The organism is Methanoregula sp., from assembly GCF_049510175.1.
GTDB lineage: Archaea > Halobacteriota > Methanomicrobia > Methanomicrobiales > Methanospirillaceae > Methanoregula.
Window position 1 is genome coordinate 1 of sequence record NZ_JBEKZF010000007.1, and the last position, 107827, is coordinate 107827.

At 56.0% G+C, this 107827-nt stretch carries 111 protein-coding genes, 7 tRNA genes and 1 pseudogene; 57 read left to right on the forward strand and 62 right to left on the reverse strand.

The window, feature by feature from the left end; all coding sequences use genetic code 11:
* Positions 1-246: 246 nt before the first annotated feature.
* The gene (gene cysK / locus ABSG49_RS09600) at positions 247-1179 is read right to left on the reverse strand and encodes a cysteine synthase A (protein WP_424025912.1); all 933 of its coding nucleotides are present in this window, start codon (positions 1177-1179) and stop codon (positions 247-249) included.
* A gap of 138 nt (positions 1180-1317) precedes the next feature.
* Here cysK and ABSG49_RS09605 point away from each other — a divergent pair, with 138 nt between their 5' ends.
* The 3 genes from ABSG49_RS09605 to cysS all read left to right on the forward strand — a co-directional run bounded on the left by ABSG49_RS09605 (position 1318) and on the right by cysS (position 3227).
* The gene (locus tag ABSG49_RS09605; protein WP_424025913.1) at positions 1318-1668 is read left to right on the forward strand and encodes a hypothetical protein; all 351 of its coding nucleotides are present in this window, start codon (positions 1318-1320) and stop codon (positions 1666-1668) included.
* Positions 1669-1868: 200 nt separating this feature from the next.
* A tRNA-Cys gene (locus ABSG49_RS09610) sits at positions 1869-1941 on the forward strand.
* A gap of 23 nt (positions 1942-1964) precedes the next feature.
* Complete coding sequence (gene cysS, locus ABSG49_RS09615) at positions 1965-3227, forward strand: cysteine--tRNA ligase (protein WP_424025914.1); 1263 nt, start codon at positions 1965-1967, stop codon at positions 3225-3227.
* A gap of 539 nt (positions 3228-3766) precedes the next feature.
* Here cysS and ABSG49_RS09620 read toward each other — a convergent pair.
* The 10 genes from ABSG49_RS09620 to ABSG49_RS09665 all read right to left on the reverse strand — a co-directional run bounded on the left by ABSG49_RS09620 (position 3767) and on the right by ABSG49_RS09665 (position 11718).
* A complete protein-coding gene (locus tag ABSG49_RS09620) occupies positions 3767-4201 on the reverse strand; it encodes a DUF488 domain-containing protein (protein WP_424025915.1) in 435 nt (144 codons plus the stop codon).
* Positions 4202-4360: 159 nt separating this feature from the next.
* A complete protein-coding gene (locus ABSG49_RS09625; protein ID WP_424025916.1) occupies positions 4361-4606 on the reverse strand; it encodes a DUF5655 domain-containing protein in 246 nt (81 codons plus the stop codon).
* Positions 4607-4768: 162 nt separating this feature from the next.
* Positions 4769-4957: a restriction endonuclease gene (locus ABSG49_RS09630; RefSeq protein WP_424025917.1), complete on the reverse strand. Its 189-nt coding sequence runs from the start codon at positions 4955-4957 to the stop codon at positions 4769-4771.
* Between the two features lie 301 nt (positions 4958-5258).
* Positions 5259-6374 carry a tRNA uracil 4-sulfurtransferase ThiI gene (gene thiI / locus ABSG49_RS09635; protein ID WP_424025918.1) on the reverse strand — a complete coding sequence of 372 codons (1116 nt, stop codon included), beginning with the start codon at positions 6372-6374 and terminating at the stop codon, positions 5259-5261.
* A gap of 20 nt (positions 6375-6394) precedes the next feature.
* Positions 6395-6682, reverse strand: a complete 288-nt coding sequence (locus ABSG49_RS09640) for a DUF1894 domain-containing protein (protein ID WP_424025919.1) — start codon at positions 6680-6682, stop codon at positions 6395-6397.
* The gene (locus ABSG49_RS09645) at positions 6670-7149 is read right to left on the reverse strand and encodes a DUF1890 domain-containing protein (RefSeq protein ID WP_424025920.1); all 480 of its coding nucleotides are present in this window, start codon (positions 7147-7149) and stop codon (positions 6670-6672) included. Before ABSG49_RS09645 ends, ABSG49_RS09640 begins: the two co-directional genes overlap by 13 nt.
* Positions 7146-8621 (reverse strand): homoserine O-acetyltransferase MetX, encoded by a 1476-nt coding sequence (gene metX, locus ABSG49_RS09650; RefSeq protein ID WP_424025921.1) that lies wholly within the window; start codon positions 8619-8621, stop codon positions 7146-7148. Before metX ends, ABSG49_RS09645 begins: the two co-directional genes overlap by 4 nt.
* 85 nt (positions 8622-8706) lie before the next feature.
* Positions 8707-10005, reverse strand: a complete 1299-nt coding sequence (locus tag ABSG49_RS09655) for an O-acetylhomoserine aminocarboxypropyltransferase/cysteine synthase family protein (protein WP_424025922.1) — start codon at positions 10003-10005, stop codon at positions 8707-8709.
* A 53-nt stretch (positions 10006-10058) separates the two neighbouring features.
* The gene (gene pscS / locus ABSG49_RS09660) at positions 10059-11423 is read right to left on the reverse strand and encodes an O-phospho-L-seryl-tRNA:Cys-tRNA synthase (protein WP_424025923.1); all 1365 of its coding nucleotides are present in this window, start codon (positions 11421-11423) and stop codon (positions 10059-10061) included.
* A 223-nt stretch (positions 11424-11646) separates the two neighbouring features.
* Positions 11647-11718: transfer RNA gene (locus ABSG49_RS09665), tRNA-Cys, on the reverse strand.
* 352 nt (positions 11719-12070) lie between these two features.
* On the opposite strand from ABSG49_RS09665, the gene ABSG49_RS09670 reads away from it, so the two are divergent.
* The gene (locus tag ABSG49_RS09670; protein ID WP_424025924.1) at positions 12071-12262 is read left to right on the forward strand and encodes a winged helix-turn-helix transcriptional regulator; all 192 of its coding nucleotides are present in this window, start codon (positions 12071-12073) and stop codon (positions 12260-12262) included.
* 227 nt (positions 12263-12489) lie between these two features.
* On the opposite strand, the gene ABSG49_RS09675 is transcribed toward ABSG49_RS09670, so the two are convergent.
* Both ABSG49_RS09675 and ABSG49_RS09680 read right to left on the reverse strand, forming a co-directional pair.
* Positions 12490-13212 carry a 4Fe-4S double cluster binding domain-containing protein gene (locus ABSG49_RS09675; protein ID WP_424025925.1) on the reverse strand — a complete coding sequence of 241 codons (723 nt, stop codon included), beginning with the start codon at positions 13210-13212 and terminating at the stop codon, positions 12490-12492.
* A gap of 119 nt (positions 13213-13331) precedes the next feature.
* Entirely contained in the window at positions 13332-14054 is a 723-nt protein-coding gene (locus tag ABSG49_RS09680; RefSeq protein WP_424025926.1) for a DUF4013 domain-containing protein, read from the reverse strand.
* A gap of 169 nt (positions 14055-14223) precedes the next feature.
* On the opposite strand from ABSG49_RS09680, the gene ABSG49_RS09685 reads away from it, so the two are divergent.
* The 4 genes from ABSG49_RS09685 to ABSG49_RS09700 all read left to right on the forward strand — a co-directional run bounded on the left by ABSG49_RS09685 (position 14224) and on the right by ABSG49_RS09700 (position 16581).
* On the forward strand, positions 14224-14478 hold the full coding sequence (locus ABSG49_RS09685) for a hypothetical protein (protein ID WP_424025927.1): 255 nt from the start codon (positions 14224-14226) through the stop codon (positions 14476-14478).
* A 97-nt stretch (positions 14479-14575) separates the two neighbouring features.
* Positions 14576-15121 (forward strand): YeeE/YedE thiosulfate transporter family protein, encoded by a 546-nt coding sequence (locus ABSG49_RS09690; RefSeq protein ID WP_424025928.1) that lies wholly within the window; start codon positions 14576-14578, stop codon positions 15119-15121.
* Between the two features lie 7 nt (positions 15122-15128).
* Positions 15129-15689: a DUF6691 family protein gene (locus tag ABSG49_RS09695; protein WP_424025929.1), complete on the forward strand. Its 561-nt coding sequence runs from the start codon at positions 15129-15131 to the stop codon at positions 15687-15689.
* Between the two features lie 166 nt (positions 15690-15855).
* Complete coding sequence (locus ABSG49_RS09700) at positions 15856-16581, forward strand: DUF169 domain-containing protein (RefSeq protein WP_424025930.1); 726 nt, start codon at positions 15856-15858, stop codon at positions 16579-16581.
* Between the two features lie 66 nt (positions 16582-16647).
* On the opposite strand, the gene ABSG49_RS09705 is transcribed toward ABSG49_RS09700, so the two are convergent.
* Together ABSG49_RS09705 and ABSG49_RS09710 are read right to left on the reverse strand one after the other, a co-directional pair.
* On the reverse strand, positions 16648-16971 hold the full coding sequence (locus tag ABSG49_RS09705; RefSeq protein WP_424025931.1) for a hypothetical protein: 324 nt from the start codon (positions 16969-16971) through the stop codon (positions 16648-16650).
* A 111-nt stretch (positions 16972-17082) separates the two neighbouring features.
* The gene (locus ABSG49_RS09710) at positions 17083-17487 is read right to left on the reverse strand and encodes a pyridoxamine 5'-phosphate oxidase family protein (protein ID WP_424025932.1); all 405 of its coding nucleotides are present in this window, start codon (positions 17485-17487) and stop codon (positions 17083-17085) included.
* Positions 17488-17644: 157 nt separating this feature from the next.
* On the opposite strand from ABSG49_RS09710, the gene ABSG49_RS09715 reads away from it, so the two are divergent.
* From ABSG49_RS09715 to ABSG49_RS09730, 4 genes are all read left to right on the forward strand, one after another.
* Positions 17645-20281 (forward strand): aminotransferase class V-fold PLP-dependent enzyme, encoded by a 2637-nt coding sequence (locus tag ABSG49_RS09715; protein WP_424026021.1) that lies wholly within the window; start codon positions 17645-17647, stop codon positions 20279-20281.
* A 131-nt stretch (positions 20282-20412) separates the two neighbouring features.
* Positions 20413-21213: a hydroxyethylthiazole kinase gene (gene thiM, locus ABSG49_RS09720; RefSeq protein WP_424025933.1), complete on the forward strand. Its 801-nt coding sequence runs from the start codon at positions 20413-20415 to the stop codon at positions 21211-21213.
* A gap of 14 nt (positions 21214-21227) precedes the next feature.
* Complete coding sequence (thiE, locus tag ABSG49_RS09725) at positions 21228-21872, forward strand: thiamine phosphate synthase (RefSeq protein ID WP_424025934.1); 645 nt, start codon at positions 21228-21230, stop codon at positions 21870-21872.
* Complete coding sequence (locus ABSG49_RS09730) at positions 21869-22255, forward strand: DNA polymerase ligase N-terminal domain-containing protein (protein ID WP_424025935.1); 387 nt, start codon at positions 21869-21871, stop codon at positions 22253-22255. The genes thiE and ABSG49_RS09730 overlap by 4 nt, the downstream gene beginning before the upstream one ends.
* A gap of 383 nt (positions 22256-22638) precedes the next feature.
* Here ABSG49_RS09730 and ABSG49_RS09735 read toward each other — a convergent pair whose 3' ends face one another.
* The 7 genes from ABSG49_RS09735 to ABSG49_RS09765 form a co-directional block, all read right to left on the reverse strand.
* Positions 22639-24066, reverse strand: coding sequence for a fibronectin type III domain-containing protein (locus ABSG49_RS09735; RefSeq protein ID WP_424025936.1), 1428 nt, complete (start codon positions 24064-24066; stop codon positions 22639-22641).
* Positions 24067-25422: a COG1361 family protein gene (locus tag ABSG49_RS09740; protein ID WP_424025937.1), complete on the reverse strand. Its 1356-nt coding sequence runs from the start codon at positions 25420-25422 to the stop codon at positions 24067-24069. It abuts the gene before it with no gap.
* A 115-nt stretch (positions 25423-25537) separates the two neighbouring features.
* Positions 25538-26122 (reverse strand): hypothetical protein, encoded by a 585-nt coding sequence (locus ABSG49_RS09745; protein ID WP_424025938.1) that lies wholly within the window; start codon positions 26120-26122, stop codon positions 25538-25540.
* A 653-nt stretch (positions 26123-26775) separates the two neighbouring features.
* A complete protein-coding gene (locus ABSG49_RS09750; RefSeq protein WP_424025939.1) occupies positions 26776-27333 on the reverse strand; it encodes a type IV pilin domain-containing protein in 558 nt (185 codons plus the stop codon).
* 572 nt (positions 27334-27905) lie between these two features.
* Positions 27906-33035, reverse strand: coding sequence for a DUF2341 domain-containing protein (locus ABSG49_RS09755; protein ID WP_424025940.1), 5130 nt, complete (start codon positions 33033-33035; stop codon positions 27906-27908).
* 994 nt (positions 33036-34029) lie between these two features.
* Positions 34030-34101, reverse strand: a tRNA-Thr gene (locus tag ABSG49_RS09760).
* 54 nt (positions 34102-34155) lie between these two features.
* Positions 34156-34449, reverse strand: coding sequence for a DUF3467 domain-containing protein (locus ABSG49_RS09765; RefSeq protein WP_424025941.1), 294 nt, complete (start codon positions 34447-34449; stop codon positions 34156-34158).
* Positions 34450-34679: 230 nt separating this feature from the next.
* On the opposite strand from ABSG49_RS09765, the gene ABSG49_RS09770 reads away from it, so the two are divergent.
* A complete protein-coding gene (locus ABSG49_RS09770) occupies positions 34680-35309 on the forward strand; it encodes a CRISPR-associated protein Cas4 (protein ID WP_424025942.1) in 630 nt (209 codons plus the stop codon).
* 68 nt (positions 35310-35377) lie between these two features.
* On the opposite strand, the gene ABSG49_RS09775 is transcribed toward ABSG49_RS09770, so the two are convergent.
* From ABSG49_RS09775 to ABSG49_RS09790, 4 genes are all read right to left on the reverse strand, one after another.
* Positions 35378-36301: a nucleotidyltransferase domain-containing protein gene (locus ABSG49_RS09775; protein ID WP_424025943.1), complete on the reverse strand. Its 924-nt coding sequence runs from the start codon at positions 36299-36301 to the stop codon at positions 35378-35380.
* Positions 36302-36310: 9 nt separating this feature from the next.
* On the reverse strand, positions 36311-36883 hold the full coding sequence (locus ABSG49_RS09780; RefSeq protein ID WP_424025944.1) for an L-threonylcarbamoyladenylate synthase: 573 nt from the start codon (positions 36881-36883) through the stop codon (positions 36311-36313).
* A gap of 1 nt (position 36884) precedes the next feature.
* Positions 36885-37568 carry a DUF5612 domain-containing protein gene (locus ABSG49_RS09785; protein ID WP_424025945.1) on the reverse strand — a complete coding sequence of 228 codons (684 nt, stop codon included), beginning with the start codon at positions 37566-37568 and terminating at the stop codon, positions 36885-36887.
* A gap of 8 nt (positions 37569-37576) precedes the next feature.
* Positions 37577-37647, reverse strand: a tRNA-Gly gene (locus ABSG49_RS09790).
* 188 nt (positions 37648-37835) lie between these two features.
* On the opposite strand from ABSG49_RS09790, the gene ABSG49_RS09795 reads away from it, so the two are divergent.
* Positions 37836-38789 carry a hypothetical protein gene (locus tag ABSG49_RS09795; protein WP_424025946.1) on the forward strand — a complete coding sequence of 318 codons (954 nt, stop codon included), beginning with the start codon at positions 37836-37838 and terminating at the stop codon, positions 38787-38789.
* Positions 38790-39210: 421 nt separating this feature from the next.
* Here the strand turns inward: ABSG49_RS09795 and ABSG49_RS09800 are convergent, their stop codons facing one another.
* Complete coding sequence (locus ABSG49_RS09800) at positions 39211-39441, reverse strand: hypothetical protein (protein ID WP_424025947.1); 231 nt, start codon at positions 39439-39441, stop codon at positions 39211-39213.
* A gap of 240 nt (positions 39442-39681) precedes the next feature.
* On the opposite strand from ABSG49_RS09800, the gene ABSG49_RS09805 reads away from it, so the two are divergent.
* The 3 genes from ABSG49_RS09805 (at position 39682) to ABSG49_RS09815 (ending at position 42851) form a co-directional block, all read left to right on the forward strand.
* Positions 39682-40467, forward strand: coding sequence for an FHA domain-containing protein (locus ABSG49_RS09805; RefSeq protein WP_424025948.1), 786 nt, complete (start codon positions 39682-39684; stop codon positions 40465-40467).
* Between the two features lie 89 nt (positions 40468-40556).
* Positions 40557-42635 (forward strand): protein kinase domain-containing protein, encoded by a 2079-nt coding sequence (locus ABSG49_RS09810; RefSeq protein ID WP_424025949.1) that lies wholly within the window; start codon positions 40557-40559, stop codon positions 42633-42635.
* Positions 42636-42659: 24 nt separating this feature from the next.
* Entirely contained in the window at positions 42660-42851 is a 192-nt protein-coding gene (locus ABSG49_RS09815) for a hypothetical protein (RefSeq protein ID WP_424025950.1), read from the forward strand.
* A 12-nt stretch (positions 42852-42863) separates the two neighbouring features.
* On the opposite strand, the gene ABSG49_RS09820 is transcribed toward ABSG49_RS09815, so the two are convergent.
* From ABSG49_RS09820 to ABSG49_RS09830, 3 genes are all read right to left on the reverse strand, one after another.
* Positions 42864-44051 carry a deoxyguanosinetriphosphate triphosphohydrolase family protein gene (locus tag ABSG49_RS09820; RefSeq protein ID WP_424025951.1) on the reverse strand — a complete coding sequence of 396 codons (1188 nt, stop codon included), beginning with the start codon at positions 44049-44051 and terminating at the stop codon, positions 42864-42866.
* Between the two features lie 108 nt (positions 44052-44159).
* The gene (locus ABSG49_RS09825; RefSeq protein ID WP_424025952.1) at positions 44160-44621 is read right to left on the reverse strand and encodes a YbhB/YbcL family Raf kinase inhibitor-like protein; all 462 of its coding nucleotides are present in this window, start codon (positions 44619-44621) and stop codon (positions 44160-44162) included.
* A gap of 204 nt (positions 44622-44825) precedes the next feature.
* The gene (locus ABSG49_RS09830) at positions 44826-45335 is read right to left on the reverse strand and encodes a YbhB/YbcL family Raf kinase inhibitor-like protein (RefSeq protein WP_424025953.1); all 510 of its coding nucleotides are present in this window, start codon (positions 45333-45335) and stop codon (positions 44826-44828) included.
* A gap of 249 nt (positions 45336-45584) precedes the next feature.
* On the opposite strand from ABSG49_RS09830, the gene tsaA reads away from it, so the two are divergent.
* From tsaA to ABSG49_RS09850, 4 genes are all read left to right on the forward strand, one after another.
* Complete coding sequence (gene tsaA / locus ABSG49_RS09835; RefSeq protein WP_424025954.1) at positions 45585-45854, forward strand: tRNA (N6-threonylcarbamoyladenosine(37)-N6)-methyltransferase TrmO; 270 nt, start codon at positions 45585-45587, stop codon at positions 45852-45854.
* Between the two features lie 93 nt (positions 45855-45947).
* Complete coding sequence (locus tag ABSG49_RS09840; RefSeq protein WP_424025955.1) at positions 45948-46853, forward strand: Mrp/NBP35 family ATP-binding protein; 906 nt, start codon at positions 45948-45950, stop codon at positions 46851-46853.
* A gap of 3 nt (positions 46854-46856) precedes the next feature.
* Positions 46857-47165 (forward strand): hypothetical protein, encoded by a 309-nt coding sequence (locus ABSG49_RS09845; protein ID WP_424025956.1) that lies wholly within the window; start codon positions 46857-46859, stop codon positions 47163-47165.
* A gap of 156 nt (positions 47166-47321) precedes the next feature.
* The gene (locus tag ABSG49_RS09850) at positions 47322-47777 is read left to right on the forward strand and encodes a hypothetical protein (protein WP_424025957.1); all 456 of its coding nucleotides are present in this window, start codon (positions 47322-47324) and stop codon (positions 47775-47777) included.
* Between the two features lie 12 nt (positions 47778-47789).
* Here the strand turns inward: ABSG49_RS09850 and ABSG49_RS09855 are convergent, their stop codons facing one another.
* From ABSG49_RS09855 to ABSG49_RS09870, 4 genes are all read right to left on the reverse strand, one after another.
* On the reverse strand, positions 47790-49172 hold the full coding sequence (locus tag ABSG49_RS09855) for a YcdB/YcdC domain-containing protein (protein WP_424025958.1): 1383 nt from the start codon (positions 49170-49172) through the stop codon (positions 47790-47792).
* Positions 49173-49287: 115 nt separating this feature from the next.
* Positions 49288-49698, reverse strand: coding sequence for a hypothetical protein (locus ABSG49_RS09860; RefSeq protein ID WP_424025959.1), 411 nt, complete (start codon positions 49696-49698; stop codon positions 49288-49290).
* A 132-nt stretch (positions 49699-49830) separates the two neighbouring features.
* Entirely contained in the window at positions 49831-50106 is a 276-nt protein-coding gene (locus tag ABSG49_RS09865; protein WP_424025960.1) for an acylphosphatase, read from the reverse strand.
* 79 nt (positions 50107-50185) lie between these two features.
* Positions 50186-50896, reverse strand: coding sequence for a sugar phosphate isomerase/epimerase family protein (locus ABSG49_RS09870; protein ID WP_424025961.1), 711 nt, complete (start codon positions 50894-50896; stop codon positions 50186-50188).
* 233 nt (positions 50897-51129) lie between these two features.
* Between ABSG49_RS09870 and ABSG49_RS09875 the strand changes: the two genes are divergently transcribed.
* Positions 51130-51669: a hypothetical protein gene (locus tag ABSG49_RS09875; RefSeq protein WP_424025962.1), complete on the forward strand. Its 540-nt coding sequence runs from the start codon at positions 51130-51132 to the stop codon at positions 51667-51669.
* Positions 51670-51851: 182 nt separating this feature from the next.
* Here the strand turns inward: ABSG49_RS09875 and proS are convergent, their stop codons facing one another.
* Genes proS through ABSG49_RS09890 form a run of 3 tightly spaced genes read right to left on the reverse strand, consistent with a single transcriptional unit; the run spans position 51852 to position 54727 of the window.
* On the reverse strand, positions 51852-53288 hold the full coding sequence (gene proS, locus ABSG49_RS09880) for a proline--tRNA ligase (RefSeq protein ID WP_424025963.1): 1437 nt from the start codon (positions 53286-53288) through the stop codon (positions 51852-51854).
* Between the two features lie 13 nt (positions 53289-53301).
* Complete coding sequence (locus ABSG49_RS09885) at positions 53302-53868, reverse strand: stage II sporulation protein M (RefSeq protein ID WP_424025964.1); 567 nt, start codon at positions 53866-53868, stop codon at positions 53302-53304.
* Positions 53861-54727 carry a DUF63 family protein gene (locus ABSG49_RS09890; protein ID WP_424025965.1) on the reverse strand — a complete coding sequence of 289 codons (867 nt, stop codon included), beginning with the start codon at positions 54725-54727 and terminating at the stop codon, positions 53861-53863. The genes ABSG49_RS09885 and ABSG49_RS09890 overlap by 8 nt, the downstream gene beginning before the upstream one ends.
* Before the next feature lie 11 nt (positions 54728-54738).
* Between ABSG49_RS09890 and ABSG49_RS09895 the strand changes: the two genes are divergently transcribed.
* The gene (locus tag ABSG49_RS09895; protein ID WP_424025966.1) at positions 54739-55818 is read left to right on the forward strand and encodes an NAD(P)-dependent glycerol-1-phosphate dehydrogenase; all 1080 of its coding nucleotides are present in this window, start codon (positions 54739-54741) and stop codon (positions 55816-55818) included.
* A gap of 11 nt (positions 55819-55829) precedes the next feature.
* A complete protein-coding gene (locus tag ABSG49_RS09900; protein WP_424025967.1) occupies positions 55830-56276 on the forward strand; it encodes a UPF0179 family protein in 447 nt (148 codons plus the stop codon).
* 189 nt (positions 56277-56465) lie between these two features.
* On the opposite strand, the gene ABSG49_RS09905 is transcribed toward ABSG49_RS09900, so the two are convergent.
* Positions 56466-57332, reverse strand: a complete 867-nt coding sequence (locus ABSG49_RS09905) for an ADP-ribosylglycohydrolase family protein (protein WP_424025968.1) — start codon at positions 57330-57332, stop codon at positions 56466-56468.
* Positions 57333-57408: 76 nt separating this feature from the next.
* Between ABSG49_RS09905 and ABSG49_RS09910 the strand changes: the two genes are divergently transcribed.
* The 10 genes from ABSG49_RS09910 to ABSG49_RS09955 all read left to right on the forward strand — a co-directional run bounded on the left by ABSG49_RS09910 (position 57409) and on the right by ABSG49_RS09955 (position 63934).
* Complete coding sequence (locus ABSG49_RS09910; RefSeq protein WP_424025969.1) at positions 57409-57675, forward strand: UPF0058 family protein; 267 nt, start codon at positions 57409-57411, stop codon at positions 57673-57675.
* 6 nt (positions 57676-57681) lie between these two features.
* Complete coding sequence (locus ABSG49_RS09915; protein WP_424025970.1) at positions 57682-59259, forward strand: tRNA uridine(34) 5-carboxymethylaminomethyl modification radical SAM/GNAT enzyme Elp3; 1578 nt, start codon at positions 57682-57684, stop codon at positions 59257-59259.
* Complete coding sequence (gene priS / locus ABSG49_RS09920) at positions 59256-60386, forward strand: DNA primase catalytic subunit PriS (protein WP_424025971.1); 1131 nt, start codon at positions 59256-59258, stop codon at positions 60384-60386. Before ABSG49_RS09915 ends, priS begins: the two co-directional genes overlap by 4 nt.
* An 11-nt stretch (positions 60387-60397) precedes the next feature.
* Positions 60398-61075, forward strand: coding sequence for a hypothetical protein (locus tag ABSG49_RS09925; protein ID WP_424025972.1), 678 nt, complete (start codon positions 60398-60400; stop codon positions 61073-61075).
* Positions 61076-61118: 43 nt separating this feature from the next.
* Positions 61119-61397, forward strand: a complete 279-nt coding sequence (locus ABSG49_RS09930) for a 50S ribosomal protein L44e (RefSeq protein WP_424025973.1) — start codon at positions 61119-61121, stop codon at positions 61395-61397.
* 5 nt (positions 61398-61402) lie between these two features.
* On the forward strand, positions 61403-61591 hold the full coding sequence (locus tag ABSG49_RS09935) for a 30S ribosomal protein S27e (protein ID WP_424025974.1): 189 nt from the start codon (positions 61403-61405) through the stop codon (positions 61589-61591).
* Positions 61592-61599: 8 nt separating this feature from the next.
* A complete protein-coding gene (locus tag ABSG49_RS09940; protein WP_424025975.1) occupies positions 61600-62391 on the forward strand; it encodes a translation initiation factor IF-2 subunit alpha in 792 nt (263 codons plus the stop codon).
* Positions 62388-62543, forward strand: a complete 156-nt coding sequence (locus tag ABSG49_RS09945) for an RNA-protein complex protein Nop10 (protein WP_424025976.1) — start codon at positions 62388-62390, stop codon at positions 62541-62543. Before ABSG49_RS09940 ends, ABSG49_RS09945 begins: the two co-directional genes overlap by 4 nt.
* Positions 62536-63291, forward strand: coding sequence for a proteasome assembly chaperone family protein (locus tag ABSG49_RS09950; protein ID WP_424025977.1), 756 nt, complete (start codon positions 62536-62538; stop codon positions 63289-63291). The genes ABSG49_RS09945 and ABSG49_RS09950 overlap by 8 nt, the downstream gene beginning before the upstream one ends.
* 343 nt (positions 63292-63634) lie before the next feature.
* Positions 63635-63934, forward strand: a complete 300-nt coding sequence (locus ABSG49_RS09955; protein WP_424025978.1) for a hypothetical protein — start codon at positions 63635-63637, stop codon at positions 63932-63934.
* 179 nt (positions 63935-64113) lie between these two features.
* Here ABSG49_RS09955 and ABSG49_RS09960 read toward each other — a convergent pair whose 3' ends face one another.
* A complete protein-coding gene (locus tag ABSG49_RS09960; RefSeq protein WP_424025979.1) occupies positions 64114-64587 on the reverse strand; it encodes a redoxin domain-containing protein in 474 nt (157 codons plus the stop codon).
* A 463-nt stretch (positions 64588-65050) separates the two neighbouring features.
* Here ABSG49_RS09960 and hxlB point away from each other — a divergent pair, with 463 nt between their 5' ends.
* Together hxlB and ABSG49_RS09970 are read left to right on the forward strand one after the other, a co-directional pair.
* Positions 65051-65668 carry a 6-phospho-3-hexuloisomerase gene (gene hxlB, locus ABSG49_RS09965; RefSeq protein ID WP_424025980.1) on the forward strand — a complete coding sequence of 206 codons (618 nt, stop codon included), beginning with the start codon at positions 65051-65053 and terminating at the stop codon, positions 65666-65668.
* Positions 65669-65728: 60 nt separating this feature from the next.
* Positions 65729-66850, forward strand: coding sequence for an endonuclease Q family protein (locus tag ABSG49_RS09970; protein WP_424025981.1), 1122 nt, complete (start codon positions 65729-65731; stop codon positions 66848-66850).
* 42 nt (positions 66851-66892) lie between these two features.
* Here ABSG49_RS09970 and feoB read toward each other — a convergent pair whose 3' ends face one another.
* On the reverse strand, positions 66893-68881 hold the full coding sequence (gene feoB, locus ABSG49_RS09975; protein WP_424025982.1) for a ferrous iron transport protein B: 1989 nt from the start codon (positions 68879-68881) through the stop codon (positions 66893-66895).
* Positions 68878-69597 carry a metal-dependent transcriptional regulator gene (locus ABSG49_RS09980; protein WP_424025983.1) on the reverse strand — a complete coding sequence of 240 codons (720 nt, stop codon included), beginning with the start codon at positions 69595-69597 and terminating at the stop codon, positions 68878-68880. Before ABSG49_RS09980 ends, feoB begins: the two co-directional genes overlap by 4 nt.
* Positions 69598-69912: 315 nt before the next feature.
* On the opposite strand from ABSG49_RS09980, the gene ABSG49_RS09985 reads away from it, so the two are divergent.
* On the forward strand, positions 69913-70089 hold the full coding sequence (locus tag ABSG49_RS09985) for a 4Fe-4S binding protein (RefSeq protein WP_424025984.1): 177 nt from the start codon (positions 69913-69915) through the stop codon (positions 70087-70089).
* Positions 70079-71275 carry an NAD(P)/FAD-dependent oxidoreductase gene (locus ABSG49_RS09990; RefSeq protein ID WP_424025985.1) on the forward strand — a complete coding sequence of 399 codons (1197 nt, stop codon included), beginning with the start codon at positions 70079-70081 and terminating at the stop codon, positions 71273-71275. The genes ABSG49_RS09985 and ABSG49_RS09990 overlap by 11 nt, the downstream gene beginning before the upstream one ends.
* Here the strand turns inward: ABSG49_RS09990 and ABSG49_RS09995 are convergent.
* Positions 71264-71932, reverse strand: a complete 669-nt coding sequence (locus ABSG49_RS09995) for a potassium channel family protein (protein ID WP_424025986.1) — start codon at positions 71930-71932, stop codon at positions 71264-71266. The two genes, ABSG49_RS09990 and ABSG49_RS09995, sit on opposite strands and share 12 nt — an antisense overlap.
* 54 nt (positions 71933-71986) lie before the next feature.
* Between ABSG49_RS09995 and rnhB the strand changes: the two genes are divergently transcribed.
* Positions 71987-72625 (forward strand): ribonuclease HII, encoded by a 639-nt coding sequence (rnhB, locus tag ABSG49_RS10000; protein WP_424025987.1) that lies wholly within the window; start codon positions 71987-71989, stop codon positions 72623-72625.
* 17 nt (positions 72626-72642) lie between these two features.
* On the opposite strand, the gene ABSG49_RS10005 is transcribed toward rnhB, so the two are convergent.
* Positions 72643-72876, reverse strand: coding sequence for a hypothetical protein (locus ABSG49_RS10005; protein WP_424025988.1), 234 nt, complete (start codon positions 72874-72876; stop codon positions 72643-72645).
* 117 nt (positions 72877-72993) lie between these two features.
* On the opposite strand from ABSG49_RS10005, the gene ABSG49_RS10010 reads away from it, so the two are divergent.
* Positions 72994-74295, forward strand: a complete 1302-nt coding sequence (locus tag ABSG49_RS10010; protein ID WP_424025989.1) for a site-2 protease family protein — start codon at positions 72994-72996, stop codon at positions 74293-74295.
* Between the two features lie 26 nt (positions 74296-74321).
* On the opposite strand, the gene ABSG49_RS10015 is transcribed toward ABSG49_RS10010, so the two are convergent.
* The 6 genes from ABSG49_RS10015 to ABSG49_RS10040 form a co-directional block, all read right to left on the reverse strand.
* Positions 74322-75350 (reverse strand): 6-phosphofructokinase, encoded by a 1029-nt coding sequence (locus ABSG49_RS10015; protein WP_424025990.1) that lies wholly within the window; start codon positions 75348-75350, stop codon positions 74322-74324.
* 154 nt (positions 75351-75504) lie between these two features.
* On the reverse strand, positions 75505-76605 hold the full coding sequence (locus tag ABSG49_RS10020; protein WP_424025991.1) for an SPFH domain-containing protein: 1101 nt from the start codon (positions 76603-76605) through the stop codon (positions 75505-75507).
* A 1-nt stretch (position 76606) separates the two neighbouring features.
* Positions 76607-77068, reverse strand: coding sequence for an NfeD family protein (locus ABSG49_RS10025; protein ID WP_424025992.1), 462 nt, complete (start codon positions 77066-77068; stop codon positions 76607-76609).
* A 205-nt stretch (positions 77069-77273) separates the two neighbouring features.
* Positions 77274-78137 carry a damage-control phosphatase ARMT1 family protein gene (locus ABSG49_RS10030; RefSeq protein WP_424025993.1) on the reverse strand — a complete coding sequence of 288 codons (864 nt, stop codon included), beginning with the start codon at positions 78135-78137 and terminating at the stop codon, positions 77274-77276.
* A 32-nt stretch (positions 78138-78169) separates the two neighbouring features.
* Positions 78170-78243, reverse strand: a tRNA-Pro gene (locus ABSG49_RS10035).
* Between the two features lie 22 nt (positions 78244-78265).
* Positions 78266-78388: a hypothetical protein gene (locus ABSG49_RS10040; protein WP_424025994.1), complete on the reverse strand. Its 123-nt coding sequence runs from the start codon at positions 78386-78388 to the stop codon at positions 78266-78268.
* Positions 78389-78642: 254 nt separating this feature from the next.
* On the opposite strand from ABSG49_RS10040, the gene ABSG49_RS10045 reads away from it, so the two are divergent.
* From ABSG49_RS10045 to ABSG49_RS10095, 11 genes and pseudogenes are all read left to right on the forward strand, one after another.
* Positions 78643-79002 (forward strand): roadblock/LC7 domain-containing protein, encoded by a 360-nt coding sequence (locus ABSG49_RS10045; RefSeq protein WP_424025995.1) that lies wholly within the window; start codon positions 78643-78645, stop codon positions 79000-79002.
* Entirely contained in the window at positions 79002-79637 is a 636-nt protein-coding gene (locus ABSG49_RS10050) for a response regulator (protein WP_424025996.1), read from the forward strand. Before ABSG49_RS10045 ends, ABSG49_RS10050 begins: the two co-directional genes overlap by 1 nt.
* Before the next feature lie 72 nt (positions 79638-79709).
* Positions 79710-80098, forward strand: a pseudogene (locus ABSG49_RS10055) (hypothetical protein).
* 117 nt (positions 80099-80215) lie between these two features.
* Positions 80216-80289: transfer RNA gene (locus tag ABSG49_RS10060), tRNA-Lys, on the forward strand.
* A gap of 76 nt (positions 80290-80365) precedes the next feature.
* Positions 80366-80617, forward strand: coding sequence for a DNA-directed RNA polymerase subunit H (locus tag ABSG49_RS10065; protein ID WP_424025997.1), 252 nt, complete (start codon positions 80366-80368; stop codon positions 80615-80617).
* Between the two features lie 17 nt (positions 80618-80634).
* Complete coding sequence (locus ABSG49_RS10070) at positions 80635-82191, forward strand: DNA-directed RNA polymerase subunit B'' (protein ID WP_424026022.1); 1557 nt, start codon at positions 80635-80637, stop codon at positions 82189-82191.
* A complete protein-coding gene (rpoB, locus tag ABSG49_RS10075; protein ID WP_424025998.1) occupies positions 82191-84005 on the forward strand; it encodes a DNA-directed RNA polymerase subunit B in 1815 nt (604 codons plus the stop codon). Before ABSG49_RS10070 ends, rpoB begins: the two co-directional genes overlap by 1 nt.
* A 1-nt stretch (position 84006) precedes the next feature.
* On the forward strand, positions 84007-86646 hold the full coding sequence (locus ABSG49_RS10080) for a DNA-directed RNA polymerase subunit A' (RefSeq protein ID WP_424025999.1): 2640 nt from the start codon (positions 84007-84009) through the stop codon (positions 86644-86646).
* Between the two features lies 1 nt (position 86647).
* Positions 86648-87823, forward strand: coding sequence for a DNA-directed RNA polymerase subunit A'' (rpoA2, locus tag ABSG49_RS10085; protein ID WP_424026000.1), 1176 nt, complete (start codon positions 86648-86650; stop codon positions 87821-87823).
* Positions 87824-87851: 28 nt separating this feature from the next.
* Complete coding sequence (locus tag ABSG49_RS10090) at positions 87852-88142, forward strand: 50S ribosomal protein L30e (RefSeq protein WP_424026001.1); 291 nt, start codon at positions 87852-87854, stop codon at positions 88140-88142.
* A gap of 14 nt (positions 88143-88156) precedes the next feature.
* Positions 88157-88633 (forward strand): NusA-like transcription termination signal-binding factor, encoded by a 477-nt coding sequence (locus ABSG49_RS10095; protein ID WP_424026002.1) that lies wholly within the window; start codon positions 88157-88159, stop codon positions 88631-88633.
* A gap of 308 nt (positions 88634-88941) precedes the next feature.
* Here the strand turns inward: ABSG49_RS10095 and ABSG49_RS10100 are convergent.
* The 3 genes from ABSG49_RS10100 to ABSG49_RS10110 all read right to left on the reverse strand — a co-directional run bounded on the left by ABSG49_RS10100 (position 88942) and on the right by ABSG49_RS10110 (position 90371).
* Positions 88942-89016 (reverse strand) — tRNA-Arg (locus ABSG49_RS10100).
* Entirely contained in the window at positions 88991-89266 is a 276-nt protein-coding gene (locus ABSG49_RS10105) for a hypothetical protein (RefSeq protein ID WP_424026003.1), read from the reverse strand. Before ABSG49_RS10105 ends, ABSG49_RS10100 begins: the two co-directional genes overlap by 26 nt.
* 211 nt (positions 89267-89477) lie before the next feature.
* Positions 89478-90371 carry an ADP-ribosyltransferase family protein gene (locus tag ABSG49_RS10110; protein WP_424026004.1) on the reverse strand — a complete coding sequence of 298 codons (894 nt, stop codon included), beginning with the start codon at positions 90369-90371 and terminating at the stop codon, positions 89478-89480.
* A 165-nt stretch (positions 90372-90536) separates the two neighbouring features.
* Here ABSG49_RS10110 and ABSG49_RS10115 point away from each other — a divergent pair, with 165 nt between their 5' ends.
* The gene (locus tag ABSG49_RS10115; RefSeq protein ID WP_424026005.1) at positions 90537-91868 is read left to right on the forward strand and encodes a PEGA domain-containing protein; all 1332 of its coding nucleotides are present in this window, start codon (positions 90537-90539) and stop codon (positions 91866-91868) included.
* 37 nt (positions 91869-91905) lie between these two features.
* Here the strand turns inward: ABSG49_RS10115 and ABSG49_RS10120 are convergent, their stop codons facing one another.
* Positions 91906-92304 (reverse strand): DUF473 domain-containing protein, encoded by a 399-nt coding sequence (locus ABSG49_RS10120; RefSeq protein WP_424026006.1) that lies wholly within the window; start codon positions 92302-92304, stop codon positions 91906-91908.
* Between the two features lie 6 nt (positions 92305-92310).
* Positions 92311-93117 (reverse strand): proteasome assembly chaperone family protein, encoded by an 807-nt coding sequence (locus ABSG49_RS10125; protein WP_424026007.1) that lies wholly within the window; start codon positions 93115-93117, stop codon positions 92311-92313.
* 34 nt (positions 93118-93151) lie between these two features.
* Here ABSG49_RS10125 and ABSG49_RS10130 point away from each other — a divergent pair, with 34 nt between their 5' ends.
* Positions 93152-93469: a DUF5611 family protein gene (locus ABSG49_RS10130; protein ID WP_424026008.1), complete on the forward strand. Its 318-nt coding sequence runs from the start codon at positions 93152-93154 to the stop codon at positions 93467-93469.
* A 51-nt stretch (positions 93470-93520) separates the two neighbouring features.
* Here ABSG49_RS10130 and ABSG49_RS10135 read toward each other — a convergent pair whose 3' ends face one another.
* Complete coding sequence (locus ABSG49_RS10135) at positions 93521-93643, reverse strand: hypothetical protein (protein WP_424026009.1); 123 nt, start codon at positions 93641-93643, stop codon at positions 93521-93523.
* A 48-nt stretch (positions 93644-93691) separates the two neighbouring features.
* On the opposite strand from ABSG49_RS10135, the gene ABSG49_RS10140 reads away from it, so the two are divergent.
* Positions 93692-93919, forward strand: a complete 228-nt coding sequence (locus ABSG49_RS10140; protein ID WP_424026010.1) for a hypothetical protein — start codon at positions 93692-93694, stop codon at positions 93917-93919.
* Positions 93920-94243: 324 nt separating this feature from the next.
* Here the strand turns inward: ABSG49_RS10140 and ABSG49_RS10145 are convergent, their stop codons facing one another.
* From ABSG49_RS10145 to ABSG49_RS10160, 4 genes are all read right to left on the reverse strand, one after another.
* On the reverse strand, positions 94244-95512 hold the full coding sequence (locus tag ABSG49_RS10145; RefSeq protein ID WP_424026011.1) for a WD40 repeat domain-containing protein: 1269 nt from the start codon (positions 95510-95512) through the stop codon (positions 94244-94246).
* A gap of 173 nt (positions 95513-95685) precedes the next feature.
* Positions 95686-98466 (reverse strand): leucine--tRNA ligase, encoded by a 2781-nt coding sequence (gene leuS, locus ABSG49_RS10150; protein WP_424026012.1) that lies wholly within the window; start codon positions 98464-98466, stop codon positions 95686-95688.
* A gap of 31 nt (positions 98467-98497) precedes the next feature.
* Positions 98498-100459, reverse strand: coding sequence for a PINc/VapC family ATPase (locus ABSG49_RS10155; protein WP_424026013.1), 1962 nt, complete (start codon positions 100457-100459; stop codon positions 98498-98500).
* Positions 100460-100792: 333 nt separating this feature from the next.
* A complete protein-coding gene (locus ABSG49_RS10160; RefSeq protein ID WP_424026014.1) occupies positions 100793-101362 on the reverse strand; it encodes a phage exclusion protein Lit family protein in 570 nt (189 codons plus the stop codon).
* 650 nt (positions 101363-102012) lie between these two features.
* On the opposite strand from ABSG49_RS10160, the gene ABSG49_RS10165 reads away from it, so the two are divergent.
* Positions 102013-103341, forward strand: coding sequence for a transglutaminase domain-containing protein (locus ABSG49_RS10165; RefSeq protein ID WP_424026015.1), 1329 nt, complete (start codon positions 102013-102015; stop codon positions 103339-103341).
* Between the two features lie 1636 nt (positions 103342-104977).
* Positions 104978-105280, forward strand: coding sequence for an AN1-type zinc finger domain-containing protein (locus tag ABSG49_RS10170; protein WP_424026016.1), 303 nt, complete (start codon positions 104978-104980; stop codon positions 105278-105280).
* Between the two features lie 18 nt (positions 105281-105298).
* Here the strand turns inward: ABSG49_RS10170 and ABSG49_RS10175 are convergent, their stop codons facing one another.
* Positions 105299-105817 (reverse strand): hypothetical protein, encoded by a 519-nt coding sequence (locus tag ABSG49_RS10175; protein ID WP_424026017.1) that lies wholly within the window; start codon positions 105815-105817, stop codon positions 105299-105301.
* A gap of 126 nt (positions 105818-105943) precedes the next feature.
* Positions 105944-106108 (reverse strand): hypothetical protein, encoded by a 165-nt coding sequence (locus ABSG49_RS10180; protein WP_424026018.1) that lies wholly within the window; start codon positions 106106-106108, stop codon positions 105944-105946.
* Positions 106109-106196: 88 nt separating this feature from the next.
* On the opposite strand from ABSG49_RS10180, the gene ABSG49_RS10185 reads away from it, so the two are divergent.
* On the forward strand, positions 106197-106346 hold the full coding sequence (locus tag ABSG49_RS10185; protein WP_424026019.1) for a hypothetical protein: 150 nt from the start codon (positions 106197-106199) through the stop codon (positions 106344-106346).
* Between the two features lie 229 nt (positions 106347-106575).
* Here the strand turns inward: ABSG49_RS10185 and ABSG49_RS10190 are convergent.
* Positions 106576-107827 (reverse strand): hypothetical protein (locus ABSG49_RS10190; protein ID WP_424026020.1); only part of this gene is annotated, 1252 nt, incomplete at its 5' end.

Consider the following 107827-nt stretch of genomic DNA (forward strand, 5'->3'; position numbering starts at 1 on the left):
TACGGACCTTGTTAATCCATCGAAGGATCCTGAAGGATCCTTCTCTCCTTCGAGGTCCATACGGACCTTGTTAATCCATCGAAGGATCCTGAAGGATCCTTCTCTCCTTCGAGGTCCATACGGACCTTGTTAATCCATCGAAGGATCCTGAAGGATCCTTCTCTCCTTCGAGGTCCATACGGACCTTGTTAATCCATCGAAGGATCCTGAAGGATCCTTCTCTCCTTCGAGGTCCATACGGACCTCTCAGGCCTCGAAGAGGTCTGGTATACTGAGGTAGCGTTCACCAGTGTCGGGCAGGATGACGACAATGATCTTACCCTTGCTCTCGGGGCGTTTTGCTACGGCAAGTGCCGCATACAGGGCCGCGCCGCTCGAGATCCCGGCAAGAATGCCTTCCATCCGGGCAAGTCTCCGTGCAGTCTCAAACGCATCTTCGTTCCTGACACGGATAATCTCATCCACCAGGTCCCGCCTGAGCACAGTCGGGATAAAACCCGCACCGATTCCCTGGATGCGGTGTGCACCGGGGGAGCCGCCGGAGAGGACCGGTGATGCATCGGGTTCGACAGCAATAGCACGGAACGAGGGTTTTCTCTTCTTGATCACGTCTGCGATTCCGGTGATCGTTCCCCCCGTGCCTACACCGGCAACGAGAATATCCACCTTTCCACCCGTATCGCGCCAGATCTCCTCGGCAGTGGTCTTCCGGTGTATCTCGGGGTTGGCGGGGTTGTTGAACTGCTGGGGGATGTAAAAGTACTTCGGGTTCTCTGCGGCCATCTTCTCGGCCCGGCTGATCGCCCCCTTCATCCCTTCAGCGCCCGGTGTGAGCACGATCTCTGCACCGAATGCCTTTGCCAGTTTCCGCCGCTCGATACTCATGGTCTCCGGCATGACGAGTGTGAACTTGTACCCACGCGCCGCACTCACGAACGCAAGGGCAATACCGGTGTTCCCGCTTGTTGCCTCGAGGATGATCGTATCCTTGTTGATCAGCCCCCGCTTTTCTGCCTCGTCGATCATCGCAACCCCGATGCGGTCTTTCACGCTGCTCATCGGGTTGAATGATTCGACTTTGACAATGACGGTAGCCTGCAATCCTTTTGTGAGTCTATTGAGACGGACAAGCGGCGTATTGCCGATTGTTGCCGTGATATTATCATAAATCTTGGTCATGGGTTTCCTCTGCCGAATCTGGAAATTATTCCGCACAACCTTGGCGGTTTTCCAGTACTTCACAATTGTTAATTTTCCCGGCCTGATATTTGATACCTTTGTTTCCAGCAAAAAAAGCCGGGGCCGGGTTCTGAGCGTGTGGGAGCCCTGTTCCTTCAGGAACACAGGAAGATTGCGGCAAAATCTGACGCCAAATCAGGCTATATCAGCCAGCCCGGCCCATACTGTGCGTTCACAACCGTGAACAGGAAAGCAGCCATGAATATATACCACGCGAATATCGCAAAAACCGCAGCAGTCCCGGAAATATCCGGGAGGGCTTCCTATCCCTATTCCACCCTCAAACTGGGCTGGAAAGTCGAGCGGTTCAGCGGTATCCGGAGCTCCGGGCAGTATTGTTGTCTTAAGGAGTTCACGAGGACAGGCACGCAGATGACTGCACGCCGCGAGATCCGCGGACGAACAGCAGCTGATGGTATGTGTCCATGAAACCCATGTCCTGAACTCACGTCCTCATGCTTGATCCGAATGTACCATGCGGCCTCACACACCCTCATGGCCAGTATTTATATCGGTCAATATCGCCTCATGCAATCCAGCACGCACCCGCTGTGATATCCGGGGGAGTCACAAGCCCCCCAAATATAATTTTTGTACCTTCACCCTGTATTCCACGAATGTGAAAAAAGGCCGGTGTGGCAGAACGGTTAATGCCTTCGCCTGCAAAGCGAATGTCTGGGGGTTCGACTCCACCCGCCGGCGTATAATCCCAGAAGGTGATTCCCATGAATTTGTACAGTACGCTCACCAGAACCACGGAACCGCTCGTGACCCTCCACCCGGACCGGGTGTACATTTTTGTCTGCGGTCCCACGGTCTACGACTACTCGCACCTCGGGCATGCCCGGACGTACGTGGTCTTCGACGTACTGGCAAAGTACCTCCGGTCAACCGGTCGGGAGGTCTTCTACCTCCAGAACATCACGGACGTGGACGACAAGATCATCAACCGCGCAAAAGAGGAGGGCGTCTCCCAGGCAGCCCTTGCCCGGAAGTTCGAGAGAGAGTACTTCCGCGATATGCAGGCGCTCGGGATCGATGCGGTCAGCTACTATGCCCGGGCAACGACCCACATCCCCGAGATTATCGACCAGGTGAAGCGCCTGATCGCTAGGAACGTGGCGTATGTCACGGAGACCGGCGTCTACTTCAATGTGGATACCTTCGAACGCAACGGCGAGCTCTCCGGCCAGGAGAGTACGAAGCGTGTCAGCCGGGTCACGGACGCCTCAAAACAGAACCCGCTCGATTTCGCGCTCTGGAAGACCGGGGAGTACGGGGAATATACGTGGGACTCCCCGTGGGGCAGGGGCCGGCCCGGGTGGCACATCGAGGACACCGCGATCTCCGAGAAGTACTTCGGGCAGCAGTACGATATCCACGGCGGGGGACTCGACCTGATCTTCCCCCATCACGAGGCCGAGATCGCCCAGATGGAGTCGCTGGAAGGAAAGCACCCCATGGTCCGGTACTGGATGCACACCGGGTTCCTGACCGTCAAAGGGGAGAAGATGTCCAAATCGCTGGAGAACTTCATCACCATCCGAGACGCGCTGAAGACGTGGAATAAGGACGTGCTCCGGTATTTCATCCTCCTCTCCCACTACCGCTCGCCCCTGCAGGCCACGGACGAGGGACTGGAGAATGCGGCAAAAGGGCTCGACCATATCCGGGCGATGGCACGGAAGGACAACGGCCCGGACGAGGAGGGACGGAAAGCCTTCACCGATGCGATGGAAGCGGACCTCAACACCCCTATGGCGCTCGCCGCGATCCAGCGCCTTGCCGCGAATGGGGATATCGGGGCGTTGCGCGAGTATGGGGCGATCCTCGGGATCAACTTCCTCCGCGAGACGAGCGCTCCCTTAAGCGTCCTTCACGAGATCCGGGCGGAGCTGCGGGAGAAGAAGGAGTTCGGGGTGGCCGATATGATCCGGGAGAAGATGGTGGCGGCGGGGATCACTATCACGGATGCACCGCTCGGGTAACGACCCGGCAGGAGGCCGTCCCCCCTCTCTTTTCCGGTTGCAAATTTTGTGACAGGGGGTATCAGCTAGACCCCCTCCCCCCTTTGCGTTTCAAATCGATCAGACCCCCCCTACCTGGGGGTGGGGGGGTATCCGGCATACCCCCCCTTGATCGGCCGGGAAATCCGCTGCTTACTCACTTTTGTGAACCCTGCTGACCCGGTCGCTCCGTCGGGAACTGCAAGAACGATCCTGCCCGGGACTCGTGCGTTACTCACAATTGGGGGGAGGGGGTGTCCGGTAGACCCCCCCATCGTTTGGATTTTAAAACGATCATACCCCCCACCATGGGGGAGGGGGGGATACCTGATACCCCCCATGCCGGGCCGGAAATATTTTGGCTGGGGGGGGTGGTCGGGTGCTTTGCGGATCGCGGCGTTACGTCGGAAGATGCTGCTTAAAAGGTGGGTGGGGGCCGGAGCTGAGGGGGAGGGGGGGTATGCGGGAGACCCCCCCCTTCGATTATTTTTTTTGGGGGGGGTCAAGAGTTTCTGAAATAATTACAGATGTTCCACAACAATCCCATCAAAATTTTTTGAGAGATAATCAGCGAGAAGTTTCCGGTGGCAGTAATCCGGCTCCGGCTCTGCACAGAGCAGGCAGGCCCTGCTCAGGATTTTTTTCGAGAATTTTTCTACTACTTCCTGTTCTTTCAGGAGTTTCAGATATTGTTTTTTGTATTCGCTCCACGTAATTTCTTCATTTTTTAGATTATTGAGAAGTTCATCAGTCGGGGTACACGATCTCATCTCGATATAATCGATACCGGCAAGATGCCTGAGAAAGTAGGGAAAATTTTCTTTCTTGGTAAACCCGGCAAACATGTTGTTGTTATTCAAACGGATATCGATAACCGTGCTCACTTTATTTTTTGTGAGAATTGAAAAAAATTCTTCGGCAGATTTGCCGGTAAAACCTATGGTAAAAAGTTTCATTTGTCCCCCTTTACTTGATTAACATTGATTCCAGAAGAAGTTTTAACAAAATGGGTGCTGCCGGAAATCCCGGCTTGACCATGATTATCTCGTTTTTTCAGGTTTTATCGTAACTCTGTGTAATCAGTGGTTTTGCTTTTTCGAGGTCGTTATCTGTTCTTATGACAAGTTCCAGATTACCGGTTCCCCCCAATGTCCGATATTGCTCACATCTCGGGAAAATCCCTTTTCAAGAGTAATGGTATGAGGATCAATTTTCAGATAGACTTTAATCTCATTCTTTTGATGAAAAATTTCAACACAGGCAAAATTGTTGATCCTCTTGAAAGCGATATAAAATTTGAGAGTTTTTACCTGGACATCATCACCAAGAGCTTCGGTATAGACTTTTAATGCTTCATACATAAAGGCGTTAAGCTTCAGGACCGGAACAAGAGGGTCTCCTTCAAAAACCCGGATTTCCTCTTCGATGAGGGTGACGATGAGCGGGATCGCATCTTCATTCGTGATATGTCCATAAAATGTGGTTCTTTCTTTGTGTTGTACAATAGCCTTTTTTAATGCAGATCACCGGTAGCGGTTGCCCGCCCATTTCTTACATTCTATCAGAAAAGTCTGGTTGTTCTTCCTGACGATGATGTCATACTGCCTTCGTTTTTTATTCAATGTTTTAACGGTATTTACGTTAACCCGGAAATCATTTTTTTCAAAGATGAAAGCCGCTAACCGTTCAAAATTCTGCCAGACGGATTCCACCGAAACTCTTTCTAAATCGGGTGGCCCCAATGGGAACAGGTCTTCCCTGCGACGAACATTTTCTCTTCAGGAATATTGGAGTACCACGCGCTGCTATGTTCAGAACCCGGAGAACCCTGACCCCGGTTGCATATGCGGATTTTTGATCCGACCAGAATAATCCCGGGCCCGGGGGGTGAAAGTGATGAACGCGGGAATGTAAACGAAGGGGAAGGGGCCCCTCCATCCCCCGTGCAGGAATTCCTGATAACCGGCTCTTTCCCCAATAATTTAATCGAAAACCGCGGAGAGTATCCTCATCCTAAAACACCGGCAGCGGCATCTTCGTTGCTTCGAGTTTCTCCTCGATCTCCCGGATCACAGCAAGTTTCGCCTTCGTTGACGGACCTGAAGGAACCGCCTTGCAGCCGGAAGCCTTCGATATGGACTCGTTGAATGTCCCGATCTCGCGGGCGATCCGGATTGTATCCTCCTTGTCATACCCGATCAGGGGCCGGTGGATGGGGACCTCGGATGCAGCATCGGTGAGGACGAGAAGATTGTCAAGGGTCTGGCTCGCCACCTGCCCGAGAGACTCACCGGTGACAATACCTTTTGCCCCATGCTGGAGTGCAAAGGCCGTCGCCACACGGTACATCCGGCGCTTGCAGAAGATGCAGGTATACTTCTCGAGGTGCCTGCTGACAAGTTCCCGTTTTGCCTCCGCGAGATAGGAGTCATGTATCACGGTCAGTTTGATGCCGGGCTGGTACCGGGCAAGAATCTCGACAACCCGCTCTGCCCGGGCAATGGTCGTCTCGTCAAGGAAGGTGTCGAGCGCTGCAAAGACCGGGAGGATCCGGCAGCCCCGCTTCATCATCATCCATGCGGCAACCGGGGAATCGATGCCGCCGGAGAGCAGCGCCACGAGGGTGCCTTCGACCCCGAGCGGGAGGCCCCCGGGACCCTTGGTCACGTTGTCGTAGAGGTAGGCCTGGTCTGCACGGATCTCGACATGGATCTCCTTGTCGGGGTTTGCGAGGTTCACCTTGAGATGGGGGAACCCGCTCTGCAGGAGAGTGCCGTACTCGATCGTCTTGTCATTGGACGTGAACGCATGTTTGCCGACCCGCTTCATCCTGATGGCAAAGGTCTTGGCCGTGTCAATCCCGTGGCGGCGACAATAATCAGGAAGGAACGAACCGATCTCATCGAGCCGGATGTGTTCGACTTCCGAGAACGAGACAATCCCGAAGATATTTTTGAGCAGATCTGGCCTGACCTCGCCATCCAGCCAGATCCTGCCCCGCTCGTTCCGGACATGGACGCCGGGCATGACCTCGCGGATGTTTGCGATCAGGGTGTTCTCCCACTGCCGTCGGACGGGGTCGGATTTGAGGAATATTTCAGAATATCGGATAAGCCATTGTTTTTTCATATCGCCGTTTCACCGTATCTTCACTTTTTCTTTCGTGCGGTTTTCCGGACACGTGCTGCCTCTTCGGCGTCCTCGATTGCGAGCAGATAGGTTCCGTGGCAGGGCTTGGTGTACGGAAAAATTATTCTGGCACCATCAATGCCGAGTGCGATCGGGGGCAGACCGATGATGTATTCATCAAAGAGTTTGTAACCGGGATCGACATACCAGAACTCCTGAAAATTTTTTTCCACGTACTCGCGGCATTCCTTGAAGGATGCGCCGAGTGGCAGGATCTTCTCGTACTTCAGGTTCTCTATGCAGCCCATCCGAACACCTCGTTGACCTTCTTCCGGAGCTGCATCGGGTTGTGCACGGCTTTTTCCACGATCTTCTCGCAGGGGAACTCGATCAGCGCAGCCAGCGGTTCTGGGTCCTTCCCGAAGATGATCACGACCAGCCGGGCAGTCGGCAGGAGGTGGCGCATGGTGGCGGCGTAGGTGATCCCTGCGTCGCTGTGGGAAAAGACGATGCATAGCTCGCAGTCCCTCTTTTTTTCGACAATTTCCCCGATGCATTTCTCAAGGACCTGCGTCTCCTGCAGGTACCGTTTCTCCGGGTCCGAGACCTTCAGCAGGTTCAGGACAGCAGGGTTACCGGTGGCATGGACTATAGTGCCACGTTTCCGGAAATTGTATGCGATATGAAGTGCGAGCGCCTGCTGCACCGGGACTTCCGGGCAGCCGAGAACGAGCAGGGCTGTCGCCGTCATGGGTTTTTCAGTCTGGTCTGTCATGGGTTTCCTCTCCCGACAAGGACACTGATCGCATCGACCGTGATGAGGCCGATCACGTGCTGGTTCGCGTCAACGACCGGGAGTGCCGAGATCGCGTGCTCTTCCATCTTCTTCGCCGCAGCCTCGATCGGCTCGTCGGGTGTTGTCGTAACAACGTCCCGGGACATGATCTCGTCCAGCCAGAGGAAACTGGATGCAACCGCTTTCGCGATATCCCAGGAAGTGACGATGCCCACGAGCTGCCCCCCGCCGGAGAGTACCGGCAGGTGGTTGACACCGGAGTTGATCATGCGCCGGGCGGTTACCGCAATCGTCGTCCCCTCTTCGATAGTCTCAACATCCCGGACCATGACATCGCCGACAACCGTGTGGGAGAGGAACTTCCCGACAATATAGTTGAGCTGGCCCGATTCGAGCAGGAACGCATCGTGGCCGTAGTTGGAGCGGATCTCGCAGTAATGTACTTCGATCTCGTTTGCGGTCAGTGCCGACAGGATCTCCTGCGACTGGTAGGGTGGGTAGAGCCAGTCGGACGAGACCGAGATGACGAGGAATGCTGCTTTCACACCGGCAAGGCCGAGGGTGAGCGAGCCATCTCTGGTCAGGTCGAAGTAATCGATCGCCTTCGTGATGTACAGGTAGGTGTTTGCATCGAACCGGCGGGTGAAGGTGTCCCCCTGGTGGTGGAGGTAGCTCTCCACCTTGAAGTCGGTGGAGAAGTCAAACCCGATCCGGTCCTTCCCCTGCAGTGCCCTGCCGAACTTCTCGTACATCGACTCGTTCGAGAGATAAGTGATATGCCCCACCATCCGGGCGAGTGCAAGGCCCTGGATTGGCGGTGTTTTCCCGTAGTAGTCGCCGTTGCTCCAGTCGGGGTCGGAGATGATCGCCTTCCTGCCGACTTCGTTGAACGCGATCTGCTGGGGGGTCGAGTAGCCGGTTGCCGCGATCACGATGGCCTTTTTCATGTGATCCGGGTACGTGACCGTCCACTGCAGGACCTGCATGCCGCCCATCGACCCGCCGGCAACTGCGTACAACTGGCTGATGCCGAGATGATCGACGAGCAGTTTCTGGGCGTTCACCATGTCCCGGATCGTGATGACCGGGAATTTCGCTCCATAGGGTTTTCCGGTCTCCGGGTTTATCGACGACGGCCCGGTCGAACCCTTGCAGCCCCCGATCACGTTCGAACAGATTACGAAATACCGATCAGTATCGAGCGCCTTTCCGGGGCCGATGACAGCATCCCACCAGCCGGGCTTGTCATCGCCTTCGTGAAATCCTGCCACATGGGCATCACCGGAGAGAGCGTGACAGACAAGGATTGCGTTGCTCTTCTCGCGGTTGAGTTTCCCGTACGTCTCATACGCAAGCGTAAGTGAAGAAAGAGTCTCCCCGCTTTCCAGTACGAGCGGGGAAGGAAGGTGATAGACTTGGGTTGTTACAATTCCTGCGGATCCTTTGATCATCAACACACCCCGTGCCAGATCTGGGCGAGCTCTGCAATAATATCCCGGATGTCCTCAAATAAGAGGTTACGGGAGGGATTCTTCCTCACGGTGTTGCATCCAGTGCCTGTTTCAGGTCGGCGATGAGGTCCTCGATATCCTCGGTCCCGATCGAGAGCCGGACAAAGTCGGGGGTAACTCCGGTCTTTGCCTGTTCTTCAACAGTCAGCTGCTGGTGGGTGGTGCTTGCCGGGTGGATTGCAAGGCTCTTTGAGTCCCCGATATTGGCGACGTTGCTGAAGAGTTTCAGGCTATCGATGAACTTCCTCGATGCCTTCTCTCCACCTTTTATCCCGACGCCGACAAGCGGCCCGTATCCTCCGACAAGGTACTTCCTCGTGAGCTCATGGTTCGGGTTGTCGGGGAGTCCCGGGTAGTTCACCCATGCCACCTTCGGGTAGTTTTTGAGGAACTGTGCAACCGCCAGCGCATTCTCCGAATGGCGGGGGACCCTCAGGTGGAGTGTCTCGAGGCCGATCAGGAAGAGCCAGGCATTGAACGGGCTGAGCACAGCCCCGGTATCCCTCATGAGCGAGACACGGATCTTGAAGACAAAGGCAACATTCCCGAGGCCCGGGAAGTTCCCGAACGTGTCCCAGTATTTCAGGCCATGGTAACTCGGGTCCGGCTCGGTGAACTCCGGGAATTTGCCATTGTTCCAGGCAAACTTACCGGAATCGACGATGACGCCACCGAGTGAGTTCCCGTGGCCGCCGATATACTTGGTGGCCGAGTGGACAACGATATCCGCACCGTAATCGATCGGGCGGACGAGCCCGATTCCGGTCGTGTTGTCCACAATGAGGGGGATACCGGCATCGTGGGCGATCTTCGCGATCTTCTCGAAGTCCGGGACATCGAGTTTCGGGTTACCGATTGTCTCAGCATAGATCGCTTTTGTCTTCCCGGTAATCGCCTTTTTGAATGCTTCCGGTTTAGTGGAGTCCACGAATACGACATGCCGCCCGAACTTCGGGAGGGTGTAGTGGAAGAACTCGTACGTGCCCCCATACAGGTTGTCGGCCGACACGATCTCGTCACCGGTACGAGTGAGGTTCAGGATCGCGTACGTGATGGCAGCGGCTCCTGAAGAGGTGGCGATGGCAGCGGATCCGCCCTCGATTGCGGCTATCCGCTTTTCGAAGACGTCCGTGGTCGGGTTCATGAGACGGGTGTAAATATTTCCCAGTTCTCTGAGGCCGAACAGGTTTGCTGCATGTTCCGTGTTCTTGAACACGTACGACGATGTCTGGTAGAGCGGTACTACCCGCGATCCGGTCGTCGGATCGGGCACCTGCCCTGCATGGAGGGAGGTTGTTCCAAGATTGAATTTCTTTTTTGTCATTGTTTGTTCCTCGTTTGGTTTCGTATCGGAATTTTCTCTCTTATCTTCTGGTATTATTTCTCTACGGCAAGGCCGTGTTTTTCTGCAACCTCGGTGAAGGCATCCGCGAGATAGCGGATCTTCTTGCCCGACAGGCCGTAGGTGTTCAGTTTCCAGGTCCGGGTTGCACCGGCAAACTCGCCGACGATCCCCCGGGACGAGAGCTCGTCACTGAAGTAGAACCCGCGGCGCTTGTGGGTCTGGGCGACTGTATCGAAACTTCCTGTTGTGTCAACTTTCGTGAGCGTGTGCTTCCTTGGATACTCGGACAGTACTTTGCTGCCGGTGATCTTCAGGAGCCGGTCGATGAAGTAGTTGGATCGCTTCACTTCCTCGTCCCACTTCAGGGTCCGGGCTTTAACCGTGGGGAACGATGCCATCATGGACAGCAGTGTCCCGCCCATCAGCGTGCAGCCGAGCATCTCGACCTCCTTGATTCCGAATTTACGCTTGGTAAGATCTCCGACCATCGATGTGGTGCGGAGGGCTTTGGGTAACCATTCATCAGTCATCGCAAGTACCCCGGACGGCGCGACCGATGCCATACTCTTGTGTCCGGAGCCGACAACAAAGTCAGCCCCGATCGCCTTGCCGTCGACCGGCATGACGCCGACGGTATAGGCCCCGTTGTAGAGGAACGGTATGTCGTACTGGTGGGCGACTTTCCCGATCTCCTTAATCTCGTGCTCGTTTGCGAACTGGTAGTCGAAGTGGTCGATCATGACGAGCACGGGGAGTTTTCCGGTCTCCCGCTTGACCTCCTCGATCTTCAGTGCCGTTGCTTCACCGGTAACGATATTTTTCGCGTTCAGCGGCACCTCCTTCACGACCCCCCCGGCATTTTCCACGGCAAGGAATTCGGTATAGTGGGCGAGGGCGGAGACGATCACGCTGTCACCCTTGTTGACGAGTGTTCCCGTCACTGCCTGGAACCCGCGGCGTGCCCCGGGCACGACCCGGGCATGGTCCATGTTGACGAACTTAGCCAAATCCGCATGGAACTCCGCGATGCCGGGCTTGGAGATCTTGTCGAGCCGGAACGGTTTCCGGCAGGCGTCACACGTTGAGTACCCGTCACCATAGGAGATGAGGGCCTTCCTCGCCTCCGTGGTCAGCCGTCCCGCTGCCTGGATGGGCTGGATGTTGATGGACTGCTCTTCCCGTGTCCGGATGTCGATGGAACCGGCAATCTTCGTCACCTTTGGCGTGCCGGTGCCGGCCTCGAGGTCCGCGAGGATGGCCTTCACCTCGGCAATCTTCTGCCGGAATGCGGCCTCCTCTGCCGGGTCGAAACCGGTCGGGAGGGACTCGCGGAAGAGCCCCCGGATCTCTTCGAGTGCGAAGAGTGCTTCGAATGTCTTCTGGATCCTGATACTCATGATTTTCCTCTCGTCCTATGCAGAGAAATGCAGTATACTTCCCATATACTTTTTCCACGTTCTGCTCCGCAGTTCCTGCCGGAGTGCAGATGCAATGTTTCCGCAGACGAAGAAGTTCTGATGCACTTCTTCTCATCCTCAAGGTCGGAGATGTTCGTAAGAACATCGACGATGAGAAGCGAGGCGTGAGCCGAACTTCGTCATGTTGATACACCTTTCGGAAAGCCAGCGCCCGGAATTGAACCGGGGTGTAGTTGATCTGCAGTCAACCGCGTGACCACTCCGCCACACTGGCATATGATTCACGATTGTGAATCTTACTATACTAAATAACAATTGTGAATATTTATAGGTTCGGGCTTCGGCAGGATTTTCCTGATCCTGTTTCTCCGTCAGTAATTGGGGATTTTCCCCGGAATTCGTATGAACGCTGGGGATATTGAGCGCACGAAGAATATTCTCATTGGTAATAAAGTTCGCAAAAAAACAGGGTTCCGGCAAAAGAAACCGAAATACTTAACAATTGTGAACTCTCATGTTGTTATGGTGATCCACTATGAGGGATCGTTTTTGTTGTAAACACCAACGAGAATAGCAACATCAGAAAGATCGGGCACCTGCCGCCATCGGCTAAGCTCGTGTATAAAGTGCTTGAAAACGGCAGCCAGCTGACTCAGAAGGATCTCATCCGCGAGACCTCCCTGCCATCCCGGACCGTGCGGTACGCATTGAACAGGTTAAAGGAAGAACAGATCCTTATCGAGCGCCATTATTTCATCGACGCCCGGCAGAGCCTGTACGGCCTGAACCCGCCACAGATGGAGGTGGTTGCCGTATGATGCGGCCTCATATGCGCACCACAGGCACGATAAAATTCTGAATCTCTGGATACGGTATTAACACAAGTATCCTCGCCTCACCTTTTTAAAAAACAATTCCTTCTGCAACACATTCTTCCCCGATTGTTCTAGCCATTCCCTGAAAAAAACCCTGTCTGTTTGTCCGTTGTCTTACGTTTCAGCAGGCAGGTACCTGGTGGCAGATCAAAACGGGGATACCGGCCGTTTCAGGCCGTCTTGTCCGCGGATCGCCGCCCGTGCGGGCAGATATAGAGACACATGCCGCAGGTTGCCGGGCCCCCGTCCTTTTCCATATTCTTAAAATACCGGTCGCAGGCAGCCGCATCGAAGCGGGCCTCCCGTGGTTCATCGGGGGAAAATGTCCTGCCGGTGAAGGCATGTACCGGGCAGATATCCACACATGCGGTGCAGTTCCCGCACCGCGGCTCCATGGGTGTGCCGGTCGGTGTGAGCGGGGCATCGGTCAGGACCGCGATCCACCGCACCCGTGGCCCGTGGTCGGGTGTGACGAGCAGGCAGCTTTTGCCGATCCAGCCGAGGCCCGCCATGTGGGCTGCAAGTTTCTGGGAGAATATCCCGGCGATGTGCTCGTCGCTTGCCCGTTTCGAGGCCGGGACCGGGAACGCTCCGAAACCTGCGCCCTGGATCGTGTTTGCCACACGGAGTGCGATCTGGTCGAGCGCCTGGTTCACCACATCATACGTGTGATGGCGGTACAGTCCGGGAACAACGGGATCCTCCCGTTCCGAAAGAAGATCGACGAGCTCATCCAGGAGCCGGATGCCCATAACGACCGCCCGGGGGTATCCTGCAACCCGTTTCCCACCCTGCCGTTCAATAAAATCCCGTGCAGCTGAGAGATCGGCCACCCCGCAGTAATCCGCGCCAAGGGACTGTGCCAGTATTCTGATCCGGTTATCGAGGTACATAGGAGCTCGTACGGAAGTGTGGGTTGCCGGAGATGGTGAGTTTAGCGGTTGAAAATACTATCCCAGCATTATGGTGTACTGCACCGGCTCTGGAAGTATGCTGGAAAAAAATTGGAAAATTATACTACCGGTGCAGCGTTGTCGTAGAGCCGGGTCCAGTACCGTGCCTGGAACACGATGAGGAGCGGTGCAAGGATGAGGAAGAGCAGGATTGCGACAGCGAGGAGGCCAAGGATGGCAATAGGGCTGAAGTTCGTCAGGGCTGCAAGGAAGATGCCCAGTATGATAAAAACGAAGACGAGGATCATGACCGGCACGGCGATGAGGATGGCGACCAGGATGATACCGATCACATAGTTAATCCACCCGATCCTCCTGATCTGATCGACAATCGCTCCGAAGTGGAATGCCTCGGAAAATCTGTCGCTCCGTGCAAACCGGATTGAGGCGATGGGCAGGACCAGTGCCACCCCAAACTCAACGATGTACATGAGCATCACCAGACCCAGGTTCGGCGTCCAGCCGGCTACCGCGGCTCCGACAGTCTGTCCGGATAAGATCGCTGCAACCATGGCTCCATAGGTGATCAGCCAGACCACCAAGACGGGAATCGAGTAGATGAATGCAACGACCATCAGTTTCAGGCCGTCGATGAACAGCCGTCCCCACCGGTCAACCTCAGGAGCGGATCCAGCACCCCGGTATACCCGCATGACATAGCCGTTCATCGGGATGGAAAGAAGGACGATTGCAAGGATCAATCGTATCCACCGGCTGCCATTCTCAAAGACGCCCTGCCGTGTATAGGCATATGCGTCGCGTAGCATCTCTGTATAATCCATGGATTCACCGTAATATTCTATTCCGGGTCAGGTTCCTGCCCGGTCTCTTATTTCGTCCGGAGTATGGAACATCGCGGACAATAATCCTATCTGAACCGGTGGATCGCCCGCAGGCAAAACGCTCTTCCTGCTGCCATACCACACGCAGGGTATATTTATTGCATCCGGTTTGCCAAGCACAACTACGGAGAAGCAGATCCGTGATGGTGAAGATCGATCGCCCAACCTGCGTCAGTTGCGGGTCATGCTGGAATACCTGTCCCGGCTTTTTGAACAGGATCTTGGCGACTCGTTCAGCAGGGTGATTGAAGAGTTCCGGGCCGGCGACAATGTTGCCGAATGTACGCTCCCAGAGGACCTGGAGTCCTGTGCCTGGGGTGTCGCGGATCTCTGCCCGGTCCAGATCATCAGCATCAGCGACTGAACGGATATCAGGGTGCGGAATGAAGGATGCCGATTTGGCTTCGGCGAAGATTTTATCCATGGCATTGGTGAATATCCAGTATATCTGCTGATGATCTGTGGCAGGGGGATGTATCCTGTTAGAATTCTTCACGCTCGCAACATGGTCGCCTTACCTGGCCGGTGCCGGCATAGGAGTCCTGAGCTGTCTCGCATTCCTACTCTCCGACCGGCCTATAGGATGTTCGACGGCATATGTCAAGGTCCGGGGACTGATCGGGAAAGCAGTCAATGCGGAAAAGATCGCATCCATGGATTACTACAAAGAGATCGTCCCCAAGGTTGACTGGGCCCTGATGATCATCCCGGGAGTGATGATCGGGGCATGCATATCGGTGCTCCTATCCGGCCAGTTCCATCTCATCTGGGTCCCCACTCTCTGGGAAAAAACATTCGGGCCCGACCCGCTCCTGCGGGTTGTTGTTGCCCTTGCCGGGGGTATCCTGCTCGGGTTTGGTGCCCGGTGGGCCGGCGGCTGCACGAGCGGCCACGGCATCAACGGGTCGATCCAGCTCTCTCTTGCCAGCATGGTGAGTGCCGGCTGTTTCTTCGCCGGGGGCATTGCCGTTGCGATGCTGCTCTTCCGGGTCATCGGGGGGTTATGAGGTGCGCATGACGCTCGATGCCATACGTACAAATTCCCGGCTCCAGATCGTACTGGGACTCCTGTTCGGTATCTGCTTTGGCTTTCTCCTGCAGAAGGCCGGCGTGACGGATTTCAATGTGATTGAGGGGCAGCTCCTCCTCACCAACTTCACGGTGCTGAAAGTGATGCTCTCGGCAGTGATCGTCGGGATGGCCGGGTTCCACCTGCTGAAACAGGCCGGATACGTGAGATCCCATGCCGCAGAAGGCTCCTGGGGAGCGAATGTTATCGGGGGTCTCATATTCGGTGCAGGGTTTGCCCTGCTCGGCTACTGCCCGGGAACCGTTGCAGGCGCAGTCGGGACCGGGGCGCTCGATGCGCTCGTGGGGGGCATGGTGGGGATGCTGGTCGGAGCCGGTATCTTCGCGGTGCTCTACCCGAAGCTTCGGACCACTATCCTCCCGCGTGGGCCGTTCCCGGCAGTAACCGTGCCGGAATTTCTTCACCTCAACCTGTGGATTGCGATCGTACTCCTGGAGGCCTGCATGATCGGGTTCCTGCTGATCTTGGAGCACTTTGGCCTGTAACCGGTTAACCCATCTTCCGGTCAGGAATCCCCCGGCGCTTTCAGATCCCTGCCCGGCCCGGATCATCACAATCGAGAACAAATAATTGTCCTTTCATTAGGTTTAAGTGATCGGCACGATATGGTGTAGTTAGAGCCATCCCGAGGGATGGACGGAGGTCATCACCATGACGTCTGGTGTGAAGATACCCATCAACTATACAGAGGCTGCCGAGACGCTGAAAAAACTCCTCAAGCTCTCCGGTTCCCCGGTTGCATTCCGGTTTGCCACGAAGAAGGAGGAGATCCCCGAAGGCATGCAGAAACTCGACAAGACGATCCGCCACTGTGCGATGATCGGCCTTGCACGAAAAGAGGGAAAGATCTTTTACGCCCTTGCTGAAAACCATGAATGCAACGGGGGCGCATGGTCGCTCGGGCTTAAGGAGATCACCGAGACGTTAAAGAACGGTGATTTCTATTTCAAACTTGGCAAGTTCGAGAGCTCTGCCGCCTGCAAGCGGACCATCGACCGGGTCGCCCACCTCAATTCCCACGATACCTACGCAACCCTCTATGCGCCGCTCGAGAAGACGCCGTTCGACCCGCAGGTCGTGCTCATCATTGCCACCCCGTGGGCAATGCTTAAGCTCGCCCAGAGCACCCTCTTCCGTGTCGGCGGGAGGATCAATGCCGAGTTCGCCGGTATCCAGTCCGTCTGCGCTGATGCCTGCGCCCAGACCTATCTGACCGGCAAGGTTAATTTCTCGATGGGATGCGACGGTTCGCGGAAGTTCTCCGGTATCGAGGATGGCGAACTGGTCCTGGGGATCCCGGCCGAGATCCTGCCGGAGATCGTCGAAGCGCTCCGCGTGGTTACAACAGCGCCGGGATCCAAGCCCGGTGGGAAATAAATCCCTTTCCTTTAACATTCCTGGATACTGGGCCGGGGGACGATCAGTTCTTTTTTGAAAAAGGGTTCAGCTCAGGTCAACGTCATCCCACGGCCGAAGCAACTTTCCGGCGTTTTCATTCAGGAACTTCGTACCGGCATAATCATCGGCGCTTTTCATACGATCGGTGATGGCAGGATCGTCTAGGGCTGGGTCAGGTTTAACATCAAGTCGCACGTCCGGGGTCTTCTCCTCTTCCTTTGCTGTCAGGGGCGGCATCTTAATCGGCCGGGACAGTTCCTGGCACTCCTCAAATGATGCAGGCTCCGGAACAGCAACTTCCCCCCGTCGTTCCTCGGCAAAAAGCCGGTCGAATTTTATTACGCGTGGGAACGGGTCATCCACTTCCATCAAAGAGATGATAGGTAAGAGAGCTTTGAAATTACTTGCGGCCGTTGGGAGAAAAAAGGAAGCGTTCTGAACCTGAGAGAAGTTCGGATGATTTTTGTGCCCGAGAGATACTCAGAGAAGTTTCGAGCCGGCAGTCGGTCCGGGCTTGCACTCGAAGACCTGTGTGATCTTCATGATGACGAGCGAGCGTGCGGGGAGTTCCGGCTTCTTCCTGTTGACATTGGCCTTCATCTCCTCGTATTCCGGGCCGCTCGTCTTGATGGAGGTCACACCCTTGATCTGGAAGCAGCCCTTGATCTCGGGCCCCCAGATGTAGATCGCGCACTTCGGGTTGGTCCTGAGGTTGGTCATGCTCTTGTTCAGGAAATTGTCCACGATCCAGATCGTATCATCACTGTGGAGTTCGACCATCCCGAGGGGGACCACGTTCGGGATCCCGTCCTTGGATGCCGTGGCAACCGGGAAGATCTTCATCTTGGAGAATGCCTCTTTCATGTCTGCGTTCAGCTTCACCATGGTATCATCACCACTGTTGGCATCCGGATTTTATTTATATATAATTTACTGTTGGATGCCCCGAACCCCGGGATAACCCGGCCCCTTCGGGGAGAGGCGTCCGGCAGTCCTTCCATCGCTTCTCTTATCTCCTGTAGCGTTCCATCTGTCTAGTGTGATGCGCGAACCGCCGGTCAAGAAGGTCCTGTACTGGTGCGATGAGTGCAACGTCCCGCTGATCGCGAAGAGCTGCGCGTGCGGCCGGGAAGGAAGAAAGATCGAGCTCCTCCAGCCCTGGGACCTCCGCCCGGCGCTCTCTGCAGACCGGGCGCTCATCCGGCGGCTCGTGCACGACCAGTTCGGCGAGGTACCTCTCGCGCAAATCCTCCTCCTGAACAAGACCGGCGGCGTCGACCGGGCGGACCTCGTGATCATGCATGGCGAACGGCTTGGCTGGCTCACCTTCGATCCGATCGCAAGGAAGTTTGTTTTCGACATTTCGCCCGAAGCTCTCCCGTTCATCGTCCGCTATGCGACGAACGGGATCGTGGACCTCGACACTTATACCGATGCCCGGAAGGAGCAGGGGCGGATCGGAGGGAAACGGATCCCTCTTAAAATCCCAGTCCCTGACGGTACCGTGATCGTGAAATTCAAGTCTCGGTATGGCACGGGTGTGGTGAAAGAGGGTTCAATCAGGGTAAAGGAACTCATTGCGGTTGAACCCCGCACCCGCCCCGATCCCGGCTGGGACGTGGCGATCGATCGGAACCGGTACCACCTGAAGAACCTGGAGCGGAACGCGATCCGGTCGATAAAACACCACATGTCCGACCGGCCCACCGTGAATGTCTCGTTCTCCGGTGGGAAGGACAGCACAGCGGTGCTCCACCTTGCGAGGAAGGCCGGGGTGACGAAGGCCTTCTTCATCGATACCGGCCTCGAATTTCCCGAGACCCTTGCGTTCGTGAAGTCGCAGGATGTTGAAATAGTCGGTGGCGCCGGTGACTTCTGGCAGGCGGTCGAGAAGGCTGGCCCGCCGGGCAAGGACAACCGCTGGTGCTGCAAGTTCCAGAAGCTGCGACCGCTCAAGCTCTACCTTGCGGAGACCGGTCCCTGTGTGACGATCCAGGGCAATAGGTGGTACGAGTCCTGGAACCGGGCCAGCCTTGACGAGACGAGCCAGAACCCCGATAACCCGCTCCAGCTCAACGTCTCACCTATCCGGAACTGGCGGGCGCTCGAGGTCTTCCTCTACCTCTGGTGGCAGAAAGCAGAGATGAACCCTCTCTACGAACAGGGTATCGAACGCATCGGGTGCTACCTCTGCCCGGCGATGCTCGAGAGCGAGTATGAGGGAATCCGCGTGACCCACCCGGAGTATACCCGGCGCTGGGACGCCTTTGTGGAACGCTGGGCGAAGAAAAAAGGCCTGCCGGAAGCGTATGGCCGCTGGGGGCTCTGGCGGTGGAAGGCGCTGCCGAAGAAGATGCAGGAGCTCTGCCGGACAAAGGGCATTGCCGTGAACGAGGATTTCACACTCCGGGCAGCCCCGCCGGCCCGGCAGGACCATGAAATGGTTGATATCGGGAGAGGAAGAATAGTGGAACCAGCAATGAAGGAACCTGACAGGGATGAGTTGGATGTGCAGGAGATCAGGAAGGATTTCCCTCTCCTTGCCGAGGTCGTCTATCTGGACAATGCAGCGACCAGCCTCTCTCCCGAGCCGGTGATCCAGTCTCTTGTGGAATTTGAACATAATTACCGGGCAAACGTCGGTCGCGGGGTCCACCGCCTCACCCAGATCGCGTCCCAGCGTTACTGGCATGCCCACGAGAAGGTGGCCGGCTTCATCGGGGCAAAGGAAGGTGTCACGGTCTTTACGAAGAATACCACCGAATCGATCAACACGGTGGCACAGGGCTTCCCGTGGAAGGCCGGCGACCATGTCCTCACGACCATCCTCGAGCACCACTCCAACCTGCTCCCCTGGTATCACCTGATCAGGAGAGGGGTGGCAGTTGATGTCGCCGGTATTCGTGATGACTACTCGATCGACCTGGCTGCGTTCGAGTCCGCGATCACCGACCGGACGCGTCTCGTTGCGATCACCCATGCCTCCAATGTGCTGGGCGTGATCACCCCTGTTGCAGAGATTGCGAAGATATGCCACGACCACGGCGCCCTCCTGCTGGTGGATATGGCGCAGACCGTGCCGCATATGCCGGTCGATATCGCGCAGCTCGGCTGCGACTTCTGCGCCTTCTCCGGCCACAAGATGCTCGGCCCCACCGGTACCGGCGTGCTCTGGATGAAGGAGCCGGACATCGAGCCGCTCCTGCTGGGCGGGGGGAGCGTGGAGTCTGTGAAGGGGACGGAATATACGCTTTTTGAAGGATACCAGCGGTACGAGGCCGGGACCGGGAACATCGCCGGCGGGATCGGCCTCGGGGTCGCGGTCGATTACCTCTCGCGGATCGGCATGGACCGCGTCAGGCGGCACGAACAGGCCCTCACGAGCCGGATCGTCGACGGGCTCCGGAAGATCCCCCGCGTCACCCTGCATGTCCCGGACACTCCCGATCTGAGGGTAGGGGTTGTCTCCTTCACGGTGGAGGGCCTGCACCCCCACGAGGTTGCCCAGCGCCTCGATGAGATGGCCGACATCATGGTCCGGTCCGGCCACCACTGCTGCATCCCCCTGATGGAGCGGCTGGGACTGCCTGACGGGACCGTAAGGGTCAGCCTCGGGCCATACAACACCCGTGAGGAAGTGGACCTCTTCCTCGCCACGGTCGAAGAGATCACCCGGTAAGGCAGGTTCCTGCCACCCCCACCCATTCCGGTTGGGAGATGAACGGTCGCTTATTTATTACGATTTAATATGCAGGAATTCCCACTATTGATCACACCGGGGCCACGTTACCCCGCGTTGCGTGATCTTCCATGAAGAAACAACAGCTCTTCGACCTGTTCTCCCTCGTCCGGGAGAAACGCCCGCTTGTCCACCACATAACGAACTACGTGACGGTCAATGACTGCGCGAACATTACTATCTGTGCCGGGGGTGCACCGGTAATGGCGGATGCGGCCGAGGAGGTTGAGGAGATGGCTGCGATTGCCAGCGCACTGGTCCTCAACATCGGGACCCTCAACCGGGTGCAGGTCGAGTCCATGGAACTGGCCGGGAGCATGGCAAACGACCGGAAGATCCCGGTCATTCTCGATCCCGTAGGGGTTGGGGCCACGCAGTACAGGACAAAGACCGCCCGGAGACTGCTGGATGAGCTTGACATCACGATCCTCAAGGGCAATGCCGGCGAGATCGGGGTGCTTGCCGGTGCAGAAGGGAACGTGCGGGGCGTTGACTCGCACGGGCTTGCCGGCAACCCGGTAGCAATCGCACAGGACTATGCAAAAACCGCAGGTCTGACCGTCGCCATCAGCGGGGCGACGGATATCGTGACCGACGGGAAGCATACCCTCCTCGTGGAGAACGGCCACCCGATGATGGGCAGCCTCTCCGGGACCGGGTGCATGGCAGCATCCGTGACCGGTGTCTTTGCCGCGGAATCAAAGGACATGGTCTTCGCATCGGCAGCAGCATTCGCCGCGTTTGGCATTGCCGGCGAACGGGCAGCATCCGGTGCCCGTGGCCCCTTCAGCTTCAGGACCGCACTCTTCGACGAACTTGCCGCCCTCACCCCCGATGACCTTGCACGGGCGGCCCGGATCAGGACCGGATAAACTCCTGCATTCCCATGAAGATTGACCTGTATGTCATCACGGACGAGGTCCTTTCGCAGGGACTTCCGCATGCAGTCATTGCACAGCGGGCAGTTGACGGCGGAGCTGACGTGATCCAGCTCCGGGACAAGCACTGCCCTTCACGGGAACTGATAAGGGCCGGGAAGGAAATCCGCACGATCACCCGACGCGCCGGTGCCACGTTCATCGTGAACGACCGCCTCGACGTCGCGTTAGCCTGCGGGGCGGACGGGGTCCACCTCGGGCAGGGAGATATGCGATGCGACACGGCCCGCCAGCTCGCACCGCCGGCATTCATCATCGGCATCTCCGTGGGTTCGGTTGAGGAAGCCGTGGACGCCGAACGCAACGGGGCAGACTATGTGGCCCTCAGCCCGATCTTCACGACGGGCTCCAAGAGCGATGCCGGGCCCGGTCACGGCCTTCACCTTCTGAAGAAGATCCGGTCTGCCGTGGGGATCCCCGTCATTGCTATCGGCGGGATCGGGCCCGGGAATGCCGGCCGGGTGATTGATGCAGGGGCAGATGGTATTGCCGTAATATCGGCAGTCGTGTCGCAGCCCGATATCATCGCCGCAGCCCGGGGGCTTGCGGGTATCGTGGCGCGGGCGAAAGAGGAAAGGGAGAGAAGACCATGAACAGCGATCAAAAACCCCGGTTTGTTCTGCACGAACACTTTGCCCACCACCATCATTTTGATCTCCGTCTTGAGAAAGACGGCGTCCTGAAGAGCTGGGCGGTGCCCAAAGGGCTGCCGGAACATCCCGGTGAGAAAAGGCTGGCCATTGCCGTGGAGGACCACCCTCTCGACTACATCGGGTTTGAAGGGGCGATCCCCGCGGGTGATTATGGTGCCGGGGACGTGAAGATCGCCGACAACGGGACCTATGAAACCGTTGCGTGGGAACCGGACCGGATAGAGGTGATCCTCCACGGCTCACGGCTCTCCGGGAAATATACCCTTGTACGGTTCAGGAAGGCAGGCGACAAGGAATGGCTGGTCCTCCGGGCAAAGGCCTGATCCTGTTGTCGTCTGCTAAAAAAAGGGAAGACCGGCCGGCATTTCCTGGCTAAAAAAGCCGGGAACCTGTCATAGCATATAAGAAATTCCCGGAACTATGTTCAGACGAACATCTGAGTGCAGGGTTCTTATCGCCCCCTTGCGGTGTAAAAGGTCATGCCCCTGCTCATGCCATAAACGGAGAGGAGACCAAAGGCAATTGCGTGGAACACCTGCGTTGCACCAGATGCACGATGCTCACGTACCTGCGAATCGATCCTGCTCTTCAAGAAAAGGTATGCACAAGGGAGGATGACGCACGCCATCTGGAACGGGAAACGAACTCCCCGGAGAGGGTTATTTCCCTATGAAAATATATCGGGCTTTGAAAAAAAATATTGAATTTAATCCAGGAAGAACTCTCTCTTCCACCATACGAAGTACGTGATCGCCACGACAAGTGCAATTACACCAATGAACACCACCGGATTGTTCATGAGGATGTCGATGAGCCGGACGAACATACTCACATTCGACTGCGCCTGCTGGGTGGCGGCGGGCGCCTCGGCAGTGACCAGACCAAAGAGTGATGTGCCGTTCGGCGAGTCCCCGCGGAAGATCATATTGCCGTCGGCGTCAACGCCCTCATATACCGTGTCGATCAGTTCCTGCTTACCGGTCTCTTCGCTGATCCGGGTAATCCTCACCGCGTCCTTCCCCCCATGCCCGTCCACCCACGATGCCGGGATGGTGAACGTTACGTTCGCCGGGCCGGTGGTGAGGTTGACCTTTTGCACGTTGAGGGTGCAGGCAACAGTGTCCAACTGGAGACCGTTACTGCTGAGAATGTCCTGGAACTGGTTCAGGGTATCCGCGCTCAGGTCCCCCGGAATGGTAAGATTGATGGTGGCCCACCCGGTAAGTGCGGGCAGGGTGGCGTGAACTGAACCGGAGACATTGCCGAGCGCCAGCGTGGAGTTCAGCGGGTCGATTACGAACTCTGCCCGTGGGGCGATGCCCGTGATATTCCCGTTGCCGGTCTTGAAATTGTTCCCCCAGAAGGTGAGGAGCACGCCGGGCGAGTGGTGCTGGTAAACCTCAACGCGGTCAGAGTATATCGTTACGGCTGCAACGGCGTCCCGTGCAGCGCTGATTCCAATGATGAGTGTACCCTGCCCATCGGCATTATAGATGAGCCCCGGGAAACCTATCGGATAAATCTGGGAACTCCGGACGTTTTGACTGGCGGGTTGTCCGGGGAGACCGGGTTGTTGCGGCAGATCGGGTTGTTGCGGCAGTTCAGGGAGACCGGATTGTTGAAGTGTCCCCGGTCCCGTGTACGTATTGCTCCTGCCACCGCCACCCCCGCCTCTCCCGTAATATGGAGCTGGAGCAGGTGGCAGAGTCGGTGCAGTTGTCGGTGCAGTTGTCGGTGCAGGCGGGGCGGTTGTTATGAAGGTCAGATCAGCGCTTACAGCACGGTTACCGGAAAGGTCACCTGATATCACCCGGTAATGGTACACCGTGCCCGGTGACAAGCCGGAGAGGGATATCGTGTGGTCCTTAAGCATGACCCCATCTGCGCTGAGGGATCCATAGTGAGTTGTCGTGCCATACTCGACCGTGCTGTTTGCATTGCTATTGGTCTTCCAGGAAATAGTCGCATGGCTGGTATCGATACCCGTGACCGTGATATGATAACAGACAAGGATGACGTTTCCCGTTATCGACGCTGTCCCGCTGTCCAGAGCACCGGCAGGAACTGACAGAACAACCGGTACCGTAAGAAGACAGCAGCAGCAGATGAGAAAAACAAAAAATTTATTTTTCATTCATTTTCTTTTCCCACCACGATTCCCGGTGATAAAAACGGCGATAATAAGCGACGCGAGAATCACGGTCAGCGGTAATGGAAGACCCAGGATGCCGCCTTTGCCGGAGGTTGAGGACGAGACCATGACAGCCCAGACGCCCATGTGGTTTGTGGTTGCGGTCAGCTTTCTGCTCCCGGTATCTACCTGCGTGGGCAGGATGACCCACGCATTCTTGGCCGCGTCATAGTAAGAGAGTTTCAACTGGGAGGCATCCCCGCCAGCGGCCGCGAGATCGTCTGCCGAATACGTGACCTGGACCGTAGCATCCTTGCTGAGCAGGCCGGAAAGCCCGGTGATCTCAAAACAGGTGGTCCCCAGTTTTGCATCTGCCGGGGCTGCCTGAAGTTTATCTTTGGCGTAGGGTTTCAGGGTCACCACGGCATCACCCAGCACCGCACCCGACGGGAACGAGACCGAGAACCGGCCATCGGGGGACGTCAGGGTTCCCGCACTTCCCGGCGTGAGCGTGATGTTGGATTCTGTCACCGGGGCAATGTAATTCGTCTTTACCGAGAAGGTCGTGGTCTTCTCATCGAGAGCTGTGCCACTCTCCAGGAGAACTTTGGAATCCACGGTGTAGGTCCCGGCCGGAATGTTCTGTAGTTCGGGCGTTATCGTATAATGGACAGTATTTCCCGGGATAATTGCATATATCGCTGGTCGAGTTGAGAAGTTTCCCACGAGGTTCCCGGTTGCATCGCTTATCGCTATCGTGTTCACGGTATTGTAATAATGATAATTTCCGGTATTTTTGAGCGTTGTTGTAACGGTGATCGGCTGGCCCACCGTCACCTCGCCCACCGATAGGTTGGTGATGCTGCCGGTCACGGTCGGCGGGGTTCCGGCAATCGTGATGAGGACGGGGACCAGTACTGCCGTGGTGAATGACGCCCCTTTACTCGGCTTAGCATGGATATAGATGAGTGCATATCTTCCGCCCGGGCCGGTATTTGCGGGGACTGATATTGTTGCATCCACGTTTTGTGCGGCCCCGGGTTCAAGGTGAAAAGAACTGGTACTGAGCGTGATAAAAGACCGGGCAGAATAGGGACTTACATCATTTGCCTGGGTTACGGCCGCATAACCCTGACCTATATTCTGGCCGAAACCGTATACTTCCACCAGAACGTCGGTTGGATTATCGTTGGCACCGATAGTCACCGTCATGTTATGGATATCTGTTCCCCCGGGCTGAATACTGCCTACATACTTTGATCCGGTAACGCCAATCGCTGATACGGCTGCCGGGAGTACCAACAACAGGCACAATGCAATGATCCCGATCATCCGGGATTCACTCCTGAAATTACGCATTCTCAACTCCTTTGTGATAATTAGTAATAGAATACAATATAAAACCTTTTGTAAATTCTCACCACCCGGAATGCCCAGATATGAATGAAAAAGGAGTAAATAGTTTATAAAAAAATTACGGTGTTGTACCGGTTAATGTAACGATAATCCGGTAGACCTCGGAACCTGTCAGGACTGGGTCAGAGTATGCGACCGTCTGTTTAATGGTAAGTGGCTGGCCCATAAATGTGCCAGCACCACCTGCGGCACCATCCCCATTTGCAATGGTCTGATCGGAACCGGATAATGTAACTTCTGCGCCAGTAAGATGCCCTGAAGTAGTAGCACCAACGTGGAGGGCATTGCCCAATGCAATAGTTTTCCATGTACCTGTTCCGGCTGGATCATATTCTAACATAAAACCCGCATTAGTCTTTGCCGCGGGAACACCATCATTATCTAGTGCGTCTTTAGCACTAACATCCCAGCTCCTGTCATTGGATTTCACGTCCATTGTTACGGATGCTGAATTTGTTAATGGCTGACTTGCTGTTGGATCTAAACTCCACCCAGTAATGGAACCGTGTAGCGTGAGATCCATCTTCATAGGGGGATTTCCTGTAATTGTAGCACTACCCGTGGTAGCTGCCATCACCGGCGCAACCACTGCGGCAAATGCGATGACCAGAATCCCGACCAGAATCAATACCTTTGTTTTCATGTGCCTCACATCCTTTTGATTTTAGCACATACTCTGTTATAAACCCATTCTATTTAAATATTTCGTTTTTAAAAAAATCTCAAAGAAATCAGATTGTACACATTTTTCAGGAGGTTTGATTTTATTTGAATAGTATAGTCTGTAAAAAACCTCAATGAAAATTAAATGGTAAGAATTTATCCGGATGAGCCGGCATGATCCTGCAGAAGATCTCCTTTTTTCTGGATCCGGGATATCCGTGATTTGAGATCAGCACCGGATCTTCTTTTCATGACAGAGAACCGGTTTCAACCAGGAACCGTTTTCGATAACTGGGTTGAGTCGAGATTTTCGGTCATCTCTTTTCAAAGTTTTCGCGCTCTTATCGAATAATACTATCCTTGGACGGCTGAACGGGACGTTCAGAGCGCGCACGAAGGTAGTACGGAGCTCTGACCGCGCGATAGGTGCTGAGGAGTTTGCTATCGGAATGCAGACATGTTACAACTACCTACGGCCGCATCAGGGAATCGGCGGGAGGGTTCCAGCTCAGATGGCAAACATCTGGATCAACCCGATGGGGAACCGGTGGGAAACGCTGATCGGGTTGGCGGCAAAATAATCAGGGTCTTACAGATAAAACTCCTTTCTTTTCTCGTGAAAAAAGCTTGAAATTATATCCGGGTATCCAGGATAACCTGCGAACTTCCATCGGTAAAATAACCCGTTACGATAATATTACTCGACCCATAAAAACCATTAGTAACAGAAGGGATGGCAATAACCTGATCTCCAACAATCCCTCCCAGCACACCCTGCGAGCTTTCATCGGAAATAAAATAAGCAGTTATTGTAAAAGTACACGATTCTCCAGAACAACCTGTATTAACAGAAGGGGTTGCAGTAACCTGAGATCCAATATTAGTAGATCTTTGAACCCCGCCAGTAGTATTAAAATATGTCACCGTTTCATTAATGCCGGTGGGGGGAGTAATCGTTACAAGTCCGTAGCTGAATGTTGCAGCATCCGGGCCACCATCATAGGTGATTATAATCTCGTTTGAACTGGGTTTGGATGCCGTCGCCGCAACCATCTTGGTCTTCTGGGGGTTTCCCGCCATACCGAATACGAACCCAGCGATCACTGCTGCGAGAATTATCGTGATGGCGACCATCAGAATGACGCCGATAACCGCTGAAACTGCATCTTCATTCTTTCTTTTAAATGCCATAATTTCAAACACCGTTTATAGCATGCCCCGGGCAAAGGCATAACAATGTACACCCAGACCATTTTATGGTTTGGTATAAATCTATTTGTTATGCAATTTGTAGATTACATAAGATATTAGCAGGATTTACGCCAATTTAATACGATAACTCCTTATGCCGGGAATTTTATCCATCTATTCAGGCTTCTTATCATCGAATTTCCGGGTTTTCATGCGTCCGGTCTGGCGGTGAAACAAGAAGATATGATTCTTCCGGATTAAGAAGGAGAGGGCAATTTGGAAATACATCAGATATTATTACAAGAAACTTGTCACAATACGAGACAAAAAAATTCGTTGAGATACACTATGAGGAGAATTGAGTAACGTCCCGCCCCCCATCACCCCTTTTCAAAAGTCCTGAAGTCCCGTGATCCTGTCAGAACCGATACGAATGAATTTTTTCGGGGAGTATTTCATATCGTCCGCTCATGAGAGCATCTGAAAGAACTGCGAGCTCTTACCAAATATATGATTTAAATCGCTGAAGGAGAATAAAAAAATGTTGCGCCGGGTTCTTCAGAGACTCGTACTTAAACAGTCTGGATGATGAACGACAGGGCAATCCTGTAACTGGAACCACCTGTCAGGTGCGGATCAGAAAATACTGCCGGCTGGGTGAATAACGTGGGAAGATTCTGGTTGGTGACTGCTGCACTTCCAGAATAGAATGTTTGTGGTGCAGATAAGATGGGCGGAGTGATCGTCTGCGCCATTGTAGTGCCGGTAGTGGTTCCGGCCAGCCCAAGAGGCGATGCCAGGTCAGGTCCCCCGCTGTCATACCCAGAACCCGTATAACTTCCCAAATACCCCTGATAGGTACTGCGCCCGGAACTATCTGCAACGGTAATAGCGAACGGAACATTGGCTGTGGTGTTTATAATGAGGCTTGAATCAGTTGCGGAAGAACCCGCGGCTAATCCCAGGGTTATCGAGCCCTCGTTCAGGGTGATATCAACAAATGACAAACTACTGATATAATTCAATTGCGTGGTCGTATTCGTGTAATAAGGATTGGACGCGGATTCACTGACAGTAAATGTACCTCCTGAACTATAGGTATGTGATGCATTGAACGTCTGCAGGGTTGATGTGTTACTGTACGTTCCATCACCCCATGTCCAGTTCACATAGGTCGCATTGTTGGCCATAGTGGTGAGGTTGAACTGGACCGCTAACGGGAAGATGCCGGAAGTGACATTTGCTGTGAACCCGGATACGGTTTTGTTATTGACCGTGATGTAGTTCGACATAACTGTGGTGTTCAGGTAATAGGGGTTCTGGGCAACGAACGTGACCGTGTACGTTCCACCGGAACTATAGGTGTGGGAGGCATTGGCAAGCGAGAGTGTTGTGGTGTTAAACCATGCACTGCCATCGCCAAATGACCAGTTCCACATGGTTGCGTTGTCGTTCGTCGGGTTCGTCCGGTTGAACTGGACAGCCAACGGGAAGAGGCCGGAAGTTGGCGTTCCGGTGAACCCGGAGACGGTTGGATTTCCAACGGTGATGTAGTTCGACATAACCGTGGTGTTCAGGTAATAGGGGTTCTGGGCGACGAACGTGACCGTGTACGTTCCGCTGGAACTATAGGTGTGGGAGGCATTTGCTGCGGTTACTGTTGTAGTGTTAAACCATGCACTTCCATCCCCATATGACCAGTTCCACATGGTAGCATTGTCGTTCGGGACCGTCCGGTTGAACTGGACAGCCAACGGGAAGAGGCCGGAAGTTGGCGTTCCGGTGAACCCGGAGACGGTTTTGTTATTGACCGTGATGTAGTTAGATAGTGTGGTGATATTGGTATACGAAGGATTGGCGGCGGACTCAATGACGGTATACGTGCCTCCTGAACTATAGGTGTGAGTGGCATTGAATGTAGCGGGTGAAGTCAGGTTTGCAACAGACCCGTCACCGAATGTCCAGTTCACATAGGTCGCATTGTTGGCCATAGTGGTGAGGTTGAACTGGACCGCTAACGGGAAGAGGCCAGAGGTGACATTTGCTGTGAACCCGGAAACGGTATTGTTATAGACCGCGATGTAGTTTGATTGTACGGTGGTATTCTGTCTCCCCGGATTCTGGGCGATGAGCGTGACACTGTACGTTCCGCCGGAATTATAGGTGTGAGAGGCATTTGCTGCGGTTACTGTTGTAGTGTTAAACCATACACTGCCATCGCCAAATGACCAGTTCCACATGGTCGCGTTGTCGTTCGGGATCGTCCGGTTGAACTGGACAGCCAGCGGGGCCAAACCGGAAGTTGGCAATCCGGTGAATCCGGAAACGGTCTGGTTCCACAAGTTGTAACTGATGATGACAATACCGGTGCCGCCATTACCACCGCTCCCCGTGCTGCCGCCGCCGCCACCACCGCCGCCTAAGTTTGGAGTACCATTGGTCCCCGCAGTAGCCCCAACACCACCGGCGCCACCGCCGCCGGTACCCCCAAGGCCGAAAGTACCTCCCGTGAAGCCACCGCCACCACCGCCGCCGGCATATGTTCCAGATGTACCTGTAATGAAAGATACGTTGCCGTTGCCTCCGTTACCGCAGGCAGTACCAGCAGCAGCAACCCCGGCAACGGTGCCACCGCCACCGCCACCGCCATAATAGTTAACTGTTGTTGTTATTCCCGCTCCTCCACTCATTCCCTGAGGGGCGGTACCCAATCCTCCCGTACCTCCATTCCTTATGCCACCACCGCCGGAACCTCCGGCTGCTCCGCTTCTGATCGCAAGAGTGCCACTACTGGATCCGCCGCCGCCACCGCCCTTTGACTGTATCCCATTGGTGGGTGTCGTATTCGCAAATGATGAATTTCTTCCGCTTCCTCCTACAGCGGCAGTTGTTGCACCGGTTCCACTGGTACCAACAGTTACGGTATAAGTCGAACCGGATGAAACGGTTAATGTGCCGTTGAGGAATCCCCCGGCGCCACCGCCACCACCGTACCTCCCTCCACCGCCACCACCAGCGACAACAAGATACCAGACATTCGGCATTATCGCTGTTGGTGCAGTCCACGTCATGATACCGGTGGTGTTCCACATCACAAGATTCTGGTTGCCCACCGTTGCCGTCCAGCATCCATTCGCATTTGTCCACGAAGACACCGTGATGTAGTTTGATAGTGTAGTGATACTGGTATACGAAGGATTGGCGGCGGACTCAATGACGGTATACGTGCCTCCTGAACTATAGGTGTGCGATGCATTGAATGCAGCGGGGGAAGTCAGGTTTGCAATAGACCCGTCACCGAATGTCCAGTTCACATAGGTCGCATTGTTTGCCACAAGGTTCATGTTCGTGAGGTTGAACTGGACAGTCAACGGGGATAAACCAGAAGTTGGTGTTCCGGTGAACCCGGATACGGTCTGGTTATAGACCGTGATGTAGTTAGATAGTGTGGTGATATTGGTATACGAAGGATTGGCGGCGGATTCGCTGACGGTATACGTGCCTCCCGAACTATAGGTGTGAGAGGCATTGAACGTCAGCAATGTTGAGGTGTTGGTGACCGCTCCATCGCCCCACGACCAGTTCACCCACGTCGCGTTGTTGAACATTGACGTGAGGTTGAACTGGACAGTCAGCGGGTAGAGACCGGAAGTTGGCGTTCCGGTGAACCCTGAAACGGTTGTGTTATAGACCGTGATGTAGTTTGGTTGTACGAAGATACTGGTATTATAAGGATTGACGGCAGTTTCATTGACGGTAAATGTGCCTCCGTAAGTATAGATGTGAGAGGCATTGAACGTCAACAATGTTGTTGCATTCGTCACCGTTCCATCGCCCCATGACCAGTTCACATAGGTCGCGTTGTTGTTCATTGACGTGAGGTTGAACTGGACAGTCAACGGGGATAAACCAGAAGTAGGTGATCCGGTGAACCCCGATATGGTCTGGTTATAGACCGTGATGTAGTTTGGTTGTGTAGCGATACTGGTATTATATGGGTTGGCGGCGGATTCTCTGACGGTATACGTGCCTCCCGAACTATAGGTGTGAGAGGCATTGAACGTCAGCAATGTTGAGGTGTTGGTGACCGCTCCATCGCCCCACGACCAGTTCACCCACGTCGCGTTGTTGAACATTGACGTGAGGTTGAACTGGACAGTCAGCGGGTAGAGACCGGAAGTTGGCGTTCCGGTGAACCCTGAAACGGTTGTGTTATAGACCGTGATGTAGTTTGGTTGTACGAAGATACTGGTATTATAAGGATTGACGGCAGTTTCATTGACGGTAAATGTGCCTCCGTAAGTATAGATGTGAGAGGCATTGAACGTCAACAATGTTGTTGCATTCGTCACCGTTCCATCGCCCCATGACCAGTTCACATAGGTCGCGTTGTTGTTCATTGACGTGAGGTTGAACTGGACAGTCAGCGGGTAGAGACCGGAAGTTGGCGTTCCGGTGAACCCGGATGCGGTCTGGTTATAGACCGTGATGTAGTTAGATAGTGTGGTGATATTGGTATACGAAGGATTGGCGGCGGTCTCATTGACGGTGTACGTGCCTCCCGAACTATAGGTGTGAGAGGCATTGAACGTCAGCAATGTTGAGGTGTTGGTGACCGCTCCATCGCCCCACGACCAGTTCACCCACGTCGCGTTATTGAACATTGACGTGAGGTTGAACTGGACAGTCAGCGGGTAGAGACCGGAAGTTGGCGTTCCGGTGAACCCGGAGAAGACTGGCGGATATTCCTGCGGATAAACGGTGAGGAATGTACCCGGGCTGTTCTGGTTATTGTATTCAGTCGAAATCCAGTTTGGTGAACGAAGTATCTTGGAGATGCGGAGTTCGTCCAGCGTTCCATTGAAAAACGTGGTCCACGGCTGGTGCTGGGCTATCTGCGTCCCGAATAATCCTGTCAGCGGTGATGTTGCAGCTCCGGTCGTAACAGCAGTCTGAGCGACCGGTACACCATCAATATAAATAATGAACTGGGTGGCACTTACCGCAGTACCCGAAGGGCCACTCCATGCACCAGCTACCATGTGCCAGTTATTATCATTTACCACCTTTGTCGAATAATCACCTACATAGATACCGTTGCTATCGAGCCCGTAAGCAACATCCCCGGCAGTTCCGTAGCCACTATTAGGATAGGTTCCTCCGACAGAAAGGGTAAGACTTTGTCCTGTACCATTATTTGCGGCATCAGTACCTCTGTCCTGGACAATAGTCGCCTGGACCTGGGTGGTGTTACTTGTTTTGAGCCATGTTTCAATGGTGTAATTCACAACAGCGGTCTGGACATAATTCGTCGTCAGGTAATTATTGACCCCGTTAAAACTCAATCCGCCATTAATCTTCGCCGGGACCTGTTGTGCGGCCGTCATTCCACCCCCCGATGTTGCAGAATTGGCATTGGATGTACTGTCCAGTATCTGGGGAGCGGATCCTGCGGGATTCTGCGATAAGTGCCATACTGCATTATAGTTGGAATCCCAGACCCCGGCCGCATTTTGCTGGTTGCTCGCCGCAGGATTCCCGTAATACATGTAGATGGTCGTGTTGGTGGAATTGGGGAGGCTGGGGACGTTGACCCATGCCACTAACGTTCCTGTGCTTTGCGTGAAATTCTCTATTTCGTGAGACAGTTTGGTCGTTCCATCAGAGGCAGTGAAGAGGATATCATTTCCATTAGACTGCACCTGGCTTGATGTCAGATACGTATCACTGATACTGATAAGGACGGGAAAATTTGTAAGGGTGACACCGGTGCCAGTGACATACGCCTTATTGATGGTTATATTTTGACGATCGGGCCAGCTTGGGTTATACCAGTTTGCGGCAGCGGCAGGAGGTATGAGAACCAAAACTGCCAGAAAGAGAATAAATACAATCAGCGCTATCCGCCGCGATACCGGAAACCGGGTTTCGTGAAACTGGACCTCTTTTTTCAAGACGCACCCCGCCCGGGAATGTAAAGATTCAACGGTAAATTGGGCAACACTGACTGTAATAGACCAATTGTACCATTCCAGTGCAATATAAATCCATCGAACCGGTAAAAGCCTCCGAACCAGCTTCGCTCACCAGACACCCGTGGGAGCTGTCCTGCCTCTTGTGACGAAAGATGCGCGGAAACCGGACTGCGAAACATGACCGTTAAAACCATACGTAACTTTGTATATAAATCCCTTACATCTCCAAGAGCGGATAACAGGGTCAAATACGGGGGACAGCATCCGGGGTACCTATACAAAAAAGCTGAGCATTTTCCACCCGGGCACAGGAAGCGGGTGCTCACATTCCGGGCGCCAGTGTGGGTGCTCCGCGGATCCATAGTACCACCATGTTTCCCCATCATGGTTATCATCAGGAACGTGAGTCGATGGCGCGGTATAATATTTCAGATCGCCGGGATGCTTATATGACGTGCAAATCTCGCCACCTTGGCAGTGTGCTTGGTCTTGCATGATATGGCATTCGTACGGATGCCCCGGTTTCAGTAAGAGAACCCGCTCGTGCGTCCCGGTCGGCCGCTCTCCTTCAGATCCGTCGCCCTATGTGCTGATCGGGATGCACCCCGGTTTTGAGGCGGCAGGGGAGATCAGGGCCATCGTTTTCTCTGTAAAAGACCATAAGGGAAATAAGCCCAATTTGAGCCGAAAAAAAGAATTAGACCCGAACCCACGGTCAAAAAGCCGCCGGGGGGACTTGAACCCCCGACCTGCTGATTACGAATCAGCCGCTATACCGCTAAGCCACGGCGGCGTAATACCTCACAATATCGGTTTGGGCGCTATTAAAATCTGTGGATCAAAAATGTTATGAATATCCGCTCAACGCAGTCACGTTCTCTTTTCCCGTGCTCTCCTTGTGGGCAATCGTGCCGAACTTGGACTCGTAGTCCGCCACGGTCTTGGTCAGCACGGCAAGGAGGTTCTTGGCATGCGATGGCGTGATGGAGACGATCGCCTTGGCCCGGGCCTGGTTCACCTGGGGGAGCTGGTGGAGGAACATAAAGGTGAATTCATCGTCCTTGTACGCGATCTGGATCATGTTGCTGTACACGGGGTCGAGGGTGGGCGGAATATTGACCGATATTTCCTGCGATGTCATAGAGAACAGATATGCCCTGCTGGTATGAAAACATTGGTTACATTTTTTTCCAAGAAGGGGTCACGGTCTGAAAAGCAGAGATGCATCCCCCCCGTGCCTGCCGGTTGCTCAGGAATATTCCTTGACCAACTGCGATTCAATACCTTTAACCCGATAGGTTTCCCACCCTTGCATGAGGAATCATCCTGACGGCCCACGGCGAATATGTAACGATCTCGGACCTGGTGCGGGTGCATACCTGCCCGGTCCGGTTTTACTACGAACAGCGCGATCCCGTCACGGAATCCGATCGCTACGCGATCTGCAAGCAGCTCTCCTATCATCTCGGCAAGCTTCCTGATGCAGACGCCGTCTGGGACGAAGTAACCGCAGTCCGCCCGGCAATCGATCCCGCAATACGGGAATTTCTGGATCTCTGCATCACAGCCTGTAATAAAACCGAATGGAAACCTGCGGTGCAGACGGACGTGCGGGTCGTGTCGGACAAACATGCGATGGCAGGGATGATCGACCGTATCGCTGATGACGGCGCATTCTCCATCATCCGGGCAGCCGGTGCCATGCCGTTTGGCACGTATGCCTCCGACCGGCTGCGGATTGCCGCCATCGCGTTCTGTCTCGAGGAAATGACCGGTAAGGAAGTGGTCGGGGGAAATATAGAGTACATACCGGACGGGATCTCCCGTTTCCACGCGGTCCAGCCCCGGGACCGGAGGCTCGTGATCGCGACCCTGCACAAACTCCGGGAGATCCGCAAAGGCGGGATGCCGATGCACCCGCTCAACGCTCCCTGCAACCGGTGCAAGTACAAGGAGAAATGCGAGAGCAGTGTCGGGCGGAGACTGAGCGAGCTGTTGTGAGGGAGGCAGCCCTCCTCAACAGCTGAGGTCCTGCCGAGGTCCTCAAACCCTCGACCACTCAAGCGGAATCACTGTCCGAGCAGCGTTAAGGAGATGATATATTCCCCGCGGGCTTCGCGGGTAGTCCCCACGATCAGCCATCCCTCGTCTCCGTGCTGTTCCAGGACCCCACAGGCCTCGATCGTCTCACCGTCAAGCGCCTGCCCGCTATACGTGTGGGTAAATGAGAGCACCCGGCTCACCGTATCGTGGTCAACCTCGTAGACGGCAGGGTTATCGAACGCCAGGGAGGCATCCGTCACCTTTGCCTCGATGGTCATCGTTCCCATCACCCTCCCCTTCCCGGAGGGAGCGCCACGGATCTCGTCATAGGATCTCGTATACAGGATGTCGAAGTACGTGCCCTCGATCTGCCCCCGGTTCCATTTCCGCTGCTCGTGGAGCACGAACACATCGTAAGGGATCTCCGGCCTGCGCTTGTCGTAGACCTTCCGCCACATGTCTTCAGAGAGCCCCTCGATCTTCCCGTTAAGGATGCCCTGACAGACCAGTTCCTGTGCAGCGAACCAGTGCTTCCCGTACACCACCATGTCGATGTCGGAACTCTCGTTTGCAAGCCCGCAGAGAAGCGACCCGGTACACCCGATTGCCCCTTCCGGCAGGGAGAAGAGGCCAACGAGTTTTTTCACCCGGGGGTAGGCAGCAGCGATGCGGCCGATCTCGAGGTCGGGTTTGAGCACCCGTTTCACATCGGCGTGAGGGATGCGGTGGAGGAGGCCGGCGTATTCCGGCTTGTAGCGGGCGATATGGGCAAAGGCCTCTTCGAAATCGTATTTGGTATAGCGGCGACCGGATGGGTGGACCCGCTCCCCGTTTTTGTCGGGCACGTACCGGAGCACGCACCCGATCCGGTCGTCGTTGTCATACGTGGAGACGGCATAGAGCCAGCCGTCTTTATCCTCGATGAAATCACGCAGGCGCAGCGGTAACATGGGGATACCTTAGTGGGAGAGCAGGAACTGTGCAACCCGGTCGACACCGGCGCCGCTCCGGATGATCCGCTTCCCCGCCAGATCGACCACCGTGCTCGGGATGCCGGGCAGCCTTCCTCCGTCGATGAGCAGCTCCCGCAGAATGGTGCACTCATCCGGTGTCCGGGGGTCTTTTGCCCCATGGAGGTTGGCACTTGTTGCGGTAATCGGGGCATCGAACTGCGTGATAAGCTGGAGGGCGAGCGGATGTGCCGGTATCCGGATGCCAATCATGCCGGTACCCCCGGTCAGGATTGACGGGACGCTTTTTCTTGCGGGGAGAACCACCGTTACCGGCCCCGGGAGGAACGCCTCGAAGAACTCCTGCATCCACGGCTCTGTCCGGGCGACCGCATTGAGCATTTCGAAGTCGGAGACTGCAATCGAGATAGGCATGGCGAGCGGGCGTTTCTTCACCTCGTAGACCCTCAGGATCGCCTCATCGGAGAACGCGTCGGCCCCGAGGCCGTACACCGTCTCAGTGGGATAGATAACGATACCGTCGTGCATCAGGACCGATACGGCCTTCCCGATGATATCCATTTTAGAATTCCCGCCCGCGGACGCGGTTGATATCGAAGACTGCCTTAGTACTGACGTGCATCACGGCAAAGACCCCGGCCTGGATCGGGTCGGTAACCACGAGGTCGGCATGCTCCGGGACGGTCCCTGCCATCTTGAGGGCGATGACCGGTATCCCCGCATCCCTGACACGGTCCACGGCCTTCGAGATATCACCGCCCATAAGCGAACCGGCCAGCACGAGGATCGATGCCCGGGGCAGGCGGGCGACCGCGTCCACCGCAAGGGCCAGGGTGCGCTCCCCGACAAGCGGTATCGTATCCACCGAGATCCGCTCCCCGCGGATGTTGTGCCGGTCCGCCTCGTTCACCGCACCAAGGGCAACCTGTGCGACCTGTGCTCCGCCCCCGATGATGATCACGCGTGACCCGAAGATATTCCCGAACGGCTGGTACGCCTTCACCTCTTTAACGGACGGGATATCGTTCAGGTCCTCGAGGAGCTTTTCGTGATCGCTCGCATCACCGCAGTCATATTCAAAATAGAGTTCGGCCATCCCGCAGTACGGGCCGGAGTCAAACACTTCCTGGTTGATCATGACGATGTTTGCGTCATGGTCGGCAACTACGGTAGCGATGTCCCGGAGGACGCCCCTGCGGTTCTCCGCGATGATCCGTATTGCCGAGCGTTCAGGTTCAGACTCCATAGGTCGGATGCGATAACCGGGGATCGAACCCGGGTTAGAAGCTTGGGAAGCTCCTGTCCTACCGCTAGACTATTATCGCTTGTTTTTAGTTATTGTTCTCTTATAGTACGTGATTTTAACATAAATATATCCTGTTTCCCTTGCGGTTCGATATTTTTATGAGTGGAGGACAAAGTACGTATACGATAAGCCGCCTTACTATCCGGCATATCTTCCGCACAGGAACTGTCCGCGGTAAGCCCAGGAATAAAAACAGGACGAATCTGCATGAAATCACGAACCTTGGTATTATATCTCCTCGTTATAACCTGCCTGCTGGCACTGGTATCCCCGTTCCCGGTCCAGGCCGCAAACCCATCAGTAAGTGTGCTGTACCAGAACTCATTTGCAACGAACCCCCAGTGGATAACGAACAATCCTTCATCGGATTACTGGGACCCGGGTCTCGAGATGTATCATTTCGCGATCGAACCGAGTACGGGTGCCTATGCGTACGCGACTGTTGACAATTACGATGGCGGACCGTTCACATTCGAATATGATGTCATCCTTAATAGCGTAGACGAAGGTGCAACCTTCCGCCTTGGTTTTTCAGGAGCAGATATGGATCCTGCCAAAGGCCCCAATGTCTTAACGGAATTCACCAATGCCAAGTTCGGGCAGATCATGTGGCTGCATCTGGTCACGCCCGGTAACAAGATGGTGGAAGTCAACAGCGAGAGTGGTGACACCCTCTCCAGCGGCCCCTCCGCGTACGACGGGCCGACCGTAAAATACGAGCTCAACAAGACCTATCACGTTACGGTGAACTACAACGGGGATCAGAGGGTTCTCAGCATGAAGGTCAACGAGAAGACGAGCGGGAAGGAGATCTGGGGTTATTACGTAAACACCGGTGAGGACCTGCGCGGGATGAAACGCATTTACCTGGGATCGATCGGCGATTACGGCATGATGGGCATCTATGCGAAGGGCTATATCGACAATGTCCGGCTCACAATCCCGGCTACGGTAACCGCTACACCGGCCTTGACTGCTGCAGTTACAGGTACGACAGCCCCCTTGGTCGCAACCCCGATGACGACTCCGAAACCGACAATCACACAGCTGACTCCCTATCCGACAACCACTCCCGCCTCCCCGCTGATGGGAATTACTGCCGTAGCGGCCCTGGGAGTTACCGGCCTGTGCTATGTCCTGTTCCTGAAGAGAAGGAACTGAGCCGGTCTGGAAAACCTTTTTTTAAGGAAATCCTACGGCAGGGAAAATCTTACAGGGATTTTCTCTACCCTGAACATATCTGACCGTGAATTTCCATCCTATCAGGACAACCTTTATTCACGATTTTCAACAGGTGTGGCCAAACGTCCCCGTTTTTCATTCACGGTCGGTATGAATTTTTTAAAAAAGTATTGTATGGCTTTTCGTGTATGATTCCCGGAGGCGTGGCAACCTCCGGATCTCTGGAGTGAGAGTTGATCCCATACCGGCGATGTGTGCCGGCTGCATGGGGCTTGTGCTTGCGGTGAGCAGCATCCCGGCGCTTCGTGTGCGACAAGTGCCGGGGACGTGCATGGATGTTCATCGTTCATACGGGTGCGTGGCATGCTGGTGGTTACCGTACCGGACCCGGCATGAGGCATCAGGGTAATGATACAGAACCAGTCACGATCTTTTCGGGAATGCAGGATATCCCACAATCCCCTCCCGCACTCTGGCATCCTTGTTCAACACTGTGGTTCGGAAGGAAGATGGTACTCCCGCAGCCAAGGCTGCAGGCAGTGTCCGGACTGGCAGCAGCGGATGGGGATACCATCAACGCTACCGAGAACAGGATGAGCGCAAGACCGATCATGATTATGCCGGTGTTCATGTGGCGGTTTCCTCTTGTTAGATGGGTCGGTGACACGCCGAATCAGACTCGTGCATCACCTGAATATACGGTCGGTCCTACCTGCTGATAAATACCCCAAATCCCCCTGGTTGGAGCATGTAACTCCGGGGTTAAATCGACAAACCCCGCGGATGAGCCTATGGGGAGGAAATATAAACCGTCATGCCCTTATCTTCCCATAACCAATAGGTCAGGCATTATAACCCATGGTGGAGCGCTATGGATCCCGCGGATAAATCTCCTACGATAATTGTACACGAAGAGTCCGATTCCTTGGAGGAACTGTCGGAATACCTGGACGTGCTCTCGAGCAGTGCACGGCTCAGGATACTAAAATTCCTGGAGAAAAAACCCCGCGATGCGCGGGCGATCTCAAAGGAGATCGAGACCAGCTACGAAAACACGAAAAAACATCTCGACAAGCTCCTGAGTATCGGTGTCATAAAAAAAGAGGCAGGGCTTGGTGCCCCTACGTCAAAGGGTATTCACCCGGTCTGGGAATACTCCCTTGTCCCGGGCGGCCTTGAAGCGATCATCAGGAACCTCGGGCTCTTCTCCAACACGCGGGTACAGGTTGTCGGCAGTGAGATCTCACGCCGCCTTGATGAAGTGAAAGGGACCCTGTCAAAAGAAGTGCTGGGCAATATCCCCGCTGCGATCGCTCTTGGCGGCCCGGATGACGGAAAAGTGTTCCTGCTGAAACATGACATGATCAACATCGGCAGGAATGACCCGGAGAATTCCGCCTCATTCCGGCCGGAGGCAGATGTGGTGCTGTCGGACGGTTATACGGCAGTGACCCGGGTCTCCCGCCCGCACGGGAAATTTATCCGTGAGAAGGGGACATGGTATATCGAGGATTCCGGAAGTACCGGGGGAACACAGCTGAACAACCGCAAACTGGAGAAAAATGACCGGACTCCTGTGCAGGACGGGGACTTAATCGAACTCGCGAAAGGAATATCCGGTGTGAAACTCCTGATGATCCTTCCCAGGAAGTCCTGAGATGAGCCGGTCCTTTTGATGAATAATCGCACATGCATATCAATCATCCTCACCTCGCGGATCGTACAAGAAACCCACAAGGATATCCCATGATCCCGCTGCACCGCAGTTTATGTGTTCTGGCCCTGTTCGCGCTTGCCTTCACCATCCTCTGCCTGCCGGTTTCGGCTGCTGATCACATCGTTGCCCCGTCCGGTGCTGAGTTCACCAGCATCAAGGATGCCGTTGACTGGTCGAGCGGCGGTGATACCATCCGTGTTGAGTCCGGGACCTACGTAGAGAATATCAAACTTGACAAAAAACTGATACTTATCGGTGTGGATAGCGGTGGGGGGGCACCGGTTATAACACCCGGCAAGAGCGGAGATGTCGTGGAGATCCTTGCTGACGGGTGTTCTATCCAGGGTTTTACCATCCAGAACAGCGGAACCGGAAGCGGGATTCGAATTACCTCGGGCAGTAATTCCATACGTCATAATACGCTGAAGAACAATGCGGAAGGGATTGCCCTAGTCTCGGCAGATAAGAACACCGTGATCAACAATGAGATCACGGGGAACAACCGCGCCGGTATCGTCCTTGAATCGGCAAGCGGCAACCTGATCGATGAGAACAACCTCCATGATAATTACGTCGGGATCTCGCTGGATGAGAGTTCTCGTACCAACACGATCACCCGCAATATCTTCTCTAACACGCAGAACGTGCTCTCCAGGAGCCCCGGTTCCACGTGGAGCACCGCGTCCACGTTCAGTTACACGTATCTTGGCCAGAGCGAACAGAGTCGCATGGGCAATTACTGGAATGATTACCGGGGCAGGGACAAGAATGGTGACGGGATCGGGGACACGCCGTACATTACAACGATCGGTACAGGGGGAACCGGTGATGGTACAAACCCGTATAGCAGTGATGCGTACCCCCTGATGGACCCGCTGGAGTACTACACCGGGATGGGGACGGTCACTGCCGGGGGTACGGGCGGGCCGATCACCCTCACGACGTCCGCAGCACCACTCCCGGTAAGCCAGCTGCCAGCGAAAATCCCGACGGCAGCTACAGTTCTTCCCTCCACATCCGCTCCCGCATCACGGACCTGGCAGAACATCCCCCTGACGGCCGTTGTTCTTATTATTATCGGCCTCGTCCTGGCCGGTATCGGCGGGTATTTCTTCCTCTCACGGAAACAGGCCGGGCAGCCGCTCCCCTCCCCGGTGCCAGCGGTCACCCAGGTGGCATCCGTCCTGCGGACCGCGGTCGAACGGACCCGGGCTCTCGTTACCATGCCGGCAGCAAAGACCGTGACGGGATCTGAGGCAACCATGACCGGCCCCCAGCCGGCGGCGACCGATCAGAAGAATTACTTCCCCCGGGAACTCGAGAACAAATATACCGACATCACGTTTGTCGGGAGAGGGGGCATTGCATGGGTGTTCTCGGCGATCCGCAAAACAGATGGGATCAAGGTAGCAGTGAAGATACCCATCAGCTTCGATGAAGTGACCGGCAAATGTTTCCTTAATGAGATTGCCGCATGGGAGACCCTGCGCCATCCCAATATTGTCGAGGTATCAGCGGTCAACATCCTGCCGGTTCCCTACGTTGAGATGGAGTTTGTTCCCAGCTCGCTCGAGGAGATCGCAAAACCGATGCCGGTGTGGAAGGCAGTCCACCTCATCACAGGTGTTTCGGACAGTCTCCAGTACGCCCACGAACACGGGTTCATCCACCGGGATATCAAGCCCCACAATATCTTGCTGACAAAAGACTTCGTGCCCAAGATCACTGACTGGGGCATGAGCAAGGTGCTCGCTGCCGATGTAAAAAAATCGAGTGTTGCGGGTTTTTCCCTCTCTTATGCCGCGCCGGAGCAGGTCTCCCCCTCCGAGTTCGGGAGGACGGACGAGCGGACCGATCTCTACCAGCTCGGCGTGGTCTTCTACGAGCTGGTCACCGGTTCCATTCCGTTCGGTGGCGAGAGTATCGTGGAAGTGGGCAATGCGATCCTACGGGAAGAACCTATACCTCCCTCGGAATATAACCCTGATGCAGAGGCGGTGGAGAAGATCATCTTAAAGTGCATGGAGAAGGACCCGGCACAGCGCTACCAGTCTGCATCTGCACTCCACGACGCCCTCCAAGGATATCTCGATGAGGACGATGAATGAGCTTTCCGTGGGAGGTCTGATCCCGTGACCGGCGGGGAGAAGACGTACGAGCCCGCAACCTGCCGGCACTGCGATGGTGAAGGCTGCCTGTACTGCAACAAGACCGGCATGGTCCTCGTCACCGCCCCCAAACGACTCTGCCGGCACTGCGAGGGCGTGGGGTGCATCTACTGCGGGTTCACCGGCTGGACGGAGCCAAAAGGAAAATACGATTAAAACCTGTTTTATTCAGCGGAACTTCCCCACGACCCTGCGCGGGATCACGCACTCCTCGTAGCGTTTCGCGAAGTAGCGGTCGGTCATCCCGGCGATGAAGTCCCGGACCAGTTCCGACGGGGTTGCGGATTCAAGGTAGTGCGCGCTCGTCCACCCTGAATCGATGAAGTCCGTGTAGATCTTTGTAGCAGTGTCCTTCTTGCTGAGAGATTCAAGACAGGAGCCAAAGAGGGTCGCATACATCCGTTCGATCTTCCCGCGCTCCGACGTCAGGGTCGGGTTGTCGTAGATGTGTTCCCGCGAGAAGGTGCGCAGGCCGATCAGTGCAGATTCCACATCACGGCTATAGGAGATGAACCCCGCCTCTTCCGTATCGCTGTTCTCGAGCAGATCGTAGATCAGGGTGTTGATGATCTCGCGGTTCGTGCCGCCGAGTACCTCCCGGGAGTTCTCCGGGATCTGCGTTGCGTCGTCGATAAGCCCGACATCCCGGGCGTCCTGCAGGTCCCTGCCGATGTAAGCGATAGTATCGGCGAACTTGACCACGCACCCTTCGAGCGTCATCGGTGACCGTGAGCGCTTTCCATCGGCATTGTCCTGCACCTTCTTGTCAAACGCTGCCCAGCTGGCACATGGTTCAGCAGCAATCCGTACATCGTCAGCTTCTCCGTTATGGCAGAGGATTCCATCGAGCACCTGCAAGGTCAGGTCGCAGTCCTCGATCTGGTCGAGGAACCGGACGCTCTGCACATTGTGGAAAAATTTCCCGATCCCATACTGCTCGCAGAGCGCTGAGAGGCAGGTCTCGCCAAAATGGCCGTACGGGATGTGGCCGATGTCATGTCCGAGGGCGATCGCCTCGATCAGATCCTCGTTGAGCCGGAGGCACCGCCCGATCGTCCGGGCGATCTTCGAGACGAGCTGGACGTGGATGACACGGTGGGTGATATGGTCGTTCTCCACAAGATAAAAGACCTGCGTCTTATCGATGTACCGCGTATAGGCACGGGTATGAATGATCCGGTCGGCATCGCGGGAATAGGGCGTCCGGATGTCCTCCGGTACCCTCTTGTGCCTCCGCACGGCATCGGCACTGGTCGTGGCCAGCGGGGAGAGGAGTGCCTCGCGTTTCCCGGCCAGGGCGCTTATGGCAGATGCGAGACGCGGATCACGCGCCCGTGTACGAGCCGGCTTCTTCATGGCAGGTCATTTTGTACAGGAAGATGTTAAGCGTGACGAAACCGGATGAAGCCTGCATTTTTCTGGATGGAACAAGAATCGAGGGATCATCACAGAACCAGATGCCACCTAACGCCCGTATGTGACATACGTCTCGCCGTACTGGACCACGTGGCCCTGCAGGGCAGCAACGAACTGGTTTTTCGTTGCACCGGCCTTCAGCGGGAGTTCGGTATCCAGCCCATAGACTTTGAAGAAGTAGCGGTGCGTCTGGCCTTTCGGCGGACAGGGGCCGGCATACCCGATCGTCCCGAAACTGTTGGTCCCCTGCACTGCTTTGATGGGGAAGGTCACTTCTGGCGTCTTTGGGATCCGCTCGGGAATCATCTTCACCAGCTCCATGTTCCACGCGATCCAATGGATGAATCCTCCGCCGCCGGGAGCGTCCGGATCGTTGACCATGATCGCCAGGCATTTCGATTTTTTTGTATTTACGCCGCCGACATCGATCTCCGGCGACCGGTCCTCACCGTCACACGTGTAGTCGCCCGGGAGAACCGTAACGGAAATTTTTACCTTGAGGTCTTCCATGATACTAACTCCTGTACCTGCATGAAGGGGCAGGTCTCCCATAAATGTGATGATCAAGACATTCCCCTTACGTAACAGCTTCTCCAGAGCTGCCCGTGATCTTCGGCGATATGTTCAGCCCATTACGGGTATGGGCAGGAGGGAACTCCAGAAAGTCAAGGCTGACTTCAAGATTCTCCTTAAAAGTCTCCGTCTGCTTGAGGGTTAATGTGCCGGGTGCTTATTGTAGGTACTGCCCGGCTCCTTATGTTCCGGATGGACTTTCCGCAGACAGATCGCAACCGTCTCCCCGAACTGGAGGACGTGCCCTTTCATCGCGGCGACGAGGGCATGTTTGTCCGAACCTGGCGGGAGGTTGAGCATGGCATCCAGCCCGTATACTTTGAACTGGTACCGGATCATCTCCCCGGGTGGCGGGCATGGCCCGGTATACCCGATCGTCCCGTAGTCCGTAATGCCCTGGACCGCCGGCACCGGCACCGTGACGGTGCCTTTGCAGGGGATGCCGGCGGGAATAATGGGAAGAGGAGGGAGGTTCCAGCAGATCCACGGGGTGAAGGAACAGCAGGATTTCTCGAACGGGTTGAAGACCATCACCGCGACTGACGTTGCCTCAAGGCCCTTGAGCAGGATACGGGGCGAAAGGTTTTCGCCATCACAAGTATGGGTTGGTGGGAATTCGAGGAAGTCGAGCGAGATGACAAGGGGCACCATACCTGTGACTTTGTGCGTGAGACGTTTGAAGCTTGCCTCCCTATCCTTCGGTTACCATTTTAATACCGGACACGAGATCCATCAGTACATGGGTATGACACATGAACCCCACGGTCCCGCGGAACTGAAACCCATTGGGGTAATCCGTTCGCCGTACCTCCAGCGCAGGGATGCACCCCGGCAGGGGCGGTTCTCGGATATGGAATTCACGATCGAGGTCTATCCGGCCTATGCGGAGGGCTGCAGGACGTGGAACTGCACCCGCACTTTATCGTCCTTTACTGGCTCGACCGTTCCGACCGGGACACCCTCAGGGCAACTCCTCCAGGCACCCGCACGGAACACGGGGTCTTTGCCACCCGTTCGCCTGACCGGCCCAACCCGATCGGTTTTGCCGTGGTGGATCTCATCCACAGTGACGGCACCCGGCTCGTGGACCGGGGGCTTGATGCGCTGGACGGAACGCCCCTCTTAGACCTCAAGCCCTTCTCTGCGGGAACGGATTGCGTCAAGGAATGATGCGGTGTTTTTCCTGGCCTGCACAGATCTCCCATCTTTATTGTCTTCCGCGCACAACTGGTAGGATTGCATACTGATCACAGGAGTCAATTCATGGCAAAGAAAAATGTCCCGAAGAACACCCAGATGAAACCGGCAGACGAGGAGTGCGAGAAGGAGTGTTCCAGCTGCCCGACCGCGAGCACTTGTGCCTCGGCAAAAGGCGGTGTCGCCGGCCTCCCCCCCAAGGCAGACCTCGACGTCAAGCATGTGATCATAGTCCTCTCCGGCAAAGGCGGCGTCGGCAAGTCGACCGTTTCGGTCAACCTCGCTTATGCCCTCTCGAACCATGGCAAGAAGGTCGGGCTCCTCGACCTCGACATGCACGGTCCCAACATCCCCAAGATGCTCGGGATCGAGGAACACAAGCTGGCTATGATGGACAACAAGATCGAGCCCGTCCATGTCACCGGCATGCTTTCTGTCATGTCGATGGCTTTCCTGCTGCCCGACACGAGCACGCCGGTCATCTGGCGCGGCCCGATGAAGATGGCGGCGATCCAGCAGTTCCTCTCCGAAGTCAACTGGGGCCCGCTGGACTACCTCGTCGTTGACCTCCCGCCGGGGACTGGTGATGAGGCCCTCACGATCGCCCAGCTCGCGCCCAATGTCCGCGGTGCGGTCATCGTCACCACCCCGCAGGATGTTGCGACTCTCGATGCGAGAAAGTCCGCGAAGTTCATCGAGAAGCTCGGCCTGCCGGTCATCGGCGTCATCGAGAATATGAGCGGCATGCTCTGCCCTCACTGCGGCGTGGAGATCGACCTCTTCGGCAAGGGCGGCGGCAAGAAGATCGCAGAAGAGCTCAATATCCCCTTCCTCGGTGCCATCCCGATCGATATCGAGATGCGCAAGGCCGGCGACGAGGGCCGCCCGTTCATCATCCGCCGGGGCGACAGCCCCACATGGAAGAGCGTTGACGCAGTCATGGAATCGCTCATCAAGGTCGTTGAGGGATAAGTGATGGACTACCAGCGGATTCTTGCCGGAAAGGAAAAATCCCTTCCGATCTACAAGGGGATTGTCGCGGCCCTTGAGCACCCGCTATCGTTTCCCGATCTGCTGGAGCCGATTTACCGGGAGGCGATGAACCTTGACGACGAGACGCTCGACCGGTTCCGGTTCTCTCTGATGCGCCTCCAGCTCTATGCTGATATCCACCGCAACGAAGATCTCGAGCAGGCGATGCACATCAAGTACGTGGCGCAGGTGCTCGAGAAAGTTATCTTCGGCTCGCTCATCATGGAGCCTGCCGAACCTGCAGCGGACTAACATTTTTCCTTCAACCGCTACGTTTTTATCGGAGTAAACATGCACTGGTGATACCCTTATGTGCAGACCCGATCAATACTACGAACATTACTATACCACACAGGCCCACATCCGGTCACCGCTGAATACTATACCCCCCTTACACATGGAGTAATAATGACATCACGCATGCAGTCCCCGCACACGACCTGTCCGGGGTGCCAGGAAGAGGTCTTTCTCGACGAGCTAGTGGGCGGCAAATGCCCCTTATGCGGCTGCACGCTCGAGGACTTCGAGGAGTCGTTCGGGGAGTATGAGGGGATCCTCGACCGCTCCGACCTCTCGTGGCTCATATTCAACTACTTCCTCTTCAAGAAGTTCGTTGACCTCGGCGTTCCACCCCACCAGATCATGGAGTTCGTTGCCACCTACGAGCAGAATATGGAGAAACCTCCCGAAGAGTGGAACAAGACCGGGTTCTCCCTTGAAATTCCGATGAAGGCCTGGGACCGCATCCTGCCAAAGTACTGCGCGAAGTGCCACCACTGGTTCCTCCGTGGCGGCAGGAAGCATATCAAGGGTGATATGCGGAAGACCGCGCTCGCGGTCGAGTATGTCTGCGACCGGTGCTGAATCATCCTTTTTTTAGTGCCGGTACTCCAGCGCCGTCACGTTCCCGGTCTGGATATCAACCCAGCCGACACCCTCCGGGAGCGTGGGGTCGGCCCGGATCACGACATCGTCAAAGGTCACTTTCCACTCCAGCGGGACGCTGCCGGGCCGCTGGCTGGCACCGGGTACGTGCTGGTTGTTCCAGCGGATCTCTGCTGAATGGATGCGGACGCTCTCCACAGAGTCCGGGTACAGATTCTTAGCCGCCTGCATCACGGCAAAGGTGGCATCCCGCTGTACGACTGCCTGTTCAAGGGTCTGGGAGAACGCGAAGTCCGGTGTAGTCCAGAGTTTGTCATACCCGATCACGTCACCGGTCACCGAATCCACGGAGACCTCGATTCCGTCTTTATCCACCGGGTAATCGAGGAACATGCGTTCCCATGCGAAGACGTACCGGCCCGCTGCGGGGACCGAGGGTGTTCCCCATGCTTCGTAGCGGGCAGAGGTCTGGTTGAGCGGGAGCGCTCCACCATTGTGGTCACTGATGTAGTGGCTGGCGATATTCTCTGCTTTGTCCTGGGTGATGACCGGGTCCGCCTGGCGGCCGTCAGAGGGGATATTGCGGATGAACGAGACGAGATCGCCGCTCGTTGCATCAACGCTGCCGGAAACATGGGTCATGTTTCCGGATGCGAGGATGAACATCCAAACCCCTCCCTTATCGCGACTGTCGTAGTACCAGAGTTTTACGTTGTCTGCACTCACGTCCGGGAAGGAGGAGGTGGCGATTTCTTTTGCTTTGTCAGCCGTCACTGCGGCAGTTTCCTGGCCGGTGGCGTAGGGTTTGCCAGTGATCGCATCGATGAAGACCATGGACTCCGGTGTGCCTACCGGGCTGATGGCCGGTTTTATCTCAAACCCGAAGAGGCTGCGGGAAATACCTGCCGAATAGTTCACGCTGCGGATCGCGTAGTCCTCCTCCGGGTAATAGTCCCTGAGTGCAGCGACTGCACCAGCAAGCGAGAGCGAACCCCCGGTGGCCGTGACCGGGACCCCGGGAGCGATGGTATACTCCATTGCAGGGGCCGGATTGACGGATGGGAGTGATATAGTTGTGTCGTAAGGAAGGGGGGTGGTGACTGAGGCCGGTGTTGCGGTGGGTGCAGCGGATACAGCTGGCGTGGGCGTGACCGGAGGTGGTGCCTGTGGACCATTACTGAGGAATCCGGCAAGAAGAACGAGAATGACAATAATGGTAGCGATAATGATGCCCGCGAAAAGAAGCTTCTTTACCCTTCGGCGCTGCTGTTTCTCCCGCACCTTCTGCTTATACCGTTCAGGCAGGTATGGTCCGTTGAATTCGTCGTCCATTGCCACTGCCGCGTCACCAGATATAGTATCGTTGTCCTGCATCAGGTAAAAAAGGCCGGGGTCAGGGTAGTCTGTGCGAAACGGGAAAAACGGCGGATGAGACCGGGGTGCGGGACCGGTATCCGGTATCGCCCGGGAACAGGACTGCAGGTAGGGGTCAGTTTTTCTTCTCTTTTTTTGTCTCTTTCCTGCTGCATTTCCTTAAAACCACGAACCAGACCACGAGGCTGACAATGACCACCGCAAAACACATGACGAGTAACCGTGGGTCGATGGAAAAGCCGATGATGCTCGGCCCAAAGGCCATGTATCTCGGGCCGGGCAGTGTCTCCGCGGTCACTTCCGCCCTGAAGATCGTGATCGGTGTCGGGGTCACCGCAAAGTCCTCCATCATCTCTGCATCGGTGAACGAGTGGTTAGTGACATTGAGATCCGGCCCGGGCGTTTTCATTACCATGAGAGGGTCCGAGCCTGCGGCAATGACCTCGGTGACAGTGATAGAACCGACCAGCAGAAGGAAGATAAAAGCCCACCCGGCAGAATGTGCCCTCCACGTATTTGTTGCCATAAAACTCCCGCAGAAGTTTTGGAAAGGGGCGTGAACAGGTTTGTGGTCGGGAGGGTGGAGAGGGACCGGGAAAAGGAACCGGAACGGTAACAGGGAGTTATGGTTTCGCGGATCCGGGAGACTCCTGCCGGGTTACCATTCGACACGAAAGCCCCGGTACTCTGCTGTGGCCTGACCTGGCGTGATGGTGATTTCCTCAACCCGGATCACCGGATCGCCCTGTGCATGGGCGAGCCGGATGAAATCCGCAAGCGATGCCGGGGAGCACTCGGCCACTATCTCCATGGTACCGTCTGGCAGGTTCTTCACGTACCCGTGCACGCCGGTCGCATGGGCGCATTCTTCAACGAAGTACCGGTATCCCACACCCTGCACCCGTCCCCGGGCAATGGCCGTGATCCGCTCCATAGAGTATTTTTGAGGAAACCGCCCACCATAAACCTTGGCAAATAGTCGTGAACGGCATCGCAGGAAAAGGGGATAACCATCACAGGACATCGAGCGCCCTGATACTCTTCATAACCCCGTCGAGCGTCTTCACTTCGATGACTGCGGTCGCGTGCTCTCTTCTCATCGCTGCCATCACCGCAGGAAAACTGATATCTCCTTCACCCACGGCACTGTGGGTATCCCGTTTCCCGTTATTGTCGTGGATGTGCATGTGGCTGATCTTCGTTTCGAGGAATCCCGGCAGGCACTGGTTGAGATTTGCATGCCCGACATCGAGGGTGAACCGGGTGCCTTCGATGATCGAGAGGTCTTCCGGGGTCCGGAGGTTGAAGAAGTTCATGTCCCCCATGTTCTCGAACGAGAACGTGAGCGACAGCTCGTGTGCAGCATCCGTGAGCTCACCGAGAGATTTTCTGAACTGACGGTCGGCCTGCTCCCGTTCCTGTTCCCAGGCAAAATACCCCGGGTGGAGGACAACAGCAGCGCCGATCTCTGCGGCGACCGAGAAACAGTCGGTCATCACCTCGACACTTGCCCTGCGGACGGGCTCGAAGAGGCAGGCAATGTTCATCCCATGATAGGGAGCGTGGAGGACAAAGTCTGCGGAATAACTCTCGAAGAGTCCCGGGTCGGTTACGAGATGCGGCCCCTCGTCTACCACTTCGATCAGGCTGGTGAGACCAGAAAGCTGGTTCAGCGCCATGGACAGCGGCTCGTCAAGGAGACAGTAACTCGAGATGCCCAGCATGCTGAGCGGTGGCGTGGGACGGGATAAAAAGGTTGGGATTGGGGGATATCTGGGAGGCATTACTGAAATTTCCAAGTGGGCAGGGGACTTCCCCAATCTTTTGGTTTTTTCGTGAAAACTGATCCGGCCTGCATCCTGAAAGCGCTGGCACATCCGGCCATTCTGCCGGTGGGAGTGTTTTTATAAGAACCCGTTCTCACATTATCCGCAAGACATTATTGGAGATCCTGACAGTGAAGTGGCAGTCTCTTCTCTTGATCGGTATGCTGATCGGCGCGGTCCTTGCAGCAGGCTGCACGGATGAAGAAGCCACGGGCCCGGTTGCACAGCCTGCCGTTGATGTAGTGCAACCGGGGCAGGTCTTGACCCTTATCGGGGATGTGACCGGGAATAGTTTAGCCGGGGGCGCGATCGATACCCTCACCTTCAATGTCGGGCTCGTTCCGGGTGCTGCGCCGGTCGACATGGAGAAGATCACCATTTACTATGCCGATACGATCCAGACCGAAACCCTTGTCCCGGTGAGCGGCTTCCGGGGCAATCCCCCCCAAGGCGCCTGGGGAATCCTGAATGTCACAGATGAGGTCGGCCAACCCAATGACCGGCTTGAGGATAGGGAGCAGTTCACCATCCAAATCAACCCGAGGGCATACCTCCCTGCCAAACGGCTGGTCGCCATTGTCGTCAGGTCCCCGACCGGCACACCTCTGACCATACGGAGGTTCGCTCCCCCGACCATCCTCAAGGAGAACAACATTCTCCTCCCGCTGTAATGCCTGCCCCGGCAGATCTTTTTTCTTCGAAACGAAAAGCCGGGAAAAATGAGTATAGTTACGAAAAGCAACGTGAACCAGTCAGGAGTTCTTTCTGCCAATCCCGTGTGATTAAAAAAGGGATCACTTTCCTGAAGTACGGTTTTTCTGTGTCCACATCAATTGTGGTTGTGGTGGCCGAATCAGTACGATCGTCCAACGAGAGTTGCCTTGCCGGACTTCCCGCAGACGATGCACGTCCCGTCCGTGGACAAAACGTAAGGTGAACGGACTTCGGTACCGAGGATGCTCGAGTTCGCCTTCTCCTCGATTATATCGCCGCATCCCTGCTCACGGCACCAGTGGACGACAGCGACCTTGCCTTCGTTGAGCGCAGCGTTGAGGGCGTCCATCGATTCGACAGAGCAGAGGTGTGTCTTCGTGTGCTCATCGGCCTTCGCACGGATCTCGGCGGTGATCTCGCCGAACACCCGGGGGATGTCATCGCACACGGTCGCCAGTTCAAGGGAACTCTTCCCGCCCGTCCGCTTCACGGCCATCACTTTCCCCCCATCAAGATCCCTCGGGCCCAGTTCGAGCCGGAGCGGTACGCCCCGGAGTTCCCACCAGTAGTATTTCGCCCCGGGCCGCATGTCGCGGGTATCGATCTTCACCCGGAACCCTGCGACCTTGAGATCGGCCTCCAGTTTCTGTGCAGCAGCGAGTACGTCCTCGTGCCGCTTCCCGATCGTGATTGGGATGATGATCGCCTGGACCGGTGCGACGGCCGGCGGGAGGATCAGCCCCTTGTCGTCGCCATGCATACTAATGAGGGCTGCGATGCACCGCTCAGAGATCCCGTAACAGGTCTGGTTTGCCAGCTGCTGCTCCCCGTTCCGGTCTTCGTACTGGATCGAGAAGGTCTTCGAGAAGTGCGTGCCGAGATGGTGGACCGTTCCTATCTGGAGGGTCCGGCCGTTTGGCATGATCGCGTCCACCGCAATCGTGTAATCGGCGCCCGGGAACTTGTCCCAGTCGGGGCGCTTGGAGATCGTGATCGGGATGCAGAGCCCGTTGTAAAACTCTCTGGTGAGGCCAAGCTCATATTCCACCTGTGCCTCCGCCTCGTCCCAGGTCGCATGAACCGTGTGGGACTCCATGAACGAAGTGATCTCGCGGAGCCGGATCAGGGGTCGGGTCTGCTTTGTCTCGTACCGGAACGTGTTCACGATCTGGTAATATTTCATCGGCAGGTCAGCGTGCGAGCGGAGCCAGAGCGCGTACATCGGGTAGATCGCGGTCTCGCTTGTGGGCCGGAGCGCGAGTTTCACATCGAGCGGGGTCTTACCCCCGTGGGTTACCCAGTAGACCTCGTCCTCGAAGCCTTTGATATGCTCGGCCTCCTTCATGAATTCCTGCTCGGGAATCAGGAGCGGAAAGAGCGTCTCTTGGTGGTCGCGGTCGAGGAGCTCGCGGAGCCGGTTGTACACGAATTTGCGGATCGCAAACCCGTACGGGTACCAGACATAGAGCCCTTTGACCGGGTAGCGGACATCCATGATCTCGGCCCGCCAGAGGAGATCGTTAAACCATCCGGAAAAGTCCTGCTTTGGCGGCAAGGCGCCCGCATCATCGTCCATGTCCTCCAACCTTCTAAGCTACTAGATGTATGACAACAGGCGTAATAAAAGCCTCGACAGATGCGGCGATGGCAACCAGTGGGATGACGTAGAGGATGAAGAGGCGGGCGTAGTGCTTTGCCTCAGGCGCCGTGTCACCGGCGCCATACCATTCCGCGATCAGGGACTGGGCGAGCATGATTCCGAGGGCCCCCGAGATGATGAAGGCCGGGATTTCGAAAACCCCGTGCGGGAGGATCGCGGCAGCGACAAAGAGGGCCGAGTGATCCTTGCTGACGAGTTCCATAATCGCCCCGATCACGATCCCGTTCAGGCTCATAATGAAGATCGTGAGAATCCCAAAGGACGCACCTCCAAGGAAGAGGAAGATGCAGGCCTCGAAGTTGTTGGCAAAGAGTTTGACGCACATGTCAGCGGGATTCTCCCCGGACATCTGCCCCGCCACCTCCTTCTCGAACAGTTTCATGAGGTCCTGCCCAACCGCCGGGTTCTGCGCTGAGCCGATCCACCCGACACACATGGTAGTCATAAAGAGGAGGAAAGTGATTACCAGCGCATTTGTCAGCGGGGAATCAGACATAGAGGACCATTCGCACCATATCCCGGACACCCGGTGCGAACCCGACTACGATCATCGCGAGCAGCACGAGGTGCCAGAACGCCGGGTTCGCCTCCTTACGGTACAGCTGCATCACGTAGATGGCCGGGAAGAGGACGACAAGTTTCAAGGGAAACATCACAAACGCGGTATGGGTGAGATTGATCAGCCCTGATCCTACGACGTGCTCTTCCGTGTACTGGATTGCAGGGTGGAGGTCGATACCGAAGCTGGTGGCGCTGGCATCGAGGAGCTGGCCGAAGAGCAGGGTGATGTAAAGCGGGTCACGGATATATTCCCAGCGGCAGACATACCGCATGAACGCCCAGACGATTGCCGTGGCGGTGACGGCCATGAGGGAGATCACGGTCAGGACATAAAGGTCAACGCCATGATGGGTTGTGCTCCACGCGACGAGGACGAGCGCAGAGACAAAAACGGACATCACGCCGGCCCAGAAATAGAACGTGAGGAAATTTTTGGTGAGCCCCTGCACCGTGAGATAACGGGAGAGGAAGAGTATCCCTATTGTATAGAAAAAAAGGACGAAGTAGATCAGCGGGGTGATCAGGAGATACTTGAGGTCGCCGGTGATCATGCCGGTATCTTCAACCACCCGGAGGACGCCCCCAAGGAGAACGTACGGGAGGGTCGCAAGGATGAAGGTCGTATCGATCGAAAAGCCGATATCCGACAGCCACGTGGACTGCGAAAGCCAGCGGTAGAGGAGATACACACCGACCACGAGAATGATCGCGTAGGTAAGCGTATCTACCACATTATATGGCTGCCCGAGCCTGATGGGATCGATGTAATATTTGTAGATGAAATCACTAATCATCCATGATCACAATGAGCGCAGATGCAATAAAATTACTCAAACCGAAGGTCTTTGACAAGTCCCGCTGGATGCAGTTTCCCCGCGACGTCGTGATCGGCCATGATGTCTTCGGGCAGCTCCCTTCGGTCTGCAACGACTTAAAACTCGGGAAGACTGCGCTCATGATCTCGGGCAGGAGCACAATGGAGCTTGCCGGCAACAGGGTCCGGGAGATCCTCTCGGAGCACCACGAGGTGACGCCGTTCTTTGCCGAGGAGATCAGCAGGCCGATAATCAAAGCGGCCGAGAAGGCGGCAGCGGACGCAGACTTCATCATTGGTGTTGGCGGCGGCCGGGTGATCGATACCGCGAAGATCGTCTCCTACAACCTCGACATCCAGTTCATCTCCGTTCCCACCGCCGCATCGCATGACGGCATTGCCTCGTCCCGGGCCTCGGTCGCCACGGAAGGGGGGCACTCCTCGCTCGAGGCCCAGCCCCCGATTGCGATCGTTGCCGATACCGGCATCATCGCATCGGCCCCCCATCGTCTCCTTGCATCGGGGTGCGCTGACATCATCTCCAATTATACCGCGATCCTCGACTGGGAACTTGCAAACCGCGTGAAAGGCGAGCCGGTGAGCGAATACGCGATTGCGCTCTCGAAGATGACTGCGGAGATCCTCGTGAAGAACGCCCACCTCATCAAGCCGCATCAGGAGCAGTCGGCATGGTTTGTCATAAAGGCGCTTGTTTCGAGCGGGGTCGCGATGAGCATCGCCGGCTCGTCCCGGCCGGCAAGCGGCGGGGAACACAAGTTCTCTCATGCTCTCGACCGGCTCGCCCCGGGCAAGGCGCTTCACGGGGAGAGCTGCGGGATCGGCACTATCATCTCCATGTACCTCCATGGCGGCGACTGGCGGGGGATCCGGGCATCCCTGAAGACCATTGGCGCCCCCGTGACCCCGGCGGAAGTGGGGATTGACGATGACATCGCAGTGGAGGCGCTCCTGATGGCAAAGGATATCCGTCCCGAGCGCTTTACCATATTCGATATGGGGCTCACACGTGAATCGGCGGAGAACCTCGTGCAGATGCTGTACAGAGAGTGAGGTTGTCGCACATGGCAGAAGCAAAAACGAAAGTGACACTGGTCGGGACGGTGCTTGCAAAGCAGGGTGTGGAGTTCATCTACGAAGGTGAAGTGGCTGACTGCGAGAGCTGCAAGGTAAAAAAGGCATGCAACAACCTCCAGAAAGGCAGGAAGTACCGGATCGTCTCGGTCCGCACCACCCACCATGAGTGCGCTGTCCACCTCAACGGCGCGACCGCGGTCGAGGTGATGGAGGCGCCGATTACGCTCCTGATCAGCCCGGAGATGGCGATCATCAACTCGAAGATCAAGCCGGATCTCTCCTGCAACAAGCATGATTGCCGGAGTTATACCCTCTGCCGGCCCGACGGCGTGGTTGAGGGCGAGAAGTATATCGTCGTGGATGTGCTGGGTAATGCCCCGGACATCTGTGAGAAGGGCAGGGCCCTGAAGCTGGTGGAGATCAAGCCGGCATGAAGATACGGGCCTGATCCGGTAGTTCTCTATTTTTTACAAAAATATATTAACGCTCTTGGGGGTGACGAACCTCACGGAACGCGGGGTGAGGCGGGAGAAGAACCCGAAGGGTTCTTCGATCGGAGAGATGGGGTCATCCTCCTGTCTACCACAGAGAATAGATAATGTGACTCTGCGAATCCCGCCCTTTCAGCGGTCTTCCCTCCCTTCCCATACCCGCCCCGCCAGGTGCACCAGCTTCTCATATCCCTCGACCCCTTGGCTCCACCGCTCCGGTAAGGCCTCGAGGCCCCAGTATGCCCCCGCCAGTGCCCCGGTACAGGCCCCGACCGTGTCCGCATCCCCGCCAAGGTTGACCGCGGAGAGGATCGCATGCTCGAGTGTCCGCGACTCCATGAAGCACGAAAGAGCTGCATGCGAGCACTGTACTGCATCGAGCCCTGGTACTATTGTATAATCCCGGTAATTGCCGAGCATTGTGCGAACCTCCGGATATGTGCAGAGCGACCGTGCGTGCCGGAACGCCTCCCTGCGTGAAGTTCCCCGTATCATATCGCTCACCATCACGTTCAGGAACGCGGAGCAGTAGCCCCCGACCGGATCGTAGTGGGTGAGCCGCGAGCAGGTTACGCTGACCTCAGCGACTCGCGGGGCGGGATAGAAGATCCCGAGGGGAAAGCCCCGCATCACGCTCCCGTTGGACCGGCTGCCATGCCGGCGCTGGTGCACGATCCGTGCGGCATGGTGCGGCAGGGTGCCGGAACGAACCAGATCAAAGAACAGCGAAGAGGTCGGGCCGTACCATTCCGGGCGTTGAATATATCCCTGGAATAATCTCTCTGCAAGGTCATCCGGGTCAAAACGCCCGCAGGAAGCAAGCGATTCCGCGACTGCCATAGCCTGCAGCGTGTCGTCCGTGACTTCCCCTTTTTTCCGGAAATGGCGCCCGCCGGGACGCATTTGGGTCACCCACGCTTCAGGTTTGCGAGATCCTTCTAAAGGCGCACCCAACGCGTCCCCAATTGCGAGCGCAACGAGCGATCCCGCGTGCCGCATTCTTCCTGTTATAAATCTCACCAATAAGGTATATGTGTCCCACAAAAAAAAGGATCATCTTGGAAGAGGTGATAGTGTGCAAAAGGAAGAGTTGCTGCATTTACACATGCTGATGATCCACATCAAGAAGTACTATGAAAACGTCACCAACGAAGAGATCGAAACCGAACGCTACAATTCCCTTGAAATTTCTCCTGTCCATATCCACAAGGACAAAAAAGCCCACAAGGATGCTCTCCTCACACTCGGGGATGAGATCGTTACCCATATCCACCACCGCCCCGTGCAAGTGGTGAACTATTCTTCAGAGACTGCATCACAGAAAGTTGCAGCCGAACATTAATCTGTCATGGATGAGGCACTGGCGCTCCGGGAGATGATCTCCCGCATCCTCACCCTGCCCCCCGGCGACGCAGCGATCGTTGCGGCGAAGATCGAGATCTGCAGGAAATATGCCCTGCCCGTGGTGCCAAAGAACTCCGCGATCCTCGCCGTTGCGCAACCGGAGGAGCGGGAGGCCCTGCGGAAGATCCTGCTCGTCAAGCCGGGCCGGACGCTCTCCGGTGTCGCGCCGGTCGCCGTGATGACCTCCCCCGCTCCCTGCCCCCACGGGAAGTGCCTGCCCTGCCCGGGCGGGCCGGACCACCCGTTTCATTCCCCGCAGAGCTACACGGGCGAAGAACCTGCAGCAAAACGGGCACGGGAGCATGGGTACGACCCGTTCCGGCAGGTGCAGGCCCGGCTCGAGCAATTCGAGATCCTTGGGCACCGCGTGGACAAGGTGGAGCTGATCGTGATGGGCGGGACGATGACCGCCCGGCCGGTGGAGTACCAGGAGGAGTTCGTCTCCCGGTGCATCGAGGCGATGAACACGTATCCGGGCGGTGCCCCGGCCCTGAAGCCTATCGCTGTCCCCGTGGTCGAAGAGGCGAACGAGACTTTCCCGATCCGCTGCGTCGCGATCACCTTCGAGACCCGGCCCGACTGGTGCCGGCGGGAGCACATCGACCGGATGCTAGGGCTTGGGGTAACGAAGGTGGAGATCGGTGTCCAGCACGTTGATAATGCGATCCTCTCCTTCAACCGGCGCGGGTGTACAGTCGAGGACACCGTGGCGGCAAACACCCTCCTCCGCGATGCCGGGCTCAAAGTGGGGTTCCACATGATGCCCAACCTCCCCTCCTCAACAATCGAGGCTGACCGGCAGATGTTCGAGACGATCTTTTCCGATCCCCGGTTCAAGCCGGATTTCCTCAAGATCTATCCCACACTCGTCACCCCGGGTTCGGAGATCGAGGGCCTCTGGCAGCGGGGTGATTATGCTCCGTATGACGAGGACGAGCTCGTGGACCTGATCGCGTACGGGAAGTCGCTCATCCCGGAGTACGTGCGGCTCCAGCGGATCCAACGCGACATCCCGGCGAAGCTGATCGTGGCTGGCTCCCCGCACTCCAACTTCCGGCAGCTCGCCCAGAACCGGCTGAAGCTGCTCGGGAAACGCTGCCGGTGCATCCGCTGCCGGGAGATCGGCCGGCTCCCCTCGCTTGGGGAGGCGGAGATGCGGGTCCTGCAGTACGAGGCATGCGGCGGGCAGGAGCATTTTATCTCGGCTGTAGCGGACGACTCGCTCATCGGCTTTGCCCGGCTCCGGTTCCCGTCGCAGGTGTACCGCCCTGAGCTTGACAGTGCGGCGCTCCTGCGGGAGCTGCACGTGTACGGCAGCCTCGTGCCAGTCGGGAAGGATGCCGAGGCGGATGAGTGGCAGCACCGGAACTACGGGCGGGCACTCCTTGCCCGGGCCGAGGAGATTGCGTCCGTTTCCGGGTATGAACACCTCGCCATCATGAGCGGCATCGGAGTCCGGCCCTATTACCGCAGGCAGGGCTATGAACGTAAAGGTCCTTATATGGTTAAGGGGTTGTCATGAACCCGGCCACTACCGAATTCCTCCGCCAGCGGTTTACCGAGTACTACAAGAAGACAGTTCTCATCTCGCCCTCATCCATTGAGCAGCGCGAGTGGGGTTTTGTCCTCTTCAATCCCGGCGGGACCGAGATGCGCATGCGGAGGCATATTGGTTTCTCCAGCCGCGGGGAACTGGCCGAATATATCCGGAACCTCATCCCCCAGCACGCCTATTACTCGACCGCCTATTACGAGAAACCCGATGCCGGGACCATGGCGGACAAGGGCTGGTGCGGGGCCGACCTGATCTTCGACCTCGACGCCGACCACATCATGCGGGGCCCGTACGACCAGATGCTCGCCCGTGTCAAAGAGGAAACGGAGAAGCTCATATCGATGCTGACCGACGAGTTCGGCATGGACCCTAAGACGATCGAGCTGGTCTTCTCCGGGGGGAGAGGGTATCATGTCCACGTCAAGGACATCGCGTTCCGGGGCTGGGGGAGCGCCGATCGCCGGGAACTGATCGACTATGTCTGCGGGATCGGGATTGAACCTGCGGCCATGCTCACGGGAAAGCTCACGGCCGCCCCGGGGTGGCAGAAGCGGTACCGCGAGGCGCTTATCGAGTACCTCGGGTGGATCGGGACCCTCCCGGAACCGGATGCGATGGCCCACATGACCACAATCGAAGGGATCGGCAAGGACTCGGCTGCCACGTTCCTCAGGAAACGTGAAGAGATCATCACGGAGATCGGACGCCACCCATCCAGTATGATCCTGAAGAACCGGGTGCTCGGTATCATCGTTGCCCAGCAGGAAGGGGAGTTTAAGAAACGGCTCCTGTCCCGGGCGGCACTCGCCGACGAACCGGTCACCACGGACACCAAAAGGCTGATCCGGATGCCGACCTCCCTTCATGGCGGAAGCGGGATGCGGGTCCAGCCGCTCGAACTCCGGGAGCTCCATGACTTCGAGCCGCTCACGGATGCAGTTGTATTCGGGACGAGGGACGTGAAGGTGGATCAGAAGTTCCCGATGAAGATGCCGATGCTCGGAAGTACTTATGAGCTCCCAAAGGGCATCACTACAGTACCGGAAGCGGTCGCAGTATTCCTCTGCTGCCGCGGCATGGCAGAGATTGCCTGAGGACTAAAACCATGAAGCTTGACGACCTGCGCAGCACCCTCCTGTCCGAGCGGGAGACCGGGAGGCTCACATCCGTAGTCTCTGACATCTTCGAAAAGGGGCATGCGGAGCTCGCGGCCATCACGAAAAAAGTGTATGCCTTTGAGGACCCGTTCTCGGACGAGGCCCGTTCCCTGATTGACGAGACCCTCTCGATCCGGGAGACCCTCCACGACATCTTCTCCCTCCGCATCCGCAAGATCCTCGCCCTCGCGGTGATGCATGCCGAGGGCAACTATTACGACCGCGAGGAGGTGAAGCGGATGATCCCGGCCGAGCGGGAGATGTTTGAGCAGATCACGGCAAGCATCGAGCAGTCAAAGGGCATCCTGCTGCAGAACCTGCCGCACGCCCCGCTCACGTCTCGCACGCCTCCCGTAGCTGCGGCTGTCGTGGACGAAGAAGAATCCGAACCTCTGGCGGACGATCCGGCAGAACCGGGCACGCAGGCTCTGCCAACTGTGGTACCGAAGGGTCCCGAACCCATTTCCCATCCCTGCGCCCTTGTCCGGGTGCTCGAAGACATGGAATCGTTCATGGGCGTGGATGGGAGGATTTATACCCTCTCAAAGGGAGATATAGTGACGCTTCCTGAGCGGAATGCTGCGGTCCTGAGTGAACGCAACATAGTCTTAAATATGAATCTTTGAAAATAATATAGGTATTCGATTCGGAATCATCGGTGAAAATTTCATGAAAATGCCAGCAAAATTTACGACCTATTGCCCGTTCTGCAGGAAACACCAGGTGCATGAGGTCGAGAAGGTAAAGAAGGGCAAGACGACCGGCCTCCACTGGATTGACCGCCAGAAGGCGCGGAGAGGCACAGTGGGCAACATGGGCAAGTTCTCCAAGGTGCCCGGCGGCGACAAGCCAACGAAGAAGATCAATGTCCGGTACCGCTGTGTCGTCTGTAAAAAGGCGCACCTGCGCAAGGGTTACCGTGTTGCAAAATTCGAGCTGACGGAGTGAGTGTAATGGTAAGCCATATTCGGGAAAACCGGAGTAAATTCTTCAAGGTAAAGTGCCCGGACTGCGAGAACGAGCAGGTCGTCTTCGAGAAGGCCAGCACGGTCGTCAAGTGCATTGTCTGCGGCAAAGAGCTTGCCACCCCCGCCGGGGGACGTGCGAACATCAAGGCTGAGATCGTCTCAGAGCTCAAGTGACACCACCCATGGCGGACAGAGAGTGGCCACAGGAAGCGGAACTGGTTGTCTGCACGGTCGAGAATGTCAAGGACTTTGTCGCCTTTGTCTCGCTCGACGAATACGGTGGCCGCCAGGGGCTCATCCCCATCTCTGAAATCGCCACGGGCTGGATCAAGTATATCCGTGACCATATCCGCGAGGGCCAGAAGATTGTCTGCAAGGTCCTCAACGTTGACCGGAGCCGTGGCCACATTGACCTTTCCTTAAAGGATGTCAACGAGCACCAGCGCCGCGAAAAGATCCGCGAGTGGAAGAACGAGTCCAAGGCACAGAAGTGGCTCGGGTTCGTTGCGGAACAGACCGGGGAGCCCCTGGCCGCGATCGAGGACGTCATCTACAAGAAGTACGGGGCATTTTACCCGGTCTTCGAGGATATTGTCATCGACCCCGAGACCACGCTCAAGAAACTCGGGTTCTCAAAGAAGGTCACGGAGGTTCTCCACCACGTGGCGCACGAGAGCGTGAAGGTGCCCCATGTCGAGGTCACCGGGCACCTGATCATTGAGTCGACCAGGCCGGACGGCGTCGAGGTGATCCGGAAGGCGCTTGAGAAGGCGAGCGCCTCGAAGAGTGCCGGGGCGGAGATCGAACTGTTATACCTCGGTGCACCTACGTACCGGATCAAGGTGAAGGCACCGGATTACAAGACCGCGGAGAAGGCGATCGAGAAGTCCGCCAATGCCGCGATTGCCGTGTTGGAAAAAGCCGGTGGCGAGGGCAAGCTCGTCAAGAAACCGAAGTCCGGGAAGAGTCAATGAGCGGTCGTATCCGGCAGTGCCCGGCAGATCATATCTATACCCTCTCTTTAACCTGTCCTGAATGCGGCAGGTCTACGGCTGTCGCCCACCCGGCGCGGTTCTCTCCTGAAGACAAGTACGGTAAATACCGCAGGCTGGCAAAACATGATTGAGGATATCACGGTCCGGTACCTCGACAGTTTCAAGGACAAGCAGCTGGTCGATCCCATCCTTATCGAAGGTCTCCCCGGCATCGGCCAGGTTGGAAAACTGGTCGCCGAGTATATGATCCACATACTTGCGGCGGAGAAGATCGGTGAGATCCATTCGATCTACCTCCCCCCGCAGGTGATCCTTGAGGAGAATGGTCTTGCACGGCTTGCGAGAAACGAGCTCTTCCTCTACCAGTCCGGAGGAAAGGACGTACTCTTCCTTGTCGGTGACCACCAGAGCACCTCCAACGAGGGGCACTATATCCTCGCGGACTTCTATTGCGGGATCGCCGAGGAGCTGAAGGTGAAACGGATCTACACGCTCGGAGGGTTTGGCGTAGGCCATCTCGTTAACGAGCCCAGGGTGCTCGGTGCGGTGAACCGGTCAGAGCTCCGTACTGAGCTTGAGGCGGCGGGCGTCACGTTCAACCGCGACGAACCGGGCGGCGGGATCATCGGTGCCGCCGGCCTGATCCTCGGCCTCTCCGCAGAGTGGGGCATCGATGCGGTCTGCCTGATGGGCGAGACGAGCGGGTACCTCGTGGACCCGATGAGTGCGGCAAACGTGCTCGCGGTCCTCTCGAAACTTATCGATGTTCCTGTCGATCAAACGAAACTCAACGACCGGGCCGCCGAGATGGAGAAGGCGATCGAGAGCATGGTCGAGGGAGAGAAACACGGGGATGAGGAGCTGAGCTATATCGGGTGAGCTATAGAAGATTCTGTTCATCTTGTAATATTGATTAGTTATTTTAGAATTCGAATGATTATTAATCCATTATTTTTAATTCATGCATATGGAATCCCGGAAGGATTCATGTGAACGAATTTTTAATGAGTTAGTAAATATTGGCTTAATTTCTCGGTCTCATTCAATAAAAGTCTCTGATAAATGGGATTATTTTCATGCTGGCTTGAAGACAATTCACTATAATCTTAAGATGAATCAGTTGAGTGAAAATTCAATAAGAATTAGCTTACTCCATGAGGAGGGACATATTCGATTTCTATACCGAAGTATTCTATATCTTTTTCTCATCTTTATCGTCATTATGTCCATTGTAATTTTTATACAATTTGAAATATTAGTCAAGATTTTCAGCATCATAATTATTGTTCTTATTTCTGTGTGGTATTTCCTTTTCCTGGAAGAATATCAATGTGATAAATTTGCATCGATTTTACTTCGAGATAAATACAAAATATCGAAACCTTCTTTGGTTTTAGAAAAAACTTTAGAGAAGATGCCACATTATGGCCTGTCTGCGCTAACTCATCCATCAATAAATCAAAGAGTTAAAAAAATCGCAGAAATTGTAGATGAAAAAACATTTGATATAAAAATTGAATAAACCTGCCGACGCTCTTGGGGGCTTTGCCCCCGCCGCTTTGGCATCCCCCTATTGCGATGCCTCAATATTACCTGTCTGGGGATTATCGCAATGCGCCCCATCCCCCTCGGGGGACTGGTGGCGCAAGAGGGGGGGCGATTTTGTTTACCAATAAAAATTTTCTGATGAACTTTTTTTTATTATGCATTTCTCTCTAAAAACCCCACGATTTCCTCAATATCCGGCACGGAATGCACCGGGTAGATCTTCACGAACACGACCCGCTGTTTCTCGTCCACGATCACGTTCGCCCGCTCGGAGAACCCGTTCTCGTCACGGAAGATCCCGTACTTCTGCGCAACGGCGCCATGGGGCCAGAAGTCGCAGAGGAGCGGGGTCTCCCGGATATTCAGGCTCTTCGCCCATGCCTGCTTGCAGGGCCGGGAATCGACGCTGATGCCGACGGGGATGCAGTTGTTCGCGAGAAACACGTCCCGCTGCACCTCAAGGGATTTCATCTGGGCGGCGCAGAAATCGGTCCATGCGAGCGGGTGGAAGGAGAGGAGCACGCGTTTCCCTGCCTGTTCGTAGAGGTCGAAGGTCTTGTCGTTCTGGTCCTTGAGCGAGAAGTTCCGGGCAGGATCGCCCACCTGTACCATGTTGGCCTGTATCATCAGATCACCTTGTTATGGTTTTCTTGTGGCCGGGATGTATGAGGTTTTGGATCGATACAGCTCACCTCACGATCCCCAGCATGGGGGCTGGTCACCCATGATCCCAATATTACCCCATCCGACCCCCCACGCCCCTACGATCCTCCGCAACACGTACCGCAACGTCATAAAACAGCCTGCATAAACATGCAGATCCCGATTGGGAAGAGGGGGGTCGGATGGGGTAAAAATGCTCATTACCCGGGATCACGACCTTAACGATCCTGGTGATCCCTATGAAGCCCGGCATAATTTTTCCGTCAGAACTTATACAGGAACCAGTACCTTTGGGAGGGAATGAAGGAAGGATCACAAGGCCTGAGCCCGGGCCATCATGACCCTGCCCGACCCCCCCATAAGATCCGGAGGACTCCGTTCCACCGATACCCTCATATCTGACTATACGTAACATCCCAGTATATCCATGACCGAAGAATTTTCCGATATTCCGCTCTTCATGGAGCAGATGGCAAAGTCGATACGGAAGACCGTCGCTATGCTGGACAAGGCTGAGACCTCCGCGTTCTTTCAGAGGATGCTCGCGGCACGACGGGTCTATGTGGCAGGGGCAGGCCGGTCCGGTCTCATTGCACGGGCATTTGCCATGCGGATGCTTCACCTTGGCTTTGATGTCTACGTTGTCGGGGAGACGATCACTCCAGCATTGCAGCCGGGCGATACCCTGGTGGTATTCTCGGGATCGGGTGAGACGCACTCGATGGTGACCTTCTCCAGTACGGTAAAGGAGCTTGGGGGAATCGTCTGCCTCATCACCGCATCGCCGGACTCGAAGATGAGCAGGATCGCAGACTGCGTGGTGAACCTTGGGGATCTCACCGGGTATTACCGGGGTGACACCTCCACGTTTGAGGAGCGGCAGATGACCGGGCAATACCGATCGGTCGCATCGGCATTCGCCCCGCTGGGCACCATGTTTGAGACCCTTGCCCTGATCTTCTCTGACGCCGTCATCTCTGCGCTGATGGAAGCAAAAAAAGAGGGGGCCGGGGAACTGAAGGGGCGGCTGGCCAATGTGGAATGAGGGAGAACCCCACCCAAACCCCTCTCTTATATCCCGTAACAACCCATCTATAAGCTATCCATGCCCGTCAACGCTGACCTCCACATCCACTCCCCGTACTCGATGGCCGTCTCCCGCTTCATGCAGCCGGAGCAGCTCCTGAAAGGATGCGTGACGAAGGGCATCCATGTGCTCGGTACGGGCGATGCACTCCAGCCGGACTGGCAGAAAAGCTGGCAGCTGTATCTGGAGAACGATGCCGGGATCGTCATCGTCCCGCAGGGAGAGATCGAGGACCAGAGACGCGTCCACCACGTGATCCTTGCCGAAGACCTCGCCCAGTTCAGCCAGCTCCGCGACCTGATGGCCGGGAAGTGCAAAAGTTTTGAGACGAGCGGCCGCCCCCACGTCTACCTGAGCGGAGGGGAGATCGCGGCGCTGGCACACGATGTCGGCGCTCTGGTCGGCCCCGCTCATGCCTTCACGCCGTGGACCGCGATGTATGCCTGCTTCGACAGTGTCCGGGCCTGCTATGGGGACGAGAAGATCGACTTCCTCGAGCTCGGTCTCTCGGCGGATAGCTCGTACGGGGCGGCGATCCCGGACCTCTACGATGTCCCGTTCCTCACCAACTCTGATGCCCACAGCCCGTACCCGGAGAAGCTCGGCCGCGAGTTCAACCGGCTTCGGCTCCAGCACCGGAACCCAAAGGAAGTGCTTGCCAGCATAAAGACGAGGGCAATCGAGATGAACGCAGGGTTCTTCCCGGAGGAAGGGAAGTACAATCGCACGGCCTGTACCCGGTGCTTCACGCAGTACTCCATCGAACAGGCCATCGGGAACCGGTGGCGGTGCCCGGCAGATGGCGGGATCATCAAGAAGGGCGTGTCCGACCGGGCAAAGGAGCTGGCCGGCGAGGGTACTCCCCGTCCCCGTCCCCCGTACGTCCACATCATTCCCCTCGGCCAGATTATCCAGACGATGGAGAAGACCTCGTCCCCGAACACAAAGAAGTGCACGGCGATCTATGCAACCCTCCTCAGCACGTTCGGCAACGAAATCGCCGTGCTGATCGATGCGCCGGTTGCGGAGATCCGGGCAGTCCATCCGAAAGTCGCGGATGCAGTCGATGCCCTGCGGAAAGGGACTGTCACACTTCACCCGGGCGGCGGCGGGAAGTACGGGACGTTCTCGCTCGGATGATAAAAAAGTTGTGAATTACCTCTGCCGTAACCTGTTCTCCGTTTACATCCACAATCCCAGTACCCGGAACGCGATCCCACCGATGGCGATCGCCATGACGATCTCGGTTGCGGATATCGCAAGTGCTTTTTTCCAGCCGAACTCCGATGCGAGTACCAGAATTACCGAGATGCAGGGGATGTAGAGCATCGAGACCAATGCAAGGACAATCAGCTGGACCGGGGAGAGTACCGTTGCAAAGTTCGTCGTGTGGAAGATCACGGCGAGCGTAAGGATCGTCAGTTCCTTTCGTATGATCCCGAAGATAAGGGTGATCCCGATGATTGCCGGAAGCCCGAGCCAGAGAACGGTAACGGGAGCGAGCAGATCATTTACCGGGTTGAGAAGCCCCGCTGCATAGAATCCCTGGAGAACGGCACTCCCGATGATATAAGCCGGGAAGACGATCCAGATGAGTGATTTAGTCCGGGCCCAGGTCTGCTTCAGGACGACCGAGAGCGAGGGGATATGATAATCCGCCATCTCCATGATCAGCCCGACAGACTCGCCCGGCATGACCTTGAACGCAACTCTCCCGGCAACAATGATCAGGAGAATATCAAAAGCATAGAGTGCGAGCGCCCACCAGATGTTGACGAACGCGGCGACAAGTCCGAGGATGACCACCGTCCGTGCAGTGCACGGCACGAGCGTCACCAGAAATGCGGCGAGGGTCTTCTGCTTAGGCGTTTCCATGATCCGGCACGAATAAATGGCCGGGACATTACACCCATACCCGAGGATCAGGGGAATGATCGCCTTCCCGTGCAGTCCCAGTTTGTGCATGCCACGGTCGAGCATCACCGATATGCGGGTAAGATAGCCGGAGTCCTCGATAACCGCGAGGAGGATATAGAACGGGAGGACGTAGGGAATGACCAGTGTCACGCCGGCGATAAACCCGGTGAATGCCCCGTTCCAGAGAATGTCCATGAGCGGCCCTGAGACCACCGGTTCGTACTGTTCGAACTGCGAGAGGAAACTGGTAAGAAATGCCGAGACCTGCGCCCCGATCAAAAATGTCCAGAGCAGCAACCCCCCAATCACGGCGATGATTGCGAGGTACCCGAGAACCGGGTGGAGGGCGACTGCATCGAGCTTGTCGTTCAGGCTTTTTTTCTGCGGCCCTTCGCCCGGTGACCGCATGGTGATCACTTCGGCCGCAATCCGGTCTGCAATCTGGTACCGCTCCGCGCTCATGACAACACAGACCGGTTCCCCATGGATGGATTCGATCTCCCCCGCGAGAGAGCCCGCCGTTTCAGCAATGCCGGGGGCTTGTCCGTTTATGAGTTGCACGATTGCCGGATCACGTTCGAGCAGTTTGATTGCAGTCCAGCGCACGGGATACGGGGTCGTTACCGTATCCAGCAGGGAGATAATTTTTCCTATCCGCTCTTCCACTTCCTTTCCATAGCGGAGGACCGGAGGAACCGGGTGATCCTGCATGAGACCCGTGATTGCGTCCGTGAGGGCCGGGATCCCCTTGCCCCGGATGGCAACGGTCGGTACAACCGGGACGCCGAGCAGGGTGGAGAGTTTAGCATTATCGATGGTAATTCCTTTCTTTTCGGCGAGATCGATCTGGTTGACCGCTATCATCAGCGGGGGTGCCAGTTCCAGGAGCTGGATCGTGAAGAAGAGATTGCGTTCCAGTGCCGAGGCATCGATGACGTTGATCACTGCATCCGGGTGTTCGAGCGCAATAAAATCCCGCGAGACCAGTTCCTCCATCGAGTACGTGGAGAAGGAGTAGATGCCGGGCAGGTCGATCACCCGGATCCGCTTCCCCTTGTGCAGCAGGAGTCCTTCCGCCCGCTCGACGGTCTTTCCCGGCCAGTTACCGATAATCTGGTCAACACCGGTCAGCTGGTTGAAGATCACGCTCTTGCCGACATTGGCATTGCCGGCAAGGGCAATCGTGTAGTCTGCATTTTTTATTTTGGATTCCCCGCCGGTTGAGCAGCCTTTGCATTCTCCGCACCCACTCATGTTTCACCCGGCCCCGGCGATTCGATAAAGATATTCTCGGCGATCGCGTGATCGATGGCAAGTTTTGTTCGTCTCACCAGGATCTCTACAGGTCCCCCCATGGGTGTTTTTTTCAGGATGGAAACGTTGGTCCCAAGCGTAAGCCCAAGGTCGGAGAGGCGCTGGACGACTTTGCAGTCCCCCCGGATGAAAGCGATCCGGCTTTTCTGTTCCGGATTGAGATCCGTGATGGGAATGATCTTTTTATCCCGGATGGCAACGGGCATATCGGTTTTTCCTGCACTGTCGCACTCGGCACAGCTCCCCACACCTTTGTTGCAGGGGCTGATCGGGCTGCCGTGCGGGCAGTGTGCCGGCGCGTCCAGCATCCGGCAGAGAGCATCCTCTGTCTCTTCAGAGATCGTGTGCTCCATCCGGCACGCTTCATCGTGGACCTTTTCCTGGTTCAGTTTGACGACATCAGTTAAGAACACTTCAAGGAGCCGGTGCTTCCGCTTGATCGTATCCGCAATCTTTTTTCCCTCTTCTGTCAGCGTCGCGCCCTGGTAGGGTTCGTACTGGACGAACCCTTTGTCCGAGAGACTTTTCAGCACCTCCGTCACGCTTGCCGGGGCGACTTTCAAGCATTTTGCTATCGCGGTTGTTTTCGCTGACCCATTCCGTGATTCGAGATCATAGATCGCTTCGAGATATTCCTCGACCTGCTCCTGAGCCATTGTACCCGGTATTTAGCCCTCCCTAAATATTAAACGTTTAGGTTGGCCTAAATCCCCCGGCATTTTGATTTTTACAGGGGATTTTCCGGGATCTCTGTGAAGGGGGCTGCCGGGTCCGGTCGTATGCTGTTGACGGGGATTTCTGAGCGGAATATCCTTTCTGTTATGTTGAGCAGTCAGTATATTTTGTCCGTAAGTTTGCCTGTAAGTGAACATTCCCCCACCCTTCTGTCATCCTGCTGACACTACATTGGCAGTAAACGTTTTTTTAGCATCGTAAATATTAATGGAGGATGACGCCAACATGATCTCTCAATGCTCAAAGTACATCGGGATATCTGTGGATATTGCGGATGCTGCGTATCGGTCTGCCCGGAAGGCGCCCTTGAATTGATCGACGCGTATCTTTCGGTAGAGAAGAACTGCACCAGCTGCGGTATCTGTGCAAAAGTCTGCCCTCTCGGGGCCCTGGAGGTCATCCATGAAAAATAAGTATGATGTCCTCATCGTCGGTGGCGGCCCGGCAGGAGCGATCGCGGCGAAGACTGCCGTAGAGAAAGGCCTTTCGGCATGTATCGTTGAGAAACGCCAGGCCATCGGCGCCCCGGTCCGCTGTGCGGAAGGGATCGGCAAGGAAGCCCTCCTCGAGTTCATCGAGCCCGACCCCCGCTGGATCTCCGCGGAGATGACCGGTGCAACAATCGTCGCCCCGGACGGCTTCGTGATGAAATTGTCTTCGGAGATGGCCGGCAGCAAGGTCGGCTATGTTCTCGACCGGAAGTTCTTCGACCGTGAGCTGGTCTGGAGAGCGGCCGAGGCGGGTGCAGACGTTGCGGTGAAGGCCCGGGCATGTGCCCCGATCATAGAGAACGGTGTTGTCAAGGGCGCAAAGGTCGAATCCGGTGGTAAGATCACAAATATCAGGACCCATGTGGTTATCGCTGCCGATGGGGTCGAATCAAAGTTCTCGAAATGGTGCGGGATCGACACCACGGTCCCGGTCCGCGAGATCATGAGCTCGGTCCAGTACGTGATGACCGATATCGAAATCGACCCAACGTCAACGGTCTTTTATCTCGGCAACGAGGTCGCACCGGAAGGCTACCTCTGGGTGTTTCCCAAAGGGAAGCGGTCGGCCAATGTCGGGATCGGCATCTCCGGCAAGAAGAGCGGGGACGGCCACCGGGCGAAGGACTACCTCGACAAATTCGTGAAAAAGACCTTCCCCCATGGCAAGGTGATCGAGTTCATCCCCGGCGGGGTCTCGGTCTGCCGCCCGCTTGCCTGCACGGTTGCCGACGGCCTTATCATCACCGGCGACGCAGCCCGGGTCGTCGATCCCCTCACGGGCGGCGGCATCTATAACGCGATGTATACCGGCCGGCTTGCGGCAGAGATTGCAGCAGACTGCATCGGAAGGGGCGATGTCTCGAAGAAGGCGCTCATGGCCTACGACAAGGCATGGCGGGCATCGAAGATGGGTAAGGCGATCGAACGCAATTACCATATCAAGGAATATCTGATCAAGCAACCCGATACAAAACTCAACGAGATCATCCACTCGGTCTCGAACATCAATCTCAAGGAATTCTCGACCCTCACCCTTATAAAAGAAATCATCAAGGTGAACCCGAAACTGATGCTCGAGCTCGGCGCGCTCGCTGCCTCACTCCGCTGATTTTTTCAGCTGCTTGTTGAGGAGCCGCAGGCAGTCATCTTCGGCTTCTTTTTTTGTGAATACCGTGAAAATATCGCCCGGCTGGATCTTCACGTTGCCGCTCGGGATGATCAGTTCTCCACCGGCCCTGCGGATGGCGATGAAGACAAAGTCCTTCACCTTGAGCTCGCGGATCTCGTGGCTGACGATCGGGGCGCCAGCCTCCGCTACAATCTCAAAGATGCTCCCGCCGGGAATGGAGGCAAGCTGCTGGAGCTGCGGGTTCTGGGTCCAGTAATAGAGGCGGGCTGCCACGAGCTCGTCAGGGTTCTCGCTGATCCGGACCCCGACCTCCTTGAAAAAGTCGGAGTGGGAGGGCTGGTTGACGATCGCAACGACATTGAGGACCCGGAATTTCTTGGCGAGCCAGCAGGTCATCAGGTTGACCGAATCGTCGCTCGTGGTCGCGATCAGGGCATCGGCCCGGTCGATGCCTGCCTCTTCGAGAACAGTCTTGTCCGTGGCATTGCCGGTCACTGCCATGACATCGTAGTGTTCAAGCAGCTCGCTGCACCGGGCCTCGTCCTGGTCAATGACAACCACGTTGTGTGCGTGTTCGACTGCCATCTTGGCGAGGTTTCTCCCGATCCCACCGAGCCCTACGATGATGATGTACATGACTACCGGTTACCATCATCGCCATTGAAATAATTTGCGCATCAACCACTTCATGTGATCTGCGGCGTTGACGAGGCAGGGAAGGGCTCGGTGCTGGGCCCGCTGGTGGTCGCTGCCGTAGCCGTGCCATCGGAAGACGCGCTGGACGATCTCGGGGTAAAGGACTCCAAGCTCCTCTCCCCAAAGGAACGCGAGCGGCTGTACCCTCTGATCCGGAAACGGTGCAGGGTCGCAACGGTCAGGATTGATGCCCGGGAGATCGACGCGATCCGGGCCGAGATGACCCTGAATTCCGCAGTCGCCCGGGCCCATGCGCAGGTGATCGCAAAACTCTCCCCTGCTCGCGCCTACGTGGATGCGTGCGATGTCAACTGCTTCCGCTATGCAGAGATGGTGAAAAACAACCTTGACCTTGTCTGCGAGATCGTCTCGGAACACCATGCCGATGAAAAATTTCCGGTGGTCTCCGCGGCAAGCATCATCGCCAAGGTGACCCGTGACCGGGCGATCGCCACGCTTTCAAGAAAATACGGGGAGATCGGCAGCGGGTATCCCTCGGACCCGGTTACCATCCGGTTCCTGACCACCTGGATCGACGAGCATAAAACCCCCCCCCCCATCGCCCGGAAGAGCTGGAAGACGGTTGGCACAATCTTAGCGAAAAAATCCCAGAGCAGTCTGCTCGATTTTTGATGAATCCGAGACCTTCATCAGAATCCGAAAGGTTCATCAGAATCCGAAAGGTTCATCAGAACCTTGAGGAAGAGAAGAACCCGCAAGGGTTCTTCGAATTCGATCTGGTCGAAGAATGCTGATGCATTCTTCTCCTCGTCAGGGTTTTGATAAACCCTTCCGAAGTCGAAGAATTGCTGTGCAACTCGTTCGAAGACCTTCGGGCTTCTCCTGCTTCGGGTTTGATGACCCTCAGCATTCTCCTGTCTCAAGTCTGATGGCTTTCGACAAGTCGAAGAGCCTTGCGGCTCTTCTCCAGCCTGCTCTCTGATGAGAGCAGTCTTCCAACAACGGCGTGCTTTATCTCTCTAAAAATGCCATAATTGGTAATGGATTGGTTTTTGGTCCTTCCCGTGATCATCGCATGTTACGCGATTCTCGCATATTATATCAGTTCACGGCGGCTATGGGAGGACCATATCACTTTCTACGGCCCGATCATGGCGATCAAGACGGATCGGGTTGGTTTTTTTGACTGGTTCGCCCGGTATCGGCGCTTCTTCCGGTTCTACGGCACGATCGGGGTGGCCATGGTCGTCGTCGTCTCGGTGATGATGACAGCGATGCTCATCATCTCCCTCCAGACCACCCTCGTACAGAAGCCCGCGCCCACCGCGGTCAACGAACTGCGCAACGTCCTCGCCATCCCCGGCCTGAACGATTTCATTCCCTTGACGATTGCGGTTCTCATCGGCCTGATCATCACGATGGTGGTCCATGAATTCGGGCATGCGATCCTGTGCAGGATCGAAGGCATCCGCGTCAGGGCCATGGGGATCCTCATCCCGGTCATCCCCATCGGCGCCTTTGTCGAACCGGACGAGGAGGACCAGGAGAACACGAAAGGGCTGGCAAAGATGCGGATGTTCGGGGCGGGCATCACCAACAATATCGTTCTCGGTGTGTGCTGTTTTTTACTGTTGATCTTCCTGCTCGGCTTTGCCGTACCCCTTGCCACCCCGCTGGTCAGCGGCGTCTACGTGGGCTCCCCTGCCTACGTAGCCGGTCTCCCACCTGATTCGGTGATCATGGAGGTGAATGGCATCAGCATATCCACGAGGGACGATGTTTCGAAGATCCTCGATAAGACCCGTCCCGGCGATACCGTAACGCTCCTCATCGATAACAAGGGGACCCTCGAATCGCATACCCTGACCCTCACGTCCTGGCCGGCAGGACTGAGCAACAAGACGAGCGGGTTCATGGGGGTGTCGTACTACGATGCCGGCCAGCTGAAGCAGATCTTCAACAATCTCATGAGCCCGATCGGTTTCCTCGTTCTGCTCGCCGCCCCGATCTGGGTGATCCTCAACCCCTCCCAGTGGGGATCATTCATGATCCTGATGAACGATACGGCCAGTTCCGCGATGTGGAACGTGCCGTTCCCGTTCTACTGGCTCGTCATCCAGCTCCTCTTCTGGTGCGGCTGGTGGAATCTTGTTGTCGGGACGTTCAATGCCCTCCCCCTCGTCCCACTTGACGGCGGGTACATTATGAAGGAGGGGGTTGACCGGCTTCTCGATAAAAAAGGGCTTATCCGGTATTCGGGATACGTCGTAGCGGCTGTCAGCTACGCAATGCTGGTTGTCATCCTCTCGATCTTCATCCTCCCCAAACTGTTCCACCTGTGAGGAGGGAGCAGGAACCGATCCTCCCTTTACATGACCTTTTTTGCAAGCGCGTAATCTGCGGGGTCGACCGTTTTTATACGGGATGCCACGTCCTTTAAGGGGACGGTGCCGATCCGTGCACCCTGCAGGGCGACCATGCACCCGAAGTTGCCGTCCCGGACCTGTTCTACCGCCGCAATACCGAACCGGGTGGCGAGCACCCGATCAGTGGCTGACGGGGTGCCCCCGCGCTGGACATAGCCGGGGACCGTCACCCGCGTCTCGATCTGAAGCCTGCGTTCGAGTTCCCGGGCGAGCAGGTTTCCAACCCCTACGAACTTCTCGTGGCCGCATTCGTCTCGGTCGCACGCCGGCACGGTGACCCCGGCGATCTCCTCGTGATGCGTCCCTTCCGCCACCACGACAACGGAATACTTTTTCCCGGCCTGGTACCGCGCCTTCAGGTTCGCGCACACCTCGTCCATGGAGAACCGGATCTCCGGGATGAGGATCTCATCCGCCCCGCCTGCGATACCCGCTTCAAGTGCGATCCAGCCGGCGTCCCTGCCCATCACTTCGACGACCATGATCCGGTGGTGGGACTCCGCGGTGGTCTGGAGCCGGTCGATCGCGTCCGTGATGATCGAGACCGCGGTATCGAACCCGAACGTCCGGTCCGTCCCGGCCACATCGTTGTCAATGGTTTTTGGCACGCCGACAATGGGGATCCCTTGCCTGGACAGGTCATATGCGGCCGAGAGCGTGCCGTTCCCCCCGATCACCACGAGTGCACTGATGCCGGCGTTCTCCCTGTTTTTCCGGATACGCTCCAGGCCGGCCGGATCATGCAGGGGATCGGTCCGCGAGGTGCCAAGGATGGTCCCGCCCCGGGAGATGATGCCGGATACTTCCGGTGCGGAAAGGGGAACCATATCAACATCGAGCAGTCCCTGCCACCCGTTGCGGATGCCGATGAGATGATACCCGTACAGCTGACCCGTGAGGACGACCGCACGGATTGCCGCGTTGAGCCCGGGACAGTCGCCACCTCCGGTGAGGATACCGATCGTATGCACTCCCTTTCCTCTTTCCTGATCCCCTGCTGACTTCACGTCTCTATCACTTCCTATCTCCGGATATTGTGAACGATGCATAATGAGCTTTGGATCCTTACCAGGGAGGTTGCCGGGATACGTGAATATCCGGAATCAGTGAAAAAAGAATGCAGGATTATTGCGTGCCCGAGGGGTTCAGGTCGATCTTCTCCGGCTCCCCGGGGACCTTCCGTTTGCTGGTGTCCTTGAGTTCGTCCTCGGATACCTTGGGTACAGCGTCCTGGATCTCCTTGAGTATCGCGTCCACCTCTTCGCGCTGCGGGATCTCGCCGAGGATCTTCTCGTCCATGACCGGCCGTGCGGTCGTTTCATCCGGAGTCTCGTCCGCGGCTCCAAGGAACTTTGCCCCCTGTCGGATCAGCTGCGAGATCTCGAACGGGAAGATGATCTTCGTGGCCTGGCCGGCCGACATCGTCTTGAGGGCGTCCAGCGAGAGCACGGTGATCGCTTTCTTGTCAAGAGGTGCGGCACCGACCGAGAGGATCCGGAGGCCCTGTGCCTGACCCTGCATCTGGAGGATCTGCGAGAGCCGTTCACCTTCGGCCCGGAGTACCTTGCTCTGCCGTTCGCCTTCCGCCTCGAGGATCATGCTCTGCCGGAGACCCTCCGCCTTGAGGATCGCGGAACGCTTCTCACCGTCTGCCCGCAGGATAGCGGCCCGTCGTGCCCGCTCCGCTGCCGTCTGCTCGGTCATTGCATTCTTGACCGCCTCGACCGGGTCGACCTCCTTGATCTCCACGCGTTCGACTTTGACACCCCACTGGTCGGTCTCGTGGTCGAGGATGTCCCGCAGTTTCGTATTGATCCGCTCGCGGTTGTACAGCACCTCGTCGAGTTCCATATCGCCGATGACCCCGCGGAGAGTTGTCTGCGCAAGGGCCACGGTCGCCATCCGGTAATTGGCGACCTCGAAATATGCCTTCTCCGGGTCGATCACCCGGATGTAGACGATCGCATCGACGTTGGTCGGGGAGTTGTCCTTCGTGATCACTTCCTGCTTGGGGATCTCCATGACGGTGGTACGGAGATCCAGTTTCGTCACATCGGAGACGAACGGGACGATCCACCGGAACCCGGGATTCATCCGGCCCACGTACTGCCCGAGCCGGATCTGGAGGCCCTGCTCGTACGGCTGGATGATCACGACGCCTTTGGCAAATATTGCGACAATGACCAGTATCAGGAATATGACGATAAGCGTATCAATAAACGGCATATTATGCTACCTCTTCAACAACGATATGGACCCCTTCGGAGTCAACTACTTTCACCTTCTTCCCCACGGGAATGGGCGCACCGGTCGAGTGGGCGCTCCATTCGGTGGTCCCGATCATGACCTTCCCGGTAAGGGTGTTCGGGTCAACGTTTTTTATCACGAGCCCCTCTTTTCCCACGAGCGAGTCGCGGCTGATGGTCGTGGGGCTCTCGTTCGGGGTGATCCTGCCGTACATCCAGACCGTGAAGCCGGCGGCACAGATTGCGACAACGACGCCGATCACGACTCCCCACCCCGAGTTGAAGATGTCAATGCCGAGGAGGAGCAAAATCCCGATAAAGATCATAACCGTGGCCGGCACCGTGGCAAAAAAACCCGGGGAGTGTATCTCGACAAGGAGAAGCACGGCACCGATGACAATGAGCAACCACCCGACGGAAAGCCCCAGATCCGGAAGCACCATAGATCAGTGTTCGATTGCCGGCGGATAAAAAGATATGGAAAATATCCGGCCTTTTATTTTATTATAGCCGGAATGTCTGGGTATCCGGCGTGATGCGGCCGGCACGCGGACATATATATTCATAAAACAGCGAGAACGTGGCAGTGATTATACACAGTGCTGCCTTCATGCGGGGACCGCACATGAAGATGAAGATCGTGCCTGGCTACATCATTCGCAACTTTGCGATTTTTACGCCAACCGGGACTCCGATCTCGTCGGCCACGGGCTGGCATTTTGCTGCGAGGAGGTAGGCGACCGGGGGAAGATCCGTCATCTCCGAGAGCGACTCGAAGTTTGCCATGCCCTTTGCAATGATGATCGTGCAGTCATCAAGGGCCTGCCGGAGATCGCCCGGTATCAGGTCCATGCAGATGCCGATCTCCGCATCCGCACCGCCACCCGTTGTCGTGAGATGGTCGACAATGGTATCAAGCCCGAGAGCGAGCGCGTCGTCTGTGGTGGCATCGTTCAGGATCGGGCTCTCTTTCACAGCAAGGGTCACGTGAGAACCCCGGGACTTGAGGTACTGGATCAGCAGCTTGTCGAAGACGATCTCGCCACAGTTGTCGCTTAAGTACACGACGCGGGAGCAGAGCGGCAGGATTTTTTCTGTATCATCGATATACAGGTCTTTTTTGAACTCGCTGTTGAAAAATGAGAGAAAATCGCCGGTGACGGAATGGCCCTTGACGCCGTAATCAAAGATGTTCGCGATTACCGCTGCATGAACATAATCCCTGAATGTATGGAGCCGGCCCCGGACCTGCCGGCAGACCTCTCCTGCCTGGCGGTTCCCCTGGCGTTTGAGTTCATCGAACGGGTCGGAATTGTTCAGCAGGGTATATGCCTGGCGGTGGATGCGGCTTGCAATCTGCGGATGGCTGAGCGGCTGGCCGCGGAGTTCATCAATAACCCCCCGGCATGCACGGGCAGCGGCATCCGTGAGATCGGGATTTGCGCGGCACAGGGAACACTCAAGATTGACGCGTGAAAGAAGGCAGTCAACGCAGGTTTCCGTGATCTTCATAAACAGCAGCCCTTAAAAAAACAACACATGCATGGGGCCACTGAGATTTGAACTCAGGTCAGAAGACCCCCAGTCTCCTAGGATGGCCAGGCTACCCTATGGCCCCGTTCTCATACTATTGGACGATATCACTTATGTATCTTATCGTACGCGGACCGGCAGAAAAAAAGGAGGAAGAGTCCCCCAGTGACCTTGCAGAGGATCTTGGCCTTGAGCGCATCGGCCATCGATGAGAGCTCTGGGGTAACCACGAAGAATCACCCGGTCGGCAACCAGGAGCGGCACCACCTTCACGCCGGCGGGGCTTTCGTAGATCGCATCCTCGATATCCTCTATACCTGCAAGCACTTCATGGAGGGTGACCGGGAGTTGAATTTCGTGAAGTACCAGCATTCTTGGAGATTTCACAGAAACAGCGATATTATAGAAAGGCAAAAAACAATATGTATTTACGTTGCCATCGGGTATTATCAATTACACAGGGTAGTGCAGCGGGAGTAGCAGCATGTTGAAAGAGAAGATCTCTGCATTTATTGAAACGATTCGATCGATTGACGGGGTTGCAGCATGTGCCCTTGTATCCCGGGACGGGATAATTGCCGGCAAAAGTTTTGACCGCGAGCTCAACGAACCCTGGTTCGGGGCCCTTTCTGCAACCATACTTGCCTCTGCAGAATCTGTGGGCAGTATCATCAAGATGAAATCCATGATGTCGATCACCATCCGTGCCCAGGACTCGTCCATTCTCGTAATGGGGGCCGGAGAAAACTTCCTTATTGCCGCCATCGTAAACGAGAAGGCGGATCTTGGGAAAGTGCACTCAGAGGTGCTTCAGGTCGCCCGCAAAATCGGGGAGGCAATGTAATGTTCACCATCCTTGTTGTCGATGACAGCCCGTTTATTGTCGACGTTTTCGTCACCATGCTGGAACGCGGCGGGTACCGGACTGTCGCCGCTTACGGGGGAGAGGAATGCCTTGAGATCTTAAAAACAGTCACCCCGGATCTTATCCTGCTCGATATCATGATGGAACCGGTCGACGGTTGGGAGACCCTCGAACGGATCAAGGAGAACCCGGACACAAAAGAGATCCCGGTCCTGATGCTCACGGCAAAACAGCTCACTCCTGCAGAAGCACAGGAATACGGGATCTATATTGAAGACTATATCTTAAAGCCCATCACCCACCGCGAGCTCTACGATGCAATCGAGCATGTGCTCAGCCGCCGCCAGTCCATCAGATCCGACATGGACATGGCAAAACAGTCGGGATTCGACGACGAGATCATCAGCGAATATGCACGCCTGAGTAAAAGCATCGATGTGAACAAGCGCCTGATGAAGATCCTGCAAACCACGTATAACTTCAATGACTCGAAAGCCCGTATCAGCGACGAGATCTCCCGGGCGATAAAAAGCATGGAGATGAACATCACGTTCCAGGAAAACCGCTTCCAGCAGATCAAAGGGGAACTGTCCGGTTCCCCGTCTCCCAAATAATTCCTATTGTATGCCCGATTACACAGTTGAATAACTATGCGGGCACCTATCATCAGGGACCTTCCGATGCTGATGTTCTCGGCAAAGAAGATCACGCCGGAAAAAGCGCAGCCGCACTGCCTTAATATCGGGGATTTTGTCTCAAAACCGGTCAATCCCGCACAGCTTCCCGATGCGATCAAACGCGTCTTTGAGCAAAGAGCGAATGTTAACGTGGAGACGCTGGTGGCAAAGAATGCCGGCTTTGACGCAGGGCTCGTCGAGGAATATGTGGCACTCCGCAAGTTCATCGACGTGAACAAAAACCTGCGGAGGTCCTGAAAAATTCATGCGGCGTAAACAACCCGGGGCGTGTTGTCCCCGTGGATGATCCCGTCGCGATCCAGAACCTTGAAGCGAAGCTGCAGGCCGACGAACCGCGCCTGAAAGAGATCAATGAAAAATTCACCGAGATGGTATAACCCGGTACAGAGCATTCTGGTATCTGGTACAATGCTTGTACGTGTATATGCAGAATGTTTATATAGTTTTTTGGCATTGTTATAATGCTGTACATCTTGGTCTGTGTAGCAGGCCTTGGGTTCGTAGCTCAGTTCGGTAGAGCGCCTGGCTTTTAACCAGGTGGTCGGGGGTTCAAATCCCTCCGGGCCCGTTGCCACGAGTAATCGTGGGTTTTTTGCGGTGATGCATCTGAGAGGAAATCTGTTCATCTGTGAGGGGGTTTTTCATTGAGCACCAAACTTAATGTGTTGGAGCACGTGATGGTGCCTGATCATAAAATCATGAGCGAAGAGGAAGTATCGGAACTTCTCTCGCGCTACAACATTACAACCGAACAATTACCAAAAATCTACCATGACGATCCAGCCGTCAGGGAGATCGGCGCAAATGCCGATGATGTGATACGAATTATCCGGGCGAGTCATACGGCTGGCAGGGCCGAGGCATATCGTCTCGTGGTCAAGAGACCGAAAAAGTAATTCCGGGGTTGGTCAGTCTGATTGACAGAAGTATTTTATCGAGGGCATATTTTTCACGGGAGCATGTTGCGCGCCACCAGCTTGACTCCTTCAATTATTTCCTGAAACACAATCTCCAGAAAGTGGTCAACGAGCAGCGGGTTATTGAGACCGACATCGAGAACCGGGGCAAGAACAACGAGCCGGTCTGGGTGGAACTGGGCACAATCGAAGTAAAAAAGCCGCTCGTGCGGGAAGCGGACGGGTCGCAGGGGGAACTTTATCCCAGCGAAGCGCGGCTTCGCAACCTCACCTACGCGGCCCCCATCCAGCTCGGGCTTACGCTCGTGCACGGGGATGACCGGCAGGAGCCGATCATCACGACGATCGGGCAGCTCCCGATCATGGTCGGGTCGCTTGCCTGTAACCTGTACGGCATGGATGACGCCCAGCGCGTTTCCCATGGTGAGGATGCGTTTGACCCCGGCGGCTATTTCATCGTGAACGGGACCGAGCGCGTGCTCATGACTTTAGAGGACCTTGCGTCCAACAAGATCATGACCGAGTTCACCGAGCGCTACAACGAGCGGATCTACGTGGCCAAGGTGTTCTCGCAGTTCCGCGGGTACCGCGCACTGGTGGTTGTAGAGCGGAACAAGAAGAACCTCCTCGAGGTTTCCTTCCCGTCCGTTGCAGGCCACCTGAAGTTTGTTGACCTGATGCGGGCACTGGGCATGACAAACGACCAGGAGGTCGTGAACGCAGTCTCGGGTGATGAGGATATCCTGACGTTCATGATGCAGAACCTGGAAGAGAGCGAGTGCGACTCGGTCGATGGAGGCATCATGTACGTGGGCAAGAAGCTTGCCCCGAACCAGACCAAGGACTACCAGCGCAAGCGGGCAGAGTTCGTGCTGGACAACTACCTCCTGCCGCACCTCAACTATTCATTGCCGGTGAACCTCAAGGAAGGCGACGAGGGCTACCAGGAAGCGGTCCTCTCGGTCCGTCTTGCAAAGGCCCACTTCCTTGGCCGCATGGCGGAGGCCTGTTTCGACCTTGTGCTGAACAAGCGCAGGATCGATGACAAGGACCACTACTCGAATAAAAGGCTGAAACTCGCGGGCGACCTGATGGAGGACCTCTTCCGTATCTCCCTCAACCGGCTCACCCGGGATATCAAGTACCAGCTCGAGCGCGCCAGCATGCGCCACCGCGACCTCTCGATCGCGACCGCAGTCCGCGCCGATGTGCTGACCGAACGTCTCCTCCACCCGCTCGCCACCGGTAACTGGGTTGGCGGGAGGACCGGCGTTTCGCAGCTTCTCGACCGGGTCGACCACATGGCCGTGCTCTCGCACCTCCGCCGCGTGATCTCCCCGCTCTCCCGGTCACAGCCTCACTTCGAGGCTCGTGACCTGCACCCGACCCAGTGGGGCCGGATCTGCCCGAGTGAGACGCCCGAAGGGCCGAATTGTGGTCTTGTCAAGAACTTCGCCCAGATGGTGGAGATCAGCAAGGGTGTCGAGGATGAGGAAGAGATCATGCGCATCCTGCATAACCTTGGTGTCGAGCACATCCGGGGTGAGGTCTGATGAAGAAGTCACGCGTATTTGTTGACGGGGCACTGATCGGCCTCGTAGACGACCCGAAGACCCTGGTCGCCAATATCCGGAGCATGCGCCGGCAGGGAGCGATCTCGCCGGAAGTAAACGTCTCCCACAAGCAGTACAACGGCGATATCGTCATCCTGACCGACCGCGGCCGTGCACGCCGCCCCCTCATCGTCCTGAAAAACGGTGAACCGCTTATCAGCGATGACGATCTGGCACGCCTCGCGAAGAAGGAGATCGACATCGCCTACTTTGTTCAGCACGGGATGATCGAGTTCATCGATGCAGAAGAGGAGGAAGATCTCCTTATCGCCATGGATTTCTCAAAAGTGACCCCCGATCACACCCATCTCGAGATCGACCCCTCCCTGATCCTGGGTATCGGTGCGGCACACGTCCCGTTCCCCGAGCACAATGCAAGTCCCCGTGTCACGATGGGCGCAGGCATGGTCAAGCAGGCGCTCGGCTTCGGCGCGGCGAACATGAAGCTCCGCCCCGACACCCGTGGTCACCTGCTCCACTATGTGCAGAAACCGCTCACCCATACCCAGACCTCGGAACTGATCGGGTCGGACGACCGGCCCGCAGGCCAGAACTTCGTTGTCGCGATCCTCAGTTACGAAGGGTACAACATTGAAGATGCGCTCATCTTCAACAAGGCCTCGATCGAGCGCGGTCTCGGCCGGTCTCATTTCTTCAGGACCTACGAAGGCGAAGAGCGCCGGTATCCCGGCGGCCAGATCGACCGCATCGAAGTCCCCGAAGAGGACGTGGCCGGTGCCCATGGTGCCGAGTCGTACAAGAACCTTGACGAGGACGGCGTCATCAACCCCGAGACCGTTGTCGCGGAGAAGGACGTGCTGATTGGTAAGACCTCCCCGCCCCGGTTCCTCGAGGAGCCCTCCGGGGAACTGATCGCAGTCGAGAAGCGTCGCGACACATCTGTCACGATGCGCAGCAACGAACACGGTATTGTCGACACGGTCATCATCACCGAGGGAGAGAACAGTTCACGCCTCGTGAAGGTCCGTACCCGCGACCTCCGTGTGCCGGAAGTCGGCGACAAGTTCGCGTCCCGGCACGGGCAGAAGGGTGTTGTTGGTCTCATCGCCCACCAGGAAGACATGCCCTTCACCGAGAGCGGCCTCACCCCCGACCTCGTCATCAACCCCCACGCGATCCCGAGCCGCATGACCATCGGGCACATGCTCGAGATGATCGGTGGCAAGGTCGGCGCCCTTGAAGGCCGGCGCATCAACGGCACGGCATTCCGTGGCGAGAGCGAGGCGGACATCCGTTCCTCCTTAAAGAAACTCGGTTTCTCCCACAACGGCCGCGAGCTCATGTATGACGGCATCACCGGCAAGGTCTTCAAGGCCGATGTCTACATCGGCGTGATCTACTACCAGAAGCTCTACCACATGGTCTCGTCCAAGATGCACGCACGGTCCCGCGGACCGGTGCAGGTGCTGACCCGTCAGCCGACTGAAGGCCGTGCCCGTGAAGGCGGTCTCCGGTTCGGTGAGATGGAGCGGGATGTCATGATCGGCCACGGTGCCGCCATGGCCCTCAAGGAACGCCTGCTCGACGAGTCGGACAAGGTGAACGAATATGTGTGCGCCCACTGCGGCATGGTTGCCATGCTCGACCGCAAGCGCAACATGACCCGCTGCCTTGCCTGCGGCAACGAGACCGATATCTACTCGGTCGAGATGAGCTACGCGTTCAAGCTCCTGCTGGACGAGATGAAGAGCATGGGTATCGCCCCAAGACTGAGATTACAGGACGTGGTGTAACATGCCATCCCCAAAACGAATAGGACAGATCGAGTTCGGCCTGTTATCCCCCAAGGAGATCCGCGAGATGAGCGTCCGGAAGATCATCTGGGCGGACACCTACGATGATGACGGGTTTCCCTACCCGCAGGGCCTCATGGACTTAAACCTCGGGGTCATCGACCCCGGTCTCCGGTGCAAGACCTGCGACCAGAAGGCCAGTGAGTGCCCCGGGCACTTTGGCCACATCGAGCTCGCCAAGCCCGTCATCCATGTCGGCTACACGCGGCTGATCAGGAAACTCCTGCGTGTCACCTGCCGTGCCTGCGGCCGGGTGCTCTTAAGCCCCGAGGAGGTCGAGAAAGTGGTCGGTACCGAAGATGACCAGACCGGCGACCTGCTCTCGGAAAAGGATGTGAAAAAGGAGCGCGTCTGCCCCCACTGCGGCGAACAGCAGCTCAAGATCAACTTCGAGAAGCCGACGACTTTTTCGGAAGTCGTCATCGAGGATGGCAAGAAGGTGGAGCACAAGCTCACCCCTGCCGACATCCGCGCCCGGATGGAGAAGATCCCGAACGAGGACTTAATCCCGCTCGGTATCAACCCGGACGTGGCCCGCCCCGAGTGGACGATCCTCACCGTGCTGCCGGTTCCGCCGGTCACGATGCGGCCGTCCATCATTCTCGAGAACGGGCAGCGGTCCGAAGACGACCTCACCCACAAGCTCGTGGATATCATCCGTATCAACCAGCGGTTCAAGGAGAACCAGGATGCAGGCGCCCCCCAGCTGATCATCGAAGACCTCTGGGAACTCCTGCAGTACCATGTTACTACCTACCTCGACAACGAAGTCGCCGGCTGTCCCCCGGCCCGGCACCGAAGCGGCCGGCCCTTAAAGACGCTCTCGCAGCGTCTCAAGGGCAAGGATGGGCGGTTCCGTGGCTCACTCTCGGGTAAGCGTGTGAACTTCTCGTCCCGTACCGTCATCTCCCCGGACCCGAACCTCTCCGTAGCACAGGTCGGCGTCCCGCGGGCAGTGGCAAACGAGATGACGATTCCCGTCCGGGTCACCACCTATAATATCGAGGAACTCCGGCAGATCGTCCGGACCGGTCCTCTCCGCCCTGATGTCAACGCACCCTGCGGCGCGAACTACGTGATCCGGCCCGACAACCGCCGGCTCCGGCTTGGTGCCGACAACCTTGACACCGTTGCCGACATGATCGAGCCCGGCTATACCGTGGAACGCCAGCTCCGCGATAACGATGTCGTGCTCTTCAACCGTCAGCCCTCGCTGCACCGCATGAGTATCATGGCCCACCGCGTCAAGGTGATGGAAGGCAGGACCTTCCGGCTCAACCCGGCCGTCTGCCCGCCCTACAACGCCGACTTCGATGGCGATGAGATGAACATGCACGTGCCGCAGACTGAGGAGGCCCGGGCTGAGGCAACGATCCTCATTGCCGTGCAGGAGAATATCCTCTCGCCCCGTTTCGGCGGCCCGATCATCGGCGGGATCCACGACCATGTCTCGGGTATCTTCATGCTGACGCATGATATGCGCTGGTTCAAGAAGGATGAGGCGCTCTACCTCCTCCGGTATACCGGTATCGAGCGCATGCCCGAGCCCGGCAAGGTGGAGGACGGCGTCGAATACTGGAGTAACAAGCAGGTCTTCTCGGTTATCCTCCCGGAAAACCTCAACATGGTCTTCAAGGCCAGTTCCTGCCTGAACTGCGATGTCTGTAAAAAAGAGCAGTGCGAGCGGGATGCGTATGTGCGCATCATCGATGGCAAGCTCCAGATGGGGACCATCGACAAGAAAGCGATCGGTGCATTCGACGGCCAGATCGTCAACCGCGTCATCCGCCAGCAGGGCATGAAGCGGGCGACGAAGTTCATCGATGACCTGACCAAGCTCTCGATCCGTGGGATCATGCTCGACGGGTTCTCGTTTGGTATCGACGATGAAGACCTCTCCAAGACCGAGTACGGCCAGATCGACGACGTGCTGAAGAATGCAGCGCTCGATGTCGATCGCCGCATCAAGATCTACGAGGACGGCCAGCTCGAGCCGATGCCCGGGCGTACCGTTGAGGAAACCCTCGAGATGCAGATCATGCAGGTGCTCGGGAAGGCCCGTGACCTGACCGGTCAGATCGCCGGCCGTCACCTCGGTCTCGGGAACAGCGCCGTCGTCATGGCGGTCTCCGGTGCCCGGGGTTCGATGCTGAACCTGACCCAGATGGCCGGTTGTATCGGCCAGCAGTCCGTCCGTGGTGAGCGTATCGTCCGTGGTTATGATGACCGGACGCTCCCGCACTTCAGGAAAGGCGACCGCGGCTCGGATGCCCACGGGTTCATCCAGCACAGCTACAAGGGCGGGCTCAACCCGACCGAGTTCTTCTTCCATGCGATCGGTGGCCGTGAAGGGCTTGTCGATACGGCAGTCCGTACGTCTCAGAGCGGGTACCTCCAGCGCAGGATGATCAACGCGCTGCAGGACCTCAAGGTCGCATACGACGGTACCGTGCGGTCGACCGGCGGCAGGATCATCCAGTTCGAATACGGTGAGGACGGGACCGACCCGACAAAGAGCGCATTCGGCGACCCGGTCGATGTCAAGGGTATCGTCGAGGCAATTCTCAAGGAGGAGGTATAACATGGTGCTCGCTGACAAGTTCAACAAGAAAATCGAGGCAGCTGCCCTCCCCCAGAAGACAAAAGATCAGCTCCGAAAGTTCCTTGCCGAAAAGGAGATCACCGACACCCAGTTCAAGCAGATCCTTGAGCGTGTCAACGCCGAGTACCAGAGCACCCGGATCGAGGCATGCGAGGCAGTGGGCATCATTGCGGCCCAGTCGATCGGGGAGCCCGGCACACAGATGACGATGCGGACATTCCACTATGCGGGTGTCGCCGAGATCAACGTTACACTCGGTCTCCCGCGTCTCATCGAGATCATGGACGCACGGAAGGAGCCCAGCACGCCGACCATGACCGTCTTCCTTGAGCCGGAGTACGGCATTGACCGGGACAAGGCCCGGGAAGTCAGCTGGCAGATCGAGGCAGCCCCGCTCCACGAGTTCGGCGACATCACCACGGACATGGAGAACATGCACGTGGTCGTGCACCTGAACACCAAGGTCTGCGACAAGCGCAAGATATCCCCCATGGAGATCATGGAAGCGGCGCCCAAGAAGATTCGCGAACGCCGGCACTACCGGGATTTCGAACACGATATCGACGAGTCGTCTGCGACGATCATCTTCTCTCCCAAGGACAAGGAGAGTTACCAGAACCTCTTCCAGCTCGCCGAGCACGTCAGGAACGTGATCGTGCAGGGCATCGATGACATCCTCCGGGTTGTCGTCAGGAAAGAGACCGGGGAGTATATACTTTATACTGAAGGATCCAACCTTAAGGATGTATTTGATGTCGCTGGTGTGGACACCACGAGAACCCGCACCAACAACATCAGCGAGATCGCGCAGGTCCTCGGTATCGAGGCAGCGAGAAATGCCGTCATCCACGAAGCGGTTTCCACGCTCAACGAGCAGGGTATCCTCGTCGATGTCCGGCACCTCATGCTCGTCTCCGACATGATGTGCATGGAAGGCGAAGTCAAGCAGATCGGCCGTCACGGTATTGCGGGCGAGAAGGAGAGCGTCCTCTCCCGTGCCGCGTTCGAAGTGACGGTCAACCACCTGCTCGATGCGGCCGTCGCAAATGAAGTTGACGAACTGAGCGGCGTGACCGAGAATGTCATCGTCGGCCAGCCGATCCAGCTGGGAACCGGCGATGTGAAACTGATCGCAGTCAGACAACACGACAATTGAAACTTGAAAAACCTACGAGGAATTGTACATGGATTTTAATGCATCACTCAGAAGAGCTATCAAGACAGGAAATGTCATCCTTGGCCAGAACAACACCGAAAAGTGCATCAAAGAGGGCAAGGCCCAGATGATCGTCGTGGCAGGCAACTGCCCGTCGGCCTTCACCTCTAAACTTACCGCTTACGAGAACCTCTTCATCCACACCTTTGAAGGCTCGAGCGTGGCGCTCGGCAAGGCCTGCGGTAAGCCGTTCATGGTCAGCACGCTGGCCATCATCAGCCCGGGCGAGTCAGACATTCTCTCTCTCAAGAGGGCCTGAACCGAGGGTATACCATGGTAGAAGTGAAACTGACCGAAGACTGTATGCGCCTCATCTCCCAGTTCGAGAGCCTTACCGGCGCGGGGAGCCGTGACTGTGTCGTGGACGACCGTAACGGGCGTCTCATCTTCGTGATCAACCCCGGCGACATGGGGCTTGCCATAGGCAAGAAAGGCGCCTCGATCAAGAAGGCATCGGAAGTGATGGGCAAGAAGATCGAGGTCGTGGAATACAACAGCAACCCGGAACAGTTCATCAAGAACTGCTTCCTGCCGGCCCAGGTCACCTCCATCCTGTTCGAAGGCGAGCCCGACCAGCAGACCGCGACCGTGGAAGTCCGGGACGAGGACCGCGGCATTGCAATCGGCAAGGATGGCAAGAACATCTTCAAGGCAAAGAAACTGGCGCTGCGCCAGCACAATATTGCCGATGTCCAGATTCTCCAGAAACCCATGGACAGCCAGCCAGCGGATGAGCAGAGCCAGTTGTAAATTTCTCTTCTCTTTAAGTTTTGCTGAAATTCTAGCCCCGAGAGGGATGTTCTGCAAGGCGATTCAAAGTTATTGATTTTCACCTTATTTATAAGAGGTAATACCTCACTATCGCTTTTTGGGCATGCCACAGCGGCGGGGTCCGAGTGGTTCATCAGAACCGCGAGGATGAGAAGAACTCATCAGAGTTCTTCGAAGTAGGCCTGATATGTCAAAGAGCCTGATGGCTCTTCTCCTGTCTCATCTCTGATGAGATTCGATCCCCCCTAGAGCGTTAAAATTATTCAAAAGTATCTAGATCGTAAAAACGGGCCTGGGGGGATTTGAACCCCCGACATCCGGGTTAGAAGCCCGGCGCTATGTCCAGGCTAAGCCACAGGCCCACCTGTGCCAGTAACATTCGTCCTTGTTGATAATTAATCTGTTTCCTGCCCGGGGCAGGAGGCAAAAGAGGGCGGGGACGTATTGCTTCTTCTCGATGATGCGGCCCAGCCTTTTTGTGATGTGCTCCAGTTTCTCCTCGTTCGACGGGATCTCCCCGTGGGAGAGCCCGAACCAGGTGCCTGTATACCCGATGCCAAACATCGCGATGGAGAACATGGAGGGGCCAGGCTCATGGCAGACGGTCATCATGGAGACGCTTTAGATGATCAAGTCGACGCCGGCACGGCAGATCAGGATCACGAACACGACCTGTGCGCAGTCCTTCATGCCGCAGGTTGCATCTCTCCGGGAAGCCGTTTCCCTGCAGGGGTATCAGTCCAGTCAGACTCACTCCGGTATTATGAAACCTGTCTGAAAAAAGGGTGGCGGACAACCTCACGGCCGGCTCCTGCCACCGGTCTTATGCGCAGCTCTTCCCGGTGATGTAGATGAGCCTGACGTGGTCGAATGAGGTGGTATTCGTGGTGCGGTTATGGAGCGGGAAGTCCGCATTCACGCTCAGGTTCTGCACGTTCTCCACCTTCACCACCGACCACGTCATGCCCCGGGGCAGCAGGTACTCCCGCTCGTCTTCGTTGATATACAGCGCATGGTCCCCCGGGTCCCGCCGGAGGACGAGCATGTTCCGGTACCCATCCGGGCTCCGCAGGCCGAACGCGTCCAGGGAGAACGTGATGTCGTATGAAGTGGAGGCAAAGGCGGGCTCCCGGTATTCCGAGGTGTTCAGGACCGTGCCGGCAACAGAGGGATTGATCCCCCGGAAGAGGGTCATGCCATGCATCAGCGTCGACTGCTGCTCGGCAGTGTCGAGACTGTGCTCGATGAAGGTGAAGAATACCCGGTGCTCTTCCGGGTAACCGGACTTACCCCCGGCAGTCGTTCGCTCGTATCCCCGGAACTCCGTGGTGTTGTCCATGAACCCGGGGGACATCCACCAGGCAACCGAGGCCTCGACCGGCTCGGAAAACCCACGGTCGGTGTAATTCACGCGGTCAGCTGCCGGTGGCCGGGCCATGACGAGCGTTTCGCGGTCAAGCGCTTCCGTAGCCGGCGGCGTCACGGGTGCCGCCCCGATCACCGACGGGCATACACTTCCCGGTAGCGCAAGGGAAGAGGCACCGGAATACCCCGGAAAACCCGTTGCCGCAGCGGGCTGTTGCGCAGATTGGAGGTATGGTGCCGTGCCCGGGCCGGATGTGAGGACGGAAAATGCCAGCACTCCGCAGAGGATCACGATGCAGAGCAGGGCAATCCAGAAGGGAACGGATGCCGTGGTCTTCTTGTCGGCGCTCATCCGGGTATCACGAACCAGTGATGGTAACCCGGGGGAAATAAAGGAATAGGGATTATGACAGCCGGATGGTTGATCCCCCCATGGCGGCACTCAAATAAATTTAACAAAATATATGAGGTGTGGTTTGTAAGTTCTTTCCGGTATTTGTATCAGGGACGTATCTCTATGAAGAAATCATACCTTATTGCCTGCATGTTCCTTCTGATCCTGCTGCTCCCGGCGGTAGTGTCTGCCAATCCTGCACCGACTGTCACATCGATATATCCCGCTATTGGCATCAATACGGGAACCGTGAGTATAACCAGCCTCGTCGGAACCGGTTTCAATTCCACCGGGACAACCACGGTTATGCTCGTGATGTCCGGGCAGACGAATATACAGGCAACGAGCGTGACTGTTGTGTCAGCGACCCAAATCAACTGTACCTTTGATCTCACCGGAAAAACAGCGGGCCTCTGGAATGTTGTGGTCACCAACCCGGATAGCCAGCAGGTGACACTCACCTCCGGTTTTATGGTTAAAAATCCCGCACCGACCATTACGATCGTCCTGCCTGGTTCCGGGTACAACAGCAGCAGCGTCAGTAACGTTGTTATCTCCGGTACCGGTTTCTCGACCTCCGGTGCCACGGTCGTGCTTGCACAATCCGGGCAGACCAATGTCACCGGGACCATCGTTTCCGCGACATCCACGCAGCTCACTTGTACGTTCCCGATCACGGGGATTCAGGCCGGCAGTTGGGATGTGATTGTCACGAACGCTGACGGCCAGTCAGTCACACGGTCCGGCGGTTTTGCGATCCTCTCCTCCACAAGCGCGATTACTCTCTCCTCTATTGCCCCGACCGAAGCCCTCACCAACACCACAGTCTCCATCACCAGCCTAACCGGCACCAACTTCCAGAGTTCTGCATCCCTCCTCCTGAGACGGGCCGGTTACAACGATATATATGGCACGGTCAGTACCCTTTCATCAACAGCAATCACCGGCACGTTCAACCTGACCAATCAGGCACCCGGCGATTATCAGGTCTGCGTGATCAACCCGAACTCGGATGCGGTCTGTGGCCTCACCTTCACCATCGATTCAGATGAGATCACCAATGGCAGCATCTATTTCGAGACCAATCCTTCCGGTGCAAGCGTGTACGTGGACAACACCTACAAAGGGACGACCATCTTCACTCTCTCCAACGTTGTCCCGGGCTACTACAAGGTGCTGATAGAGGAGAGCGGGTATCATTCCTACACCGAGACTGTCAAGGTGACCTCAGGAACAAAGAGTACGGTCTATGCGAAACTTGTGGCTTCCGAGACCGAAACCGCGACCACGGTCCCGACCACGACCATGACAACCAAGGCAACTATTACGAAAAAGTCCACCGTCAAAACACCCACGCCGTGGCCAACAGATACAACGACACCTGCATCTCCTGTGGGGACACCTGCGATCATCTGCGCGATCGGCCTGGCGTTCCTTGCCCTCCGGAAGCGCTGATCGTTTTTTTTTTTAAAAGAGATTTTTTTCCCGCGTGCTACCCGGCGTGGTAACACGAGGACTTGAGGACTTCGACTTCCGTCGGTTTGGTCAGGCCCTCGTGGTAGACGGCTTTTATCACCGAGGAGGAGCAGAACCTGACCTGCACCCGTGCGGACATCCGTTCCCGTTCCTCGTAGATCATGCCGTGGGAAAACTCCACGATCCGTTTCATGGCGAGGTTCGTGGAGAGGAGGAAGACGCAGATCCCCGCATCGCCCGGCGAGAGGTCCTCGACATCAGTCGAGGTCATGAAGATATGGGTGTCGGGCCCCGGTTCGACAGCAGCGATGGTCACGATGTTGTGGGTGCTCTGCAGCTCGATGGTCCTCGGCCTGCCCGACCTGAGGTCCTGGATGATGTCGGGCGAGATGCTGGTTAATGCGGCGCACTTCATGTCAGGTCACCCGTACATCGGCAGGTCTTTTTTCGGGCCGGCATCTGCGGACTGCTGCACTTCCTCGGCGAGTTTTCCCATGCTCTGCTCGATCTCCACGGCCTGCTCGATCAGCGGCTGGATATCGAGGGCAAGCTTGTACATCTTGTTGAGGACCTCGATAGTCGCGGCGGATGCCCGGGGGTCGGGGGCGTTGATGGTCTCTCCCAGCAGCCCGATGGCAGGAATGTTCCGGGCCTTGCACTCCGTAAGGATACTCGACGCAATCCCCGAGATGCTCCCGATAGGGAGGACGAGGGTGTGGTCCTGGATCCGCTGGAGCGCTTCCGGTGTCGTGGCCACGCCAAAGACCCGTTTTTCCGGCTCATTGGTCACAATGCCTGCGATGGTCAGGACCTCTTTTGGCTTAAACGGCTCCAGCCACGCCATGATCGCGCTTGCGATCTCGTAACAGATCGGGGGGGCGATCGGGATATCGGCAACGATCGCGGCGATCGCATAGTCGCCGGTGTTCTTGGCATACACGCGGACGGGATCGTTGATGAGCCCCTTGTTCATCATGGCAAGCGGCGGGAAGTAGCGCGAGTTCATGGAGCCGATCTGCTCGAATTCGAGCTGGTCCACCATGTACTGGAGGGCGATGGTGCCGACAAGCCCGCTTCCCGGGAAACCCATGAGGACTGCCCCGTTAGCCGGAAGCGGCTTTGATGTGATATTGAGATCCTTTCTCGGGGCAAAACTGCCAAGGTCCTCGTGAACCGCGTCGATCCGGGCGAGGATCTTATCACAACACTCTGAAGAATCTGCCGTCATTAGATTAACATACACTAACGTACTAAAAAAGTATATGCAAGAGTATCCCATCAAGCGCGGGCTGACCAAGGATCTCGACACACGGGCAGTTGCAGAACTGAAGAACTGTTTTGGGAGGGAGCCGGAGAAGACGGCAAAGGGCTACCGGATCGCATTCGGTGCCATCAAGCGGCTGGATGTGAACCCCGCGACCGACGGGAAGTCCATTGTCATCGATACCGAATCGGACGTGACGGCTGCGGATGAAGTGATCATCGACACCAACAAGCGGTTCCGCAAGTTCCTCGATGCGATCACCGGTTTCACCACCAAGGAACGGGTCAAGCGGGCGAAGAGCACGGCAGGGGAATAGCCTCCGGCTCTCGCGGTTCCCGGTATCCCGCCGCGTCCGGTCGGCAGCCTTTCACTCCCGGAACCTGATCAGTTCGGTGGTTTTGTACTGCAGGGAAGAGGATTTCCCGGCAGTGCCCGCGGTGGTGAAGAAGCGCACCCCTCCCGCCGCAACGCAGAGCCTGGAATCTCGCATCTTTTTTAATTCATGCACAATTGACGGTGATTACGAAAAAAATATTTCATGCAGAACACGCTGAACTACGTCGTAGGCTTTGTCGTTGGCTTTGTCGTTGGAACTGTGGCAGGCTTTGTCGTTGGCTTTGTCGTTGGAACTGTGGCAGGTTTTGTTGCAGGCTTTGTTGTTGGAACTGTGGCAGGTTTTGTCGTTGGATGCGTTGTTGGTTTTGTTGCAGCTGCTGTTGATGTACTTGCAGAATTTTTGGAAAATAATTTCATGAACGCCGGATAAAGCATGACTCCCAATAAAATAATAGTTATTATTAATAACGCTATTAATAATGAAATAATAATTTTTTTCTCGTTATTAGAATCTATCAGATCCATACAAACTCTCAGTCAATTTTGCTATTAAACTCACCTGAATTTATTCTGGTCATATTTTATCTGGAAAATGCATAAAAAAAAGTGAGGGAAAACACGTAGTCCTCCGATTCGTTAGAGGAACATATACGGGAAATGTTTCTGATGTCACACAATAAAATATTTTTAAAAAACAGGGTGGAACATCCCCGGCGGGATGGTTATGCCTCTCTATCTCAACACGTATTCCCCGCTACCGACCATTCCTTCGGGCGATATACAGTGCACCGCCAATCGCCGGGACAACGGTCCACGCGTTAATCGGTGATCTTTTCGTGGCGGCTGGTACAGCAGTCTGTGTTTCCTGAACTGTCTCTGTAACAACAGGGGTTGGTGTGGCGACTGTTGCTGCAGTCGTCTGCGGCACCGGGTTGAGCGTTGCAGCGATAAAGATGGTGTCAGAAACGGTATCTCCGGCAGTAATGCCGAGGAGGCTCAGCCCGTACAGTTTGTACTGGTCCGCCACCGCGATCCTCGTCCCGTCCCTGCTTACAGCAAGCGTCCGCGGCTGGATGCGCCCGGTGAATTTCTGCTGGGTCAGGAGGTTGCCACTATGGTCCAGGATGAAGACGGTGCCGTCGTTTGCGCCGACGGCAATGACGGACCCGCTCCGGGATGCCGCGACGGCATTTGCCCATTGCCCGGTCGGGTACGTCCAGTGGGTCTTGCCGTACCGGTCGACGGCCCGTACCGTGTTGTCCTGGCTCCCGACAACGATGAGGGAGCAGTCTTCATTGCAGGCCACGTCATTGATGGCCGTATCCGTCACATCGGTCTGCCAGTTGAGCGTTCCGGTGCTGGTATGCGAGGAGAGACGTGCCCCGCCGGAGGTGATGATGGTCGAGCCATCGTCCGAGATGATGATAGAGTCGTCAAGGCTTCCCGACCGGTTATCGCTCCAGACCGGGTTGAGCGCAGGGGTAAAGTAGCGTATTCCCCCTTCCGTTGTTGCAACGACAAGATCTCCCGTGGGCGAGATGGCCACCCGTTTCACGAGATCGGTCTGGTTCCTGCCATAAAAATCACCGTTGGGTCCCCACGAGTTGTAATTGCCCTTGTCATCGGCGGAGATGACAAAGGTGCCGTTGGGTGAAACCGCGACGGCCTTGATCTGCCCGTCCATGGTCCTCGACCAGAGCTGGGTGCCGCTGCTGTTCAGCAGCGTGACGGTACTGCCGGAGCTCGTGACCACGTAGTTGCCGTCCACACTTATGGCCGCGACGAACCCGGGCTGCCCTCCCCAGTGGAATGTGCCGTCCCAGCTGCGGACCAGCATCTGGCTGCCCCCGGTGTAGACCAGGGACGCATTCGGCGTCAGCGTGATACCGGAGAACACGTTATCAGCGAGGACCGGTGATTGTTTCCAGTCGATTCCAAGGCTGATCCCCGCCACCGTCCCGACAAGGCACGCGGCAAGGAGCAGGCCAGTTACCAGCAGATGGACCCGGTAGCGTGTAATCATGGAGTGTCCTGAAGAAGCGTATCATGCGCCGGGATATCTTATTTGTGGAACCACGCGGTTATATCAATGGAAGGTTGCCCTGGTATGAGGGCTCCACGGTCCCGGGACGGTCCATGCCCATCGTACTCCCCGAACCGCACCGGATTCCGGTTTCGGATCCCGGAAAAAGAGGATTATTCGATGATGATCGCCGGCTTGAACGGCAGGGCGGTGAGGGCCTTCACCTGGCTGCTTCCTTCCGCCTCGACAATGTGGACCGGCACACCGAACTCCTGCTCGAGGAAAGCCTTCGCGGACTCGAAGACCGCCTGCTCGTTGATGGGTCCGCGGGCGAGCGGTTCGACCACGTGCGGGGGCAGGCGGTGGATGAGGGTGGTGCACTGCTTCGCCGCATCGGTCGCGTCCCGACCGCGTTTCCGCATGGACTCGTCCTTCATGATCTCCTTGATCACGGTGTTCCTGTCGCTCGCCTTCGCGATCGTGCGGAAGATCTCGTGCTTCCACTCCGGGGCAAGGGCGATCGTGATCGACGTGGGCGTGAGCTGGATCAGCTTCTTGATCGACTCGATGTCCTCGACCGTCCGGGCGAGGAGTTCCTCGGCCAGTTCGGCCTTCTCGTTGACGAGCTTCTGGTCGGCAACGGGCCAGGGGGCGAACGAGACGAGGCCTTCGCCCGCGAGTTCCTTCCAGAGGTGCTCGCCCGTGAACGGGATGAACGGGGCGAGGAGACGGACCCAGGAAGAGCAGAGCTCGTGGAGTTCCCTGCTGCCGTCGCAGTCTTTCGGAAGGCGCCGGCGGTACCACTTCAGGTCGTTCTCGATCCCGAAGTAGGCCTCCTGCAGGGCCTGCCGGGTCTGGAAGTTGTCGAGGGCCTCGGTGGTCTTTGCAATATGCGACTGGAGCCGGCTCGCGAGCCAGCGGTCGATGTCGTGCGGCTCGCCGGTCGCGTCCTTCGTCTCCATCACGGTGTTGTAGAAGCGCTCGATCTGCTTCTTCGTGGAGAGGACGAGCTCGTTCCGCCAGTCAAAGTCCTGCCATGGCTCGGCGCTGCCCATCAGGAACATCCGGACGGTGTCGGCCCCGAACTCCTGCACGGCATCTTCGAGCAGGAAGACGTTCCCCTTCGAGGAGGACATCTTGGCGCCGTTCAGGAGGCCCATGCCGAAGACGACCATGCCCTTCGGGAGCTTGTCCTTCGGGAAGATCGTGACATGGTGGAAGAGCTGGAAGGTGAGGTGGTTGGAGATGAGGTCCTTTGCCGAGAACCGGAAGTCGTACGGGTACCAGTAGAGGAACTCCTCCCGCATCGCGTCGAGCTTCTTCTTCTCGGGGAGGTCCGGGGACTTCTTCCCGAGGAAGATGTAGTCGAAGACCTCGGGGGTGAGGAGCTTGGAGTCAATGTCCCGGATCTTATGGGCGATCGTGTAATACGCCATGTAGATGGTCGAGTCCGAGAGCGGCTCGATCAGCTGCTGCCTGTCCCACGGGAACCGGGTGCCAAGCCCGACCCGCCGGGTGCAGGCCCAGTCCTTGAGCCAGTCCACGGTGCGGTCGAACTCGACCCGGACCTCGGGGGGCACGAGGGTCATGTCCTTCAGGTGGTCGGAGACCTGCTGCTTCCAGGCCGGGTCGCTGTACTTCAGGAACCACTGGTCGTGGAGGATCTTCACCTTCACCTTGTTCCCGCAGCGGCAGACGACCGGCCGGATGTCGAACTCGTACATGACAACCGAATCGTACTTCTCGGTCATGAGGGCGGCGACTTCGTCGCGGGCGACCCGGACCGGCTTGCCGCCGTACTTCTCGAAGAGTCTGCCTTTCGAGAACTCAGCGGAGTAGATCTCCTGCGTGAGGGCGTCCATCCGGCTGTCCATCTGGTTGGCGATGCCGGCCTTCTCGACCGCAGACTGGGCCGGGACCTCGCCATAGCCCTCGACCTTGATCAGCGGGATCGGTTTGATCTGCGTGTACTTCCCGGCCTGCTGGAGGTCGCGGAGGGCGATGTAGTCGAACGGGGCGTGGGCGGGGACGCTCATCACCATGCCGGTTGCCATGTCGGGGTCCACGAACTCTGCCGGAAGGATGGTGATCTCACCGCAGAGCGGGTGGCTGACCTTTTTGTCGATAAGGTCGCTCCCCTTGATCTCATCCCTGATCTCGACCTCATGGTCCTGGAGGGTGAGCTTCTCGGCCGCTTCCTTCGAGACGATCCAGGCCTTGCCGTCCACGAGCGCCTTCACGTAGGTGACTGCCGGGTTTGCCCAGAGGTTCGTGACCCCGTGGATCGTCTCGGGCCGGAGGGTCGCGGTCGGGATGAAGGCGTCGCCGTACCGGAACATGATGAGGGTGAACTTGATCACTTCTGCCTTGTCGCCTTCAAGGAGGTCGTGGTCGCCGACCGGGTTGTCGTCCACCGTGCAGTACCGCACCGGGTGGACGCCCTTGATCACGTGGCCTGCCTCGTAGAGGTGCTTCCACTGCCACTCGATGAACTTCGAGTAGGTCGGGTCGACGGTGATGAACCGGCGGCGCCAGTCGATGGAGAGGCCGCACGAGGTCATGACCCGCTGGTACTCGGCGGCGAAGTGCCGGACGATGGTCAGCGGGTCGGTAAACTCGTCGAGCACGTTCTGCGGGACCTTGTACAGGTCGCGGTAGAGGTGGATCGTCTTCGGGTCCTTGTTGGCGATCCGTTTCGAGATGCCGACCACGGGAGCGCCCGTGACGTGGAACGCCATAGGGAAGAGCACCTGCCGCCCCCGCATCCGCCAGAACCGTGCGATGACGTCCGGCACGATGTAGGTCCTGCCGTGCCCTACGTGCATTGCCCCGCTCGGGTACGGGAACGCGACATTCAGGTAGTATTTTTCCAGGCGGGAGGGATTGGACTCAAAGGCATGGGTCCACTGCTCGTGCGCCTCTTCTTCAAATGCCAAAAGATCGAATTCACTCAATTGTGTTCACCATCCAAAAGAGGGGTTGTGGTTATACCGGCCTCAGCTTGATGACCTCGTTGTTCGTGTAACGCTTGATCATCTCCTGGGCAATGCTCGAGTTCTTCGCGAGGTGGATCTCGCCGGTCTCGTTCACGGTCGCGGTAAAGAGGTACTCTTTCCCGGCAAAGACGTCCACGATCTTGCCGCTGTCGCTTGGGGCAACGATCGTGAGCTGCTTCTTGTCGGTCTGGATCTTGATGCCGCCGCCGAGGTTGTACTCCTCATCGCCCCGGGGGGCTTGCGCCTGCTGGCGGTCGAACTCGGAGCGGGGCTTGATGTCGATCCCGATGCCGAGCTTGTTGACGATCGCGGAGACGTTCTTGCCGCCCTTGCCGATCGCGGCGGGGACGTCCTTGTCGTCGATGTAGACCACGGCCTTCGTGTCGGAAAGCATCTGGACGTCCACGAAACCTTCCGTGTACCGCCCGATCTCGTGCTGGATCTCCTTCTCGTTGAGCTTCCAGCCGGGCCGCTCGTCGCTCTCCTTCTCCCGCTCCTTCCGGGCGGGTTCAGCCGGGGCTGCCGGCGCCCTCATGGGTTCGCGGGGGGTGACCGGCTGGCCCACGTGCTGCACCTGGAGCGGTGCAGGACGGGCTGCCGTAATCGTCATGACCGGCATCACGATGGTCTCGCCATCGTACCGGAAGATGTCGAGGGTCAGTTCTCCGGTCTCGTGGTCGCTGACGGTCGTGACGGGCCGGAGGTGCATCTCGCCGCCCATGCCCTCGGGGACCTTGATGGTGAACCCGATGTCATAGACCTTCGTGATGACGCCCTGCTTCAAGAAGATGATCGTGTTGACTACCTGCGAGAGAACGGAGAAGTCCACGCGGTCGCTGAACCGCTGGACTGCGTCCTGCACGCCGTTTGCGTGGATGACCCCGACCATGCCGAGGCCTGCGAGGCGCATGTCGGCAAAGACACTGAAGTCCTCGGCCTTCCGGAGCTCGTCGAAGATGACGAAGTCGGGCCGGACGAGGAGGAGGACGTCGGCGGTGTTGGCCATGCTGCCGTCGAGCATCGTGTACTGCGTGATCTGGTCGGGGACCTGGAGTTCCCGGGGGGCTTCCATGGTCTTGACCACGAAACCGCTGTCGGAGAGGAAGGTCGCGAGGCTCTGGGCGAGCGTGGTCTTGCCGGCACCGGGGGCGCCGACGATGAGCATGCCCCGTTTCTCGCTGAGGATCCTCTTCGTGATGATATCGGATTTCGTGTAGTCTTTCAGGGTCACGTCAACGATCGGGCGGACGGCGGTGATCTCCATGCCGTCCGAGAACGGGCGGCGTGCGATCGCGATCCGCATGGAGCCGATCTGGACGACCGTGATGCCCCGCTTCTCGACCTCGATGAAGCCGTCGGGGTCCCGCTTCGCCCGCTCGAGGATCTCCTGCGCCATCATCCGGAGTTCGTACTCGCTCGTGGGCGCTTCGCGGATCTTCACGAGTTTCATGTCGCTGATGGTGCCTTTCTTGGCCATCGGCGATATCCGCTCTTTTAAGTACACGGCGATCGTGTGCTCGTCGAAGAACTGGTCGATGGCGAGCGGGACAAAATCCGTGATCTGGGGTTTTAAGTAGATGACATCGAGCCCCTTTGCCCGTGCCACTTCGGCCTGCACGTTGTCGCTCGTGATGAACCGTGCAGCATTCTCAATCGCGATGCTTCTGATCATCGCATCGATCTCGCCGCCGCTTGCCAGTTTCACCTGTTCAAGCGTGGGGCGTATACCGGAGAATTTCAGTTCTATGGTCTTCTCTTCGGCCATTTTGCACAGTTGCTGCAGTTCGTTTAAGCCCGAGAACCCTATTTCGCGTCCGTTGTTCGCCTGGGCCTCGAGTTCTGCAATCACTGCTTCCGGGACGATTATTGTTGCACCCTTGTATTCACCGGCCTTTATCATCGAAGTTATGCGCCCGTCAATAAGGACGCTCGTATCTGGTACTAAAATCATATCGGTATCCTCTCGTATGGTGTTTTATCGTATGCTATACCTATGGTATGCTATACTATTCTCGTGGGGGAATACGCAGCACGTATTCCCTGTTCATGTGCCGGCCCGCTGTTACGACGTGCAGCACATAGTATTCAACGATGCACGATCGTTGATGGGTAAGATATATGACCACAGGGTTTATAAATGGTGAGGGGCTGCACCCCGTTGGTGCGGTCCCGAACCATGAGAAGAACGCGAAGCGTTCTTCGAGTCGCGAGGGGTTCGAAGCGTGAACGGGAGTGGGGAATAGGGGTTTAAAAAATAGAAAATGGCAACATGATGAAAATAGTTTTACTGGTTTTTCAGAACATTTTCTTCGTAAAACTCTTTAGTTTTTTTAATTCTCACACTCATAGGTGGATGCGTTGATTCGAAAGATAAAAATTTTAGTGCATTACACACTTTTTTCAACCATTTTTTTAAGAAACAAAAAAATGATTTAGGATTGCAGTAACAGTTCGCCATTACTGCCCTTTCCATAATCTCGTATGCTTTTAAGTCCGGAAAATTTTCCAACATTTTTCTAGCTGCATACATATCGGCGTTATACTCACTTCGATGACTATCATCAGGAGTATTAATATCATTATTATTAACAGGGTTATCATTCCAATCGATTCTTTCAAATTGGAACCTCATATGCCCCTCTTCATGCAATAGAATCCAAACAATTTGTTCTTCATTCAAAAATTCAAGTAAGAATGGATCATATTCAATGAAACCACTCCGTCTATTTGCAGTAAATGTACAACAATCAATGCTAAATTTTGGTATTGATCTTATCTTTCGTTTTCTGTTAATACATTGAAATGGCGGATCTTGCAGTTTTTGAAATAATCTGAATAATTTATCATTATCCATTTTTTCACCAAATTCCTACACCCACCTATTATCTGTAAAATAAAAAGGATATCTCAATCTTTTTTATAAGGCTAATCTTTGTATTTATTGATCAAATCAAAAACTGGGTATTAATCTCATTTCGCGTCTCCCCATCACAACCTATTTCGTCCCTAACCCCCGATTCAAGCATAATGCACCGTTGCCATTTTTGCGGGAAAATTCTCCATGAAATTCCGTATAAGTGCCGGCGGTGCGGGCATAGTTTTTGCTCGGATCATCACCTGTCCGAGAACCACCACTGCTCTAGGCATTACTATCACGAACACAAGCCCAATCACCGAGTCTGCGAAAACTGCGGGGGTGATTTAACGGGGCTTTCTTTCACCTGCAACCGATGTGGTATCTTCCTGTGTGAGAACTGCCATCTGCCGGAGAATCACAGATGTACCGGCATTCATATCGGTAGTAAACCGGTAAAACCCCATACGGGAGGTAGCGAGCGTTCTCCAAGACCACGGATCAATACTCGACCGATCCATTACTACTGGAATAAATTCCGGGAACAAATAATACTAAAAAATTTCACCATTCTTTCTATTCTTCTCATACTTGTCGGGCTTTTTCTGTTCTTTTACTTATCGAACGATAATAAGCCGATGTTTCAGTTTATGATAGGACTCGGTGTTGTCTGTTTCTTCCTAGCGTATTTCCTCTACGCAGTAAAATGTTGGGGTACAGATCATCAGATTGGGGCCGTATTCATGGTTACAATCCCCCTGCTTGTTTATTTCCTGGCGACCTCAAAAATCCCGGATTCAACATCCAACATTCTCTTTTATCTCTTCATCCAGTTCTGTTTCTATGGAATCCTCTCGGTGATTCTGTTGTATATCTTCAATAAAGTTAAAACAGGAATTGGGAGATATGCGTTCAGGATAACGGGACGATATAACCGGAATTTCTTTCCAAGATTATCATATTCAATTACTGGATTGGTTATCGTCTCATTATTATTGATAAGTTTAGGAAGCGCCTCTCTATTTTCCACAAATGCGAATACAATTTCCCAATCTCTTTCGAGTTCGGTAAAAAACACCCAATATGATTCATCTGTATCAGCGAATTCTATAACCCAGCAACCTATCGCTACAATCCCCCCGACTAAACCTACCCTATCACCAACTCAAGTTATAACAACACCCGTTCAGGAAACTGGATTAACTGCACGATCTTTTGCATATATCCTGCGAGGAAAATCCGGAATTGTGAATGTCAATTTGTATTCAAGCGTATATTCTGAAATTTCTTCAAAATCAGCTCCAGCTGCATGTCTACGCTACAATTATGATTCCTCACCATGCACGGATGAAGAAATTCACCAGTATTATCTGACATACCTCGATGATTCCACACAAACGAAATATCTAGATAACCTTGTGAAATCAATCAAATCGAAATCATCCGATACCGACGATCAGGCAAGAATTGCGATTAGTCTGGTCCAGCAAATCCCTTACGATTACAGCAGATTATATTCCACCTCTTTTAAAATGCGGTCTCCATACGAAGTCCTTTATGACGATAAAGGAGTCTGTAGTGAAAAATCTCTGTTACTTGCATATTTGTTGAGAGAATTGGGATATGGAACAGTTTTGTTTGAATTTCCCTCACAAAACCATATGGCCGTTGGAATAAAGAGTTCAGAATTGTATGACTATAGAGATTCGGGATATGCATTTGTGGAAACAGCTGCTCCATCGATTCCAACTGATTCGCAAGGGGATTACGTCGGTGTCGGGAAATTAACTTCGACACCAAATATCTACAAGATTTCTGATGGAATCTCTTTTGATTCAATCTCCGAAGAATACAGAGATGCCCAATCTTTCAATCAGATTGAAGCAATATCAAAAAGTTCCGGTGGTGTTTTAGATCAAAATTACTACTTCATGTGGCAATCTCTCGTTCAGAAATATGGACTTAAAATAGGTTCATGATATGTGATAATATCTCGATGCATGCGTATTTACTACAAGTGATTTCCCTCATTTCTTGGCAACGCCCCCCCCACACCGCCCCGGGCAATCCCTTTTCTACGAGGATGTGCCGACGGCCCCCCTCTCCCGCACCGGCAAGCCTCAAGGGCAGGGGGTACCCCCTCCTCCCACGCTCAGCAAGGGGGGGGTCTCAAGTATACCCCCCCACCTTGGCCAGCACAATGTAACACATTTCATGGCCGGGCAATACCGGGATTGCATCGTTTACCGACGGCAAACCGCGTCCCCCCCCAGCCTCCCGCAAACCATCCGGACGAGCGGCCGGGCGCTGAGCGGAGGGGGGGGTCTGGTGCCAACCCCCCACCCCCATGCAGGGGGGGTATGCACGTTTTGAAAATAAAAGGGAGGGGGGGTATGCCGGATACCCCCCTTCCCAATTTTGGGAACTGTGCAATATTGCACAACGTTTTGACCGGCCCTTGCACGGGTATTCTGACGGAGCGGTCGTTCTGGAGGCTACCCAGAAATGATCAGGGGGGGGTCTGATCCAGCCAAAGGGGGGGAGGGGTATGCCGGATACCTCCCCCCCATGGGGGTGGGGGGGTCTGCACGGATTTTTTCCGGAACAATGGGGGGGTGTCCGGCATACCCCCCCCCGTGCTGCCGGCTTGTGGCAATGCGGTCTGTGTATGCCGGCTTGTGGCAATCCCCCTCGGGATCGAGGTGCCAACCACCACTCCGCTAAATGCGTGAGCCCTGCGTTTGGAATAGTCGGGTGATCCTACTTCTCCAGGGCCGGTTCAGCCCAGGGATTCGGGAACCATCTGTTGCATTTCTTACAATGCAGCTTCAGGCCGGTCTCTGTTGTTCGCCATCTTAATCCACAGTGCGGGCAGGTAAACGCATGATCATGGACAACTTCATCTGGCTGTTGCATACATGCCCGTATGCCGGGAATTATAGATAGGAGTATCGATCGGGGAAAACTTCCCCCGACGGTACCGCATGGGCAACGCCCTCCCAAATCGCAGTCTGGCAATCCCCATACCATGCGAATGTGCCGACGGCCCGCCGTTTTTCCAATTTTTAAAAGAATAGCGATATCAATAGCAGCAGGATGCAATCTGCAGGAAACCTATAACCTGAAATAGCAATGCGGAGTAACAAAATGAGAGGCTGATGCATGGCAGGAAAATCTGAAAAACAACCGAAAGAATCAGCAAAACCGGTATCCCCCTGTGGAAGTAGTTGTCAGTATTTTGTAGAGAAAACCTGTCCCGGTGAAGATACCGGGTGTACGTTATACTGGCGTTTTTCACAAGGCCTTACATAACAAAAAACCGGGGCCCGCACACGAGTCCGCCATCTCTCTCTTTGAACGGTGATACCGGAAGTGCCGGGCTGCAAAATGCAGGATAACAATAACACGCATCAGGTTTTTGGAGAACCTGATTTGGACCTCTCTGTTTGCACGAACCAGGACAATTCGTGATCGTCCCCGCTCCTCCCGCAACGCCCTCTTCTTTCCGGCCCGGGCAATCCCCCTATCATGTGAATGTGCCAACGGCCCGCCGCTGCTGGCGAAGCCCCGCCCGGTATCGAAACCTATTTCGCCCCCTGTCCCGATTCAGGCATAATGTACCGTTGCCACGTTTGCAGGAAAAATCTTGGCGAACTCCCGTTCACGTGCCCGTGGTGCGGACAGATCTTTTGCTTTGACCATTTCATGCCGGAAAACCACCACTGCTCCCGGCCTCACCTGTATGACCGTAATCTCCACCTCAGAGTCTGCCGGAACTGCGGACGCGAGCTGAAAGGGGAGCTCGTTCCCTGTCACCGGTGCGGTAAAGTCCTGTGTGACCATTGCCGGCTGCCGGAGAACCATCTCTGCCGGGACAAATTCACCGGCAGTTCTCCACGTTCTTTCCGTTCCTCCTGATGCTGGTCCGGTGAAGGTTTACGATTTTTTTGTTTTATTGAACAGGTGCTCGGCCGGACAACCGATCTCCCTCTGCTTACAATACCTGCAGGCCAGTTGTCCTCGCACAAGAGCATTCCCCAGGAAACCCAGGAGGAAGAGGGCGATGATGAGAATGAGGACGGTCCAGGAAAATTCCTGTGCCAGGAGCAGTATTCCTGCGAGGAAGGGGATTATGAATGCCAGAAAATCCGGGATCACATCTTTCCATGTCAGCTCCATCCGGCTGAACTTCTCCGGGCTGCCCTTCCGGAAAAACAGAGCGCTCAACCGGCCCTTGCCAAAGGTACAGGTCTTGCCGTAATAGTAGCAGTCCACGCAATGTCCGATCAGCAGCCGGATCTCCAGGAGAAGAATAAAAATTACATAACAGATGACCCAGACGATGCTGAACTGGAAGAGGATACATGCGCCAATGATGTAGATCAGGAGCGATAAAAGATTTGACCCGATAACAATCGCGACGGGATAATTTTCTTTGCAGCCCGGTTCCTCCATACCGGAATTGACGAATTATAAATATAATAAAATTCCGCATAATCTCCTTCCTTGCCGGCACACCCATCGCTTCCCTGTGTGGGGGTGTCTTTGCGGATCTATTTTGAAACAATGGGGGGATTGCCGCTAGCTCCCCCGTGCCATACCCGTTACGGGCAACGTGATTCGTAATCCGTCTCTGGCAATCCCCCCGTCAAACGAATGTGCCGGTGCCCCCCCTGCCAGCCTCCCGCAGACCGTCCGGACAAGCCGCCGGGAGAATTCAACCGGAAGATCGAAATCGCTCTGCACTACCTGTTCGTTCCGGGCAAAAGAGCCGAAAAATCAGCAATTTAATGCATCTCTTTAACGTGTCACCCGCCAAGTAAGCATCATTCGTATGATATCTACTGAAAAAAAGATAAAAATAATCCGTGACAAGTTGAGCAGGATTGGTATCGGTGAAAAGAACCTCGACGATAAAGCCATTCTCGCGTCGTACAGTATCAACCAGTACGGCAACCTGTGTCCGGTTCCCAAGCTCCAGTAATCATCTCCTCAGATATTCTCCGGCATAGTATACCCGGCCCGTGAGAGGATAGGGATCATCATCGTTCCCTCTTTCTAACCGCCATTTTTCCTGCACCAGTCCGATGAGCATGTGCCGATGTCCCACCGGCCACCCAAAAAGATCATAGAAAAGTGGGCAAACGATATCTACTGCGAGTGAAGGCTTCTATTCCCTTTTTGTCGTCCTTAAAAATTTTTAAGGTGTTCTTTCAGAACACGGTGATGGCGTTGGTCAGGGTTCTGTTACCGCCATCAAGCGTGGATACGTTCACCTTCCACGATCCTGTTGCGGCATCCGTGATGTTTGCAGTCCCGTAGATCCGTGACGAATACACCGCTGTTATGGTGGTCCGGATCTCACGTGCATTCAGCCGTGACAGGTTCACGGTTGTCCTTCCGCCGGGCTGGAAGTAATTGCCGTTTATGATGTAGGAGATGGTCGTTCCCTGGTATCCTGAAGCGGGCGTGAAGGAGGTGATAGTCGGTATTGGCAGTTTTTGGACCGTGAACGTGGAGCCGACCCTGCCGCCATCAGCGGTAGTCACGTTAAGTCTCCATGTGCTGAGAGGCGCATCAGATGGAAACGAGACCCCGCCGATGATCTGGCCGGGCGTGACGGAATAGATCGTAGTACTCAGCTCAGGGTACGCCGGGGTACTCAGGTTCACGGATGTCATGCCGGGCTGGAAGTTGGCGCCGGTGATCGTATAGGAGACCGTGGTGTTCGGGTAACCTGTTTTTGGTGTGATCGAGGAGAAAATCGGGACCTGCCGGATCTCGGTAAAGAGGATACGCGAGGTGCTGGTGCCGCCATTGATGGTCGTTACGTTGACCGTCCATATTTTTCCGAACGGTGAATCCGGTGGAACCGTAAAGTTCCCGGTGATGGCGGTTGGCGTCACGCTGGTCAGCTGGGCAGTCACGTTGTCGTTATGAGCATTGAAATAGGTCTGGTTGTAGAGCGTGACCGTGGTATTGCCGGGGCCGGGCTGGTAGTTCGTACCGGCCAGCGTGAACGTGACGAGGCTGGTCCTGGCGCCAGTGAGAGGTGTCATGGAACTGATGGTCGGCACCGGTTTCAGGAGTGTGAACGTGACCGGCGAGGTGCTGGTGCCGCCGTCGACCGTGGTGACGTTGACGAGCCAGCTGTTCAGGCCAACGGGTGCATTGTCCGGGAAGAGCACCCGGGCCGTGATTGATGCCGGCGTCACGCCCGTGACATTCGCATACACGCGGGTCGTGTTGGTCGTGAAATACGTTTGGTTGTAGAACGAGACGTTCGAGCCGGTGCCGACCTGGAAGTTGGAACCGGCCAGTGTGAAGCTGATGGTCGTGTTCCGGAACCCGGTCGCTGGTGTAATCGACGTGATTGCCGGTTTCAGCTGCTGCGTGATCGTGAACGTAACCAGCGAGGTGCTGGTACCGCCGTCGACCGTGGTGACGTTGGCGAACCATTTCCCG

Bases quoted from the DNA above. Each gene is read 5' to 3' on its own strand.
- ABSG49_RS09860 (WP_424025959.1), bottom strand. From the start codon at position 49,698: ATGGCAACAAATACGTGGAGGGCACATTCTGCCGGGTGGGCTTTTATC.
- ABSG49_RS09990 (WP_424025985.1), top strand. From the start codon at position 70,079: ATGAAAAATAAGTATGATGTCCTCATCGTCGGTGGCGGCCCGGCAGGA.
- ABSG49_RS09765 (WP_424025941.1), bottom strand. From the start codon at position 34,449: ATGACATCGCAGGAAATATCGGTCAATATTCCGCCCACCCTCGACCCC.
- ABSG49_RS09995 (WP_424025986.1), bottom strand. From the start codon at position 71,932: ATGTACATCATCATCGTAGGGCTCGGTGGGATCGGGAGAAACCTCGCC.
- ABSG49_RS09640 (WP_424025919.1), bottom strand. From the start codon at position 6,682: ATGGGCTGCATAGAGAACCTGAAGTACGAGAAGATCCTGCCACTCGGC.
- priS (WP_424025971.1), top strand. From the start codon at position 59,256: ATGAACCCGGCCACTACCGAATTCCTCCGCCAGCGGTTTACCGAGTAC.
- ABSG49_RS09895 (WP_424025966.1), top strand. From the start codon at position 54,739: ATGAGCGCAGATGCAATAAAATTACTCAAACCGAAGGTCTTTGACAAG.
- ABSG49_RS10115 (WP_424026005.1), top strand. From the start codon at position 90,537: ATGAAGAAATCATACCTTATTGCCTGCATGTTCCTTCTGATCCTGCTG.
- feoB (WP_424025982.1), bottom strand. From the start codon at position 68,881: ATGAGTGGGTGCGGAGAATGCAAAGGCTGCTCAACCGGCGGGGAATCC.
- metX (WP_424025921.1), bottom strand. From the start codon at position 8,621: ATGATCAAAGGATCCGCAGGAATTGTAACAACCCAAGTCTATCACCTT.
- ABSG49_RS10160 (WP_424026014.1), bottom strand. From the start codon at position 101,362: ATGGATAATGATAAATTATTCAGATTATTTCAAAAACTGCAAGATCCG.
- ABSG49_RS10080 (WP_424025999.1), top strand. From the start codon at position 84,007: ATGCCATCCCCAAAACGAATAGGACAGATCGAGTTCGGCCTGTTATCC.
- ABSG49_RS10120 (WP_424026006.1), bottom strand. From the start codon at position 92,304: ATGAAGTGCGCCGCATTAACCAGCATCTCGCCCGACATCATCCAGGAC.
- ABSG49_RS09730 (WP_424025935.1), top strand. From the start codon at position 21,869: ATGAACAGCGATCAAAAACCCCGGTTTGTTCTGCACGAACACTTTGCC.
- ABSG49_RS09830 (WP_424025953.1), bottom strand. From the start codon at position 45,335: ATGGTGCCCCTTGTCATCTCGCTCGACTTCCTCGAATTCCCACCAACC.
- ABSG49_RS09625 (WP_424025916.1), bottom strand. From the start codon at position 4,606: ATGTATGAAGCATTAAAAGTCTATACCGAAGCTCTTGGTGATGATGTC.
- ABSG49_RS09750 (WP_424025939.1), bottom strand. From the start codon at position 27,333: ATGGCATTTAAAAGAAAGAATGAAGATGCAGTTTCAGCGGTTATCGGC.
- hxlB (WP_424025980.1), top strand. From the start codon at position 65,051: ATGACCGAAGAATTTTCCGATATTCCGCTCTTCATGGAGCAGATGGCA.
- ABSG49_RS09800 (WP_424025947.1), bottom strand. From the start codon at position 39,441: ATGAACACCGGCATAATCATGATCGGTCTTGCGCTCATCCTGTTCTCG.
- rpoA2 (WP_424026000.1), top strand. From the start codon at position 86,648: ATGGTGCTCGCTGACAAGTTCAACAAGAAAATCGAGGCAGCTGCCCTC.
- ABSG49_RS09945 (WP_424025976.1), top strand. From the start codon at position 62,388: ATGAGCGGTCGTATCCGGCAGTGCCCGGCAGATCATATCTATACCCTC.
- rpoB (WP_424025998.1), top strand. From the start codon at position 82,191: ATGAAGAAGTCACGCGTATTTGTTGACGGGGCACTGATCGGCCTCGTA.
- ABSG49_RS10020 (WP_424025991.1), bottom strand. From the start codon at position 76,605: ATGCCGTTTATTGATACGCTTATCGTCATATTCCTGATACTGGTCATT.
- ABSG49_RS09900 (WP_424025967.1), top strand. From the start codon at position 55,830: ATGGCAGAAGCAAAAACGAAAGTGACACTGGTCGGGACGGTGCTTGCA.
- ABSG49_RS10145 (WP_424026011.1), bottom strand. From the start codon at position 95,512: ATGATTACACGCTACCGGGTCCATCTGCTGGTAACTGGCCTGCTCCTT.
- ABSG49_RS09825 (WP_424025952.1), bottom strand. From the start codon at position 44,621: ATGGAAGACCTCAAGGTAAAAATTTCCGTTACGGTTCTCCCGGGCGAC.
- ABSG49_RS09780 (WP_424025944.1), bottom strand. From the start codon at position 36,883: ATGGATATCATCGGGAAGGCCGTATCGGTCCTGATGCACGACGGTATC.
- ABSG49_RS09740 (WP_424025937.1), bottom strand. From the start codon at position 25,422: ATGCGTAATTTCAGGAGTGAATCCCGGATGATCGGGATCATTGCATTG.
- ABSG49_RS09955 (WP_424025978.1), top strand. From the start codon at position 63,635: ATGTCCATTGTAATTTTTATACAATTTGAAATATTAGTCAAGATTTTC.
- ABSG49_RS09870 (WP_424025961.1), bottom strand. From the start codon at position 50,896: ATGCTGGGCATCTCGAGTTACTGTCTCCTTGACGAGCCGCTGTCCATG.
- ABSG49_RS10155 (WP_424026013.1), bottom strand. From the start codon at position 100,459: ATGATTTTAGTACCAGATACGAGCGTCCTTATTGACGGGCGCATAACT.
- pscS (WP_424025923.1), bottom strand. From the start codon at position 11,423: ATGAGTATCAGGATCCAGAAGACATTCGAAGCACTCTTCGCACTCGAA.
- ABSG49_RS09905 (WP_424025968.1), bottom strand. From the start codon at position 57,332: ATGCGGCACGCGGGATCGCTCGTTGCGCTCGCAATTGGGGACGCGTTG.
- ABSG49_RS09805 (WP_424025948.1), top strand. From the start codon at position 39,682: ATGGATCCCGCGGATAAATCTCCTACGATAATTGTACACGAAGAGTCC.
- ABSG49_RS09645 (WP_424025920.1), bottom strand. From the start codon at position 7,149: ATGACAGACCAGACTGAAAAACCCATGACGGCGACAGCCCTGCTCGTT.
- ABSG49_RS10010 (WP_424025989.1), top strand. From the start codon at position 72,994: ATGGATTGGTTTTTGGTCCTTCCCGTGATCATCGCATGTTACGCGATT.
- ABSG49_RS09890 (WP_424025965.1), bottom strand. From the start codon at position 54,727: ATGATTAGTGATTTCATCTACAAATATTACATCGATCCCATCAGGCTC.
- ABSG49_RS10135 (WP_424026009.1), bottom strand. From the start codon at position 93,643: ATGCGAGATTCCAGGCTCTGCGTTGCGGCGGGAGGGGTGCGCTTCTTC.
- ABSG49_RS10025 (WP_424025992.1), bottom strand. From the start codon at position 77,068: ATGGTGCTTCCGGATCTGGGGCTTTCCGTCGGGTGGTTGCTCATTGTC.
- ABSG49_RS10165 (WP_424026015.1), top strand. From the start codon at position 102,013: ATGATAGGACTCGGTGTTGTCTGTTTCTTCCTAGCGTATTTCCTCTAC.
- ABSG49_RS09675 (WP_424025925.1), bottom strand. From the start codon at position 13,212: ATGTACCTCGATAACCGGATCAGAATACTGGCACAGTCCCTTGGCGCG.
- ABSG49_RS10090 (WP_424026001.1), top strand. From the start codon at position 87,852: ATGGATTTTAATGCATCACTCAGAAGAGCTATCAAGACAGGAAATGTC.
- cysS (WP_424025914.1), top strand. From the start codon at position 1,965: ATGAATTTGTACAGTACGCTCACCAGAACCACGGAACCGCTCGTGACC.
- ABSG49_RS09795 (WP_424025946.1), top strand. From the start codon at position 37,836: ATGAAATCACGAACCTTGGTATTATATCTCCTCGTTATAACCTGCCTG.
- ABSG49_RS09865 (WP_424025960.1), bottom strand. From the start codon at position 50,106: ATGGAGCGGATCACGGCCATTGCCCGGGGACGGGTGCAGGGTGTGGGA.
- thiE (WP_424025934.1), top strand. From the start codon at position 21,228: ATGAAGATTGACCTGTATGTCATCACGGACGAGGTCCTTTCGCAGGGA.
- ABSG49_RS09960 (WP_424025979.1), bottom strand. From the start codon at position 64,587: ATGATACAGGCCAACATGGTACAGGTGGGCGATCCTGCCCGGAACTTC.
- ABSG49_RS09700 (WP_424025930.1), top strand. From the start codon at position 15,856: ATGACGTCTGGTGTGAAGATACCCATCAACTATACAGAGGCTGCCGAG.
- thiI (WP_424025918.1), bottom strand. From the start codon at position 6,374: ATGAAAAAACAATGGCTTATCCGATATTCTGAAATATTCCTCAAATCC.
- ABSG49_RS09985 (WP_424025984.1), top strand. From the start codon at position 69,913: ATGCTCAAAGTACATCGGGATATCTGTGGATATTGCGGATGCTGCGTA.
- ABSG49_RS10095 (WP_424026002.1), top strand. From the start codon at position 88,157: ATGGTAGAAGTGAAACTGACCGAAGACTGTATGCGCCTCATCTCCCAG.
- ABSG49_RS09735 (WP_424025936.1), bottom strand. From the start codon at position 24,066: ATGAAAAATAAATTTTTTGTTTTTCTCATCTGCTGCTGCTGTCTTCTT.
- ABSG49_RS09855 (WP_424025958.1), bottom strand. From the start codon at position 49,172: ATGCAGGACAACGATACTATATCTGGTGACGCGGCAGTGGCAATGGAC.
- ABSG49_RS09655 (WP_424025922.1), bottom strand. From the start codon at position 10,005: ATGACAAAAAAGAAATTCAATCTTGGAACAACCTCCCTCCATGCAGGG.
- ABSG49_RS10105 (WP_424026003.1), bottom strand. From the start codon at position 89,266: ATGATGACCGTCTGCCATGAGCCTGGCCCCTCCATGTTCTCCATCGCG.
- ABSG49_RS10110 (WP_424026004.1), bottom strand. From the start codon at position 90,371: ATGAGCGCCGACAAGAAGACCACGGCATCCGTTCCCTTCTGGATTGCC.
- ABSG49_RS09775 (WP_424025943.1), bottom strand. From the start codon at position 36,301: ATGTTACCGCTGCGCCTGCGTGATTTCATCGAGGATAAAGACGGCTGG.
- ABSG49_RS09850 (WP_424025957.1), top strand. From the start codon at position 47,322: ATGACATCACGCATGCAGTCCCCGCACACGACCTGTCCGGGGTGCCAG.
- ABSG49_RS09745 (WP_424025938.1), bottom strand. From the start codon at position 26,122: ATGAAAACAAAGGTATTGATTCTGGTCGGGATTCTGGTCATCGCATTT.
- ABSG49_RS09940 (WP_424025975.1), top strand. From the start codon at position 61,600: ATGGCGGACAGAGAGTGGCCACAGGAAGCGGAACTGGTTGTCTGCACG.
- ABSG49_RS10030 (WP_424025993.1), bottom strand. From the start codon at position 78,137: ATGAAGATCACGGAAACCTGCGTTGACTGCCTTCTTTCACGCGTCAAT.
- ABSG49_RS10185 (WP_424026019.1), top strand. From the start codon at position 106,197: ATGATATCTACTGAAAAAAAGATAAAAATAATCCGTGACAAGTTGAGC.
- proS (WP_424025963.1), bottom strand. From the start codon at position 53,288: ATGGACGATGATGCGGGCGCCTTGCCGCCAAAGCAGGACTTTTCCGGA.
- cysK (WP_424025912.1), bottom strand. From the start codon at position 1,179: ATGACCAAGATTTATGATAATATCACGGCAACAATCGGCAATACGCCG.
- ABSG49_RS10130 (WP_424026008.1), top strand. From the start codon at position 93,152: ATGCAAGAGTATCCCATCAAGCGCGGGCTGACCAAGGATCTCGACACA.
- ABSG49_RS09695 (WP_424025929.1), top strand. From the start codon at position 15,129: ATGACGCTCGATGCCATACGTACAAATTCCCGGCTCCAGATCGTACTG.
- ABSG49_RS09925 (WP_424025972.1), top strand. From the start codon at position 60,398: ATGAAGCTTGACGACCTGCGCAGCACCCTCCTGTCCGAGCGGGAGACC.
- ABSG49_RS09785 (WP_424025945.1), bottom strand. From the start codon at position 37,568: ATGGAGTCTGAACCTGAACGCTCGGCAATACGGATCATCGCGGAGAAC.
- ABSG49_RS09950 (WP_424025977.1), top strand. From the start codon at position 62,536: ATGATTGAGGATATCACGGTCCGGTACCTCGACAGTTTCAAGGACAAG.
- ABSG49_RS09845 (WP_424025956.1), top strand. From the start codon at position 46,857: ATGGACTACCAGCGGATTCTTGCCGGAAAGGAAAAATCCCTTCCGATC.
- ABSG49_RS09705 (WP_424025931.1), bottom strand. From the start codon at position 16,971: ATGGAAGTGGATGACCCGTTCCCACGCGTAATAAAATTCGACCGGCTT.
- ABSG49_RS10050 (WP_424025996.1), top strand. From the start codon at position 79,002: ATGTTCACCATCCTTGTTGTCGATGACAGCCCGTTTATTGTCGACGTT.
- ABSG49_RS09980 (WP_424025983.1), bottom strand. From the start codon at position 69,597: ATGGCTCAGGAGCAGGTCGAGGAATATCTCGAAGCGATCTATGATCTC.
- ABSG49_RS09915 (WP_424025970.1), top strand. From the start codon at position 57,682: ATGGATGAGGCACTGGCGCTCCGGGAGATGATCTCCCGCATCCTCACC.
- ABSG49_RS09885 (WP_424025964.1), bottom strand. From the start codon at position 53,868: ATGTCTGATTCCCCGCTGACAAATGCGCTGGTAATCACTTTCCTCCTC.
- ABSG49_RS09840 (WP_424025955.1), top strand. From the start codon at position 45,948: ATGGCAAAGAAAAATGTCCCGAAGAACACCCAGATGAAACCGGCAGAC.
- ABSG49_RS10045 (WP_424025995.1), top strand. From the start codon at position 78,643: ATGTTGAAAGAGAAGATCTCTGCATTTATTGAAACGATTCGATCGATT.
- ABSG49_RS09715 (WP_424026021.1), top strand. From the start codon at position 17,645: ATGCGCGAACCGCCGGTCAAGAAGGTCCTGTACTGGTGCGATGAGTGC.
- ABSG49_RS10175 (WP_424026017.1), bottom strand. From the start codon at position 105,817: ATGGAGGAACCGGGCTGCAAAGAAAATTATCCCGTCGCGATTGTTATC.
- ABSG49_RS10170 (WP_424026016.1), top strand. From the start codon at position 104,978: ATGTACCGTTGCCACGTTTGCAGGAAAAATCTTGGCGAACTCCCGTTC.
- ABSG49_RS09810 (WP_424025949.1), top strand. From the start codon at position 40,557: ATGATCCCGCTGCACCGCAGTTTATGTGTTCTGGCCCTGTTCGCGCTT.
- ABSG49_RS09620 (WP_424025915.1), bottom strand. From the start codon at position 4,201: ATGAAACTTTTTACCATAGGTTTTACCGGCAAATCTGCCGAAGAATTT.
- ABSG49_RS10125 (WP_424026007.1), bottom strand. From the start codon at position 93,117: ATGACGGCAGATTCTTCAGAGTGTTGTGATAAGATCCTCGCCCGGATC.
- ABSG49_RS09680 (WP_424025926.1), bottom strand. From the start codon at position 14,054: ATGGATTATACAGAGATGCTACGCGACGCATATGCCTATACACGGCAG.
- ABSG49_RS09820 (WP_424025951.1), bottom strand. From the start codon at position 44,051: ATGAAGAAGCCGGCTCGTACACGGGCGCGTGATCCGCGTCTCGCATCT.
- ABSG49_RS09710 (WP_424025932.1), bottom strand. From the start codon at position 17,487: ATGGTGAAGCTGAACGCAGACATGAAAGAGGCATTCTCCAAGATGAAG.
- ABSG49_RS10140 (WP_424026010.1), top strand. From the start codon at position 93,692: ATGCAGAACACGCTGAACTACGTCGTAGGCTTTGTCGTTGGCTTTGTC.
- ABSG49_RS09930 (WP_424025973.1), top strand. From the start codon at position 61,119: ATGAAAATGCCAGCAAAATTTACGACCTATTGCCCGTTCTGCAGGAAA.
- thiM (WP_424025933.1), top strand. From the start codon at position 20,413: ATGAAGAAACAACAGCTCTTCGACCTGTTCTCCCTCGTCCGGGAGAAA.
- ABSG49_RS09970 (WP_424025981.1), top strand. From the start codon at position 65,729: ATGCCCGTCAACGCTGACCTCCACATCCACTCCCCGTACTCGATGGCC.
- ABSG49_RS09935 (WP_424025974.1), top strand. From the start codon at position 61,403: ATGGTAAGCCATATTCGGGAAAACCGGAGTAAATTCTTCAAGGTAAAG.